General features: G+C 66.5%; 119 protein-coding genes and 3 tRNA genes (2 of these 122 cut by a window edge). 70 read left to right on the top strand and 52 right to left on the bottom strand.

From position 1 onward, the window contains the following. On the bottom strand, positions 1-560 hold the 5' portion of the coding sequence (locus NJQ44_RS08345; RefSeq protein WP_254274226.1) for an NAD-dependent protein deacylase. 199 nt of this gene lie to the left of the window's left edge; 560 of the gene's 759 nt are visible here — the first part of the coding sequence; the start codon lies at positions 558-560; its stop codon lies beyond the left edge, outside the window. 472 nt (positions 561-1,032) lie between these two features. Between NJQ44_RS08345 and NJQ44_RS08340 the strand changes: the two genes are divergently transcribed. From NJQ44_RS08340 to NJQ44_RS08320, 5 genes are all read left to right on the top strand, one after another. Further along, positions 1,033-1,323: a hypothetical protein gene (locus NJQ44_RS08340; protein WP_254274225.1), complete on the top strand. Its 291-nt coding sequence runs from the start codon at positions 1,033-1,035 to the stop codon at positions 1,321-1,323. Between the two features lie 142 nt (positions 1,324-1,465). Beyond that, complete coding sequence (sucC, locus tag NJQ44_RS08335) at positions 1,466-2,614, top strand: ADP-forming succinate--CoA ligase subunit beta (protein ID WP_254274224.1); 1,149 nt, start codon at positions 1,466-1,468, stop codon at positions 2,612-2,614. Next, a complete protein-coding gene (gene sucD / locus NJQ44_RS08330) occupies positions 2,611-3,483 on the top strand; it encodes a succinate--CoA ligase subunit alpha (RefSeq protein ID WP_254274223.1) in 873 nt (290 codons plus the stop codon). The genes sucC and sucD overlap by 4 nt, the downstream gene beginning before the upstream one ends. Before the next feature lie 39 nt (positions 3,484-3,522). Beyond that, the gene (locus tag NJQ44_RS08325) at positions 3,523-4,509 is read left to right on the top strand and encodes a sensor histidine kinase (protein WP_254274222.1); all 987 of its coding nucleotides are present in this window, start codon (positions 3,523-3,525) and stop codon (positions 4,507-4,509) included. 181 nt (positions 4,510-4,690) lie between these two features. Continuing rightward, positions 4,691-4,927, top strand: coding sequence for a transcriptional regulator (locus tag NJQ44_RS08320; protein ID WP_254274221.1), 237 nt, complete (start codon positions 4,691-4,693; stop codon positions 4,925-4,927). An 18-nt stretch (positions 4,928-4,945) separates the two neighbouring features. Here NJQ44_RS08320 and NJQ44_RS08315 read toward each other — a convergent pair whose 3' ends face one another. Further along, a complete protein-coding gene (locus NJQ44_RS08315; RefSeq protein WP_254274220.1) occupies positions 4,946-5,371 on the bottom strand; it encodes an SRPBCC family protein in 426 nt (141 codons plus the stop codon). A 60-nt stretch (positions 5,372-5,431) separates the two neighbouring features. Here NJQ44_RS08315 and NJQ44_RS08310 point away from each other — a divergent pair, with 60 nt between their 5' ends. The 5 genes from NJQ44_RS08310 to NJQ44_RS08290 all read left to right on the top strand — a co-directional run bounded on the left by NJQ44_RS08310 (position 5,432) and on the right by NJQ44_RS08290 (position 10,834). Next, positions 5,432-6,334, top strand: coding sequence for an ABC transporter ATP-binding protein (locus NJQ44_RS08310; RefSeq protein WP_254274219.1), 903 nt, complete (start codon positions 5,432-5,434; stop codon positions 6,332-6,334). After that, positions 6,335-8,218 carry an ABC transporter permease gene (locus tag NJQ44_RS08305; RefSeq protein ID WP_254274218.1) on the top strand — a complete coding sequence of 628 codons (1,884 nt, stop codon included), beginning with the start codon at positions 6,335-6,337 and terminating at the stop codon, positions 8,216-8,218. It begins immediately after the preceding gene. Beyond that, complete coding sequence (locus NJQ44_RS08300; RefSeq protein WP_254274217.1) at positions 8,211-9,305, top strand: ABC transporter permease; 1,095 nt, start codon at positions 8,211-8,213, stop codon at positions 9,303-9,305. The genes NJQ44_RS08305 and NJQ44_RS08300 overlap by 8 nt, the downstream gene beginning before the upstream one ends. Before the next feature lie 41 nt (positions 9,306-9,346). Then, entirely contained in the window at positions 9,347-10,324 is a 978-nt protein-coding gene (locus NJQ44_RS08295) for an aldo/keto reductase (RefSeq protein ID WP_254274216.1), read from the top strand. A gap of 81 nt (positions 10,325-10,405) precedes the next feature. Beyond that, positions 10,406-10,834 carry a DUF7522 family protein gene (locus tag NJQ44_RS08290; protein WP_254274215.1) on the top strand — a complete coding sequence of 143 codons (429 nt, stop codon included), beginning with the start codon at positions 10,406-10,408 and terminating at the stop codon, positions 10,832-10,834. A gap of 71 nt (positions 10,835-10,905) precedes the next feature. Here NJQ44_RS08290 and NJQ44_RS08285 read toward each other — a convergent pair whose 3' ends face one another. After that, positions 10,906-11,196, bottom strand: a complete 291-nt coding sequence (locus tag NJQ44_RS08285) for a DUF8145 family protein (protein WP_254274214.1) — start codon at positions 11,194-11,196, stop codon at positions 10,906-10,908. Further along, positions 11,193-11,693, bottom strand: coding sequence for a macro domain-containing protein (locus NJQ44_RS08280; protein WP_254274213.1), 501 nt, complete (start codon positions 11,691-11,693; stop codon positions 11,193-11,195). Before NJQ44_RS08280 ends, NJQ44_RS08285 begins: the two co-directional genes overlap by 4 nt. A 93-nt stretch (positions 11,694-11,786) precedes the next feature. Between NJQ44_RS08280 and NJQ44_RS08275 the strand changes: the two genes are divergently transcribed. From NJQ44_RS08275 to NJQ44_RS08240, 8 genes are all read left to right on the top strand, one after another. Continuing rightward, positions 11,787-12,473 carry a YqjF family protein gene (locus tag NJQ44_RS08275; RefSeq protein WP_254274212.1) on the top strand — a complete coding sequence of 229 codons (687 nt, stop codon included), beginning with the start codon at positions 11,787-11,789 and terminating at the stop codon, positions 12,471-12,473. A 43-nt stretch (positions 12,474-12,516) separates the two neighbouring features. Then, positions 12,517-13,212 carry a DUF2071 domain-containing protein gene (locus NJQ44_RS08270; protein WP_254274211.1) on the top strand — a complete coding sequence of 232 codons (696 nt, stop codon included), beginning with the start codon at positions 12,517-12,519 and terminating at the stop codon, positions 13,210-13,212. A 48-nt stretch (positions 13,213-13,260) separates the two neighbouring features. Beyond that, on the top strand, positions 13,261-13,875 hold the full coding sequence (locus NJQ44_RS08265) for a DUF998 domain-containing protein (protein WP_254274210.1): 615 nt from the start codon (positions 13,261-13,263) through the stop codon (positions 13,873-13,875). 52 nt (positions 13,876-13,927) lie between these two features. Further along, the gene (locus tag NJQ44_RS08260) at positions 13,928-14,653 is read left to right on the top strand and encodes an ABC transporter ATP-binding protein (protein ID WP_254274209.1); all 726 of its coding nucleotides are present in this window, start codon (positions 13,928-13,930) and stop codon (positions 14,651-14,653) included. Beyond that, positions 14,650-16,050, top strand: a complete 1,401-nt coding sequence (locus NJQ44_RS08255) for a hypothetical protein (RefSeq protein ID WP_254274208.1) — start codon at positions 14,650-14,652, stop codon at positions 16,048-16,050. Before NJQ44_RS08260 ends, NJQ44_RS08255 begins: the two co-directional genes overlap by 4 nt. A 77-nt stretch (positions 16,051-16,127) precedes the next feature. Then, positions 16,128-17,501, top strand: a complete 1,374-nt coding sequence (locus NJQ44_RS08250) for an ATP-binding response regulator (RefSeq protein ID WP_254274207.1) — start codon at positions 16,128-16,130, stop codon at positions 17,499-17,501. Between the two features lie 36 nt (positions 17,502-17,537). Next, positions 17,538-18,326, top strand: coding sequence for an HAD-IIA family hydrolase (locus NJQ44_RS08245; RefSeq protein ID WP_254274206.1), 789 nt, complete (start codon positions 17,538-17,540; stop codon positions 18,324-18,326). A 64-nt stretch (positions 18,327-18,390) separates the two neighbouring features. Next, entirely contained in the window at positions 18,391-18,984 is a 594-nt protein-coding gene (locus tag NJQ44_RS08240; RefSeq protein ID WP_254274205.1) for a DJ-1/PfpI family protein, read from the top strand. 27 nt (positions 18,985-19,011) lie between these two features. On the opposite strand, the gene NJQ44_RS08235 is transcribed toward NJQ44_RS08240, so the two are convergent. After that, a complete protein-coding gene (locus NJQ44_RS08235; protein ID WP_254274204.1) occupies positions 19,012-20,343 on the bottom strand; it encodes a PQQ-dependent sugar dehydrogenase in 1,332 nt (443 codons plus the stop codon). 120 nt (positions 20,344-20,463) lie between these two features. Here NJQ44_RS08235 and NJQ44_RS08230 point away from each other — a divergent pair, with 120 nt between their 5' ends. Further along, the gene (locus tag NJQ44_RS08230) at positions 20,464-20,712 is read left to right on the top strand and encodes an MTH865 family protein (RefSeq protein WP_254274203.1); all 249 of its coding nucleotides are present in this window, start codon (positions 20,464-20,466) and stop codon (positions 20,710-20,712) included. Here NJQ44_RS08230 and NJQ44_RS08225 read toward each other — a convergent pair. After that, on the bottom strand, positions 20,709-21,206 hold the full coding sequence (locus NJQ44_RS08225; protein ID WP_254274202.1) for a metal-dependent hydrolase: 498 nt from the start codon (positions 21,204-21,206) through the stop codon (positions 20,709-20,711). The two genes, NJQ44_RS08230 and NJQ44_RS08225, sit on opposite strands and share 4 nt — an antisense overlap. Positions 21,207-21,290: 84 nt before the next feature. On the opposite strand from NJQ44_RS08225, the gene NJQ44_RS08220 reads away from it, so the two are divergent. The 6 genes from NJQ44_RS08220 to NJQ44_RS08195 all read left to right on the top strand — a co-directional run bounded on the left by NJQ44_RS08220 (position 21,291) and on the right by NJQ44_RS08195 (position 28,089). After that, positions 21,291-21,443 (top strand): hypothetical protein, encoded by a 153-nt coding sequence (locus NJQ44_RS08220; RefSeq protein WP_254274201.1) that lies wholly within the window; start codon positions 21,291-21,293, stop codon positions 21,441-21,443. Positions 21,444-21,520: 77 nt separating this feature from the next. Further along, positions 21,521-22,213, top strand: coding sequence for a metal-dependent transcriptional regulator (locus tag NJQ44_RS08215; RefSeq protein WP_254274200.1), 693 nt, complete (start codon positions 21,521-21,523; stop codon positions 22,211-22,213). Continuing rightward, entirely contained in the window at positions 22,210-22,917 is a 708-nt protein-coding gene (locus NJQ44_RS08210; RefSeq protein ID WP_254274199.1) for a TMEM165/GDT1 family protein, read from the top strand. The genes NJQ44_RS08215 and NJQ44_RS08210 overlap by 4 nt, the downstream gene beginning before the upstream one ends. A 48-nt stretch (positions 22,918-22,965) precedes the next feature. Beyond that, entirely contained in the window at positions 22,966-23,556 is a 591-nt protein-coding gene (locus NJQ44_RS08205; protein WP_254274198.1) for a winged helix-turn-helix transcriptional regulator, read from the top strand. A 131-nt stretch (positions 23,557-23,687) separates the two neighbouring features. After that, a complete protein-coding gene (locus NJQ44_RS08200; RefSeq protein ID WP_254274197.1) occupies positions 23,688-26,300 on the top strand; it encodes a heavy metal translocating P-type ATPase in 2,613 nt (870 codons plus the stop codon). Between the two features lie 49 nt (positions 26,301-26,349). Beyond that, positions 26,350-28,089 (top strand): ABC1 kinase family protein, encoded by a 1,740-nt coding sequence (locus NJQ44_RS08195; protein WP_254274196.1) that lies wholly within the window; start codon positions 26,350-26,352, stop codon positions 28,087-28,089. Here NJQ44_RS08195 and NJQ44_RS08190 read toward each other — a convergent pair. Beyond that, complete coding sequence (locus NJQ44_RS08190) at positions 28,078-28,665, bottom strand: DsrE/DsrF/DrsH-like family protein (RefSeq protein ID WP_254274195.1); 588 nt, start codon at positions 28,663-28,665, stop codon at positions 28,078-28,080. The two genes, NJQ44_RS08195 and NJQ44_RS08190, sit on opposite strands and share 12 nt — an antisense overlap. Further along, positions 28,662-28,931 (bottom strand): sulfurtransferase TusA family protein, encoded by a 270-nt coding sequence (locus NJQ44_RS08185; protein ID WP_254274194.1) that lies wholly within the window; start codon positions 28,929-28,931, stop codon positions 28,662-28,664. Before NJQ44_RS08185 ends, NJQ44_RS08190 begins: the two co-directional genes overlap by 4 nt. A 212-nt stretch (positions 28,932-29,143) precedes the next feature. On the opposite strand from NJQ44_RS08185, the gene NJQ44_RS08180 reads away from it, so the two are divergent. From NJQ44_RS08180 to NJQ44_RS08160, 5 genes are read left to right on the top strand one after another with little or no spacing between them, the layout of a single operon-like run. Next, positions 29,144-30,334, top strand: a complete 1,191-nt coding sequence (locus tag NJQ44_RS08180; RefSeq protein ID WP_254274193.1) for an MBL fold metallo-hydrolase — start codon at positions 29,144-29,146, stop codon at positions 30,332-30,334. 1 nt (position 30,335) lies between these two features. Then, positions 30,336-30,809, top strand: a complete 474-nt coding sequence (locus NJQ44_RS08175; RefSeq protein ID WP_254274192.1) for a YeeE/YedE family protein — start codon at positions 30,336-30,338, stop codon at positions 30,807-30,809. Beyond that, on the top strand, positions 30,806-31,270 hold the full coding sequence (locus NJQ44_RS08170) for a DUF6691 family protein (RefSeq protein WP_254274191.1): 465 nt from the start codon (positions 30,806-30,808) through the stop codon (positions 31,268-31,270). Before NJQ44_RS08175 ends, NJQ44_RS08170 begins: the two co-directional genes overlap by 4 nt. Before the next feature lie 49 nt (positions 31,271-31,319). Beyond that, on the top strand, positions 31,320-31,703 hold the full coding sequence (locus NJQ44_RS08165; protein ID WP_254274190.1) for a helix-turn-helix domain-containing protein: 384 nt from the start codon (positions 31,320-31,322) through the stop codon (positions 31,701-31,703). Then, positions 31,700-32,440, top strand: coding sequence for a DUF2270 domain-containing protein (locus NJQ44_RS08160; RefSeq protein ID WP_254274189.1), 741 nt, complete (start codon positions 31,700-31,702; stop codon positions 32,438-32,440). Before NJQ44_RS08165 ends, NJQ44_RS08160 begins: the two co-directional genes overlap by 4 nt. Here NJQ44_RS08160 and NJQ44_RS08155 read toward each other — a convergent pair. Further along, positions 32,437-33,963 carry a cryptochrome/photolyase family protein gene (locus NJQ44_RS08155; protein WP_254274188.1) on the bottom strand — a complete coding sequence of 509 codons (1,527 nt, stop codon included), beginning with the start codon at positions 33,961-33,963 and terminating at the stop codon, positions 32,437-32,439. The two genes, NJQ44_RS08160 and NJQ44_RS08155, sit on opposite strands and share 4 nt — an antisense overlap. Positions 33,964-34,197: 234 nt before the next feature. Here NJQ44_RS08155 and NJQ44_RS08150 point away from each other — a divergent pair, with 234 nt between their 5' ends. Beyond that, the gene (locus NJQ44_RS08150; protein WP_254274187.1) at positions 34,198-34,755 is read left to right on the top strand and encodes a halocyanin domain-containing protein; all 558 of its coding nucleotides are present in this window, start codon (positions 34,198-34,200) and stop codon (positions 34,753-34,755) included. Here the strand turns inward: NJQ44_RS08150 and NJQ44_RS08145 are convergent, their stop codons facing one another. Both NJQ44_RS08145 and NJQ44_RS08140 read right to left on the bottom strand, forming a co-directional pair. Then, positions 34,756-35,058, bottom strand: coding sequence for a DUF7521 family protein (locus tag NJQ44_RS08145; protein WP_254274186.1), 303 nt, complete (start codon positions 35,056-35,058; stop codon positions 34,756-34,758). Then, a complete protein-coding gene (locus tag NJQ44_RS08140) occupies positions 35,055-35,417 on the bottom strand; it encodes a winged helix-turn-helix domain-containing protein (RefSeq protein ID WP_254274185.1) in 363 nt (120 codons plus the stop codon). The genes NJQ44_RS08145 and NJQ44_RS08140 overlap by 4 nt, the downstream gene beginning before the upstream one ends. A gap of 261 nt (positions 35,418-35,678) precedes the next feature. Between NJQ44_RS08140 and NJQ44_RS08135 the strand changes: the two genes are divergently transcribed. Then, positions 35,679-36,503 carry a halocyanin domain-containing protein gene (locus tag NJQ44_RS08135; protein WP_254274184.1) on the top strand — a complete coding sequence of 275 codons (825 nt, stop codon included), beginning with the start codon at positions 35,679-35,681 and terminating at the stop codon, positions 36,501-36,503. Positions 36,504-36,709: 206 nt separating this feature from the next. Here the strand turns inward: NJQ44_RS08135 and NJQ44_RS08130 are convergent. The 3 genes from NJQ44_RS08130 to NJQ44_RS08120 form a co-directional block, all read right to left on the bottom strand. After that, positions 36,710-36,783, bottom strand: a tRNA-Arg gene (locus tag NJQ44_RS08130). A 68-nt stretch (positions 36,784-36,851) separates the two neighbouring features. Next, on the bottom strand, positions 36,852-37,097 hold the full coding sequence (locus NJQ44_RS08125; protein WP_254274325.1) for a Sec-independent protein translocase subunit TatA/TatB: 246 nt from the start codon (positions 37,095-37,097) through the stop codon (positions 36,852-36,854). 180 nt (positions 37,098-37,277) lie between these two features. Continuing rightward, entirely contained in the window at positions 37,278-37,514 is a 237-nt protein-coding gene (locus NJQ44_RS08120; RefSeq protein WP_254274183.1) for a hypothetical protein, read from the bottom strand. A 111-nt stretch (positions 37,515-37,625) separates the two neighbouring features. Between NJQ44_RS08120 and NJQ44_RS08115 the strand changes: the two genes are divergently transcribed. Genes NJQ44_RS08115 through NJQ44_RS08105 form a run of 3 tightly spaced genes read left to right on the top strand, consistent with a single transcriptional unit; the run spans position 37,626 to position 39,413 of the window. Next, entirely contained in the window at positions 37,626-38,099 is a 474-nt protein-coding gene (locus tag NJQ44_RS08115) for a redoxin domain-containing protein (protein ID WP_254274182.1), read from the top strand. A gap of 42 nt (positions 38,100-38,141) precedes the next feature. Further along, positions 38,142-38,954 (top strand): HD domain-containing protein, encoded by an 813-nt coding sequence (locus tag NJQ44_RS08110; RefSeq protein WP_254274181.1) that lies wholly within the window; start codon positions 38,142-38,144, stop codon positions 38,952-38,954. Between the two features lie 57 nt (positions 38,955-39,011). Next, complete coding sequence (locus NJQ44_RS08105) at positions 39,012-39,413, top strand: hypothetical protein (protein WP_254274180.1); 402 nt, start codon at positions 39,012-39,014, stop codon at positions 39,411-39,413. Positions 39,414-39,453: 40 nt separating this feature from the next. Here NJQ44_RS08105 and NJQ44_RS08100 read toward each other — a convergent pair whose 3' ends face one another. The 3 genes from NJQ44_RS08100 to NJQ44_RS08090 all read right to left on the bottom strand — a co-directional run bounded on the left by NJQ44_RS08100 (position 39,454) and on the right by NJQ44_RS08090 (position 41,040). Beyond that, positions 39,454-39,915: a hypothetical protein gene (locus NJQ44_RS08100; RefSeq protein ID WP_254274179.1), complete on the bottom strand. Its 462-nt coding sequence runs from the start codon at positions 39,913-39,915 to the stop codon at positions 39,454-39,456. Between the two features lie 236 nt (positions 39,916-40,151). After that, positions 40,152-40,222: transfer RNA gene (locus NJQ44_RS08095), tRNA-Gly, on the bottom strand. A 161-nt stretch (positions 40,223-40,383) separates the two neighbouring features. Then, entirely contained in the window at positions 40,384-41,040 is a 657-nt protein-coding gene (locus NJQ44_RS08090; protein ID WP_254274178.1) for a class I SAM-dependent methyltransferase, read from the bottom strand. Positions 41,041-41,359: 319 nt separating this feature from the next. Between NJQ44_RS08090 and NJQ44_RS08085 the strand changes: the two genes are divergently transcribed. After that, positions 41,360-42,994 carry an ammonium transporter gene (locus NJQ44_RS08085; protein ID WP_256557213.1) on the top strand — a complete coding sequence of 545 codons (1,635 nt, stop codon included), beginning with the start codon at positions 41,360-41,362 and terminating at the stop codon, positions 42,992-42,994. A gap of 129 nt (positions 42,995-43,123) precedes the next feature. Continuing rightward, positions 43,124-44,299, top strand: coding sequence for a right-handed parallel beta-helix repeat-containing protein (locus NJQ44_RS08080; RefSeq protein WP_254274176.1), 1,176 nt, complete (start codon positions 43,124-43,126; stop codon positions 44,297-44,299). Between the two features lie 33 nt (positions 44,300-44,332). On the opposite strand, the gene NJQ44_RS08075 is transcribed toward NJQ44_RS08080, so the two are convergent. Both NJQ44_RS08075 and NJQ44_RS08070 read right to left on the bottom strand, forming a co-directional pair. After that, positions 44,333-45,373 (bottom strand): tyrosine--tRNA ligase, encoded by a 1,041-nt coding sequence (locus NJQ44_RS08075; RefSeq protein ID WP_254274175.1) that lies wholly within the window; start codon positions 45,371-45,373, stop codon positions 44,333-44,335. Between the two features lie 59 nt (positions 45,374-45,432). Further along, the gene (locus NJQ44_RS08070; RefSeq protein ID WP_254274174.1) at positions 45,433-46,086 is read right to left on the bottom strand and encodes a DUF4013 domain-containing protein; all 654 of its coding nucleotides are present in this window, start codon (positions 46,084-46,086) and stop codon (positions 45,433-45,435) included. A 97-nt stretch (positions 46,087-46,183) separates the two neighbouring features. Here NJQ44_RS08070 and NJQ44_RS08065 point away from each other — a divergent pair, with 97 nt between their 5' ends. The 3 genes from NJQ44_RS08065 (at position 46,184) to asd (ending at position 49,904) form a co-directional block, all read left to right on the top strand. Next, entirely contained in the window at positions 46,184-46,621 is a 438-nt protein-coding gene (locus NJQ44_RS08065; protein ID WP_254274173.1) for a DUF7960 family protein, read from the top strand. Between the two features lie 145 nt (positions 46,622-46,766). Continuing rightward, positions 46,767-48,743 (top strand): right-handed parallel beta-helix repeat-containing protein, encoded by a 1,977-nt coding sequence (locus NJQ44_RS08060; RefSeq protein WP_254274172.1) that lies wholly within the window; start codon positions 46,767-46,769, stop codon positions 48,741-48,743. A gap of 123 nt (positions 48,744-48,866) precedes the next feature. Next, positions 48,867-49,904, top strand: coding sequence for an aspartate-semialdehyde dehydrogenase (gene asd, locus NJQ44_RS08055; protein WP_254274171.1), 1,038 nt, complete (start codon positions 48,867-48,869; stop codon positions 49,902-49,904). Positions 49,905-49,955: 51 nt separating this feature from the next. Here asd and NJQ44_RS08050 read toward each other — a convergent pair whose 3' ends face one another. Beyond that, positions 49,956-50,909, bottom strand: a complete 954-nt coding sequence (locus NJQ44_RS08050) for a D-2-hydroxyacid dehydrogenase (protein ID WP_254274170.1) — start codon at positions 50,907-50,909, stop codon at positions 49,956-49,958. A 35-nt stretch (positions 50,910-50,944) separates the two neighbouring features. Here NJQ44_RS08050 and NJQ44_RS08045 point away from each other — a divergent pair, with 35 nt between their 5' ends. Together NJQ44_RS08045 and NJQ44_RS08040 are read left to right on the top strand one after the other, a co-directional pair. Further along, complete coding sequence (locus tag NJQ44_RS08045) at positions 50,945-51,106, top strand: hypothetical protein (RefSeq protein ID WP_254274169.1); 162 nt, start codon at positions 50,945-50,947, stop codon at positions 51,104-51,106. Between the two features lie 47 nt (positions 51,107-51,153). Then, positions 51,154-52,509, top strand: a complete 1,356-nt coding sequence (locus NJQ44_RS08040; protein ID WP_254274168.1) for an NAD(P)/FAD-dependent oxidoreductase — start codon at positions 51,154-51,156, stop codon at positions 52,507-52,509. Between the two features lie 577 nt (positions 52,510-53,086). Here NJQ44_RS08040 and NJQ44_RS08035 read toward each other — a convergent pair. The 5 genes from NJQ44_RS08035 to NJQ44_RS08015 all read right to left on the bottom strand — a co-directional run bounded on the left by NJQ44_RS08035 (position 53,087) and on the right by NJQ44_RS08015 (position 56,787). Continuing rightward, positions 53,087-54,121, bottom strand: coding sequence for a hypothetical protein (locus NJQ44_RS08035; RefSeq protein WP_254274167.1), 1,035 nt, complete (start codon positions 54,119-54,121; stop codon positions 53,087-53,089). A gap of 510 nt (positions 54,122-54,631) precedes the next feature. After that, positions 54,632-55,231, bottom strand: coding sequence for a hypothetical protein (locus NJQ44_RS08030; RefSeq protein ID WP_254274166.1), 600 nt, complete (start codon positions 55,229-55,231; stop codon positions 54,632-54,634). A 261-nt stretch (positions 55,232-55,492) separates the two neighbouring features. Beyond that, the gene (locus tag NJQ44_RS08025; RefSeq protein WP_254274165.1) at positions 55,493-56,254 is read right to left on the bottom strand and encodes a response regulator; all 762 of its coding nucleotides are present in this window, start codon (positions 56,252-56,254) and stop codon (positions 55,493-55,495) included. A 95-nt stretch (positions 56,255-56,349) separates the two neighbouring features. Then, complete coding sequence (locus NJQ44_RS08020; RefSeq protein ID WP_254274164.1) at positions 56,350-56,505, bottom strand: hypothetical protein; 156 nt, start codon at positions 56,503-56,505, stop codon at positions 56,350-56,352. 24 nt (positions 56,506-56,529) lie between these two features. Beyond that, positions 56,530-56,787 (bottom strand): HalOD1 output domain-containing protein, encoded by a 258-nt coding sequence (locus tag NJQ44_RS08015; RefSeq protein ID WP_254274163.1) that lies wholly within the window; start codon positions 56,785-56,787, stop codon positions 56,530-56,532. Positions 56,788-57,021: 234 nt separating this feature from the next. Between NJQ44_RS08015 and NJQ44_RS08010 the strand changes: the two genes are divergently transcribed. Together NJQ44_RS08010 and NJQ44_RS08005 are read left to right on the top strand one after the other, a co-directional pair. Beyond that, positions 57,022-60,963: a PAS domain S-box protein gene (locus NJQ44_RS08010; protein WP_254274162.1), complete on the top strand. Its 3,942-nt coding sequence runs from the start codon at positions 57,022-57,024 to the stop codon at positions 60,961-60,963. A gap of 72 nt (positions 60,964-61,035) precedes the next feature. Continuing rightward, entirely contained in the window at positions 61,036-61,338 is a 303-nt protein-coding gene (locus NJQ44_RS08005) for a hypothetical protein (protein ID WP_254274161.1), read from the top strand. Between the two features lie 4 nt (positions 61,339-61,342). Here NJQ44_RS08005 and NJQ44_RS08000 read toward each other — a convergent pair whose 3' ends face one another. The 6 genes from NJQ44_RS08000 to NJQ44_RS07975 all read right to left on the bottom strand — a co-directional run bounded on the left by NJQ44_RS08000 (position 61,343) and on the right by NJQ44_RS07975 (position 69,021). Beyond that, positions 61,343-62,257 carry an LLM class oxidoreductase gene (locus tag NJQ44_RS08000; RefSeq protein ID WP_254274160.1) on the bottom strand — a complete coding sequence of 305 codons (915 nt, stop codon included), beginning with the start codon at positions 62,255-62,257 and terminating at the stop codon, positions 61,343-61,345. Positions 62,258-62,263: 6 nt separating this feature from the next. Continuing rightward, the gene (locus NJQ44_RS07995; protein WP_254274159.1) at positions 62,264-63,088 is read right to left on the bottom strand and encodes a CPBP family intramembrane glutamic endopeptidase; all 825 of its coding nucleotides are present in this window, start codon (positions 63,086-63,088) and stop codon (positions 62,264-62,266) included. A gap of 51 nt (positions 63,089-63,139) precedes the next feature. Further along, positions 63,140-63,679 (bottom strand): DUF1684 domain-containing protein, encoded by a 540-nt coding sequence (locus tag NJQ44_RS07990; protein WP_254274158.1) that lies wholly within the window; start codon positions 63,677-63,679, stop codon positions 63,140-63,142. A 40-nt stretch (positions 63,680-63,719) separates the two neighbouring features. Further along, the gene (locus tag NJQ44_RS07985) at positions 63,720-66,374 is read right to left on the bottom strand and encodes a PAS domain S-box protein (protein ID WP_254274157.1); all 2,655 of its coding nucleotides are present in this window, start codon (positions 66,372-66,374) and stop codon (positions 63,720-63,722) included. A gap of 112 nt (positions 66,375-66,486) precedes the next feature. After that, positions 66,487-68,463, bottom strand: coding sequence for an AMP-dependent synthetase/ligase (locus NJQ44_RS07980; RefSeq protein ID WP_254274156.1), 1,977 nt, complete (start codon positions 68,461-68,463; stop codon positions 66,487-66,489). Positions 68,464-68,589: 126 nt separating this feature from the next. After that, positions 68,590-69,021 carry an Hsp20/alpha crystallin family protein gene (locus NJQ44_RS07975; protein WP_254274155.1) on the bottom strand — a complete coding sequence of 144 codons (432 nt, stop codon included), beginning with the start codon at positions 69,019-69,021 and terminating at the stop codon, positions 68,590-68,592. Between the two features lie 167 nt (positions 69,022-69,188). Here NJQ44_RS07975 and NJQ44_RS07970 point away from each other — a divergent pair, with 167 nt between their 5' ends. The 5 genes from NJQ44_RS07970 to NJQ44_RS07950 all read left to right on the top strand — a co-directional run bounded on the left by NJQ44_RS07970 (position 69,189) and on the right by NJQ44_RS07950 (position 73,395). Next, positions 69,189-70,025, top strand: a complete 837-nt coding sequence (locus NJQ44_RS07970) for an NOP5/NOP56 family protein (protein ID WP_254274154.1) — start codon at positions 69,189-69,191, stop codon at positions 70,023-70,025. Continuing rightward, a complete protein-coding gene (locus NJQ44_RS07965) occupies positions 70,022-70,654 on the top strand; it encodes a fibrillarin-like rRNA/tRNA 2'-O-methyltransferase (RefSeq protein WP_254274153.1) in 633 nt (210 codons plus the stop codon). Before NJQ44_RS07970 ends, NJQ44_RS07965 begins: the two co-directional genes overlap by 4 nt. A 55-nt stretch (positions 70,655-70,709) precedes the next feature. Continuing rightward, on the top strand, positions 70,710-71,792 hold the full coding sequence (locus NJQ44_RS07960; protein ID WP_254274152.1) for a glutamate--cysteine ligase: 1,083 nt from the start codon (positions 70,710-70,712) through the stop codon (positions 71,790-71,792). 496 nt (positions 71,793-72,288) lie between these two features. After that, positions 72,289-72,807 carry a helix-turn-helix domain-containing protein gene (locus NJQ44_RS07955; RefSeq protein WP_254274151.1) on the top strand — a complete coding sequence of 173 codons (519 nt, stop codon included), beginning with the start codon at positions 72,289-72,291 and terminating at the stop codon, positions 72,805-72,807. Positions 72,808-72,906: 99 nt separating this feature from the next. Then, complete coding sequence (locus tag NJQ44_RS07950; protein WP_254274150.1) at positions 72,907-73,395, top strand: phosphopantetheine adenylyltransferase; 489 nt, start codon at positions 72,907-72,909, stop codon at positions 73,393-73,395. A 90-nt stretch (positions 73,396-73,485) separates the two neighbouring features. Here NJQ44_RS07950 and NJQ44_RS07945 read toward each other — a convergent pair whose 3' ends face one another. Beyond that, positions 73,486-73,794 carry a cyclin family protein gene (locus tag NJQ44_RS07945; protein ID WP_254274149.1) on the bottom strand — a complete coding sequence of 103 codons (309 nt, stop codon included), beginning with the start codon at positions 73,792-73,794 and terminating at the stop codon, positions 73,486-73,488. 86 nt (positions 73,795-73,880) lie between these two features. On the opposite strand from NJQ44_RS07945, the gene NJQ44_RS07940 reads away from it, so the two are divergent. Continuing rightward, a tRNA-Leu gene (locus NJQ44_RS07940) sits at positions 73,881-73,964 on the top strand. Positions 73,965-74,217: 253 nt separating this feature from the next. Here NJQ44_RS07940 and NJQ44_RS07935 read toward each other — a convergent pair. Then, positions 74,218-74,442 (bottom strand): DUF7385 family protein, encoded by a 225-nt coding sequence (locus NJQ44_RS07935; protein WP_254274148.1) that lies wholly within the window; start codon positions 74,440-74,442, stop codon positions 74,218-74,220. A gap of 103 nt (positions 74,443-74,545) precedes the next feature. Between NJQ44_RS07935 and NJQ44_RS07930 the strand changes: the two genes are divergently transcribed. From NJQ44_RS07930 to NJQ44_RS07915, 4 genes are all read left to right on the top strand, one after another. Then, positions 74,546-75,601: a nicotinate-nucleotide--dimethylbenzimidazole phosphoribosyltransferase gene (locus NJQ44_RS07930; RefSeq protein WP_254274147.1), complete on the top strand. Its 1,056-nt coding sequence runs from the start codon at positions 74,546-74,548 to the stop codon at positions 75,599-75,601. After that, positions 75,598-76,890, top strand: coding sequence for a cobyrinic acid a,c-diamide synthase (locus NJQ44_RS07925; protein ID WP_254274146.1), 1,293 nt, complete (start codon positions 75,598-75,600; stop codon positions 76,888-76,890). Before NJQ44_RS07930 ends, NJQ44_RS07925 begins: the two co-directional genes overlap by 4 nt. An 82-nt stretch (positions 76,891-76,972) precedes the next feature. Continuing rightward, a complete protein-coding gene (dacZ, locus tag NJQ44_RS07920; protein ID WP_254274145.1) occupies positions 76,973-77,782 on the top strand; it encodes a diadenylate cyclase DacZ in 810 nt (269 codons plus the stop codon). Between the two features lie 2 nt (positions 77,783-77,784). Continuing rightward, positions 77,785-78,579, top strand: coding sequence for a mechanosensitive ion channel domain-containing protein (locus NJQ44_RS07915; RefSeq protein WP_254274144.1), 795 nt, complete (start codon positions 77,785-77,787; stop codon positions 78,577-78,579). Here the strand turns inward: NJQ44_RS07915 and NJQ44_RS07910 are convergent. The 3 genes from NJQ44_RS07910 to purD form a co-directional block, all read right to left on the bottom strand. Beyond that, positions 78,576-79,079, bottom strand: a complete 504-nt coding sequence (locus NJQ44_RS07910; protein ID WP_254274143.1) for an acyltransferase — start codon at positions 79,077-79,079, stop codon at positions 78,576-78,578. The two genes, NJQ44_RS07915 and NJQ44_RS07910, sit on opposite strands and share 4 nt — an antisense overlap. Before the next feature lie 46 nt (positions 79,080-79,125). Further along, the gene (locus tag NJQ44_RS07905; protein ID WP_254274142.1) at positions 79,126-80,625 is read right to left on the bottom strand and encodes a TrkH family potassium uptake protein; all 1,500 of its coding nucleotides are present in this window, start codon (positions 80,623-80,625) and stop codon (positions 79,126-79,128) included. Between the two features lie 103 nt (positions 80,626-80,728). Continuing rightward, complete coding sequence (purD, locus tag NJQ44_RS07900) at positions 80,729-82,024, bottom strand: phosphoribosylamine--glycine ligase (protein WP_254274141.1); 1,296 nt, start codon at positions 82,022-82,024, stop codon at positions 80,729-80,731. Between the two features lie 94 nt (positions 82,025-82,118). On the opposite strand from purD, the gene NJQ44_RS07895 reads away from it, so the two are divergent. Then, the gene (locus NJQ44_RS07895) at positions 82,119-84,257 is read left to right on the top strand and encodes a thioredoxin domain-containing protein (protein ID WP_254274140.1); all 2,139 of its coding nucleotides are present in this window, start codon (positions 82,119-82,121) and stop codon (positions 84,255-84,257) included. Here the strand turns inward: NJQ44_RS07895 and NJQ44_RS07890 are convergent. After that, a complete protein-coding gene (locus NJQ44_RS07890; protein WP_254274139.1) occupies positions 84,254-84,649 on the bottom strand; it encodes a thioredoxin family protein in 396 nt (131 codons plus the stop codon). The genes NJQ44_RS07895 and NJQ44_RS07890 overlap by 4 nt on opposite strands. Before the next feature lie 192 nt (positions 84,650-84,841). Between NJQ44_RS07890 and NJQ44_RS07885 the strand changes: the two genes are divergently transcribed. Further along, positions 84,842-85,765, top strand: a complete 924-nt coding sequence (locus NJQ44_RS07885) for a PLP-dependent cysteine synthase family protein (protein ID WP_254274138.1) — start codon at positions 84,842-84,844, stop codon at positions 85,763-85,765. Here NJQ44_RS07885 and NJQ44_RS07880 read toward each other — a convergent pair. From NJQ44_RS07880 to NJQ44_RS07850, 7 genes are all read right to left on the bottom strand, one after another. Beyond that, a complete protein-coding gene (locus NJQ44_RS07880) occupies positions 85,762-86,529 on the bottom strand; it encodes a helix-turn-helix transcriptional regulator (RefSeq protein ID WP_254274137.1) in 768 nt (255 codons plus the stop codon). The two genes, NJQ44_RS07885 and NJQ44_RS07880, sit on opposite strands and share 4 nt — an antisense overlap. A 235-nt stretch (positions 86,530-86,764) precedes the next feature. Beyond that, the gene (locus NJQ44_RS07875; RefSeq protein ID WP_254274136.1) at positions 86,765-87,307 is read right to left on the bottom strand and encodes a DUF5804 family protein; all 543 of its coding nucleotides are present in this window, start codon (positions 87,305-87,307) and stop codon (positions 86,765-86,767) included. A 27-nt stretch (positions 87,308-87,334) separates the two neighbouring features. Beyond that, a complete protein-coding gene (locus NJQ44_RS07870) occupies positions 87,335-88,522 on the bottom strand; it encodes a tRNA sulfurtransferase (RefSeq protein ID WP_254274135.1) in 1,188 nt (395 codons plus the stop codon). A 121-nt stretch (positions 88,523-88,643) separates the two neighbouring features. Continuing rightward, positions 88,644-89,048 (bottom strand): carboxymuconolactone decarboxylase family protein, encoded by a 405-nt coding sequence (locus tag NJQ44_RS07865; protein WP_254274134.1) that lies wholly within the window; start codon positions 89,046-89,048, stop codon positions 88,644-88,646. Between the two features lie 199 nt (positions 89,049-89,247). Beyond that, positions 89,248-90,450, bottom strand: coding sequence for a methionine adenosyltransferase (locus tag NJQ44_RS07860; protein ID WP_254274133.1), 1,203 nt, complete (start codon positions 90,448-90,450; stop codon positions 89,248-89,250). A 60-nt stretch (positions 90,451-90,510) separates the two neighbouring features. Beyond that, a complete protein-coding gene (gene cyaB / locus NJQ44_RS07855; RefSeq protein ID WP_254274132.1) occupies positions 90,511-91,056 on the bottom strand; it encodes a class IV adenylate cyclase in 546 nt (181 codons plus the stop codon). A 37-nt stretch (positions 91,057-91,093) separates the two neighbouring features. Beyond that, on the bottom strand, positions 91,094-92,815 hold the full coding sequence (locus NJQ44_RS07850; protein ID WP_254274131.1) for an MFS transporter: 1,722 nt from the start codon (positions 92,813-92,815) through the stop codon (positions 91,094-91,096). A 135-nt stretch (positions 92,816-92,950) separates the two neighbouring features. On the opposite strand from NJQ44_RS07850, the gene NJQ44_RS07845 reads away from it, so the two are divergent. Continuing rightward, complete coding sequence (locus NJQ44_RS07845) at positions 92,951-93,985, top strand: threonine ammonia-lyase (RefSeq protein WP_254274130.1); 1,035 nt, start codon at positions 92,951-92,953, stop codon at positions 93,983-93,985. 51 nt (positions 93,986-94,036) lie between these two features. Continuing rightward, positions 94,037-95,002, top strand: coding sequence for an FKBP-type peptidyl-prolyl cis-trans isomerase (locus NJQ44_RS07840; RefSeq protein ID WP_254274129.1), 966 nt, complete (start codon positions 94,037-94,039; stop codon positions 95,000-95,002). 412 nt (positions 95,003-95,414) lie between these two features. Here the strand turns inward: NJQ44_RS07840 and NJQ44_RS07835 are convergent, their stop codons facing one another. Continuing rightward, positions 95,415-96,044 (bottom strand): RAD55 family ATPase, encoded by a 630-nt coding sequence (locus NJQ44_RS07835; protein ID WP_254274128.1) that lies wholly within the window; start codon positions 96,042-96,044, stop codon positions 95,415-95,417. 28 nt (positions 96,045-96,072) lie between these two features. Beyond that, on the bottom strand, positions 96,073-96,702 hold the full coding sequence (locus NJQ44_RS07830) for a MinD/ParA family ATP-binding protein (RefSeq protein WP_284440254.1): 630 nt from the start codon (positions 96,700-96,702) through the stop codon (positions 96,073-96,075). A gap of 88 nt (positions 96,703-96,790) precedes the next feature. Here NJQ44_RS07830 and pyrB point away from each other — a divergent pair, with 88 nt between their 5' ends. Further along, a complete protein-coding gene (gene pyrB, locus NJQ44_RS07825; protein WP_254274127.1) occupies positions 96,791-97,711 on the top strand; it encodes an aspartate carbamoyltransferase in 921 nt (306 codons plus the stop codon). Beyond that, positions 97,708-98,172: an aspartate carbamoyltransferase regulatory subunit gene (gene pyrI / locus NJQ44_RS07820; RefSeq protein WP_254274126.1), complete on the top strand. Its 465-nt coding sequence runs from the start codon at positions 97,708-97,710 to the stop codon at positions 98,170-98,172. Before pyrB ends, pyrI begins: the two co-directional genes overlap by 4 nt. 1 nt (position 98,173) lies before the next feature. Here the strand turns inward: pyrI and mobA are convergent, their stop codons facing one another. Next, positions 98,174-98,785: a molybdenum cofactor guanylyltransferase gene (gene mobA / locus NJQ44_RS07815; protein ID WP_254274125.1), complete on the bottom strand. Its 612-nt coding sequence runs from the start codon at positions 98,783-98,785 to the stop codon at positions 98,174-98,176. Between the two features lie 85 nt (positions 98,786-98,870). Between mobA and NJQ44_RS07810 the strand changes: the two genes are divergently transcribed. Beyond that, on the top strand, positions 98,871-99,413 hold the full coding sequence (locus NJQ44_RS07810) for a MogA/MoaB family molybdenum cofactor biosynthesis protein (protein ID WP_254274124.1): 543 nt from the start codon (positions 98,871-98,873) through the stop codon (positions 99,411-99,413). 48 nt (positions 99,414-99,461) lie between these two features. Next, positions 99,462-99,938 (top strand): cyclic pyranopterin monophosphate synthase MoaC, encoded by a 477-nt coding sequence (gene moaC, locus NJQ44_RS07805; RefSeq protein WP_254274123.1) that lies wholly within the window; start codon positions 99,462-99,464, stop codon positions 99,936-99,938. 8 nt (positions 99,939-99,946) lie between these two features. Here moaC and NJQ44_RS07800 read toward each other — a convergent pair whose 3' ends face one another. Both NJQ44_RS07800 and NJQ44_RS07795 read right to left on the bottom strand, forming a co-directional pair. Continuing rightward, positions 99,947-100,900, bottom strand: coding sequence for a DUF4382 domain-containing protein (locus NJQ44_RS07800; RefSeq protein ID WP_254274122.1), 954 nt, complete (start codon positions 100,898-100,900; stop codon positions 99,947-99,949). A gap of 97 nt (positions 100,901-100,997) precedes the next feature. Next, positions 100,998-101,600, bottom strand: coding sequence for a DUF4382 domain-containing protein (locus NJQ44_RS07795; RefSeq protein ID WP_254274121.1), 603 nt, complete (start codon positions 101,598-101,600; stop codon positions 100,998-101,000). Positions 101,601-101,709: 109 nt separating this feature from the next. On the opposite strand from NJQ44_RS07795, the gene NJQ44_RS07790 reads away from it, so the two are divergent. After that, positions 101,710-102,540 (top strand): molybdopterin synthase, encoded by an 831-nt coding sequence (locus NJQ44_RS07790; RefSeq protein ID WP_254274120.1) that lies wholly within the window; start codon positions 101,710-101,712, stop codon positions 102,538-102,540. On the opposite strand, the gene NJQ44_RS07785 is transcribed toward NJQ44_RS07790, so the two are convergent. Next, on the bottom strand, positions 102,537-103,337 hold the full coding sequence (locus tag NJQ44_RS07785) for a molybdate ABC transporter permease subunit (protein WP_254274119.1): 801 nt from the start codon (positions 103,335-103,337) through the stop codon (positions 102,537-102,539). The genes NJQ44_RS07790 and NJQ44_RS07785 overlap by 4 nt on opposite strands. Continuing rightward, a complete protein-coding gene (locus tag NJQ44_RS07780) occupies positions 103,312-104,196 on the bottom strand; it encodes an extracellular solute-binding protein (protein ID WP_254274118.1) in 885 nt (294 codons plus the stop codon). Before NJQ44_RS07780 ends, NJQ44_RS07785 begins: the two co-directional genes overlap by 26 nt. A 258-nt stretch (positions 104,197-104,454) precedes the next feature. Here NJQ44_RS07780 and NJQ44_RS07775 point away from each other — a divergent pair, with 258 nt between their 5' ends. Both NJQ44_RS07775 and NJQ44_RS07770 read left to right on the top strand, forming a co-directional pair. Next, positions 104,455-105,279: a hypothetical protein gene (locus NJQ44_RS07775; RefSeq protein WP_254274117.1), complete on the top strand. Its 825-nt coding sequence runs from the start codon at positions 104,455-104,457 to the stop codon at positions 105,277-105,279. A 55-nt stretch (positions 105,280-105,334) separates the two neighbouring features. After that, positions 105,335-105,616, top strand: coding sequence for a hypothetical protein (locus NJQ44_RS07770; protein WP_254274116.1), 282 nt, complete (start codon positions 105,335-105,337; stop codon positions 105,614-105,616). 22 nt (positions 105,617-105,638) lie between these two features. On the opposite strand, the gene NJQ44_RS07765 is transcribed toward NJQ44_RS07770, so the two are convergent. Next, a complete protein-coding gene (locus NJQ44_RS07765) occupies positions 105,639-106,199 on the bottom strand; it encodes an NUDIX hydrolase (RefSeq protein ID WP_254274115.1) in 561 nt (186 codons plus the stop codon). 213 nt (positions 106,200-106,412) lie between these two features. On the opposite strand from NJQ44_RS07765, the gene NJQ44_RS07760 reads away from it, so the two are divergent. The 5 genes from NJQ44_RS07760 to NJQ44_RS07740 all read left to right on the top strand — a co-directional run. Beyond that, positions 106,413-106,601 carry a DUF1918 domain-containing protein gene (locus tag NJQ44_RS07760; RefSeq protein ID WP_254274114.1) on the top strand — a complete coding sequence of 63 codons (189 nt, stop codon included), beginning with the start codon at positions 106,413-106,415 and terminating at the stop codon, positions 106,599-106,601. Positions 106,602-106,610: 9 nt separating this feature from the next. Further along, complete coding sequence (locus NJQ44_RS07755; protein ID WP_254274113.1) at positions 106,611-107,036, top strand: RNA-binding protein; 426 nt, start codon at positions 106,611-106,613, stop codon at positions 107,034-107,036. Beyond that, positions 107,036-107,731, top strand: a complete 696-nt coding sequence (locus NJQ44_RS07750; protein ID WP_254274112.1) for an RNase P subunit p30 family protein — start codon at positions 107,036-107,038, stop codon at positions 107,729-107,731. Before NJQ44_RS07755 ends, NJQ44_RS07750 begins: the two co-directional genes overlap by 1 nt. A gap of 60 nt (positions 107,732-107,791) precedes the next feature. Continuing rightward, positions 107,792-108,046: a hypothetical protein gene (locus NJQ44_RS07745; protein ID WP_254274111.1), complete on the top strand. Its 255-nt coding sequence runs from the start codon at positions 107,792-107,794 to the stop codon at positions 108,044-108,046. 108 nt (positions 108,047-108,154) lie between these two features. Then, on the top strand, positions 108,155-108,383 hold the beginning of the coding sequence (locus tag NJQ44_RS07740; RefSeq protein WP_254274110.1) for an Rpp14/Pop5 family protein. The gene runs 251 nt beyond the window's last position; 229 of the gene's 480 nt are visible here — the first part of the coding sequence; its start codon is at positions 108,155-108,157; its stop codon lies beyond the right edge, outside the window.

Genomic DNA, 108,383 nt, shown 5'->3' with positions numbered 1-108,383 from the left:
GCCAGTCCCTGCGCGTCCGTCAGCGCGTCGTCCGGCAGTGATTCCCCGAACAGCACCACGTCGGGCCGGTACACGCCGCCGCAGTCACACCGTGGCGGGAGGTCACCGTCGGCCGCCGCGGCGAACACCGGGTCGGCCGGACGGCGGTCACCGCAGTCGTCACACCGCACGCGGCGGTGCGTGCCGTGGAGTTCGACCACGCGTTGGCTTCCGGCGTCGGCGTGGAGGCCGTCGACGTTCTGCGTCACGACGGCGTCGACGTGCCCCTCGGCTTCCAGCGCCGCCAACGCGTCGTGTGCGGCGTTCGGGCCGGGTTTCACGTCGCCGTACATCTCCTCCCGGAGCGTACGCCGGTCGGCCCAGAAGCCAGCGGGGTCGGCGTCGAACCGTCGACGGTGGAAATCCGTCGGGTCGAAGCGGTCCCAGATACCGTCTTCGCCGCGGAACGAGGGAATGCCCGACGCCGTCGAGACGCCCGCACCGGTCAGCGCGACGGCGGTGTCGGCCCGCCGGAGGGCGTCGGCGACGGTGTCGAGGGTGTCCGTGTCGATATCGTGCATGCGTTGTTGTCCCCTTACTCGGCGAACCGTGGAATCGCTACCGGTCAGCCGTCACCGGTCCGCGCAGACGCATTGCCGAGGCACTTCGACACCGCCAGATGCCAGCGGTTAACCAGTTGGTGACTAGCGTGCGGCCACCCAGCCATTAATTGGGGAATACGGCAGTTCCACGAGCAATAATCGTGATAAAATAGTTTTATGCCCGCCTGAATGAAAATATCAGCTACTAAATGCTGTCATCGCTGAACAAACAGTCTCGCAGAACCAGTGGACTGTACGGGTCGAGTGAGCGGTCTGACTCCACGTACGGGAGTCCGGGCGTGTGCGAACTGTGCGGGGAAGACAGACAGTGCTTCGACCGGTTCGGGATGGAGACGTGCCAGCCCTGTGAGTTGGACTTGCTCCCCGCGAGTAGCCTCCTCTGAGACGGCCCGGCGGCCGATTTAACTGTGCCGAGTCCTCACAGGGTGCTATGTGCTACGACCGACTCGTGAACGACGACGACATCGCGGCGACGAGCGTTGGCGCGCTCCTCCGCTCGGAACTGTACTGTGCCCTCCGCAACGGCGCGATGGCAGGCGTCATCGTTCTCTCCGTCCTGCTGTATCAGGGCGCTCCGGCGTGGCTCGTCGTCGCGAGCGTCGCGGGGGCAGTCGCCCTCGGCACGACGCTCCATCAACTCCTCTTGCTCGGCGGGGCCGGGATTCTCCGATTGCATGCTCGGTGGGACGGCCACGACGGGCCACATACCGACTCGGTATAGCACCTATCCGCATATTTCGCGAAATTCGGTCACTTTCTCCGGGTGGAATTTCCGAAGCCACAACAATGCCGAGAAGTGACAGGCAGCTAGTGCGTCCGCGAAAGACGGATTTAAACCGCCACCGCTCGCCTGTCCGTATGACATGCGATTGCATGAATACCAGGCGAAACAAGTCTTCGCCGAGGCGGGAGTCCCCACACCCGCGTCGCAACTGGCCGAAACAGTCGACGAGGCCGTCGACGCGGCCGAAGAAATCGGGTACCCGGTCGCTATCAAGGCACAGGTCCACGTCGGTGGTCGCGGAAAAGCCGGCGGTATCAAACTCGTCGAGAGCAAGGACGAGGCTCGCGAGGCCGCGGACGCCATCCTCGGGATGGACCTCAAGGGCTACCACGTCTCGAAGGTGCTCGTCGAGGAGGCCGTCGACTTCGTAAACGAACTGTACGTCGGCGTGACGATGGACCGCGGCGAGGGCAAACCCGTCGCGATGGTCTCGACGAAAGGCGGCGTCAACATCGAGGAAGTCGCCGAGGAAGACCCCGACGCCATCGCGCGCGAACACATCGACCCCGCCTTCGGGATGCACCCCTTCCAGGCCCGGAAGGTCGTCTACGAGGCGGGCGTCGACCGCGACGTCGCCAACGACGTGGCCTCGGTGCTGACGACGCTCTACCAGCTCTGGGACGACCGGGACGGCAGCGACGTCGAGGTCAACCCGCTGATGATCACGAGCGACGACGAGGTCGTCGCCGCCGACGCCGTGATGAACATCGACGACGACGCCCTGTTCCGCCAGCCAGAACTCGCCGAGATGGGCGAGGAGGCCGCGGAGGGCGACGAACTCGAACAGAAGGCCGACGAGTACGGCTTCGACTACGTCCGCCTCTCGGGTAACGTCGGCATCATCGGCAACGGCGCGGGCCTCGTGATGACGACGCTGGACCTCGTGGACTACTACGGCGGCACGCCCGCTAACTTCCTCGACGTGGGCGGCGGCGCGAAAGCCGACCGCATCGCGAACGCGCTGGACATGGTGTTCTCCGACGACAACGTCGACTCCGTCGTGTTCAACATCTTCGGCGGCATCACGCGCGGCGACGAGGTGGCACAGGGTATCAATCAGGCCCTCGAACAGTTCGACGAGATTCCCAAGCCAGTCGTCGTCCGACTGGCCGGGACCAACGCCGAGGAGGGCATGGAGATTCTGAACGAAGAACTCGTCACGGTCGAGTACACGCTGGAGGACGCTGTCCAACGTGCCGTCGAGTTCGCACAGGAGGTGGAAGCATGAGTGTTCTAGTCGACGAAGACACGCGCGTCGTCGTGCAGGGTATCACCGGCGGAGAAGGGAAGTTCCACACCGAGCAGATGCTCGAGTACGGGACCAACGTGGTCGCTGGCGCGGTGCCCGGCCGCGGCGGTCAGGAAGTCGCCGGTGTTCCCGTCTACGACACCGTCCAGCAGGCCGCCCGCGAGGAGGACGCCAACGCCTCCGTCGTGTTCGTCCCGCCCGCGTTCGCCGCCGACGCCTGTTTCGAGTCGCTGGACGCGAAGGGCCTGGACCTCGTCGTCGCCATCACCGAAGGCGTCCCGACGCAGGACATGGCCCGCGTCTACCGCAAACTGCAGGAGACCGATACGTACCTCGTCGGGCCGAACTGCCCCGGCCTCATCACTCCCGGCGTCGCCAAACTCGGCATCCTGCCGGGCAACATCTTCTCGTCGGGCAACGTCGGCCTGGTCTCCCGCTCGGGGACCCTGACCTATCAGGTCGTCGACAATCTCACCGAGCGCGGACTCGGTCAGTCCACCGCCATCGGCATCGGCGGCGACCCCATCATCGGTACGGACTTCATCGACGCGCTGGAACTGTTCGAGAACGACCCCGACACCCACGCCGTCGCCATGTGCGGCGAAATCGGCGGCGAGGACGAAGAAGAAGCGGCGCGCTACATCGGCGAGCACATGGACACGCCCGTCGCTGGCTTCATCGCCGGTCGTACGGCCCCGCCGGGCAAGCGCATGGGCCACGCGGGCGCTATCGTCTCCGGTAGCGGGACCGGCACCGCCGAATCGAAGATTTCGGCCCTCGAAGACAACGGCGTCCCAGTGGGCGACACGCCCGAGGAAGTCGCCGACCACATCGAAGACCTGCTGTAACCCTCGCTTTCTTATTCCCGCTTTTCGTACGTGAAGCGAATGAGTCCCGGTGAGCAGACAGTGCGGGTCGCCTCGTACGGCCTCGACAGCGCGTCCGTCAGTGACATACATCCCGCGCTCGCCGAGCACGACGGCGTCGACGTGACGGCCGTCGCGGACCCCGCGTCGGTCACGGGAGACGCGTTCGACGCGTTCCTCGTCGCGGACGACCCGCCGGACACCGACGCCCTCGACGCGTTCCAGCGCGTCCGCGCGGCCGACGCGGCCCTCCCCGTGCTGGCGGTCGGCGAGGGGAACGACGGCGACCGTATCGAAGCGATGCTCGCGGCGGGGCTCAGCGAGTACGTCGCGTGGCGAGACCAAGACAGCGCGCCCGAACTCGCGGCCAAACTCCGCACCTCGGTTCGGCTCCCGTGGGTGGACGGGGCAGCGATGACCGGTCGGTGGGAGGCCGTGATTCGCTCGCTGGCTCACGACGCGAAGAACCCGCTGAACGTCGTCTCCGGTCGACTCGAACTCGTCGATATCGACGAGACGCACGCAGACGCGATGACGCGCTCCGTCAGGCGCGTCGACTCCCTGCTCGGCGAACTCTCGACGGTCGTCCAGGTGATGGGGCCGGTCGACGAGAGCGAACCAGTAGCGCTCGACGACGTGGTGCGGGAGGTCTGGGCGAAAGTCGCGACGACCGATTCGACGCTCGCCGTGGAAGCCGAACAGACGATAGCGACGGACCCCGAGGCCCTCCGAACCATTCTGACTCGCCTGTTGGAGAACGCGGTGGCCCACGGCGGGGAGACGGTGACCGTCACCGACACGGACGGCGGATTCGCCGTCGCCGACGACGGACCGGGCATCCCGGAAGAAGATTGGGAAGCCGTCTTCGAGCAGGGCTACGGCACTACTCGCGAGGGGGAGGGCTACGGCCTGTTCGTCGCCGAATGGACGGCGACGGCGCTCGGATGGGACATCGAACTCGGCGACAGCGAGTCGGGCGGGACTCGCGTCGACGTTACCGTTCGCTGAACGTTCCGGACAGTAAGGTCGTCTGAAACGCCTGCCCGAACGTCCATCTTTCAGCCGAGTGGAGTGGAGAGTAGTGAACAGATGCGCAGAAACCGCAAGAAAGAGCAGGTATTCCGGGAGACCGACCCGGCGACGTGAACGTTCCGGTGTAGCTATAAGGAATCAATAGTAACATTCTGGTATGCCCCACACTTGCCGCAACTGCAAGCGGACCTTTGGCACAGAACTCGAACTCGAACTCCATCTCGATACGTGCTCGGCCGGGCAACTCTACTGCGACGAGTGCGGCGGGCGATTCACCGAGCGAGCGGCCACGGAGGACGGGTGGCACTATCGCTGCCCGAACGAAGACTGCGACGGGAGTGGCATCAACGAGGACATTCACCAGGTATCCGACGCGCGAGTGACCAAGCAGTAATTCTCAGGTCGACGCAGATTACGCTCGGTCCGCGAGCGCCGCGATGCGGCCACACGCCCTCGCACAGACGGGCGCGTAGCCGCTCGCGAGGAGGGGTATCTCGAACCCGACGACGGACCCGGTGGGGCGGGACTCGACGACGTGCCCAGTCGCGGGGATTCCCGCGACGGACCACGTCCAGCGGTGATTCTCACAGGTCGTAATCTCGTAAGGGACCCAGAGTCCGGCGACAGTTTTTACCCGACCCGTCGTCCCGGCCGCGATGTAGCGCGTCGGGGTGTCGACAGCGGTAATCGACGGACCCCAGTCGGGCCATCGCTCCGTGTCGGTCAACACGTCCCAGACAGCGTCGGCAGATGCGTCGACGCGCCGCCGAATGAGGAGGCGGCGCCCGTCTGGCGTCTCGCCTATCGACACGTCCGTTTCGCCGAGCGAGAGGCTCATTATCAGACGAGATAGGGCGGAGACAAGGTATAGGTTGGTTCGGTAACTACCGGTTCGCAGATGATTGACGCCCGCGACCTGCGTAAGGAGTACGGCGATTTCGTCGCCGTAGAGGGCAGTACGTTCTCGGTGGACCGGGGGGAAGTGTTCGGCATCATCGGCCCGAACGGCGCGGGGAAGACGACCACGCTGAAAATGCTCGCCGGACTCCTCGAACCGACCGCGGGGGACGCCGAAATCGCGGGGCTGGACACGGAGACGACGGAGATGCGCCAGCGACTCGGCTTCCTGCCCGAGGAGTCGCCGCTGTACGAGGAGATGACGCCCGTCTCGTACTTGGAGTTCTTCGCTGACCTCTACGACGTGCCCGGCGACGTGGCCGAGAGACGGATGCACGAGACGCTGGACGAACTGGAGTTGGAACACCGCGACCGGAAACTCGGCGACATGTCCAAGGGGATGAAGCGGAAGGTGGCCATCGCGCGCTCGCTCATCAACGACCCCGACGTGCTCATCTACGACGAACCGGCGTCGGGACTGGACCCGCTGACGACGAACTACGTCATCGAGTTCACCGAGCAACTCGCGGCGGAAGGCAAGACCATCGTCTTCTCGGCGCACAACCTCTTTCACGTCGAGTCCATCTGCGACCGCGTCGCCATCATGAACGAGGGGCAAATCGTCGCCCGTGGCGACCTCGCGGCGCTTCAAGAGGAGTACGGCCAGACGCGCTACCACGTCTACACCACCGTCGACGTGCCGGAGGCCGCCCACGAGAACGGCCACTACCGCCGCGTCGTCGAGAGCATGGACGCCGTCGAGGAGACGCGGACGGCCGCCGAGTCCGCGGGCGGCGAAGTCGTCGACATCCGCACGGAGGAGTCCAGCCTCGAAGAGGTGTTCCTCAATGTCGCGGAAGCGGGCACCCGCGGCACCCGATACGTCGGGGAGGACGCAGAGTAGATGCGTCAGGACAAACTGCTCCGGGTCGCGAAGTGGGAGGTGACGAAGAACGCGGGCGGCGTCGACCGGCGGACCATCGCCATCATGGCCGTCGCCATCGTCGCGATGGGCGGCGTCGCGGGCGTCGCCGTCGCCGGGGCGAGTCCCGGCCTCGACGCGGGCATCTACCGCATCGGCGTCGAGCAGTCGAGTCCCTACTACGACGTGGCCGCGGAGGACGGGTCGTTCCGCGTGCAATCGCCGGATAGAACCGCGGCCGCTCGCGGGGACCAGGAACTCGTGTTCGTCGGCACGACGCTCCAGACGGTCCCTCGAACGTCGAAGCAAGCGGCGGCGCTGACCGAGTTTCGCGACACCACCGAGCGCTACAACGACCGGACACTCGCCCGCGACGACAATCAGACGGCCGCGTTCCCGGTCACGGTGACGCTCGTCTATCGGGCACAGGACGGGCCGAGTCCGCTCGATACGCGGACCGACACCGCCGTGAGCGATGGCACCGACGGGACCGAAACCACGGACGGCGGCGCGGCGGGCGGTGACGGGACCGCTGGCGGGGGCAGTGACGGGACCGCGGGTGGCACCGCTGGCGGCGGGACCGGAGACGGTGCGGCCGGAGGGGGTGGCGCGAACCTCGGGAACATCGGCGCGCAGTTGACCGGCGACGTGCGCGGCGGCACGCCCTCGGACATCTCGCCGCCGTTCCCCTTCGAGTCGCTCGTCCTCGCCTTCCTCTACATCGTCCCGATGAACTTCGTGATTCAGGCGTACGGGTCCTCGATGCTCTCCGAACGGTTGAATCGCCGCGGGGAGTTACTGCTCGTGACGCCCGCCTCACGGGGCGACATCATCGCGGGCAAGACGCTGCCGTACTTCGCCGGGGCGCTCGGCGTCGCGGCGGCCATCACCGCGGCGCTCCGCTTTTCGGGCATCGCGCCCAGCGGCAGTGCCATCGCGGTGCTGGCGATTCTTCCCATCGCGCTGCTGTTCCTGTCGGCGACGTTCTGCGGCGCGATGTTCGCCCGCTCGTTCAAGGAACTCACCTTCGTCACCGTCACCATCACCGTCTCGCTGACCTCCTACGCGTTCGTCCCGGCAATCTTCACCGACGTGACGCCCATCGCGCTCATCTCGCCGCTGACGCTGGTCGTCATGGACCTCACCGGGCAGGCGGTCACGCTCTCGGAGTTCGCGTTCTCGACGGTGCCGCCGCTGGTGACGGCGCTCGTGTTGTTCGGCCTCGGCGCGGGCCTCTACCGCGAGGAGGACATGTTCACCCAGCGGTCGATTCCGCTGAAGGTGCTGGACGCGCTGGCGGGCCGCATCAAGTCCAGGAAGAGCGCGGCGAAGATGAGCGCCGTCCTGCTCCCGTTCGTCGTCGTCGCGGAACTGGCGGCCATCGCGTTCCTGTTCGTCTTAGACTCCGTCTCGCTGAACGTCTTCGGGACGAACCAGTCGCTGGGCATCGTCCTCATCCTCGTCGTCGTCGCGCTGGTCGAAGAACTCGCGAAGAGCCTGCACATCTACGCCGGGTACGCCCACGCCCGCTACGAGCGAACCGTGCGGTCGGCACTCGGCCTCGGCGCGCTCTCGGGCCTCGGCTTCTTCGTCGCCGAGAAGGGCCTGCTCATCGCGCGACTCTCCGACCTGGAGAGCCTGCCCATCGGGAACGCCGCCTTGCAGGGGGCGACGCCGCCCGCCGGGGTTCCGCTGTGGGTCGTGGCGCTGCTGTTCCTGTTCGCGCCCCTCGCCTTGCACTCGGTGACGGCCGCCATCTCGTCGGTGGGTGCACAACGCGGTCGGAGCGCCTACGCGGCGGCCGTGGGGGTCGCCGTCGTCGTTCACTTCGCCTACAATCTGACGGTGGTGAGTTCCCTTGCCTGAAGGCGATTCTCGGCCGTGGTACCGGGACCCGCGACTGGTCATCGCCCGACGGGACGTGGCCTCGCTCTCCCGCGAGAAGACCATCGTCCTCGCCCTGCTCATCCAGTTGTTCGTGGCGGGGTTCTCGTCGTTCCTCGTCGTCGGCCTCACGTCGCTGTACGACCCGAGTTCCGTCTCGACCGGGGAGGTTGAAATGGCCGTTACCGGCGACGCCCGAGACGAACTGCTCCGCGCCGCGAGCGAACACGAAGGGGCCAACGCCGTCGTCTATCGGAATCCGGACGCCGCCATCCTCGCCTTCCAAGAGGGACGGGTCGACGCGGTGTTGAACGGCAGGTACACCGACTCGAACGCGGGTGACGGCAATCGGATAGCGGTGACCGCGCGCATCCCCGAGGGGAGCGTGCGGTCGACGCTCATCGTCGTCGAGGTGCGGCGGGTGCTGAACACGCTGGAACGACAGGAGCGGACCCGGCGAATCGGGTCGCTCGACCGGTTACCGGTTCCCCTCCCGCCGGAGGCCGCGGCGAGTCCGTACTTCGGGTTCACCTACACCGTGTTGATTCCCCTCCTCCTGTTTCTCCCGGCGTTCATCAGCGGGTCCGTCGCCGTCGACACCATCACCGAGGAGATAGAGCGGGGGACGCTGGAACTGCTTCGGGTCGCGCCGGTGTCGCTGCTGGACATCGTCGACGGGAAGGCGCTCGGGATGGTGGTGTTGGCACCCGCCCAGTCGCTCCTGTGGGTCGCCCTGCTGTCGCTGAACGGCATCCGGGTTGCGAACGTCGTCCCACTTCTGGTGTTCATCACCGCCGCCTCGGCGCTGGTCGTGACTATCGGCGTCGTCCTCGGCGTCGGGATGCGGAAGCGACGGCCCGCGCAACTGCTGTACTCCGTGCTCACGCTCGTCGTCTTCGGCGCGGCCGTCGCCCTGCCGGAACACCCGGCGACGACGGTGGCGAAACTCGCCGTCGATAGCCCGACGCTCGTGACCTATGCGCACGTCGCCGGGGCCGTCGGCCTCGCCGTCTTCGGCTACGCGGTGGCGCGTCGGTACGTCGCCCGCGTCGACGCCGCCGCGCTCTGATGGCGGTATAGCTTTTTCACCGCGGCGGCCGCCACTCCGATATGGAGTACACGACACTCGGAGATACCGGCGTCGAGGTCAGCCGCCTCTGTCTGGGTTGTATGAGCTTTGGAACCTCCGACTGGCGGGACTGGGTGTTAGACGAAAAGAAGAGCCACGAGATAATCGAGCGCGCAATCGACCTCGGTATCAACTTCTTCGACACGGCCAACATGTACTCGCTCGGCGAGTCCGAACGGGTGCTCGGAAACGTCCTCTCGGGCTACGACCGCGATTCGCAGGTCGTCGCCACGAAGGGGTTCTTCCAGATGGACGAGACGAATCCCAACTCCGGCGGCCTCTCGCGGAAGGCGCTCGAACAGGAGCTATCGAACTCGCTGGACCGACTGGGGATGGACACCGTCGACCTCTACCAGATTCACCGCTGGGACTACGACACCCCCATCGAACAGACGATGCGGGCGCTCGACGACGCCGTCCGCCGCGGACAGGCGCGCTACGTCGGCGCGTCCTCGATGTGGGCCCACCAGTTCGCCCACGCTCAGCAAGTGAGCGACGAGGAGGACCTCGAACGGTTCGCCACGATGCAGAACCACTACAACCTCCTCTACCGGGAGGAAGAGCGGGAGATGCTCCCCTTCTGTGAGCGCGAGAACGTCGGCGTCATCCCGTGGAGTCCGCTGGCGCGTGGGTACCTCACGCGACCGCACGAAGAGTTCGAGGCCACCACGCGCGGCCAGTCCGACGACTACGCCCGCGAACACCCGTACTTCGAGGGCGGCGGTCGAACGGTGAACGAGCGCGTCCAGGAGTTGGCCGACGAGTACGACGCCACGATGGCCCAAATCGCGTTGGCGTGGCTCCTACACAAGGACCGCGTCGACGCCCCAATCGTCGGGACGACCAGCGTCGAACACCTAGAGCAGGCCGTCGCGGCGCTGGACATCGACCTCGCCGAGAGCGACGTCGAGTGGGTGGAAGAGCCGTACGAACCGGTTCGCGTCTCGGGCCACGAATAACGGACCGTTTTCTGCCCTGAATTTTTATTTTTCCTCTGAAAATTGCACAACTGCTAATATATCTGCCCCCGTCTCTCTGTCATGTACGACGTACCGTTCAGAACGGACATAGAGGCCCCTTTCGCCGACGAGTTGGTGGACACCGCCCGCACCAACATCGGAGACATGCTGCGGAGCGTCATCTACTTCACACCGTCCGAGATGGACCTCCTGTACGTCAGGACGGACCTCTACGAGTCCCAGCAGCGGGCACTGGAGGCGAAAGCACGCCTCGTGGAGTTCGAACGCGTCGGGTTCACAGAGGCGCCCGTCCGCACGGCGCTCTCCGTGCCTCGCGAACCGGAGAGTATCGGCCCCTACGAGTTCACCATCAGGGTCCACGGCGACGGCTTCGTCGTTCGGATACTCGCCGACCAGGCGGGTGTCATCCTGACCACCGACACGATGGACGCAGCGGCGTTCGAAGACACCTCACTCGCTATCACGGAACTGCTCGAATCGGCGGCGTGAGTGGTGACGGTCGATACGCCGCTGGGGCAGACGGAGTTCGAAGGCGAATCGGCCCGAGAGACGGTTCGTCGCTACGGAATCCGACCGCCCGCGCTCCCCGGCGGGGCCGTACCCGCTTGGTCGTGCGTGTGGTGGAAGAATCGGAGGAGCGGCGTTCCCTCGTCGTCGCGAACTGGCTCGAAGCAGACGCGCTGGAACCGCTCGTTGTCGAGCAGGTTGACCATCACGCCCTCGTCGTGGAGGGATACGGATTCGAAGTCCGTCCCACACACGGGGCAGATGACCGGCGCGTCGGCCGTCGCTCCGTCCTCGGCCGTTTGCGCACGCTCGTCGACCGCACTGTCAGTCGAGTCCTCGCTCACGCCCGTACCTCCGCGGCCACCCGTTGCATCGTCTCGAACTCGCCGTCGTCGTAGGCGATTAGGCGAACGTCGGCGAGTGATTCCGGGTCGAACGCCGCTATCTCCTCGCAGATGAGGCGGACGCCGTCCTCGAAGTCGAACCCCGCGATACCGCATCCGATGGCCGGGAGGACGACCGACTCACAGCCGAGTTGGTCGGCCTCTGCCAGCGCGTTCCGGGTCGCGTCGCGGATGCTGTCGGCCGTCGACCGGCCGCCGGGCGGCATCGCGGCGGCGTGGACGACGTACTCGGCGTCGAGGGCGTAGGCGTCGGTGGTGGCGACCCCGCCGAGGTCCACCGGGCCCTTCGCGACCGCCTCGTCGTTCAGTCCGGCCCCGGCCGCGCGTTTGAGCGCGCCAGCGACGCCCGACCCCATCCTGAGACTCGTGTTCGCGGCGTTGACGAGCGCGTCCGCGGACTGTTCGGCGATGTTTCCGTGGATGACCTCGAACTCCATGTCCGACGGTGGGGCCGCCCGCCGCAAAGAACTACGGGCGTGCGCCACACCCTGTCACGCCAGTCCGAAACCGCTCCGGCCCCAACTGTCGGTATGGACCTGCTCAGGATGGACTGGCGAGACGTGGGGTTCGTCCACTGGCCGGTCGACCCGAAGGTCGTCGCTCGGACGCTCCCCGAGGGCCTCACCGTCCACACGTACGACGGCCAGGCCTGGCTGGGCGTCGTCCCGTTCGAGATGGGCGACATCCGTCCGCGCGCGAGTCCCATCGGCCGGTCGTTCGGTGAGTTGAACCTCCGGACGTACGTCACCGACGGCGAGACGCCGGGCGTGTACTTCTACAACCTCGACGCCGACGACCGGCTGAGCGTCGCCATTGCCCGGCGGTTCTTCGGGTTGCCGTACTACCGCGCGTCGATGGCCCTCAGTCGGGACGGCGACGGCGTGCGTTTCCAGAGCCATCGGACCGACGGGCGCGCACCGAACGCGGACTTCGACGCCTCGTACGGCCCCGTCGACGGGGCCGAGACACACCCCCCGCGAGCGGGGTCACTCGAAGCCTTCCTCGTCTCGCGCTACCGCTTCTACGTCGCCGACGCCGACGGGAGCATCTATTACGCCGACATCGACCACGACCCGTGGCCGTTGCAGGACGGAACCGTCGAGATTCGGCGGAACGACCTGTTCGCGGCCAACGGCTTCGACCGTCCGGACGGAGAACCAGTCGTCTACTACAGTCCGGGCATCTCCGTCACGGCCGGGCGGTTGCGGCGGTTGTGACGGCGGCGCTACACTGATTTCGCCAGGGCCCGCATATGGTGGCGTGTACTCCGTCCGTCCGCTCTCGGTGACGGTCGCCGACGTGTGCTTCTGTCACTGGCCGGTCGACGCCGCGGCGCTGAGGGAACGGGTCCCCGACTGGCTGACCGTCGAGACGGCCGACGGCGACGCGTGGCTGACCGCCGTCGCCCACACCGTCAGGGGCGTCCAGACGTTCGGGGCCGACCTGAGACGACCCGCCGAGGCCGTCAACTTCAGAACCTACGTCCGCGGCCCCGACGGCCAGCGGGGCGTCTACTTCCTCGCGCTGTTCTCGGAGGACCCGCTGACGAGTGCCGTCGGCGGGCCGACGCTCCGACTACCCTATCGGGAAGGCGTGCTGTCGCGTCGCCGTGACGAGGGCGAGTTTCGCACCCGTCGCACCCTCGACGTGGACGGACGCCGAGTGCTGGACCTGCGGTACACGCCCGCGGACGGCGAGACGACCACCGCGCCGCCGGACTCGCTCGCGGCCTTTCTCGTCGAGCGCCAGCGGTACTACGCGACCGGGCCACTGGGGGACCGCCTCGTCGGGAGCGTCGGCCACGACCCGTGGCCGCTGGCGGGCGTCGACGCCGACGTGACCGAAGCGCTCGCCGCGGTGCTGTCCTTTCCCGAACCGCTCGGTGAGCCGTTGGTTCACTACAGTCCCGAGGCGGAACTGGGACTCGCGCCGCCTCGACCGGTGTGGCTCGACTGAGGTGGGTCCGAAACTTTACAACTCACCAGGCGTGGCTAGTTGTATATCGTGAACGAGTACGAGCGGGTGAGCGGGTGGAGCGGCGTCGTCTCGGTAGCGCTGACCAACGCGGCGATACTCCTGGCGACGCTCGCCTCACCGTCCTTTTCGTGGACGACCCACGCGCTGTCGAACCTCGGCTATTCCGGCGACCCCGTGGCGACGCCGGTGACCACCCTGCTGTTCGACGGCGGCCTCGTCGTCGGCGGCGTCGTGGGCCTCGGGTTCGGCTACGTTTTGTGGGTTCGGAGTCGCAACGTCGTCGAGAAACTGGCGGTCCCGCTGTTCGGCGTCGCACTCCTCGGGATGGCGGGGGTCGGCGTGTTCCCGTACCCGAAGGCGCTACACGCCCCGTCGGCGATGACGCTGTATCTGGGGACGATGGCGGCGATGACGACGTACGGTGTCGGGAACGCGCTCGCCGGTGCGCGACGCCGAGCGGCCGGAACCGTCGCGCTCGTCGGCCTCCACGTCGGCGTCTGGTGGTGGTGGCTCTCTGGCGGCGGACTGTCCCGTGGCGGCCTCGCCGTCCCCGAGATGCTGGGGGCGTTGCTGTTCAGCGCCTGGGTGCTCTGGACAGCGCGGTGGCATCTGGTCGGCGAGCGGGCGACCCCGGCCGCGTGAGCCAGCGACGGTCCAAACAGCCAAGGGAGCGCACACACAGTATTCGGTCGACATGGTTGCCATCGAGACGACGGACCTCACCCGGCGGTTCGGCGACGTGACGGCGCTGGACGGCCTCTCACTGTCCGTCGACGAAGGGTCGCTGTTCGGGTTGCTCGGACCGAACGGCTCCGGGAAGACCACCACTATCGAACTTCTGACCGGCCAGCGCGAACCCACGAGCGGCGAGGCCCGCGTCGTCGGCCACGACCCGGTGGCGGACCCGATGGGTGTCAGACGGGCCATCGGCATTCTCCCCGAGCGCGAGGACCCGCCGAGTTTTCTCACCCCCCGGGAGTACCTGACGTTCGTCGGCGAGGTCCGCGAAGTGGACGACATCGACGGCCGCATCGAGGCGTGGGCCGACCGCCTCGACTGTGCTTCCGTCCTCGACGCCCTCTCGACGGGCCTCTCGGAGGGCGAGCGACAGCGCGTGATGCTCGCGGCGGCGTTCCTCCACGACCCGGATCTCGTGTTCATCGACGAACCGCTGGTCAATCTGGACCCCATCATGCAGGAACAGGTCAAACGACAGTTGGCGGACTACTGCGACCGGGGCAACACGCTGTTTCTCTCCACGCACTACGTCGACGTGGCCGCCGAACTGTGCACGCACGTCGGTATCGTCGACGACGGGCGACTCGTCGCCGAGTGCGACCCGCGGGAGATGACCGAAGACGAACTGCTCGACTACTTCATCGCGGAGGTGGGCGGCGACGCCGCGGAGGTGCGGGCGTGACCGGCACCGCGACGCTGTTCCGCTGGCTGATGCGCGAGGAGTGGCGACTGCACAGCCACCTGTTCGGCGGGCGACGGTTCGCGGCGTTCCCGCTCGCCGTCGCCGCGGTCAGCGGCGCTGGCGCGTGGTTGCTCGCGTTCACGGACATGGGACTGGCGACGGTCGCGGGCGGCCTCGTCGCGCTCGTCGGCTTCTTCGGCCTCCAAGTGGGCACTATCGGACTGGTCGGTCGTGACGCGCTTCGTGACGTGCTCGGGAACGTGACGCTGTTGGTGTTCTCGGCGCGGACGCTCCCGCTGTCGTGGCGGCGGTTGCTCGCCACGTTCCTCGTGAAAGACGTGTGCTACTACACCGGGTTCGTCCTCACGCCCGTCGTCGTCGGCTACGGCGCGGTGGCGGTGAGCGCGGGGGTCGGTCTCGCGACCGTCGCGCGCCTGTGGGTCGCCGTCGTCCTCGCGTTCGCGTTCGGCGCGTCGCTCAGCCTCTCGCTTGTCGCGCTGTCCACCCGGAACCGCCTCGCGCTCCTCGCCGCGCTGGCGGTCGGAACCGTCACCGTGGTCGGCGGCTTCCTCGACCCGGTCGCGTACACCCCGTACGCGCTCTACGCGGACCCGAGCATCGGAAGCCTCGCTCGCGGCGTCGTTCCGACGGCGATACTGGCCGCCGTCGGCGTCGCGCTGTTCGAACCCGTCGACGACGGCTCCTCGGGTCGCCGTCGAGCGACCGACGGCCTGTTCACGGGTGTCTCGGACCCGCTGACACGGCGCTCGCTCCTCGCCGTCGCTCGCTCGTCGGGGTCGGTCGGAAAGGTCGTCTTCTCGATGGGCGTCCTGTTCGCGGTGACGGCGCTCTTGCTGGGGCGAGTGACGGCCGGAACGGGAAGTCGGCCCCATCAGGGAATCGCCTTCGGGACGTTACTCGGTCTCGGCGCGTTCACGACGTACAGTTGGGTGACGCAGTTCGACGCGCCGCGGGAGTTCCTCCGGTTTCCGGTGTCCTATCGCGCGGTGTTCCGGGGGACGCTCCGGGCGTATCTCGTCCTCTCGCTCGCGACGGCCGCGGGGTACCTCGCCGTCGCGGCGCTGTGGTATCCCGTCGACCGGTTGCTCGTCGGCCTGCTGGTCGTTCCGGGCGTCGTCGTCTACGTGTTCGGGGTCGCGGCGTATCTCACCGGCCTCTCGCCGAACGAACTGCTCTTCGACACCGCGCTGTTCGCCGTCTTCGGCGCGGCGCTCGCCGCGGTGGCGCTCCCGTTGCTCGTCGCGGCCCTCGTCGTCTCCGTCTCGCCGACCGCTGTCGTCGTCGCGTCCGTCGTCCTCGCGTCGGCGGCCGGGGTAGTCGGATGGAGACTGGCGAGGCGCGCCGGGCCGCGCTGGGAACGTCGGTTCCGAGCGTAATTCGAGGGGTCACGGCCGTTGCCTTTAGTTATAAGTGCGGCAGTATCTAACTGTCACTCAGTACGGATAGAGCCACGATGGTCAAAGGAAAAATCAGGGCACTCGTCGTCGACGACAGCGAGTTCTTCGCGCAGATGACCGCCGAGACGTTGACGGAGGAACACGACATCGATTCGGTCGCGGTCCACAGCGGCCAGGGTGCGCTCGACAAACTGGCCGAGGAAGACTTCGACTGCGTGGTCAGCGACTACGAGATGCCCGAGATGAACGGACTGGAGCTACTGCGGACGATACGCGAGGACGACCCGACGCTTCCGTTCATCCTCTTGACCGGTCGCGGCGACGAGGAGACGGCGAGCAAAGCCATCGCCGTCGGCGTCGCGGACTATCTGCTGAAACTCGAAGTCGTCGAGGACAAGCAGTACGGTCGCCTCGCGAACCGCATCCAGAGCGTCGTCGAACAGGACCGGACCCGAAAGAAGTTCGAGTCGCTGGTCGCGAACTCACCCGACGGTATCGCGCAGGTGACAGACGGCGGCGTGTTGCTGTCTGCCAACTCCGCGATTGCCGACCGACTCGGGACCGAGGCCGCCGAACTCGAAGGTGAGCGGCTCACCGACGTGATGGACACCGAAGCGGCCCGCCGTCGGGTCGCCGCCGTCCGCCGCGCTATCGACACGGGCGAGGCGGAGGTCATCGAGGAAGCGGTCGACGGGCGTCACTACCACACCCAGTGTATCCCCGTCGAAAGTCACCGACAGCGCAACACGGTCCAACTCGTCTCACGGGACGTGACCGACCAGATCCAGCGCCAGCGGGAACTCGAACGGCAGAACGAGCGCTTAGAGCAGTTCGCGGGCGTCGTCAGTCACGACCTGCGGAACCCACTCAACGTGGCCGAGAGCGCCATCGAACTGCTCGAATGGCCCGACGACGACGAGGATGCAGAACTGCTCTCGAAGGTGGACCGCTCGCTCGACCGGATGGGCGAGATAATCGAAGACGTGCTGAAGTTGGCCCGCGACGGCCAGACGGTCGACGACCCCGAGGAAGTCGGCCTCGACGCGATTGCGACCGAAGCCTGGGCGTGGGTCGAGACGGACGACGCAGCGCTTTCGGTGGCGACGGACGCGGCGATTCGCGCCGACCCCAACCGCGCACAGGACGTCTTCGCGAACCTCTTTCGCAACGCCGTCGAACACAACGACGAGCGAGTGACGGTGACCGTCGGGCGGTTGGCCGACGGGTTCTACGTCGCCGACGACGGGAGCGGCATCGACGAGGACGCGGGCGTCTTCCAGATGGGTCACTCCACGAGTCGCGACGGCACCGGCATCGGCCTCGCCATCGTGATGCAGGTGGCCCAAGCCCACGGCTGGACGGTGACGCACACCGAGAGCGAGTCCGGCGGCGCGCGCTTCGAGATAACCGGCGTCGAAATCCTCGACTGAGACGAGTTTTTCAGGGCGGCCCCCCTAGCGGCGACGATGACACTCCGGGGCGTGATTCTGGACCTCGACGGGACCGTCTACCACGGCGACCGGCCGCTACCCGGCGCGGCCGACGCCGTCGACCGACTCCGCGACCGCGGCCTCTCGCTGTGCTTCTTCTCGAACAACCCGCTGCACGACGGCGCGGAGTACGTCGACCGCCTCCAATCGCTGGGCGTGGACGCGCGGCCCGGTGAGGCGTGTTCCTCGGCCGTCGTCACGCGGGAGTACGTCGACGACCACCACGCGGGCGACGGCGTCTTCGTCGTCGGGTCCGACTCGATTCGGACTCGCGTGGGAGCGACGCGGGCCGAACTGGTCACCGACCCCCGGGACGCCGACGCCCTCCTCGCCTCGTGGACCGACGAGTTCCACTACCGAGACATGGTGGATTCGCTCCGGGCGCTGGACGACGACACCGCCTTTCTGGGGACGGACCCGGACCGGACGTTCCCGGACGCGGACGGCAACCCGACGCCGGGGTCCGGGGCCATCATCCGCGCCATCGCTGGCGTGGTCGAACGCGAACCAGACCTCGTTCTCGGAAAACCGTCCGAGGTCGCCGTCGCCGCCGCGCTGGACCGTCTCGACTGTCGCCCCGAGGAGTGCCTCGTCGTCGGGGACCGACTGGACACGGACATCGCGATGGGCGAGCGGACGGGCATGGAGACGGCGCTCGTCCGAACCGGCGTCAGCGACGACCGGGCCATCGAGCGAAGCGACGTGACGCCCGACCACGTCCTGGACTCGCTGGCCGACGTGGACAGCGTCTTCGAAGGTCGCTGATGGTCGTGTTGTCTCGACTAGAGTTTTATCGTGACTCCGGACGTACGTTCGCGCGGTGATACCGATGAGCAAAACCATCCTGATGATAGTCGGCGACTTCGGCGAAGACTACGAGATAATGGTCCCGTTCCAGACGCTCCAGAGCGTCGGCCACGACGTCCACGCCGTCTGCCCCGAGAAGGAAGCGGGCGACACAATCAAGACGGCGATTCACGACTTCCGCGGCGACCAGACGTACATGGAGACTCGCGGGCACAACTTCGAACTGAACGCCACGATGGCGGACGTGGACCCGAGCGACTACGACGCCCTCGTCGTCCCCGGCGGCCGCGCGCCGGAGTATCTGCGGACCCACGATGAGGTATTGGACGCGGTACGGCATTTCTTCGACGCCGACAAACCCGTCGCGGCGGTGTGTCACGGCCCGCAGATTCTCGCCGCCGCGGGTGTGCTGGACGGCTACGAGATGACCGCCTACCCGGCCTGCCGCCCCGAGTGCGAGGCCGCCGGGTGTTCGTGGGTCGACGGCGTCGTCCGCGACCGAAACCTCGTCACCGGGCAGGCGTGGCCCGACCACCCCGAGTGGCTGGCAGAGTTCATGACCGTACTGGGCGACGAAGTGAGCCACGGCGAGGCCGCCGTGGCCGCAGACGACTGAACTTCTCGGAACGCGATTTCGCGGCACTCAGGCGGTCCGCAGACGGTGGACCGCGCCGCTCGACCCGCCGATTCCCTGCCTGTTCGTCGTACAGACGAGGAGTTCGCCCGACGACGTGCGGCCGAAGGAGAGGACGTTCGAACCGAACCCGTCGCTGACCACGGGCACCGTCGTCACCGACCACCGTTCGCCGCCGGTGTCCGTCGCCACGAACAGGTCGCCGCCCGCCTGCCAGTCCGCGAAGACGTAGCGGTCCCGGAGCGTCGGAATCGCCTCGCCAGCGTACAGATACCCGCCGATAACCGAGATGCCCGACACCGCACCGCCGTCGTGCGGGTACTGGACGATAGGGTCGGTCAGCGTCGTTCCGTCGGAGGTCTCGGTCGGGCAGTCGTCGACCCGGAAGCAGTTCGCGCCCTCGCGGACGTTCCACCCGTAGTTCCCGCCCGATTCGACGATGCTGACCTCCTCCCACCGGAACTGGCCCACGTCGGCGACGAAGAAACGGCCGTCGGGACCGAAGGAGAACCGCCACGGGTTGCGAAATCCCCACGCGAACTGTTCGTCCAGACCGGATTTCCCGACCAGCGGATTGTCTGCGGGTATCCCGTACGGCCTATCCTCGCCGGTCCGGTCCACGTCGAGACGGAGGATGCTCCCCAGGAGGTTCTCTGTCACGTCCTGTCCGTTGCCGCCGTCGACGGCGTCGTACCAGTCGGCCACGTGGCCCCGGCCTTGGTCGTTCGCGCCGCCGCCGTCGCCGACCGCGACGTAGAGGTAGCCGTCCGGCCCGAACCCGACGGCCCCGGCGTTGTGGTTCGGCTGCGGTTCGGGTATCTCCAAGAGGGTGCGCTCGCTGTCGGGGTCGATGGTACCACCGGAGAGCGAGAACTCCGAGAGGACGAACGTGTGCGAGTAGTTGTCGGGGGTGCCGTCGCGCCGCGGTGCGCTGTACCGGAGGAACGCCCGTCCGTCGTCAGATGACGGATGAACGGCCATTCCCAGAAGGCCGCGCTCGTCGTAGCCGCCCACGTCGACGACGCGGTCGGTGAGGTCCGCCGCCGTGGTCGTCTCGCCGCTCTCGGCGTCGACGGCGTACACGCGCCCGGGTTGGTCGACGACGAAGTACCGGCCCGAGGACGGGACCACGTCGACGGGGGCGGTGAATCCGTCGGCGACGAGTTGGCTCCCGAGTTCGAGCGTTTCGAGGGTGGGGTCGCCGGTGGGCGAGGCCGTCTGCTGGCCCGGGGTCCCGTCCGTCTGTTGCCCGGGGGAAGAGTCCGTGCCCGAACAACCGGCGAGCGCGGCGAGCGCGACGCCGCCAGCGCGGAGGAACTGTCGGCGCGTCGAATAGTCCATGGCGAGGGGAGGGGTTCGACGCTCAAGAACGTTGGTTCCGACGAATAAACTCCAAACAACGGAGAAGTGTATCGAGTTCGAATAGTTTATCAAACGGCTCCCGCAATGGTGAGACGACTTATGGTCGACAAAGCGGACCTTCGCGAACAGTTCGTCGCAGCGTTCGAAGACGCAGACTATCCCATCTCCAGCCCGATGGACCTCGTTCCGGCGCTGCCGAGCGGTCCGTCCACGAAGTTCGAGTCGGGCGACTTCTCGATGACCGCGATGGAACTCAACACCAAACTCAACGGCGAGTTCCCGTACGAGAGCGTCGACGCCTTCGTCGACGACGTGATGGAGTCGCTGGAGAGCCAGGACCTCATCTAAGCGGCGACCAGCGACGGTCGAGCGAGGGCGACGACGACGGCGGCGGCGAACACGCCGAGCGCCAGCATGGCGTAGTTCGCCACGACGTTGTCGGCACGGGTGAGCGAGAGCGTGTACTTCTTTCCGGAAAGCGGCCACAGCGGCGCGATTCCCGCGGGCGTAATCACGTCGGCGAGCAGATGTGAGACGATGGCCGTCGTCCCGACGAGGAACCCGAAGGCGGCCGGGCGCCACGGAGCGACGCCGCCCGTCGAACCGAGTAGCCACCCCGCAGTCCCGAGTACGAGACCCACCGCGAGAGCGAACAACAGCGTGTGAGTCACGCCGCGGTGAGTGACCAGCGGTACTCGCTGGTCGTAGTCGGGAACGGGCGCGAGGACGAGCGACAGCGCCCCGCCCGCGACGGCGAGGCCGAACGAATCGAGCGTCACGAACGCGGCCCCCAACGGCGCGTAGACGAGGAGCGCCGCCCCGTAATGTCCCGGCCGATACATGCCCGTCCGTTGGTGGACCCGACCCTTGTGCCTGACGGCTACCGTTTCCTTGCGGTTTATGTGTCGGGCTTCCAAACGAAAGGTATGTTCGTTGTGCCGGGACTGGACCTGCTCATCGAGACGTTCGGCCCGTTCCTCATCCCGGCGACGCTCTTCGTCCTCGGCGCTATCGGCTACTTCTTCCTCTGGTTACTCACCCGGTCGCGGCGCGAGACGTACACCGCCGACGAAGACTGACAGAACGTCCCACGGACCTGACGAACGATTTGCTTTCTTCCGCCACACTTTTAGTTTAGACTCGTCTAATTTACCGCATGCTGAGCGCGACGATGGAGGACTACCTGAAGGCCATCTACCGACTCGAACGGGAGGGTGAGCCACCGGTCGCGACGTCGACAATCGCCGAGACGCTGGAGGTGACCCCGCCGACGGCGACGAGCATGATAGAGAAACTCGAAGACCGGGACCTCGTCGAGCGCGAGAAGTACAAGGGCGTCACGCTCACGCCGGAGGGCGAAACCGTCGCGCTGGAGGTCATTCGCCACCACCGCCTGCTGGAAACGTTTCTCACCGAGCAACTGGGCTACGACTGGTCCGAGGTCCACGAGGAGGCCGAAATCTTAGAGCACCACATCAGCGAGGAGTTCGAACGCCGCGTGGCCGCGGCGCTCGACGAACCCGCCGTCGACCCCCACGGCGACCCGATTCCCAACGACGAACTCGAACCGATAGAGGAAATCCCCGCGTCGTCGCTCTCGGACCACGGCGAAGGGGCGCGTCTCGAAGTCGCCCGAGTTCGCGACCGGAACGCGGAGGAACTCACGTACCTCGACGAGGCGGGCGTCACGCCCGGGACGACACTCGTCGTGAAAGAAGTCGCACCCATCGGGATGGTCACCGTTCGCCTCGGCGACGGCGAAACCGTCTCGCTCCCGGACCATATCGCCAGCGCGATTCAGGTCACGAGGGCGGACGACACCATCGCCGACGGGGTGAGCGAGGTGTGAGCGAGGCGACGTGGCTGACCGTCGTTTTCATCGCCGCCGGTGCGCAACTGGCGGTGCTCCCCGGGGAGAAGGTCCAGTTCATCATCGCCGGTCTGTCGACGCGCTTCAACCCGTACATGGTCGTCGCGGCCGCTGGCACGGCCTTCGCCGGGTGGACCGCCGTCGAGGTCTGGTTGGGCCAACGAGTCACCTCGCTGTTGCCGGGTATCTACCTGGACGCCCTGACCGCCGGGCTATTCCTCCTCTTTGCGTACCTCCTCGTCCACACCGCTCCCGCGGCCGACGCCCCCGACCGCGAACCCGCACGCGACCTCCTGACCGACGGCGGCGAACTGGACGTGCAGGTCCCACTGGTAGGGTGGCGCGTTCCGAACAAACTCGGCGGCTTTCTCCCCATCTTCGCGCTGATGGCCTTCGGCGAGTTTGGCGATAAGACCCAACTCATCACCATCTCACTGGCCGCCCAGTACACCGCGTTCCCGACGGCCATCTGGACCGGCGAGATGCTCGCCATTATCCCGGTGAGCCTCGCGAACGCGCTCGTCTTCTACCGCTTCTCGCACGCCTTCGACCTTCGAAAGGCCCACTTCGCCGGGGCCGCCCTGTTCCTGTTCTTCGCGGCCGACGGCGCGGTGAGCGTGCTGTTCGGCGTCTCCGTCTGGGAGACGATAGTCGGGGCCGTCGTCGCCGCCGTGGGCCTCTGAGTCCAGTCACCACGGACACTCATTACGGAGCGGCGAGCATCGTCGGGTATGCGCGGCCTCGACGACACCGACCGAGAGATAGTGAGACTGTTGCTCGACGACGCCCGTCGCCCGTTCAGCGACATCGCCGACCGCGTGGGACTGTCGGCCCCCGCCGTCTCCGACCGGGTCGACCGCTTACAGGAGATGGGCGTCGTGCGGGGGTTCACGCTCGACCTGGACCGGTCGCTGCTCCGGTCCGGCGTACCGGTACTGCTGGAAATCGTCGCCGAACCGGGGCGGACAGACGCCGTCGCGAGCGGTCTCAACGACGCCGACGCCGTGGAACACGTCTTCAGGACCGCCGACCACAGAGTGACCGTGACGGCGACCGTCCCGCAGTCGGCGGTCACGGACCTCCTCGACGCCCACGTCGACGTTGCCGACATCGACAGTTACGAGGTGCGACTCGTCGCCGACACCGAGTGGACACCCGGCCTCGGAACCGCCGAGTTCGCCCCGGACTGCGCCGAGTGCGGCAACACCGTGGACGAGGAGGGCGAGCGGACGGTGCTGGACGGCGACACCTACTACTTCTGCTGTGGGTCGTGCGAGTCTCGCTTCGTCGAACAGTACGAATCGCTGAAAGAGGGGGCGTGAGTCTGGGCGTTCGGGCGACGGTGACGAAGATTCTACGCTACTTCACTTTCGAATCGTAGACTGTCCCGGGAATATACTTTTGCTCCCTAAGCACAAACCGCATCAAAGAGTACCACGTAGTATACGACAAGATGACTGATAGAACCGTTCGCCTCGAACTCACGGGGATGAGCTGTGCCAACTGCTCGGCGACCATCGAGGACGCGGTCGGGCGGTTGGACGGCGTCGAGTCTGTCGACGCCAACTATGCCACCGACGAGGGGAGCGTGACGTACGACCCCGAGACCGTCTCGCTCGGCGATATCGTGGCCGCCGTCGAAGACGCGGGCTACGGCGTCGTCACCGAGTCGGTGACCGTCGCCATCACCGATATGTCGTGTGCCAACTGCGCCGAGACGAACGCCGAGGCCTTGGAACGGACGCCCGGCGTCGTCTCGGCCGACGTGAACTACGCCACCGACGAGGCACAGGTCACCTACCTCCCGTCGGCGGCGTCGCTGTCGACCCTCTACGACGCCATCGAATCGGCGGGTTACACCCCGGTTCGGGAGGACGGAAGCGCCGACGACAGAGACGGTGAGGGCGCCGAGCAATCGTCCGAGGACCGTCGGGACGCCGCCCGGAACGCCGAGGTTCGGAAGCAACTCCGGTTGACCCTCTTCGGCGCGGCGCTGTCGGCCCCCCTGCTCGTTTTCATGGCCGACCACCTGCTGGGACTCGGCCTGTTCGAGTCGACGCTGTTCGGCGTTCCGCTCGGGTGGGTCCAGTTCGCGCTGGCGACGCCGGTGCAAATCGCGCTCGGTCGGCCGTTCTACGAGAACGCGTACAAGGCGCTCGTGAAGAACCGCCGCGCGAACATGGACGTGCTCATCGCGCTGGGGTCCTCGACGGCGTACGGCTACTCCGTCGTCGCACTGCTGGACCTCATCGCCAGCACGGGCCTGTACTTCGACACGGCGGCGTTCATCCTCGTGTTCATCACGCTCGGGAACTACCTCGAAGCCCGCTCGAAGAGCCAAGCGGGCGCGGCCATCCGGCAACTGCTGGAGATGGAAGCCGACACCGCGACGGTCCTCCGCGAGGACGGTTCCGAGGAGGAGATTCCCCTCTCGGACGTCGAGGTCGGCGACCGCCTGAAGGTCCGCCCCGGCGAGAAGATTCCGACCGACGGCGTCGTCGTCGACGGCGACTCGGCCGTCGACGAGTCGATGGTCACCGGCGAGTCCGTCCCCGTCGAGAAAGGGGCGGGCGACGAGGTCATCGGCGCGACGGTGAACCAGAACGGCGTCCTCGAAGTCGAGGCCACGAAAGTCGGGTCCGAAACGGCGCTCCAACAAATCGTCGAGCGCGTGAAGCAAGCCCAGTCCCGCCAGCCCGAGATTCAGAATCTCGCCGACCGCATCTCGGCGTACTTCGTCCCGGCGGTCATCGCCAACGCCCTGCTGTGGGCGGGCGTCTGGGCCGTCGCGCCCGAAGTGCTGGCCGGGTTCGTGAGCGCGCTCCCCGTGTGGGGACTGGCGGCGGGCGGTCCCGCCGCCGTCGGCGTCTCCGAGTTCGCCGTCGTCGTGTTCGCGTCGGCGGTGCTCATCGCCTGTCCCTGCGCGCTGGGACTGGCGACGCCCGCGGCGACGATGGTCGGGACGGCCATCGGCGCGCGCAACGGCGTCCTGTTCAAGGGCGGCGACGTGCTCGAACAGGTCCGCGACGTGGACACCGTCGTCTTCGACAAGACGGGGACGCTCACCGAGGGCGAGATGGAACTGACCGACGTGGAAGTCGTGGGAGCGGCGGCGGACGGTGGGACGCTGGAAGAGCCTCCCGAACTCACCGAGGCGTACGTCCTCGAACTGGCCGCCAGCGCCGAGAGCGGGAGCGAACACCCCCTCGCGCGGGCCATCGTCGACGGGGCGCGAGAGCGCGGTATCGACGTGGCCGACGCCGATGACTTCGAGAACGTCCCCGGACAGGGCGTGCGCGCGACGACGCCCCACGGCGAGGTGCTGGTCGGCAACCGGAAACTGCTCGAAGACGCGGGGGTCGACACGGCCCCCGCAGAGGAGCAGATGGACGCCCTCGAACGCGAGGGGAAGACGGCGATGCTCGTCGCCGCGGCCGACGGCGGGGCGACGAACGACCAGTTCCGTCTGGTCGGCGTCGTCGCCGACGCGGACACCGTCAAGCCCAGCGCCGCCGACGCCGTCTCGGGCCTCCGCGACCGCGGCCTCGACGTGTGGATGATTACCGGCGACAACGAGCGCACCGCCCGGGCCGTCGCCGAAGAAGTCGGTATCGACCCCGACAACGTCCGCGCGGGCGTCCTCCCCGAGGACAAGGCGGAGGCCGTCGAGGGGATTCAGTCCGAGGGCAAGCGAGCGATGATGGTCGGCGACGGCGTCAACGACGCTCCCGCACTGGCGACGGCCGCCGTCGGGTGCGCCATCGGGTCGGGGACCGACGTGGCCATCGAGGCGGGCGACGTGACCCTGCTCCGGGACGACCCGGCCGACGTGCTGAAGGCCATCCGCATCTCCGACGCCAGCCTCCGGAAGATAAAACAGAACCTCTTCTGGGCGCTTGGCTACAACACGGTGATGATTCCGCTGGCCTCGCTGGGCCTGCTCCAACCGGCGCTGGCCGCGGCCGCGATGGCCGCCTCGTCGGTGTCCGTCCTCGCCAACAGCCTCGCGTTCCGGCGCTACACGCCCGACGAGGACTACGAACTGCTCGGGTTCCTCCGGCCCTGAACCGGCGGTTCCAGTACACTCTTTTGCCGTCGGCCCCGACTGTGGGGTAGTGAGTGAGAGTCAGTCGGGCGGCGGAACACCGGGTACGCAACCGACGGGCGTTCGGGTCCGTCTGCGGGCGCTGTGGCGCGCCCTCGTCGTCGCGTGGCAGTTCGTGCCGTTCGTCCTCGCGTGGGCCCGCGACCGAAAACGGTACGTCTTCTTCGGGGCCTCGCGGTCGGTGTCCAGCGAGGACCGGACCCGGCGGGCGCGCCGACTGAAGCGGACGTTTCTGGAACTCGGCCCGGCGTTCATCAAACTCGGGCAGATGCTGTCGACGCGGCCCGACGCGCTCCCGGCGGAGTACATCGAGGTGCTCTCGGAACTCCAAGACAAGGTCCCGCCGGACCCGTGGGCCGACATCGAACCCCTCCTCGAACGGGAGTTCGGCGGGCCGGTCGACGAGCAGTTCGATAGCTTCGACACGTCGCCCATCAGCGGCGCGTCGCTCGGACAGGTGTACGAGGCGGAACTCGACGGTCAGCGCGTCGCGGTGAAAGTGCTCCGACCGGGCATCCGCGAGCGCGTCGAATCTGACCTCCGGGTCTTGGAGACGCTAACGCCGGTCCTCGTCCGCGGCGCGGACCCGGCACAGGCGTTCACGCTGGAGAACCTAACCGAGGAGTTCGCGGCCACCATCCGCCGGGAGATGGACTACGCCCACGAGGCGCGGATGCTCCGGGAAATCGGCGCGAACTTCGCGGCCGAGGACGGCGTCGCCATCCCGACGCCCGTCGAGAGCCACTCGACTGACCGTGTGGTGACGATGACGTACCTCGACGGCGTGAAGATAGACGACGTGGCCCGTCTGGATGAGATGGGCGTCGACCGCGAAGCGCTCGTCCAGCGGTTAGAGGAGGTGTACATCCAGATGATAGTCGAGGACGGCCGGTTCCACGCCGACCCGCACCCCGGGAACCTCGCCGTGCAGGAAGACGGGACGCTCGTCTTCTACGACTTCGGGATGACGGGCCGACTCGGGTCGGGAACCCGCGAGCAGTTGATGGAGTTCTACGTGGGTCTGGCGACCGACGACGTGGACCGCGTGATGGACGCGTTCGTCGCCATGGGGGCGCTGGACCCGGCGGCAGACCGCGACGTGATGCGCGAGGCCTTCGAAATCGTCATCGAGCAGTTCCGCGGCGAGGACATCAGCCAGTACCGTATCGAGCAGTTGGTCGGCCAGTTCGAGAGTCAGTTGTACGAGTTCCCGATGCGACTGCCCCAAGACCTCGCGCTCGTGGTCCGGGTCACGACCGTCTTAGAAGGGGTCTGCCGGACCCTGGACCCGGAGTTCGACTTCATCGAAATCATCACGGACTACGTGATGGAAGAGGGCATGGCCGACGCCGGGTCGGCCATCGGCGAGGAGATACGGCGGACCGTGACCGACGCCGGACGCTCGCTCGTCACGACGGCCCCGCGCGTCGAGGCCGCGCTCGACAGGGCGACCCGCGAGAACCTCGTCCTGGACACGATACTGGAAGACAGCGGCGGACTTGCACAGCGGATGGCCCTCCGCCTCTTGCTCGGCATGGTGGCCGCCGCGGGCATCCCCATCGCCGCGTTCCTCTACGTCACCGCGAGCGTCGACGCGACGGCGCTGTCGCTGGGCGGAACAGCGCTCTCTCTCGTGATTCTCGCGTGGTCGTTCCGGAGCGAACGCGGGTCCGCGCTGACCACGCCCGCGCCCCAGTTCACGCGCCACGAGATGCGCCAGCGCGAGGGTGACGGCCCCTCAGACCAGTAGTTGCACGTCGGCGTCGGCCATGTGTTGCAGGGCCGTCGCCGCGCCCACGTCCGTCGTGACGCCGTCGTAGAACTCGTCGTGGTCGTAGCCGAACAGTTCGGTCGTCATCTCGCAGGCCTGCAGGTCTGCACCCATCTCCAGCGTCGTCTCGATGAGTTCCTCGACAGTAGCGGTCCCGTTCGCTTCGATTTCGCGGTTCATGTACCACGTCGCCAATGAGTCACCGCCGGGGAGCGCGCCGATGACGTTCGGCATCGGCATACTCGGGTTCCCGACGGCGCTCACTCGCAGGTCCTTCGAGCGCTCCTCGTGGAGGATGTCGAGGCCCCAGAACGTGTGGAAGACGGTCACATCCCACCCGAACGCGGCGGCCGTGCTGGCGAGGATGAGCGGCGGATACGCCATGTCCAGCGACCCCTTGGTCGCGATGATGGTCATCTTCTTGGGGCCGTCGTCGCGGAGTGATTCGACGGTCGACTCCAGTTCCTCGATACGGTCGTACAGCGCGGCCACGTCCGCCTCGTCGTCGACGGTTTCTGGGGCCTCTGTCGCGTTCGAAGTCGTCTCGCTGCTCATGCCTCCACACGCTCCACGAAGTGGTGGTAGACGGTCTGGTCGTCCGTCTCGGACTCTGTCTGTGCGAGCAGTTCCACGTCGTCGAGCGAGGCCGCCCACCCGTCGATGTCGCTGACACTGCCGGAATCCGTCGCCAGCACTTCCAGCACGTCGCCGACCGCGAGGTCGTCGACCGCCTGCTTCGTTCTGACGACCGGCATCGGGCAGGACTCGCCGGTCACATCTATCGTCGTCGTCACGTCGTCAGTTGGTGCATTTTCGGGCATTGTATTTCGCTTGTCCTGCAATATATGGTTCAAAGTCATAAATCTGTTGCCCGGGCTCGAAGAGATATATTCGACAATTTCACGCCCTGAAGTTCAACAAAGGCACCTACAAAGGCACAGTTTGTAATATATGTTGACGCACCCAAGTTGCCCAAATTGTGCAATACGCTCGCAACACTTTTCAACCACAGTCCGTTACGATGGAGTACAGAATGAGCGAGAAACCCTTCACCATCCCGGACGACGTGGCGACAATCGAACCGACCGACCTCTACGACCGACTCGACGCTGGCGAGTCCGTCGGGGTCCTCGACACGCGCGCTCCGAACAGCGTCGACGACTGGCGCATCGACGGGGACTCCGTGGACTTCGCGAACGTCCCGTACTACGACTTCCTCGACGGCGCGTCCGAGAGCTCGCTCGACGAACTGCCTGACGCGCGTCCCATCTACACCGTCTGTGCGAAGGGCGAGTCGAGCAAGTTCGTCGCCGACGTGCTGACGCAGGCGGGCGTCGACGACGTGGTCGCCGTCGAGGACGGCATGCAAGGCTGGGAGACGGTGCTCGACAGCACGGAACTGTCGGCCGACACCGACGCGACTGTCGTCCAGTTCCACCGGCCCTCGTCGGGGTGCCTCTCCTACCTCGTCGTCGACGGCGAGGAGGCCCTCGTCGTGGACCCCCTCTACGCCTTCGCCGAGGAGTACGTCTCGGCCGCACGTGACTACGGCGCGGAACTCGTCGCCGCCGTCGACACGCACGTCCACGCGGACCACATCAGCGGCGTCCGCCGACTCGCCGAGGAGTACGGCGTCCGAGCGGTCGTCCCCGCCGCCGCAGAGGAGCGCGGCATCGAGTACGAGACGGCGTACGACACGGTCACCGACGGGGAGGCAATCCACGTGGGGACGGTCAGTGTCGAAGCCATCCACACCCCCGGCCACACGTCCGGGATGACCTCCTACCTCGTCGACGAGGCCGTCCTGCTGACCGGCGACGGCCTGTTCGTCGAGAGCGTCGCCCGCCCGGACCTCGAAGGGGGCGACGAGGGCGCGCCCGATGCCGCCGGGCAGTTGTACGACACGCTCCACGACCGAATCCTGTCGCTCCCCGACGAGACGCTGGTCGCGCCTGGCCACGCGAGCGACGCCGCCGAGACGGCCGGGGACGGGAGTTACAGCGACGCGCTCGGTGACATCGCCGCGTCGATGCCCGCGCTCGACCGCGACAGAGATTCGTTCGTGGAGTTCGTCCTCGCCGATATGCCACCCCGACCGGACAACTACGAGGACATCATCGCCGCGAACCTCGGCCATCAGCGGGTCGACGGAGACGAGGCCGCCGAACTCGAACGCGGCCCGAACAACTGCGCCGCCACGACGAACGCGATGACGGGGCAGTAAGATGGTGGTCGAGACACTGTTTCCGAACGGTTGGCTCCACTATCTCATCGGGGGCCTGCTCATCGGGACCGGAACCGTCGTCATCTACCTCTCGACGGGGATTACGGCGGGCGCGAGCACGTTCCTCGAGTCGACGCTGTCGTACGTCTCCGACCAGTCGCGCTTCCAGCAGTACCGCTTCCGGGCGACCCGCGACTGGCGCGTCGTGTTCACGCTGGGCATCGTCCTCGGCGGGGCTATCTACGGCCTCACCCTCGGCGAGTTCGGGTGGACGACCGACGTGCAGTGGTGGCGACTCCTCGCCGGCGGCGTCCTCGTCGGCATCGGAACGCGCGTCGGCAAGGGGTGTACCTCCGGCCACGGCGTCTGTGGCGTCGGGTCGCTGTCGGAGACGTCGCTGCTCAACGTCGCCACGTTCGTCGGTATCGCCATCGGGACGGCCCAAATCGTCGCGGCGCTGGGGGTGTCTCCATGAGCGAACGCGACGGTCGCCACCCGCTGTTCATGCCCGCCATCCTCGTCGGCGGCGTGGTCTTCGGGTTCGGCCTCGGCCTGAGCGAGATGTACCAACCGGAAGTGGTCCTTCGCTTCCTCCAACTGACGGACTTCGGCCTCTTGCTCGTGATGGGCGGGGCCAGCGTCGTCGCCGGGACAGCCTTCGCCGTGATGTCCGCGACGGGCGGGAGCGCCCCGCTCACCGGCAAGCAGTTCGGCAAGCGGGTGAAGTCGATGGACAAGAACGTCGTCCTCGGCGGCGGCATCTTCGGCGTCGGATGGGGAGTCTCGGGCATCTGTCCCGGTGCCGCGTACGCCAGCCTCGGCGTCGGCAACGTCACCATCCTCTACGCCATCGCCGGGATGTTCGTCGGCGCGTACGTGCAGGGATACGTCCGCTCGTCGTCGAGTGCGACCCAAGCCACGGAGGAACCAGCATGACCACCGACACGAACGATACCACTATTCCGACGGCGAGGGAGGCCTAACCATGCCCGAAGCCATCCGCGCGACGCTGGAGGACGACCTCGAATGCGAGTTTCTGCTCGACTGCTTCCACGGCCTGACGGAGTTGGACAGGAACTGCTTCGAGCGGTTGGTAGCCAGCGACGACCCGCTGACCGTCGACGAACTCGCCGACCGCGTCGACCGCGACCGGACGACGGCCTACCGGTCGGTCCAGCGTCTGCTGGAGGCGGACCTCGTCGTGAAGACGCAGGTCAGCGGCGAGGGGAGCAGCTACTACCACGTCTACGAACCCGAGGACCCCGACGCCATCGCCGACCAGATGCAACGCGAACTGAACGACTACTACGCGAAGATGGGACAGCTAATCCACGAATTCCGCGACAAGTTCGGTGAGCGATCGGGATGAGCGACGAGCAGTTCGACCCCAGCGGCGAACGCGAGCGGGCTCTCGGCGCGGGGCTATTCGAGCGAGACATGGGACCGAGTTCGTCGATGGCCCACCTCTACCGCGGGGAAGTCCACCGGATGACCCGCTGGCGCGAGCGACTCGACCGCACGACCAACTGGGCGGTCACCGTCATCGCGGCCATCCTCACGTGGGCGTTCTCGGACCCGACGAACCCCCACTATCTCGTCCTCGTCGGCCTGGTGACGCTCGCCATCTTCCTCGGTATCGAGGCCCACCGCTACCGGGGCTTCGACGTGTGGCGCTCCCGGGTCCGTCTCATCCAGCAGAACGTCTGGTCGCACGGACTGGACCCGAGCCAACCCGTCGACGACGACGCGTGGCGACGGAAACTCGGTGCGGACTACCAGCATCCGACGCTGAAGGTGTCCTTCGAGGAGGCGCTGGCCCACCGCTTGCGGCGGGTGTACCTCGCCCTCTTTAGCGTCGTCACCGCCGCGTGGGTCATCCGCGTGACGGCGTTCGCCGAATCGGGCGCGTGGCCCGCGAGCGCGAGCATCGGAATGGTTCCCGGGAGCGTCGTCACCGCCGCCGTCGCCGTCGCGTACCTCGCGGGCGTCGTCGTCGCCATGCGGCCCCGGACGTGGCACTCCCGGTCGGAACTCCGGGACTGCGCCGTCGACGAGTGGCGCGAGAATCAGGGCGAGGCCGACACCGAGGGCGCGAGCGAGGCCTAGAGGGCCCCAGTGGCGGCCATCGACCGAATCTCCGCGGCCCGTTCGCGAATCTCGGCCCACTCCTCGTCGTCCTTGCCGTCGACGTGGCTGTACATCAGCCCCATCCGGTGGTTCGACCGCAGTTCGTCCTCGTTTCTGTCCAGAAAGTCCCAGTACAACGCGTTGAACGGACACGCACCCTCGCCGGTGGTCTTCGTCTTGTAGTAGGGACACCCCGAGCAGTAATCGCTCATCTTGTCGACGTAGTTCGCGGAGGACGCGTACGGTTTCGTCGCGAAGACGCCCGCGCCGTACAGCCCCATCTCCACGACGTTCGGCGTCGTCACCCAGTGGAAGGCGTCGACGTAGCCCGCGTGGAACCAGCGGTTCAGTTGCGCCGGTTCCACGCCGTAGATGAGCCCGAAGTTCGAGAGAATCATCAGGCGCTCGATGTGGTGCGAGTAGCCCCGCTTGCGAACGCCGTCGACCACGTCCGAGAGGCACGCCATGTCCGTCTCGCCGGTCCAGTAGAACTCGGGGAGGGCCTCGTCGGCCCCGAGTTGGTTCGCTTCCGTCAGTTCCGGCGTCTCGCACCGGTAGACGTGCCGGAGGAACTCCCGCCACCCCACGACCTGTCGGACGAACCCTTCGACGCTGTTCAGGGGGGCGTCGCCCTCCTCGTAGGCCGCGATAGCGCGTTCGACGACTTCGCCGGGGAGGAGGAGGCCGAGATTCAGCGACGTGGAGAGCAGACTGTGGCTCATCGCCCACTCCTCGCGAAGCATGGCGTCCTGATACGGGCCGAACTCCGCGAGACGATGCGTGACGAAGTGGTCGAGCGCCTGTACAGCCTGTCGGCGCGTCACCGGCCAGTTGAACGACTCTGGAGCCGCCCAGCCGCCGCCGTACGGCGGGTCGGCGTAGTCGCCGTCGAACGCCTCCGCGACCCACTCGGCGACTGCCTCGGTGGTCTCGTCGGGGTCGAACGTCGGCGGGTCGGCGGGGTCCCAGTCGTCGGGCGGCGTCTCGCGGTTCTGGTCGTCGTAGTTCCACTCGCCCTCGACGGGTTCGCCGTCGTCCATCAGGTAGCCCGTCTCGCGGCGCACGAACCGGTAAAAGTCTTCGTGGCGGTAGCGCTCGTCGCTGGCCCACTCGTCGAACTGTGCGGGCGAACAGAGGAATCGCTCGTCCGGGACGAACTCGACGGTTCCCCCGGCGTCCTCGACGAGTGTCTCGATGCGTTCCCACGCGCCCTCGGCCTGCGGGCGCGTCGTCACCAGCGTTTCGTCCGGATACTCTTCGAAGTGGGCGTCGAGGCCCTCGGCGAAGGTGTCGGCCCGCCGGTACTCGACCTCGCGGCCCCGGTCTCGGAGTTCGTCGCGGAAGTGCCGCATTGCGCTGAACACGAGCGTCAGTTTGTGCGGATGATACGGGAGTTTCCGCGCGAACGATGCGGCCTCCACCAGTAGTACTCGGTCGTCGGGCCGGTCTGCCACCGGTCCGCGCTCGGCCACGAGGTGGTCACCGCGCACCCAAACCGTCACAGCAGTGTCCTCGGTTGCATGGTACGCGATACACCCGCGACGGGGATGAACCCCCTTCCAAACTGTGTCGGTACCCACCGGTCGCGGTCGTTGAGGCAGGTATCCACTCCCTTACACGAACACGTTAGGGCAAAGACTTAAACCATATCCTCGGGGCTTGTATCGGCCATAATCGTTCGTTTCACTGTCTCCGAAGCGACCCTCTTTTACGTCTCAGAACCCAAGAATGACTGTATGGCAGACAACCTCGATAGACGGACGTTCATCCGGAGTACAGCTGTTGTCTCGGGCGTCGGACTGCTCGCCGGTTGCGGCGGGTCGAGCGACGGCGGGAGCGGTGGTTCGGATGGCGACAGCGGGAGTGGTGACGGCAACGACGGGAGTACCGAGACGGACGCCGAGGCCAGCACGACCGAAGGCGGGAGCGGGTCCAGCGGGGTCCCGTCGGAAGTCTCGGAGTACCTCTCGGACGTCGACAACTTCGACGGGACCGTCGCCGACCAGACCGGCACCGGCAACGTCGAGGTCACGGTCGGTGCGGAGGGCAACGGCGGCAACTACGCGTTCGGCCCGGCCGCCGTCCGTATCGACGCCGGAACGGACGTCAACTGGGCGTGGAACGGCGAAGGCGGCTCACACAACGTCGTCCACGAGGAGGGCGACTTCGAGAGCAGTCTGGTGAGCGACTCCGGCAACGACTTCCAGCACACCTTCGAGGAGTCCGGCGTCTATCTCTACTACTGTCAGCCCCACAAGAGCCTCGGCATGAAGGGCGCGGTCATCGTGGAGTGACTACCGGTCGCCGAACGCCGACCGACTCGCGACGGACAGCGAGTACGCGATGACCGCGAATCCCGCCGCGGTGATGGCGTTCTCGAAGACGAGCGCCGTGTGCGTATCGATACCGAACAGTTGGTCGGCGACGCCCGCCAGTAGCGACCCCGACGTGACCGTTCCGAACCCGACAGCGAGATAGGTCAAGGCCCTCGACCGGGTCTTCCTCGCCGCTTTGGCGGCCAGATAGGTGATGAGGCCGCCGAGCAGGAGCGTTACTGTCTTGAAGCCGATGACGATGGGTGAGATGGGTCCGTTCATAGTTCCTCGCTAACGCGTGCCCACAGGCGGGCCAGTCGTTCGTCGGGCGACTGCTGAGCGGAGACGACTTCCACGTCGAAGGCATCGTCGCCGTCGAGCGCGACGAAGACGCCGTTACAGTCACGAACGTACGTCGTCCTGTGGTGCCCGTCTGGGCGCACGTCCGTCTGCTCGGCCACCAGTCCGGCCTCGCTCAACTGTTCGAGTTTTCGGTACGTACTGGTCTGCGGGAGGTCACACTGCTGTGCGACCGCCTTCGCTGGCAATGGCTCCGCAACCGTCGCGAGGATTTCGCGGCAGTCGGGGTCCGCCAGCGCCTCGAACACGGCTTGCTCGTCTGTGGAATCGTCTCCTCTCACGGGGGGCCTCCGGGGGTTCAGAGGGATTCAGGGTGGAGTATGGCCGTCGCGAAGACTGTCTGCCGTCTCGAACCTTAACGTGTCGGTTTTCGGATAGCTGCCGCGCCGACCATGTACGTCTTCGTTGCAGTCCAGTGTACAAAGGCCCGACCGCAGATTTCCAGAATGTGGAAATCAGTCTGATACTTTTCCTCTCGTTCGGCCGTAGCCGGACACGCGATGTCAAAGCCCTCCCGCCGCGACGTCCTCCGAAGCACAGCCATGACTGGTCTCCTCGCCACCGCTGGCTGTCTGTCCAGCGATTCCACCAACCAATCACTCGGGATGCAGCGCGAGAAGACGACGGCCACCGAAACCTCGCCGACGTCTCCAAACAGTCTCGACGAGTGGCTCAGCGACGCGAACGGCTACGACGGCGAACCCCGTCGATTCGGCCCCGACTCCCGCCCCACAATCAGCGTCGGCGCGGGCACCGACGGACTGGCGTTCGACCCGCCCGTCATCGAAATTGCCCCGGGAACGAACGTCGTGTGGGAGTGGACCGGCCACGGTGGCCAACAGAACGTCGTCGCCCTCGATGGGACGTTCGACAGCGGTCGAACCAACGCACAGCCCGGTACCTGCTACCAGTACGTTTTCAGCGAACCCGGGGAACACGCCTTCGTCAGCGAACCCCACCGCGACGACGGGATGAAGGGGGCCGTCATCGTCGCCGAACCGCCGTCGACTGGCTACGCGGCCGTCGACGAGTGGTTGGCCGGTGCCGGTAACTTCGACGGCACCGTCGTTGACCGAACTGACCGTGAGACGGCCACCGTCACCGTCGGGAGCGAGGGCAACGGCGGTGCCTTCGCCTTCTCACCGCCGGCGCTCAAAATCAGTGCTGGCAGTACCGTCCGCTGGGAGTGGACCGGCGAGGGCGGCGGTCACAACGTCGTGTTCGACGGCCACGACATCAACTCCGGCGGGGTGACCCCAGACGCCGGGACGACGTTCGAACACACCTTCGAGACGACCGGCCAGTACCTGTACTCCTGTCTGCCACACCGAGCGCTGGGCATGAAGGGAGCAGTAATCGTCGAGTGAGCCGCCAACGGCGCTCGTAGAGCGGGCGGTGCGGGAGTGAACAAGCGTACGACGTTTGCGAACTACGCCGCGGCCGCGAGCGCCTGAAGGGAGCGGGCGCGGCGGGATTCGAACCGAAGCAAGACGGTCGGTCGCTCCGCTCGGCGCTGCGACTTGCAGGGTTCGAACTCCGGGCCGACGCACGCCTCACTATCGTTCGGCGGCGACGGGCGTGGCGGGATTCGAACCCGCGGTCTAGGGGTTAGGAACCCCTCGCCCTCGTCCACTAGGCCACACGCCCTCGTTCGCGGGTCGTGGGACTGCTGAAAAACCCTTTCGTTCGGTGAGACAGCGAAAAGACGAGAAGAGTCAGTTGCTCGTTTCGGTGGACTTCTCTTCGGACGCCGTCTCCGTCGACGACTCGCCAGCGGCCGACGTTTCGGGCTTGCTGCCGCCCTCTTTCATCTCTTCGAGTTCTTGCTCGACTTCGGTTCGCCCCTTCTGGAACTCGCCCATCGCCTCGCCGGTCGAGCGTGCGAGCTTCGGAATCTTGTTCGCCCCGAACAGCAGGACGGCGATGAGGAGGATGACCATCATCTCCGTCGTCCCGGGCATTCCGGGGAACAGTGGTACGAATGTCCCTGACATTGTGTCCGAAGTTTACGTGGTTGCTATTATAGTCTTTTTGCTAGTCGCCGGGCGCTGGGACGCCGTTATAGGCCTTCTGACGGCCCCAGCAGCGAATCGGCGTGGTTCTGGTACGTACTAGAGGGTCCCTACCGAATACGTGGCAGCCTACTGGTGGCGTAACCGCGCAATTACGTCGTCGAACCACTCCGGAACGTCCACGTCGGCGAGGGTGCCGTCGCGCCACGTCGTCACCACGTCCATCCCGCCGTCGCGGGTGACATCGACGCGCCACTTGCGACCGTCTTCGGCGGTGATGTCGAAGCGAGCGCCGCCGCTCGCCAGCCTGTCGACGTGTTCGACGTGAACCTCGGTACCGGTGTAGACTTCCATCGTATCGCCCATAGGCGGTGAGTGGGGTGCGACGGCCTTAAATGAGGGCCTCGGCGTGGTTTTCCCGAGCGCCGAGAAGGACATCACGTAAGGGCTATGCCGCGGCAGTCGATAGCGGCGGGTATGGTATCTGTCGGAGACGACGCGCCCGATTTCACCGCGCCGCTGGCGAACGGTGACGTGGACGAACTCACCCTCTCGGACGAACTCGGCGACGGGCCAGTCGTGCTGGCCTTCTTCCCCGGTGCGTTCACCAGCGTGTGCAGTCACGAGATGGAAGCGTTCGACGAGAGACTCGACGCACTGCGCGACCTCGACGCGACGGTTTACGGCGTCAGCATCGACACGCCGTTCGCGCAGAACGCGTTCCGCGACGAACTCGGACTGGACTTCTCGCTCGTCAGCGACAACGACCGGGACATCGTCGAGGCGTACGACGCGTCGATGGACTTCGAGGCGTTGGGCGTCCACGACCTCGCGAAGCGCGCCGTCTTCGTCGTCGACGAGGACGGCGTCGTCACGTACGCGTGGGTGTCAGACGACCCGGGCGTCGAACCCGACTACGAGGAAGTGGTCGCCGCCGTCGAATCGGCCTGAGACGGGGGTGAGTTTTTTTCGCTCCGCCCAGATGTATCACGTATGAGTGAGACAGACGAGGAGACGGTCGGCCGAATCTACGACCCCGACGCCCCCCACGCGTTCCCCGACGGCCGAGTCAACGCCGTCCTCGAATCCATCGCCGCCGACGAGACGGTGCAGGCGTACCTCGAAGCCCAGAACGTCAATCCGGTCACCCGAAAGCGGTACAACGACCACGGCAAGAAGCACATCAGCATCGTCCGGAACCGGGCGCTGTGCCTGTACGACCTACTGAAACAGAGCGGCGTCGAGTTCAACGGCGCGCTGGACCACGGACTGGACGAGGCCGACGAGGCGGTCATCGTGGCCCTCGCGGCGACGCTGCACGACATCGGCCACGTCGTCCACCGCGACGACCATCCCTACTACTCGATTCCGCTGGCCGCGGACCTCCTCGACGACCTGTTGGAACCGTTCTACGACGTGACCGAACGAGTCCAGATGAAGGGGGAAATCCTCCACGCCATCATCTGCCACCATACCGAGGAGATGCCGCTGACACTCGAAGCGGGCGTCGTCAGGGTCGCCGACGCGCTCGACATGGAACGCGGCCGTTCGCGCATCCCCTACGAACACGGCGGGCGCGGTATCAACACCGTCTCCAGTCAGGCCATCGAGACGGTTACGCTCAGCCGCGGCGAGGAGTACCCCGTCTTGGTCGAGATAGAGATGAACAACGCCGCGGGCGTCTATCAGGTCGACAACCTGCTGAAGGCGAAACTGAACGATTCGGGCCTCGAAGAGTACGTCCGCATCGTCGCGCTCAACACCCGGGAGGACGGCAACCAAATCGTCGAACGTATCGAACTCTAAGCTGGGTAACCTGTGAGCTACACAACCGTTTTGTAGCCCCACACCATACCCCTGTGTATGAGTCTCACACCCATCGACGAGCATCGGGATAGGGGACCCGACGCTCCGGACGAAGCGCGTGGGGAGACCACTGCCCTCCAGCGATTCGTGTCCTCCGTGCGGTCGGCCTTCGGGAGACTGGTCGGGGCGGAATCGGTCTTCGGGTCGGCGAACGCTCGCGGCGACGGCCCGGTCCGACAGGAGCGGGCGGCACGGACCACAGAGGCGTCGTCGGACTGCCCGCCAGTCGCGGGCCTCCCCGAGCGCGCCCGTCCGTTCACCTATCCCGCGCGCGACAGCGACGACGAGAACCCGGTGGAACTCGTCGGCGTCGAAACCGCCGAGGGCCTGACCGTCTCGCTGCCCGACAATCCCGACGCGACTATCACCTCCGACACCTGGGAGCCGGTCGAACCGTAGCGTCCGGTCTTCTCGTTGGCCGCCGATTTCGCTCGTCCAGTTACTCGACGAAGAGACGCGTCCCCGGAACGAGTGCCGCGTCGTCCGGGAGTTCGCTGACCCACGCTGCCGCGTGGGCGTCACCGTCCGCACCCGGAACGGCCGGTGACGGGTCGGCCGTGGACGCGCTGAAGACGACGAACTCGCGTTCGGCAGTCCCGTCGCCACCCTCCAGTCGGGCCTCGTACCGCCACACCCCTTCGACGCCCTCGATTTCGACTTCGATACCCGCGTTCGTCTCCACCCACGCTCGCACTTCAGCGGCGTAGTCTTCGTCCGCTCCGACGGCCGCCATCGGAATCTTCCAGTCACAGGTGTCCGTGACCTGCATCAGGAGTACGTCGCCGTCGGCGTTCTTCACCCCGACGGGAGCCGCGTCGTCCATCTCGGCGACCTGCTCGAACCTCTTGGCGTCGACGGTGTCGGTGTCCTCGTGGACGGGAACGTCGGCAGGAATCTCCATGAACACCGATGTTCAGACGAACGCGACATAAAACCTATCGGCGTTTCGGGGGACCGGCCGTCGGCTCAGTCCCTGCCTTACTCCCCCCTTCGTTTCGTCCGAGCGATGCGGCGACCGGGATTCATACCGGACCGAGACGGTAGTGCTCGCTCACTCCGTTCGCTGTGCACACTGCGACTCGTAGGATTCAAACCCTCTGTACAGCATTTGCTGCTCGCGAACTGCTCGAAGCAAAATGCGGCGACCGGGATTTGAACCCGGGCCATGAGCTTGGAAGGCTCAGGTCCTGCCACTAGACCACCGCCGCTCACTGCGTTCGCGGCGTCATTCGCAATTCCGATGGAATTGCTCATCACCGCCACGATACGCTCAGTCCGTCGCCCACGCGGCGATGTTCTCGGTTCCGTCGGAACCGGTCACCGCCGCCGCAGGTGGAAACGAACGTATTTCACCGTAATCGGGAGGTGATTAAGGGCCTTTCCCTTCGACGCCGACGACGGCGTAGCAGTTGCCGCTGGAGATGCGCAGCGACCGCAGGGCGAGGCCGCTGTCCGCGACGGCGCGTTCGAACTCCGCGGGTGCGTAGATGTGGTAGAAACGAGGGACCGTCTCGCCGCCGGGGAGCGTCCAGTCGACGGTCGTGTCGAACCCCGTCTCCGCGTCTTCCGGTGCGTCGAATCGGTCGTGGGCGGTGCTCCACGCGCTGACGAGGGCCGTGCCGTCGGGCGCGAGGACGCGGGCGAGTTCGTCCAGGCTGGCCCGACGGTCGGTGGCCGTCGGGAGGTGATGGAGCGTGGCGACGTACACCGCGAGGTCAACGCAGTCGTCGCGGAGCGGGAGCGAGGCAGCGTCGCCCTGGAGGAGCGAGACGCGGTCACCGACGCGCGCGACTGCCTCGCGGAGGAGCGCTCTGCTGGCGTCGAGGCCGACGACACGGTCGGCGGCGTCGGCCAAGAGCGCGGCGTGCCTGCCGTTACCACACCCTACGTCGAGCGCCGTCCCGCCGCTCTCGGCGTCGGCGACGAACGACTCCACCTCCGGCCACGCGTACTCGCGGGTCTTCGAGAAGTGGTCGCCGATGCGCTCGTACGTCCGGCGAACGCTGGCCCGGGAGCGGTCGTCCATACCCACTCCTGTCCCAAGAGCGGCTTACTCGTTTCGACCGCGCACGGCCGCGCAGCCACCGTCTGTTGGCGAACGTGAATAAATGTCCGTCCAACTCGGCTTCCGTTTCGCACGAAAATCTGGACAGACCGTTACCTTATACACATAATACTCTACCCAATTCTGTCCATCTGTGATATTCGAGGGCGAATTATCAATCATTGTTTAGCAAAAGTTCATATAGGAGTCTTCCAACCCACCTGGTGATGCTGATGACGTGGACAAACGATTGCGTGACGTACATCAATCCGGACAAGCGTACAGAAGTGAGTGGTTCGACATGGTGAGTGTCGAAGCGTTAGCGACTGGCGTTAACCTATTGTGGGTGCTTATCGCCTCGTTCCTTATTTTCTTCATGAAAGCCGGGTTCGCGATGCTGGAGGCCGGGCAGGTCCGGGCGAAGAACGTCTCGAACCAGTTGACGCAGAGCCTCCTGACTCTCTGTGTCGGCCTGCTGGTGTTCTTCGTCGTCGGCGAGGGCGTCGCCCGAGGCGTCGGACTGGCGACGGGGGCCGACATCCCGACGCTGTTCGGCTACATCGGCGGCGACCTGACCACCTCGGTCAACTGGCTCATGGGCGGGATGTTCGCCATCGCCGCGGCGAACATCGTCTCCGGCGGCGTCGCCGGGCGCTGTCGCCCCCGGATGTACGTCATCTACACGGCGTTCATCACCGCAATCATCTACCCCATCGCGGTGGGGCTGACCTGGAAGGGCGGTTTGCTCGCGCAACTCGGCTTCGCCGAGTTCGCGGGCGGGATGGTCATCCACGGGATGGGCGGCCTCTCCGGCCTCACCGCCGCATACGTGCTGGGACCGCGACTGGGCCGCTACAACGAGGACGGGAGCGCGAACGTCATCCCCGGGCACTCCGTCACGCTCGCGGTGCTGGGGACGCTCATCCTCGCCTTCGGTTGGTACGGCTTCAACGTCGGAACCGCGGCCACGGTGTTCTCGCCGAACGGCGGCGACATCGCGCTGGGGTCGTTCGCCGCCGCCGGACGCGTCGCCGTCGCCACCTCGCTCGGCATGGTCGCTGGCGGCCTCGCGGCGGGCGTCGTCGCGTGGCAGAAGACCGGCAAAGTCGACACGCTGTATCTCGCGAACGGGATGCTCGCGGGCCTCGTCGGCGTCACCGGCGCGGCGAACGTGCTGACGTGGGTGGGCGCGCTGTTCCTCGGCGCACTCGCTGGCGCGCAACTGCCCCTCGTCTTCGACTTCGTCGAGAATCGACTCGGTATCGACGACGTGTGCGCGGTGTTCCCCGTCCACGGGTCGGCGGGCATCCTCGGTATCGTCCTCTACCCGCTCCCGTACGTCTCCACCGTGGGCTTCGACCCCGGACAGATAGCGGTCCAACTGCTCGGCGTCGTCGTCATCGGCACCATCAGCGTCGTCGGCACGTACGCGCTGTTCACCGCCACGACGGCGCTCGGATGGGCGCGCGTCGACGCCGACAGCGAACGTGAGGGTCTGGATATCGCCGAACACGGCGTCGAGACGTACCCCGAATTCGCCAGCCCCGATGCGCTGACCGATTCGGCCGTCCGCGCCGACGGCGGCCGCGCGGCGGACATCGAACTCGTGATGGCGATGATTCGCCCGGAGAAACTCGCCGCCGTGAAGGAGGCCCTGACCGACGTGGGCGCGCCCTCCGTGACCGTGACGAACGTCTCCGGCCGCGGCTCTCAGCCAGCGAAGAAGGGACAGTGGCGCGGCGAGGAGTACGTCGTCGACCTCCATCAGAAGGTGAAAGTCGAGTGCGTCGTCGCGGACGTTCCGGCACAGGAAGTCGCCGAAGCCGTCCGCGAGGCCGCTCATACCGGCGAGAAAGGTGACGGTAAAGTGTTCGTCGTGCCCGTTTCCGAAGCCCTCCAAGTCCGGACCGGAACCCGCGGCACCGAAGCCGTCTGAACGCCGCACTCCGACCGTTCTTCGACCGCGTTTCCGTCACCGTTCGACCGTCAGTAGTAACTGGTTTCCCGCCGTCTGCCGGTGAAATCGACCTATACCTTTCCGCCGTGGCTTCGAGCTATCGGTGTCATGACCGAAAGGAACCTCACCCGCCGTCGCGTCCTCCAGTACGGCGCGGTGGCGTCAGGCCTCGCCGTCGGTGGGTCCGCGCTCGCGGCACAGCAGACGCCGGGAGACGGGGACTGTTCGCTGACGGCGGCGGCCGACGGGAGCGGCGACTACGCCGACCTCCAAGCGGCCGTCGACGCTGCGAGCGACGGCGAGACGGTGTGCGTCGCGCCCGGCGAGTACGACGGGACCGTCGTCGTGGACACGCCGAACGTCACCCTCGCAGCGACGGAACCGGAGGCGGCTACAGTCACCGGGAGCGAGACGCCCGCAGACCCAGCGATTCGCGTCGCGGCCGACAGCGTCGCGCTCACGGGGCTAACTGTCCGTAATTCCGACGGGGCGCTCGGCGTCAGCGTCGACGCGGACGCCACTGACGTGACGCTCAGAAACAACCGAATCGTCGGGGTAGGGCCGGTCGCCGGGTCGGCGACCGCTATCCGCGCCGCGGGCGGCAACGCGGGCCTCACCGTCAGCGGCAACACCGTCGAGAGCGTCGCGAGCGAATTCGGCGAGGAGGCGGCCGACGGCCCGACGGCTACGGGTATCGCACTCGGTGAGGCGGGCGCGGGCGGCCACGCCGACGTGACCGTCGAGAACAACGCCGTTCGAGCGGTCCAGAGCGAGGCGGGCGCTGTCGGACTCGCCTTCGGCGGAACACTCGACGGCGCGTCGGTCCAGGGCAATCGCGTGACCGGCCTCGCTGGCCGGAACGACCGGAGCGAATCCGAACAGGCGGCCCCTTTCGAGACGTACGCACGCGGCCTCGTCGTCGACGCCGACCGGACGGCCGAGGTGACCGTCGAGTGGAACGTCTTCGAGGACATCACCGCCGAGTACTACAATGGCGAGAGCGCGCGGTTCGAGAGCGGTGCGGGCGGCGTCACGCTTCGACTGAACAACTTCCTGACGGTCGTCGGCGTTCACAACCGGACGGAGACGGCGGTAGCGGGAAGCTGTAACTACTGGGGGAGTCGGGACGGCCCGCGGCAGGTCGACTCGAACCGGGCCGCGGACGACGAACTGCCGGAGACGGACCGGGCGGCAATCGTCGGACCGATGACTTTCCGCCCGTGGTTGCTCCACTCCGTCGAGACGGGCGAGATGGCCGCCGAGTCCTGCCACGGCGGGCGGTAAGGGAGGGGCGAGCGGTCCGCGGGAAGACGGGATTTACTCCGCGCCGTACGATTCGGGGTACGCCTCGGCCAGCAGTTCCGGTCGGTCGGTCAACCGCTCGCGGACCGGGTCGATGACGTCGGAGATGGCCGATGCGGCCGCGGGTTTGAGGTCGGCGGGGTGGAGTTCACCGCTGACGAAGTCTTCTTCGACGGCCTCGTAGGACTCGTAGGTCAGGTCCCCGCCGTACTCGTCGGGTCGCTCGACGACGAAGGGTTCGTCGTCCAGTTCCAGAATCGGGAACACGAGGTAGTCGAGGTACTCCAGCACGCCGTTGTCCTCGACGTCGCCCGCGGGACAGTACGCCTGTCCGATTTTCTCCTCGACTTCCGCAGGCGAGTCGGTGAGGTTCACCTTCGACGCCTCGTCGGAGGCGCTCATCTTCCCGCCGGAGAGGCCCGAGAGGAGCGGCGCGAAGATACAGACCGGCGAGTGGCCGCCGTGGTCGGGCAGAATCTCTCGCGAGAGCATGTAGATGCCGCGCTGGTCGACGCCGCCGTAGGCGATGTCGGCGTCTAAGGCCTTCACGTCGAGGCTCTGCATCAGCGGGTAGATGAGGCCGCCGAGGTTCGGGCTCTCGGACTCGCGGACGACTTCGCTGGCCGCGCGCTGGGTGCGGGCGATGGTCGTCTCCGCGGCCATCCGGTACATCTCCAGGGTGTACTCCTCGTCCAGTTGGAAGTCGGTCCCGCGGACGAACTCCACGTCCTCGGGGTCCGCCCCGGCGGCTTCAATCATCCCCTCGATGGCGACCCGGTAGTACTCCGAGCGGGCGTCCAGCAGGTCGAAGGGGCTCTTGTTGTCGTCCAGGTGGGCGTGCAGGTCCGCGATGAGGACGGTCACGTCCACGTCGGCGCGCAGGAAGTCGGCCAGTTTCCGCATCGTCGTGAAGTGGCCGATGTGCATCTCGCCGGTCGGCGCGTAGCCGATGTACGCCGACGGCGTCCCGTCGTCGAACAGGGCTTCCAACTCCTCGTCCGTGACGACCTCCTGTGTGTGTCTGCTCACGAGGTCGAGTCGCGCGGCGGTATCCATACGCTCCGGTCCCCGCTCCGGCGAGTAAAACGTTCCTGTGTCGGGTCGTCACCAGCGGGTCACTCGGCCGCCGTCCCCACCGACCCGTAGGGGTCCTGTCCGTCGCCCGTCGCCCCCGCATATCCACGTGCGAACAGGTGGTATCCGACGACCTGTCCGTAGAAGGCGAACACGGACCCGATGAGGATGAGGACCAAGACGCCGCCGAGTCCCGCGACGACGAACAGCGCGACGTACGCCTCCACGACGGCGACGACGTAGATTGGTCGGCGCGCGGCGGCGGCGACGGCCCGGATGTCGAACGCCGCGGCGAGCGAATCGGTCGTCGCCAGCCGAGTCAGCGCCCCCGGCAAGAAATACAGGACGGCGACCAGCGCGAACCCGCCGAGCACCAACAGCGCGGTCCCGACGGCGGGCGGTGCGACGGCCGGAGCGACGACGCCGAACAGCACGAGGAGAACCGGGACGAACAGGTACGCCACTTGGACGGCGATAGAGCGCGCGCCGTCGACGAACAGGTCCCCCCAGTCGGTGAACTTCGGCGGGTTCGGCCGTTCCTCGGCGGTCGACCGAAGCACCCGGAGGAGATACCCCTGCACCGGAATCAGCGGGACGAACGTCACCGTCCCAACCAGTACGAGGAGACTCCCGGTCACGAGCGTCCAGAGCCACCCCGGCCCGCGCTGTGGGTAGTAGATGGCGTCTCGCAGCATTGCCCCCAACTGCCCCGGCGGCGCACTTATACCCCGCCGCTCCGGTCACGTGGTCTGCAATCCGAGTACACAAGCCCGTCGCGCCCAACTGTGTCGTATGTACACGGGGAAGACGGAGAAGGCGTGTTGCCTGTGCGGGAACCCGGACACGAAGACCCGACTCGACTTGCCTCCGCGAGCGGTTCCGCTTCTGAAACACGCCGAGGCAATCGCGTGGCGGGACATCGTCGGCGAGGTGTCCATCTACTTCTGTGAATCGGACTGGGAGACGGTCCGCGAGTTGGTGCTGGAGACGGGGATGAGTCCGCTCTCGCGGTGTAACGTCGCCCGCGCGTCGTTCGACCTGCGCGAGGACTTCGAGGCGCTGCTCAACGACATCCGGGACGAACCGGACCACTCGGAGTTGGAGGCCCGGATGCGCTCTGCGGCGCGCGAGACGCTCGCCGACCCCGACGACCCGTACGTCGAGGAACGCGACCTCGTGGAAGCGCGGGTCGTCACGTGGGCGTTCGAGGACACCGAAGCCGAGGCGTAAGTGTGAGAGGACCTATGGTTTTATTCTCCGTTTACAGACGCTAAAACGCTCGTATTTATCCCGTAGAATCAGACCTGTTCGTCCGACAATATTACGTGGCCACCGGTTAATTTATCGTGACTGCTGGTAGAGAGGCGGTCGGGATATGCCATCGAGCGACGAAGGCGAGCGAGAGCGGCCGACGCGCCGCAAACTCCTCGCGACAATCGGGGTGGGGACGGTTTCGACCGGCCTCGCGGGATGTACCGGCCTGTTGAGCGAACCGGAATCGGACGGCGACGGCGGCGAGGCGACCGACGCGCCGACCGCGACCGATTCGGCCGCGGAGACGGCGACCGAGGCACAGACCGAGGCACAAGACACGCAGGCGCAGGTGTCGGGACCGACCGCCGGTCTCGAACCGTGTCTCCGGCCCGCCAGCGCCGCTACCTGCGGCAGTCCGGTGAGCGTCGGTGGCGACATCGCTGCGGACACCGTCTGGGGTGCAGAGTGCGACGAGTACGTCGTCGCCGACAGCGTCAGCGTCACCGGCGGCGCGACGCTGACCGTCGAACCCGGGACCCGCGTCGTCTTCGCGCAGAACACCGCGCTCCACGTCGAGGAAGACAGCGCGCTCTCGGCCGTCGGGACCTGTGGGGACCCTATCGTGTTCACGGGCGAACAGCAGACGCGAGGCTACTGGGACGGCATCCAACTCATCGAGGCGGACCAGACGCCCAGCGAACTGGCCTACTGCGTGGTCGAGTACGGCGGCGGCGACCGCTTCACGTGGGCACCGGCCGCCGGGAACGTCGCCGTCGTCGACGGCGCGCGGACCTCGATTACGAACAGCGTCGTCCGCGAGTCGGCGGGGTACGGCGTCGTCCTCGACAGCAACGTCATCGTCGACGGGTTCTCGGAGAACGTCCTCACGGCCAACGAGAGCGGCGCGGCCTTCGCCTCGGCCCGGGCCGCGGGCGGCCTCTCGGACACCAGCAGTTACACCGGCAACGACGAAGACGTGGTCGTGCTGTACGGCGGGACAATCACCGAAGGCCAGGAACCCACGTGGGACGGTATCGACGTTCCCTACCGCGTCCTCGCGGGCGACGACGTGACCGTCAGGGGCCACCTCACCGTCGCGCCGGGCGCGACAATCGAGTTCGGGCAGGACTGCGCGATGACGATGGACGACAGCGGCCCCGGCCGACTCACCGCCGTCGGCATCGACCCCGACACCGAGGAGTCGCGCCCCATCACGTTCACGGGCGAACAGAAGACCCGCGGCTACTGGCAGGGCATCCAGTTCTACGAGAGCGACCGCACCGAGAACCAACTGCGCAACTGCGTCGTCGAGTACGCCGGGAGCGAGCGGTTCACGTGGGCGAACGCGGCGGCGAACGTCGTCGCCATCGACGGGTCTCGCGTCCGTATCGACGACACGGTCATCCGCGAGTCCGCCGCCTACGGCGTCCAGATAGACGGCGAGTCCGAGGCCGATAGCTTCACCCGGAACACGCTGACGCGGAACGGAAGCGGTGCGGCGTACGTCCACCCGCGGAGCGCGGCCGCACTCAGCGACACTGGCACCTACGCCGGAAACGACGTGGACACGGTTGCCGTCTATGGCGGCACCATCACCGAGAACCAGCGACTGACGTGGGGCGCCATCGACGTGCCCTACACCGTTCGGAGCGGCGACGCCGTGACCGTCAGGGGCCACCTCACCGTCGCGCCCGGCACCACCGTCGAGTTCGGACAGGACTCGTCCCTGACGATGGACGACAGCGGCCCCGGCCGACTCACCGCCGTCGGCATCGACCCCGACACCGAGGAGTCGCGCCCCATCACGTTCACGGGCGAGCAGAAGACGCCCGGTTACTGGAAGGGCATCCAGTTCTACGAGTCCAACCGCACCGAGAACCGACTGCGAAACTGCGTCGTCGAGTACGGCGGCGGCGACCGCTTCACGTGGGCGCAGGAACCCGCCAACGTCGTCGTCATCGATGGGTCCCGACTCGCGCTGGTGGGCAGTACGATTCGGCACAGCGCCGGATACGCCGTCGACGTGGACGGCGAGTCGACGCTGACGGCGTCGAACAACACGTACACGAACAACGCCTCCGGCGGCGTCTCGAACTGAGCGGGCGGGTCCACAGCGGCGTCCGCCGCTCGCGTTCAGACGCCTTCCGTCGATACCGACCCCCGTGAGAACGCGGCCCAATACCCAAACCGTTTTGAGTGCCGCAAGCAGACCGGTATCACAATGTCTCTACGCGTAGGCGTTCTCGGGGCCACCGGGGCCGTCGGACAGCGACTCATCCAGTTGCTCGCCCCGCATCCCGACTTCGAAATCGCCGCACTGACCGCAAGCGAATCCAGCGCCGGAAAGTCGTACCGAGAAGCCGCGAAGTGGCGCATCGACGCGCCGATTCCGGACGACGTGGCCGAGATAACCGTCGGCGCGACCACTCCCGACGACGTGCCGGACGACGTCGACCTCATCTTCTCCTCGCTCCCCTCTAGCGTCGGCGCGGAGGTCGAACCGGAGTTCTGTGAGGACGGCTACGTCGTCTCCTCGAACTCCTCGAACGGCCGGATGGACGAGGACGTGCCGCTCATCATCCCCGAGGTCAACGCCGACCACGTCGACCTCATCGAGGTCCAGCGGGACGAGCGCGGGTGGGACGGCGCGCTGCTGAAGAACCCCAACTGCTCGACCATCACGATGGTCCCGCCGCTCGGGGCGCTCGACGAGGCGTTCGACCTGACGAACGTCCACGTCTCCACCCTGCAGGCCGTCTCCGGCGCGGGCTACGACGGCGTCACGTCGATGGAGATTATCGACAACGCCATCCCGCACATCGGCGGCGAGGAGCAGAAGATGGAGAGCGAGTCCCGCAAACTGCTCGGCACGTTCGACGGCGCGGAAGTCTCGCTGCACGGGATGGACGTGGCCGCCTCCTGTAACCGCATCGCCACGCTCGACGGCCACCTCGAAAACGTCTGGGCCGACGCCGAGGAAGACATCACCGTCGAGGGCGCGGAGGACGCGATGGAAGCGGCCACCGGCGTCGACCTGCCGTCCTCGCCCGAGCGTCTCATCACGGTGTTCGAGGAACCGGACCGGCCACAGCCACGACTCGACCGGAACATCGAGGACGGCATGGGCGTCGCCGTCGGCGGGTTCCGCGAGACGACCGCGGGCGTCCAGTTCAACTGCCTCGCCCACAACACGATGCGCGGCGCGGCCGGTGCGAGCGTCCTGAACGGTGAACTGCTCGCTCAGCGCGGCTACATCTGAGGCGGCCGCTCGTCGGTCTGTTTTCGAATCGGTCCGCAGTCGTTACGCCGGTTACACGTCGACCTGGTTCGTGAGACCGTCCCACGACCCCGTCTCCTCGGCCCGTCGGACGTTCTCGGCGACGATGTCCGCCAGTCGTTCGAAGTAACTCGGCGTGTGCCCGGCGTTGTGCGGCGTCAGGAGGACGTTCTCGAAGTCCCACAGCGGGTGGTCGTTCGGGAGCGGTTCCGGGTCGGTCACGTCCAGCGCGGCCGCCCCGACGTGACTCCGCTGGAGTGCGTGGACGAGGGCGTCGGTGTCTATCACGGGGCCGCGAGCGACGTTCACGAGGACGCTCTCGGGATGCATCGTCTCCAACAGTTCCGCGTCGACGAGTCCCCGCGTCGTCTCCGTGAGCGGGCACGCGAGCGCCACGTAGCGCGCGTCCACGACGGCCTCGTGTATCTCGTCGTAGCCGTACACCGCGTCGGCGGCCCCACCCTTCTCCGGCGAGTGGCGGACTGCGACCGTCTCCACGTCGAACCCGTCGAGTCGGTCTACGAGCGCCGACCCGATGGCACCCATCCCGACGACGCAGACGCGACTGCCCGCGAAATCGGTGGCCTGGAAGGACTGCCACACGCGGTCGGCCTGTCGGCGGCGCGCGGTGAAGAACCCGCGCGCGAACGAGAGCCACGCGCCGAGGACGTGTTCGGCGACGTTCGGGGCGTGGACGCCCGACGCCGTCGTCACCGCGACGCCGCGGGCCGCCAGTTCCTCCAGCGGGAGGTGGTCGTACCCGGCGTACGTGCTGGCGAACAGGCGGAGGGCGTCCGCCCCGTCGAGCAGGTCAGTCGAGACGGAACTGCCGGTCAACACCTCGGCGTCACCGACCGCCGCACGCACGTCGGCGGGCGTCCTCGCGAGCGTCACCTCGTAGGCGGGTAGTCGGTCGCGCAACGCGGCCGCGTACTCGTCTGTGCGCATCCCGTGGATGTTCTGTCGTCTGACGACGATAGTGCCCATACGGACCGTGCGACCGCGAGCGACAAAACGGTGCGGTGGCGTCCGAGGACTCCGCCTACGCCGACGCAATCCGGCGGTTGAAACGAGAGCGGTCGGCCGTTCGGTCCGCGCTCGACGCTGTCGAATCGACAGTCGAGTTCGAAAGCCCGAGCGCTTCGCCGCCACCCGCGGTCACGGCGATTCGAGAGACGCTGTGACGCGACGAGACAATAGGTTTTAGCCGACGGGGGGCACGGTAGCGGATATGGAGTACGTAGACGTCGCAGTCGTCGGGGGCGGTCCCGCCGGGTCGTCCGCCGCGGAAGCGGCCGCCGCCCGCGGTGCCGACGCCGTCGTTCTGGAGAAGGGGGTTCCCCGCGCGGACCGGGCCGAGCGGGGGCCGGATTCGACGGACGCCGCGGGCCTGCTCGACTACTGGCTCGAAATCATGGACATCCCGTTCGAGGAGTTCCCCGAGGACGTGGTCCTCAGCGAACTGGAGGGCGCGAAGTTCTACGGGCCGAACGCCGAGTTGGCGCTGACGGAGACGGGCATCGACGCCGAGTACGACGGGTTCGGCTTCACGATGCACCGCGCGCGGTTCGACGATTGGCTCCGCGAACGGGCCGTCGACGCCGGCGCTGACTACCGCGTCGGGGTCAGCGTCACCGGCGTCGACACCGACCTCTCGGCGAGTCCCCGCCACACCGTGCATCTGGCCAACGGCGAGGACATCGAGACAGACTACGTGATTCTCGCCGACGGCCCGCAGCGAACGGTCACCGGCGGCACCCTCGACCAGTTCCTCGACGGGCGGACGATGAGCGACATCATGCCGTCCAACACGGTCAACCACATCGCCTATCAGGAGCACCGCCGGATGCCCGAGGAACTGTTCGACCCCGACTTCATCGAGTTCTGGTGGGGCATCATGCCCGGTCACACGGCGTATCCGTGGATTTTCCCGAACGACGCGCCCGTGGCCCGCATCGGCCTGACGATGCCCATCGGACTGGACATCGCCGACTACGACGTGAGCGAGTGGGACCTGCTCTCGTCCGAGGACGACGGCATCCCCCGCGGTCGAGAGTACATCGAGCGACTCCTCCGCCGACAGTTCTCGGACTACGACCTCGACGACTTCCCCATCGTCGAGGACCGCGGGAAGTCGAAGGGAACCGAGACGTACCCCATCTCCTCGACGCGCCCCATCGAGTCCCCCGCGAGGGCGGGTATCGCCGTCACCGGCGGGGCGATGGGCGCGACGTCGGCGTTCCACGAGGGCGGTGACCACGTCGCCGTTCGGACCGGGAAAATCGCCGGGCGACTCGCCGCCGTGGAACGACTGGAACGCTACAACGACGAGTGGCACGCGGCCATCGGCGACGAAATCCTCCGGAACGTTACCTTCGCAGACCTCGTTCGGGACTGGGGGCCGCGTGACTGGGACCGCGCTTTCACCACCGCCAGTGACCTGATGGACGCCCGCGGCATCAAGGCCGACGCCGCGCTCAGGGGCGGCCTCCACGGCATCGAACTCGTCATGAAGTACAAGTGGGGCAAGTTCGGCTACCGCAACGGGAAGTACGTCCAGTTGCGCGAAGACGAGTTCGCCGTCTGAACGCCACCCTTACGTACGGCTCTCGCCTAGGGGAGGTGCGTGCCTTTAATCCCCGGCCGAGGCCCGTCATCGGGACGATGACCGTCCGGAGAACCCGGGCACGGTACATCCCGGCGACAACCGTCGCCCGTCTGGCGGTCGCACCCCGCCCGTCTCGCGGAACGTATCCGCCGCCGGACCGGTCAACGCCGTTCCGGCACCAGTCGCCTGTAGGGCGACCGCCCGGCACGAGGGTTTGCTGGCTGACGTGGCGCGCCGCCGAGGATGACGCCAGTCGTTAGTGTTCCGGGCGTACACGTTCTCGATACTCGCTGCAACGGTGAGGCGCCGGTCTGTCTTACACCCGTCGTCGTCTGCCTTCACACGCGGTCGGTCGAGTCGCTACTCGGGCCGAGTCAGGTCGGAACGGACGGCGTCGGAGCGACTAGTCGGCGACACGTTCCAGTAGTGCAAGAAATGGAGGCGGCGATGCGCCGCCGGCAGGCAGGCGTGAACTCGCGGACTGCGGAGCGGGTCACCGCCGGTTCTATCCCGTCACCGAGACGACGGGGTCACCGCCGGAGCGGCACCCGGTAGTTCAGTACTGTCCCCACTGGGCCTGGGACTGTTCCAACTGCGGCTGACCCGGACCCTGCCCCTGTCCCACTCCGGGTTGGCTCTGGAACTGGCCGAGTTGGGACTGACTGACTCCCTGGGAGACAACGGTCCGAATGGCGTCGAGGGTCGACTGTGCCTCCGAAATCGCCTGCTGGACCGCTGGGTCGTCGGCGGCGGCCTGCCGAAGTCGCTCGACGCCCTGCTGGATGGTGTGCGTGACCGCCTCGCCGATGGGCTGAGCGAACGGCGACTGCCGGAGGATCAGTTTCTCCTGCAGATTCGTCACGATGGCGAGGTCACCGCAGACCTGTGCCACCTGCGTCCGACCGGTCTCTAACGCTCGGTTTCGGGCCGCTTCGAGTACCGACTCGAAGCGGTCCAGCACCAGTACCGTCTGGCGGACGTCCTGTCCGACCTGCTGGCGGTGCTGGCCCTGACCGACGCCGATGCCGACCTGCCCGGACGAGTACATCGGCTGGAACCCGGCGGCTGTCGCGGCCTCGCGCGCCTGCACGAGCGCCGCCGCGCGTTCGATAGCGTTCGTGCTCTGTTGTGCCTCGGCGATGGCCTCTTGGACCTCCGGGATGTCGGCGGCCTGTCGGAGTTGCTCGACGCCCTGCTGAATCGTCTGTCTGGCCGCGTCCCCGATAGGCTGAGCGAACGGCGAGCGTCGGAGGACGAGTTTCTTCTCCGCCTCCGCGATAGTCGCGAGGTCGTTGGCGAACCGCGCGACGTTCGACCGCCCGCTCTCCATCGCGCGGACGTGGACGATTTCGAGGACAGTCTCGAAGCGGTGTAGCGTCATCGCGGCCTGCAGAATCTCCTGTCCGCTCAGTTGACCCTGCCCGGCGGTACCGAACTGTCCCACGGACTGCGGCTGAGACTGTTGCTGTGTCTGTGGCTGGAACTGCTGTTGCTGTTGTGGCTGGTACTGCTGTTGCTGTTGCGGCTGGTACTGCTGCTGTTGTGGCTGATACTGCTGCTGCTGTTGCGGCTGGAACTGTTGTTGACTCATGGTTTCTCTGTCACCGGGGCCTATCTCGTACCGACAGGTCTCGCAGACGACCCAACGCGCCCGGGTGACCGAGGCAACGACGACGGGTGGCTTTGTTATACGACGAAATCGATATCCAATCCCGCGCTACTCTCAGACCGCTAACTGTAGCCCGTTCTTTGGTGTGGCAAGGGCGGGCTATCGTCGTCGAAACGCGCGCTTGCGTCGGGGGTGCCGACGCCGACTGCTCGACGACTGACTCGGGGGCCGCGGCGGCGTCGGCGCGAACCAGAATACGTGTCGCTTTCGCAGTGTCGCGAGTCGGACGGGCCAGTCGTCGCGGTACGAGTGCCGCGGTACCACCGCCGTACCGCTCGGGTAATCGCCGACGACCGAGGCGATGGCTGAGCTACTGGAAACTACCGCGAAACCACCGGGCGGCGTCGGCCCGGGACGGTCTCATGTATCAGGGGATCGCTCTCAGAGGACTACCGCGACGGCGACAACGGCCTCGCAATCGAGTCGCCCGTCTCACGACACGCTGTCCGCTAGGCGGTCGCGTGCCCTGTAGCGATAGGCCGCCAGGAAAACGAGCGCGAGCGCGAGGCCGCCGATGGACTGGAGCCACGTGTGCGCCCCCGCCAGCGGGCGAGCGAGCACCATTCCCAGCGCGATGACGAACAGCGGGACGAACCGGGTGTCGACGAAGAGGAGATAGCCCGCGGGAACGACGGCGTAGAGGACGTGACTGGAGATGTCCCAGAACGGCGTGACGGCGAGGTGCGGCACCGTGACGGCGACGAGAATGGCGGCGAATCCCGGGACGAGGTCACCCCAATCTCGCCATCGCCACCCGGCCCAGATGACCAGGATGCCGACCCCAAGTCCGGCACTGCCGGTCGCGTCGAGTCCCCACTCGGGAACGGCCGCAACCATACGGGGGACCCCCTGATAGATGAGGAACGCGACGGCCCACCCACTCCCGAGAACGCCGAGTCGCGCCCCCAATCCGGCGACGGAGCGCGTCGCCGCGTCGCGCCACTCGTAGCCGACGAGCAACAGGCCACAGAGAAGCACGAACAGTTCGGGGGCGAACACCGCCGAGTACGTCTGGGAAATCCCGCGGAGCATACGCTCACCTCTCGAACCCCTGTTGTGTCGATTTCGGTTCGGAACCGGCCGGTCGTCGCGCGACGGGCGGCGGTGAGCGGTCCGCAGGGTCGACGGTGCGCTTTTCACGGTCCCCGTCGACGGGGCCTGACGACAGCGAAGTGCCGTCCGTAACGGTTGAAGCGAGAACGAGACCGAAAAGTCATCAGAGCCACCAGTGTCGGACTCGAGGGACGTCTCCTACGGGAAGAACGCGTTTATGTGTCGTCACGAGGTCGTCCCTCAACAGCACGTCTCGTCGTCCCGAGAGAGGGCGTGAAAGACGAACACGAGGCTCCGGTCAGCGAGTCTGACGAGGCTGGTTCGCGCTTCGATATCTCCAGTGTGGGAGCGGAGTACTGTGGTCCCAGTCCAGTTCCACCCGTCCTCGATGACCGGGAAGGCTTCGACCCTGAGGTGGCGAACGGATTCGTCGGTGAAGATGTCGGTCCAGTGACGACCCGAGATGGGGTTTCGGTCTGCAGTGACGGCTGACGAGAGCGGCTGATTGGCGTACGCGATTCGCCCGTCTCCGCTCACGACGAGCGTCAGTTCCTGACTGAGGTCGAGCGCCGTTCGGAACTGTAACGTCCGGTGTTCGAGGCGGGACCGTGCGACAAGGTTCCGGAGCCGTCGCTCGAACAGGCGGAAGGCCGGTCCGTCGCGGTTCCTCGGGTGAAAGTCGACGGCTTCGACTTCGAATAGTGTGTCCTCGACCCCGGACAGGTCCTGCGACGTGGTGAACAGCAACGGCATGGTCGGGTCCTGCTCCCGGACGGTTTCGAGCAACGGCCCACCGTCGGTCGTGGACGCCTCGATGGCACTGACGACGCAATCGACGTCGTCTAGTCGGTCGAGGGCGGTCGCTGGGTCCGCGTCGACGACGAGTTCGATATCGGCTACGTCTTCGAAGGCCGCTTGGAGGGCATCGAGGTACTCGGTGTCGTCGTCGATACAGAGGACCGTAATGTGGCCGTCGACGGACTGTCGATGGGCCTCTCGCATCGTTCAGTGAGAGAGAGGTCCCGAATTTGCTTCGGGAGACCACTGCACCGACAGTGTCCGGTCTGAGCGAGCGGAGGTAACGTACGGCGACCACATCACGTGACCACCGCCCGCGTGACAGTGGACTGTATCCACGCGTCGTCGTTTTCTGGGTCGGCGATGGTCGCGATGGTCGTCTGTCCGACCGTCTGTTCCTCGTACGTCTCGCGGTAGTTGTGCTCCGGGGGGCCGGGATTATCTGTGTTCGTCATGGTCTGGTGAGTACTGGATGCTGTTCACTGGTTGGTCTCGCCCAACGTCTGGACGACGAGGTCTCCCTGTTTGAGCGAGACTCGACAATCGGCATACGTGAACGTCACTTCGACGCCGGTCTCGCCACCGGACTCGACTAACGAATCGAGTGCATCGGGGTCAACAACTGTCCCCAACGGGGGATTCAGCGTGCACGGGTCGCTGCCGAGGGTATCTGCGACGGCCTCGACGATTCGCAGCGAGGTCGACTCGACATTGCCCGGCCGATGGTATTCGTTCATCTCTATCTCTCGGTATGCGAAGCGGAACCTTCTGGATGGCCTAGATGTATATCCACTCCCCCCGAAGGGGTACCGTATGTGTATAGTGTCACACCGGTCCCAGGGCCAGACGCCGAGGTACCCAAAACCGAACGCAACGTCTGAGACCCCCCTGCGAGGGACTGCGACGGCACAGGGCGGACACCGGGCGACCGGCTACGCCCTCGCGCTCAGGGCGGCCACGAGGACGGGCAGATGACGCCGATAGCCGCCGTTCTCGACCCCATGACGACGATGTGGGCGGCGCTGGCCTGTCTCGCGTTCGGCGTCGTCGCGCTGGTCGCACGGGACGACGCCATCACGCAGTTGGCTGAGAAAGTCCGTCGCGCCGCCGACGGCGAGGACGTCGAGTTCGAGGCCGACCGAGACGACGAATTTGGTGACTTGTGCGCCGCTGTCGAGAAACTGAATGAGACCGTCAGCGCACACGAGCGAACGGAGGCGTCGGCGGAACGCTACCGCCAGCGGTTCGACGAGATAGTGGCCGATTCGGGGACGAGCGACGACGAGAAGATAGCGGCGGTCGTGGAACTCGGCGCCGAGGTATTCGGCGTCGAAAACGCATTCGTGACGAGTCTCAACGAAGTGACCGATAACTACGAAGTGACGACGGCGTTGGGTGACGGATTCCCCGAGAACGAACCCGTGACGGGGGTTATCGACGCGCTCTGTCGCGAGACGACGAAGAATCACGACGCCGTCCTCGGCGTTCCCAACCTGGAAGCCATCGGCTACGAGGACGATGACGACGGTGAGGTGGCTGTGGGTTGTTTCCTCGGTGCCGAGATATTCGTCGACCGAGACCTGTACGGGACCGTCTGTTTCGTCGGCGACGAACCGCGCGCGGAGGGGTTTTCGGCCGTCGAAACGGAGTTCGCCGACCTCGTCAGCAGATGGATCGGACAGGTGTTCGAGCGCCGTGCGAACACGTCGTCGTTGCGTCTGGCGAGCAAGACGATGGAGGCAGCGCCAGTCGGGGTCACGATTCTCGACCCATCACGGGACGGGTACCCGATTATCGCCGTGAACGAAGCGTTCGAATCGATATCCGGCTACTCGGAGGAAGAGAGCATCGGCGAAAGCTGGCAGTTCCTGCACGGGACGGGCACCGACGAGGAAGCCGCCGCGGCCATCCAGTGGGCGCTCGACGAACGAGAGTCCGTGTCCATCGAACTCCGGAACTACCGGAAGGACGGCACGCCGTTCTGGAACCGAGTGAGCGTCGCGCCCGTCCTCGACGACGAGGGAGCAGTGGCCTACTTCGTGCTGTTTCAGGAGGACGTGACCGAACGGTCCGAACAGGAGCGCCAGACCGCGGCCCTTATCGAGAACACCATCCACCCGATATTCATCAAAGACCTCGACGGAGTCTACCAGTTCATGAACGAGGCGGCGGCAGCCTACTTCGACCTCGATCCGGCAGATGCCATCGGAAAACGCGACGAGGAACTGTTCGAGGCCGACAATCTGGAAGACGTTCGGCGAGGCGACGGGGAGGTCCTACGCACCGGCAGGGCCATCACGATGGAGACGGCGACGACGATAGACGGGCGCGAACACATCTTCAGCGACAACAAGTATCCGTACCTCGACAGAGACGGGTCGGTCATCGGCGTCATGGGAATCAGCCAAGATATCACCGACCGAAAGTCGAGCGAGAGCGAACTGGAGCGGACCCAGCACCTGCTCCAGCAGACGGAGCGTCTCGCGAACCTCGGCGGCTGGGAACTCGACGTGCGAAACGGCGACGGTCCCACGCTTCACTGGACCGACGAGGTGTACCGCATCCACGACCTGCCGACCGACGCAGACGTCACTCTCGACGACGCCATCGACTTCTACCACCCCGACGACCGGGAGCGAGTCCGGGAGGGCGTCGAACGGGCGCTCGAATCCGCTGAACAGTACGACGTAGAGGCACGGTTGATAACCGCAACGGGACGAAATCGGTGGGTGTGGGCCATCGGGGACCCTGTCGTAGTGGACGGAGATGTCGTCGCCGTACGTGGCTCGGTCCAGGACATCACCGAACAGAAAGAGCGGGCGCTGGAACTCGAACGAACTCGGAATCTTCTCGGTCAAGCCGGGCGGATGGCGAACTTCGGTGGCTGGGAACTAGACGTGACCACGGAGCCGCCGACGCTGACGTGGACGGACTCGCTCACCGAACTTCACGGGCTTCCACCGGAGACGGAGATAGACTTGGAGACGGCGCTTTCCCTGTACCGACCCGAAGACAGGCGGGTTATCAGGGAGAAGATTCAGACAGCCATCGAGACAGGAACGGGGTACGAAATCGTAGCGCGGGCGAAGACAGACGACAGCACGTTCGGGTGGGTACGCGGCATCGCTGAAGCGGTCGTGGAGAACGACGAGGTCGTTCGCATTCGCGGTGCGATTCAAGACATCACCGACCAGAAAGAGCGAGAGCTCGCGCTCGAATCGCTCCACGAATCGACGCGCGGGCTCCTCAACACGGAAGACCAAGCCGCGGCGGCAAAGCTCGTCGTCGATGCGGCTGAAAGCGTCCTCGACGTCTCCGTCTTCTGTATCTTCCTGTTCGACGAGGGGACGAACGTCCTTCGGCCGGTGGCACACTCCGAGGGGTTCAGAGAGTACTGCAAGCGTGACCCCGTACCCATCGGACCGGAAGACGGGTCGCTGCTGTGGCGGTCGTTCGTGACTGGCAGCCTCACCGTTATCGACGACGCTGCGGCGGCTGATGAGCCGTTCGTGGCCCCAATCAAGAACGGGCTCGTAGTGCCGATAGGACCCCACGGCGTCTTCGTCGCCATCGACCAAGCGAAGGTCATCGACGACGACGTTCGACAACTGGTCGAGACGCTCGTGGCGACGGCCGAAGAGGCGTTCTCGCGCATTCAAACCGAGACGGAACTTCGCGAGCGGGACGCGGAACTCAACAAGCAAAACAAACAGTTGCGCCGACAGATACGGATAAACGAGACGATTCGGTCGGTCCACCAGTCGCTCGTGGGTGCGACGAGCAGAGAGGCGTTGGAGTCGACTGTCTGCGAACGACTCGTCAGCGGCGAGGACATCGAGTTCGCGTGGGTTGGCGGTATCGTCGCCAGCACCGGAGCGGTGGTCCCCCGAGCGTGGGCGGGTGAAGATAGGGGCTACCTCGATAACGTCTCGTTCAACGGGACGGCCGGGGACCGCGAACCGGCCGCCGAGACGGCCGACACCGGGACACCCACAGTCGTCTCGAACGTCGCCCGAGACATTCAGACAGCACCGTGGCGACAGCACGCACTGGCCGCGAACTTCCAGTCGGTGCTGGCCGTTCCGCTCGCATTCGACGAGTACAGCTACGGGTTCGTCGCCGTCTACGCGAACGAGCCACGAACGTTCGGTGACCTCGAACAGAAGGTGTTCACCGAACTCGGCGAGAGTATCGCGAACGCCATCGCCAGCGCCTCGACCAAGCAGGCGCTGCAGGCAGACAGGGCAATCTCACTGACGTTACGACTCGAGGGGACGACCGACCTGCTCACTGCAATCGCTCGCGAGGCCGGGTGTGAGGTGACGTACCTGGGATTGTCCACGTACCTCGACGACACGGCGCGACTATTCGTCCGGACGACCGGCGTCGACGGGTCGGTAGTCGCAGACGCACTCGACTCGTTGCACGCGGTACAGGCCTACCGTCACGTCAGCGAGAGCGACGACGGCGACGTGTTCGAAGTGGACCATCGCGGGACCTCTATCGTGACAAAGTTGGTCCGACACGGCGGACGCCCGAGTTCGATTCGGGCCGACGAGAGCGGGCTCACGGTCGAGGTCGATATCCACGTATCTGCGGACGTTCGAACCTTCGTCGAGATGCTCGGCGAGGAGTACGACGTCGAACTCCGCAGCCGCCGGGAGCGAGACCGGTCGCTCCAGACCAGACAGAGCGTCCTCGAATCGATTCTTGGCGACCTCACGGACCGACAGCGAGAGGTCCTCCAAACGGCATACTATGCGGGCTTCTTCAATTGGCCGCGCGATACCACGGGCGAGGGCCTCGCGGCGATGCTCGACGTCTCACAGCCCACCGTGAATAGACACCTCCGTGTCGCTGAGCAGCGGATTATGCGTCAACTCTTCGACCCGGAGACAGAGAGAGACACGTAGCGGGTGGAGTCCGCGGAGCGGATTCACGGAGTCGCTGCCGGGATTTTTGGTCCCATCCCCGCTAATACGCACATGACCGACGACACGGACCCCGAGGCGAACCTGAAGCAGTGGAAGACGGCGATGCAAGACGAACACGACGAGGCAATCGCCAACCCCGACCCGAGCGAAGACCACCGGATAGAGACGGTCGAACAGGTCACGTACCGCGTCTACTTCGAGTACGACGCCGCGGGCGACACGCTCGAAGAGACACGGCGAGAACAGGTCGAGGACGACGACGACCCGGAACTGCTCTCGTGTGCCTGCGGCGTCCGAGGGATGACGCCCGAAGAGGCTCGCCAGCACGTCCGGGCGGCCCGAGACGCGGCGTGAGTGGTCAGAGCCGGTCGAACACGTCCGTCCAGAGTCGGGTGAGTTCGGTCTCCGGGTCGTCGCCCGACGCCGAGACGACCACGTGGTCGACGCCCGCCTCGTCGAGACCCCGGAAATACTGGACGAACCACTCGGCTCCGGCCCGGTAGCCCTGATGGACGGGCTCTGGGTCGGCCCCCGGGTCGTCGGCCAACTCGGTGCGGACGACCATCGCGTACGGTTTCTCGCCAGCGAGTTCGCGCCACTCCTCGACGTACGACGACAGCGTCGACTCGGGCAGGTGGTAGAACAGCCACCCGTCGCCGTGGTCGGCTATCCACTCGACGGACTGGCGGGCGTTCCCCGTCGGGAGGAGCGGTATCGTCTCCGAGGTCGGCTTCGGGACGAGGTCCAACTCGCCGTCGAGTTCACCCCACGCGCCCGTCGCGTCGGGAAATTCCTCGGCCCACGCCGTTCGGAGGAGGGCGACGCTCTCGCGGAACCGCTCGCCGCGTTCGTCCGGGTCGACGTCGAACGCCGGGTACTCCGGGTCCCGGTCGCCCGTTGCGACGCCCATCACGAGGCGCCCGCCCGAGAGGCGGTCGACAGACGCCGCACTCTTCGCGACGTGGAGCGGGTGGCGAAGCGGAAGGACGACGCTCGCCGTCCCGAGCGCGATGTCCTCGGTGTGTGCGGCGGCGTAGGAGAGCCACGACCACGGCTCGAAGGTCTGTCCGGCGTCGCCGAAGCGGGGCCAGTACATCGGCACGTCCCGCGCCCAGAGCGCGTCGAAACCGAGCGATTCGGCGCGGGCCGCGAGGCGCATCTCGGCGTCGGGGTCGGGCCGGGTTTCGGCGCTGTCGGTCAGCGGAAACCCCACGCCGATAGAGAGAGCATCGCTCCCGAACAGGCGGTCGTAGCCCGCGTTGAATCGGTCCATAGTGCGTCAGCCGAGCATCGCCTGCTGGGGGATCTGGTCGCCGAAGCGCACCACCAGATACAGGGTGGTGAACAGCGTCGCGTTGTAGACGCCGTGAATCAGCGACGGCACGACGATGTTGTCGGTGTACTCGTAGCTGACGCCGAAGACGAGCGCCGGGACGACGAGGACGCCGAGGGCGGCGAGGTTTCCGAGCGGCGACCCGCCGCTGAGCGCGAACCAGTGCAGACCCGCGAACACCACGCTCGGGATGAGGACACCCGGGACGGGGCTGAAGACTTCTCGGATGCGGCCCTGCACGACGCCGCGGAACAGCAGTTCCTCGCCGGGACCGATGAGCAGTATCGACGCCGGAATCAACAGGAGGAGTACCTCGGGGTTTTCGAGGCCGAGTTCGGCCGCCTGATTCGACCCGGTGTCGACCTGCAACAGCGAGAGGAGAATCGCCCCGACCATCGCGCCGCCCAGCGCGGTGACGTAGCCGACGCCGACGACGACGATGTCGCGGAGGTCGGGGACCGACGCCGGGATGTCGAACCCTCTCGCACTCGGGCCGACGCCGAGGGCCGACCTGATTTGGGGGCCGACGACTGGTCGGAGTTTGAGGTAGGTCAGCGCGACGCCCATACAGCCGATTCCTTGCACGAACACCAGGCCGAGGACGATAGACAGGGTGGCGGAGAGTTGGAGGCCCGCGCCGACGACGAGGATTGCCCCGACGACTATCGTCAGGACGAATCCGAGCGCCAGTCCGCCCGCGCCGAGGCCGAGGGCGGCGATAATCGCGACGACCGATTGGAGGAGGGGGCGGTCGCCCGTCACTGTAGACATGGCCGTAGCTAGCGGCGTCACCCTGAAAACGGTTTGCTCGCCGAGGGTGCGTCAGTCGGACCGCTCGCCAGCCTCGATTGTCGTCTCCAGCCAGTTCGTCTCCGGCGGGAGCGGACAGGAGAACGTCTCGCTGTACGCGCAGAACGGCGCGTACGCGAGATTGAAGTCAAGTGTGACGGTGTCGCCGTCGGCCAACTCGCCGTCGACTTCCAGTTCCATGTAGCGGCCGTGTTCGTACGTCTGGTGGCCCGTCGTCTTATCGCGGAAGGGGACGAACAGCGCCGCGTCCTCGTCGCGGGCCTGTCGGTAGCCCGCGAGTTCGTGTGTCTCGCCCTTGATGTCGAACGTGAACGTGACCACGTGCCGGTACTGCACCGACTGTCCCGCCGTCGTCTCCATCGCAACTGTCTCGGGGTCGTCGTGTCGCGTCACCGTCGCGGCGACGCGGTACGCCTCGTCGGGGTCGTAGTAGCGCAGGCCGTCGAACTCGTCCCGTTCCTCGGGCGGTATCGGCGACTGCGGATGCTCGGCGAAGAACTCGTCTTTCTCGGCCCGGTGCCCGCGGAGGCGGTCGGCGTAGTCGCTGGTCATACCGACGGTAGCGGGTCGAGTCGTTTCAGTCCGGCGAAGGTCAGTTCAGCCCGGTTATCTCGAAGCGAGCGCCGCCCGACCCGCTCTCGGTCGCGCAAATCTGCCAGCCGTGCGCGTGGACGATTTGCTCGACGATAGCCAGACCGAAGCCGTTGCCGTCCTCCGAGAGGGTCAGCCCCGAATCGAAGACGCTCCCGCGGGCGTCTTCGGGTATCCCCGGGCCGTCGTCGGCGACGAACACGCCGCCGTCCTCGGTATCACCGACCTCCACTGTCGGGCGCTCGCCTGCGTACGCCACCGCGTTCGCAAAGAGGTTCTCGAAGACGCGCCGCAGTCGGTCGGGGTCGCCTTCCACGGTCCGCTCCGTCGAGACGACGAGGTCCGCGTCCTCGGTCTGGAGGTCCCGCCAGCACCCCGTGGCGAGGTCCGCGACCGACACCGGGCGGGGGGAGTCGACGGCCGCCCCTTCGCGCGCCCACGTGAGCACGTCGCTGATGAGCGTCGACATCCGGTCGTGGGCCGCCTCGACCCGGTCGAAGTGTTCGAGGACGTCCTCGTCGTCGGTCGCTAGCTCTTCGAGGGCGAGTTCGAGGTGGACGCCCGCGAGGTCGAGCGGCGTCCGGAGGTCGTGGGAGACGATAGAGGCGAACTCGTCTAAGCGCTCGTTCTGCCGCGCGAGCGACTGTTCGCGCTCGCGGAGCGTCTCCTCGCGTTCGACCTGCTGGAGCGCCGACTGGACGGTGGCGGTCAGCACCCGCCCCAGCGAGAGGTCCGTCTCGTCGAACTCGTCGACGGCCGTCGACCAGGCGACGAACACGCCCTGGTCGCCCAGCGGCAGGACCATCGCAGAGCGAATGGGAGTCTCCGGATGTCGCACGTCCGCGTCCTCGCGAACGTCGCCGGTACGGGTCGGCGCCCCCGACTCGTACGCCCGCCAGACGATGCTGTTCCCCGGTTCGACCGTCGGCAGGTCCGCCAGTACCTCGCGGGCCTCGTCGGTCGCCGCCGCCGGGGCGAGGCCGCCGACCACCTCGTCGTAGCGGTAGATGGCGCTTATCTCGTGACCGAGGCCGTCTGCCGCCGATTCCAACCCGATTTCGAGCAACTCGTCGACCGACGCGGCCGCCATGAGACGGCGAGCGGTCTCGTGGAGCGCCGTCAGGCTCTCCTCGTAAGCGATGCGCTCTGTGATGTCCGTATAGACGCCGTACGCCAGCACGTCGCCGTTGTCGTGCGTAATCGGGACGTTCCGGAACAGGAAGTCCCGCGTCTCGCCGTCGACCGTCTCCCGTCGGACCTCTCGGTTCACGTACTCGCCCTGGCGCATCGCCTCGTCGATGTTCGCGGCCCCCTCGGCACGACCCGGCGGCACGAGCAAGTCGTTGACGGACTCGCCGACGATGGCCTCCGGGTCGTAGCCGAACACCGTCTCAAAGGCGTCGTTCGCTCGTCGAATACGCGGCACGCCGTCGTCGAACGCGAGGACGACGGTCGGGTCGGGGAGGTTGTCGAACAGCGCGCGGTAGCGATCGGTGGCGCGCCGTCGGTCGCTGCTGTCGCTGACGATACCGACGTATCGGGGCGGCGACTCGGACAGCACTCTGAGCGTCCCCTCGACCGGCGTTCGCTCGCCGTCGACTATCATCTCCTTCTCGAAGGAAACTTCCTCGACGCCGTCCGCGGCGAGTCGGTCGAGGGCCGCGCGCGTCGTCTCGTGGTCTTCCGGCGCGGTGATGTCGAACGCGCTAGTCCCGACGATGTCGGCGGGGTCCGCGCCGACGAACGCGCACAGGCGGTCGTTGACGAAGACGAATTCGCCGTCGTCGTCGACGACGTACACCGGGTCAGACACCGTATGAAGCAACGCTTCGGCCGCCAGGGGTTCGCTGGCGTGGGGCGAGTGTAGCGTCTCGCCGCCGCCGTCGGCCTCGACCGGTGACCCGTCGTCCAGCACGCGGAGGATGCCTACCGACCCCCGAAACGACTCCCCCTCGTAGGGGAGGACGCCCATGTGGTCGCAGCAGGCGACGTGGTCGCCGTCGGCCGTCTCGATGGTCGCCTCGAATCGACTCGTCGTCGGTCCCGTCGACGAGAGCAGTTGCCCGAGTTCGGCCTCGGCCCGCCGGACCGTCTCGTCGGGTTTGACGAACGATGTCGGTCGGCCGACGATGTCGGCGATGTCGTAGCCGGTCACCCGCGCGAACGGTTCGTTGACGTACCGGAACGTGCCCCGTTCGTCGACGACGTACACCGGGTAATCCAGCGCTTCCAGCACCGTCTCGTACCGCTCGGCCTTCACCTGTGCGCGATAGTTCGCCGTGGCGTTTCGAATCCGGTTGGCGAGCAAGTCGTACTGTTCGGCCCCGCCCTTCTGGAGGTAACCGGTCACACCGGCGTTCAGCGCCTCGGCGGCCACCGACTCGCTTCCGCGGCCGGTGAACAGGATGAACGGGAAGTCGACGTGGTCGAACGACGGAGCGAGGCGGTCGTACAGTTCCAACCCGTCGATACCGGGCATGTCGTAGTCGCTGACGACGCAGTCGAACGTGGCGGCGTCGAATCGCGTCAGCCCGTCCTCCGGGTCCGTCGCCGTGGTGACCCGAAAATCAGCCTCCCGCTCCAACATCGCGGCGGAGAGGTCGGTGATGTCAGGGTCATCATCGACGTGAAGAACGTGGATAGCACCCGCAGGCATTACACCTGATTCACCCAGCGGACACTTCAACGCAGTGGCTCACACGTTAGGAACCCGAGGAAAAACGCCGAATATGGCGGGGCTGAGAGTCCGGCCGTTCCTGGGCGATGGCTCAGTTTTTGGGGTTGTAGTCGTCGCCGTAGATGTCACGCAGTTTCTGGTCGAACTCCGTCCGGATGTTGCGCCGCTTTTTCTTCATCGACGGGGTCAACAGGTCGTTCTCTGCGGTCCACTCCTTCGGGACGAGTTCGAACCGCTTGATGCGCTCTATCTTCTCCAGTTCGGCGTTCGCCTCGTCGACGGCCTCCTGTATCCACGCGCGAACGCGTTCGTCCGCACACCGCGCGTAGTCGTCGTCGGGTAAGTCGACGCCCTCGGCGGCCGCCAACCGCGCCACCTCCTCGAAGTTGGGGACGATGAGCGCCCCGACGAACTTCTGGTCGTCGCCGACGACCATTATCTGCTCGACCCGGTCGCTCGTCGAAAAGTGGTCTTCGATGGGTTGGGGCGCGACGTTCTTGCCCGTCGAGAGGACGAGCAGTTCCTTCAGTCGGTCGTGGTAGACGAGGAAGTCGTCGTCTGTTTGCTCGACGATGTCGCCGGTGTGGAACCACCGCGTCCCGTCCCTCTCGGAGAACGCCCGCTCGGTCGCCCCCGGTTCCTCCCAGTAGCCGGACGTGACGTTCGGCCCGTCCACCAGTAGTTCGCCGACCGGCCCCTCTACGTCCTCGAACTCGCTGGCGTCCACGACGGAGGTATCGATTCGCACGTCTACGTCCGCGACGGGGACCCCGAGCGTGCCGGGCCGAACGTCCTCCGGTGGATTGGTGGTGATGACCGGCGACGTTTCGGTGAGGCCGTACCCCTCGACGATGGTCAGCCCCATCCCGAGGAACGTCTCACAGAGCGTCTTCGAGAGGCTCCCGCCCCCGCTGACCATGAACTCGATGTTCCCGCCGAGTTTCTCTTTCACCGTGGAGTACACCAGACGGTCGGCGAGGCCGTGTTTTAGTTCCAGCACCGGTCCCGGGTCGTCGGCGCGGGCGTACTCGCGGGCGACATCGACGGCCCACCCGAAGATGCGTTTTTTCACGCCGGAGTCGCTGGCCTGTTCGCGCATCGTGCCGAAGATGCGCTCGTAGACTCGCGGAACGCTCGCGCCGGTGTTCGGCCGAATCTTCTGGATGTCGTCTGCCAGCGTGTCGGGGTTCTCGACGTAACCGACGGCCGCGCCGGAACCGTACATGAAGAAGTGGCCCGCGAGTCGTTCGAAGACGTGCGCCAGCGGAAGGAAGGCGATAGAGGTGGTCTCGGCGTCGACGGTCGGTAAGTCGGGATGTTTGTCGGGACGCGGTGCGAGGCGCTTTCGCGTCTGATTGACGTTCGACCGGAAGTTCCGATGGGTCAACTGAACGCCCTTCGGTTGGCCGGTCGTCCCCGACGTGTAGATGAGGCTGGCGAGGTCCTCGGCGTCGCGCTCGGCGAGCCACGAGCGATAGGCGTCCTCGTCGAACGTCTCGACGCCGCGCTCGTACACCTCGTTGAGCGAGTAGACGTTCGGTCGGTCCACGTCGCAGTCGTCCACGACGACGATGAACGAAAGCGAGAGGTCGTCTTCGACCTCCAGAACCCGCCGAAGCAGTTCCTCGTTCTCGACGACGACGGCCTCGGCTCCCGGGTCGGAGAGCAGATACTGGACCTGTTTGGGCGACGATTCGGTGTACACCGTCGTGACGACGCCGCCCGCCGAGAGGAGCGCGAAGTCAGAGAGCGCCCACTCCATCCGCGTGCTCGAAAAGAGGCCGACGCGGGTATCGGATTCGACGCCCAGCGACCGGAATCCGGCGGCGAGGCGCTTCACGAGGTGGTGCATCCGCTCGTAGGTGATGGACGCGTACTCGCCCGGCGGCGCCGACGGGAGCACGTCGTCGCTCAGTGAGCGGTCGTACACCCCACCCTTGTACAGTTGTGCCACTGACTCGGCGTTTCGCTCCGCGCTCGCGGCGAACAGTTCCCCCAGTGTATCGTCGCTAATCACCTCGTCGGAGTACGAGGCCTCCGCAGTCCGCCAACTCGGTGTCCCTGCCATGTCATCCCGTTAAGCAGGCGTCGCCAAATATATAAGGGAAGTTCACGATAGAACCGTTTTCAAAAGTTTCCGCGCCGACAACAACCTACTGTCCGATTCGCATCCGGTTGGAAGAAGCGCCCGTGCTCACTGGATGTCGATGTCCGAGCCAGCGTCTTCTTCGTCCTCAACGGTGAACCGGATTTCGAGGACGCCGTTGCGGTACGTCGCGTCCGCGTGCTCGGGGTCCACGTGCGCCGGAAGGTCTATCGTCTCGCTGACGGTGCGGCGGCGGTAACTCGCGCCGTCGCCGACCTCGTGTTCACCACGGAGGTGGAGTCGGTCGTCGTGGAGTCGGAGCGAGAGTTCGTCGCGCTCGAACCCCGGGAGGTCCGCGAGGACGACGAAGCCGTCGTCCGTCTCCTCGATGGATATTCCGGCGTCCCAGCCGCTTTCTCCACCGAACTCGGCGTCACGCCAGCCGTGCCCGCTGCTGTCGCTCCGGTTGCTGAACATGTCGCGTCGCATCTGGTCGAAGAATCGTTCCATGCTGTCGAAGGGGTATCGTCGGTCGTTCATATTCACTACCTAATACATCTCGTGAATATATAAAGACGTATGCACACGTGATAGCACATCGTCCAGTAGGAGGCCCGAAACCCTTGTTTTCGGCACAATTCCAGAGAGGTGGAATCCCGGACGCACCAACCGCGGGGCTTTTTCGCGTCGGGGACGCACCCTCGGCCATGACAGACGGGTGGTTCGCGGGGCTAGACCCCGACGACGAGGCGGCCGCCGCCGACCGAATCAGGACGGGGCGGGCCGACGCACCGGGCGATTGGCCGACCGAGGCCGTCGCGTCCGGGTTCGCCGCGGACGAAGCCGATTACTACGACCGACTGCACGCGGCCGCGACGGCGGCGACGGCGGCCGCCGTCCACGAGCGAGAGACGGCCGACGACCAGCAACTCGTCCACGCCGTCCGGGCGATGGCCGACTGCGAGCGGACGGCCAACGAACTGGCCGAACGCGTCGCCGAGTGGGCCGGAAGCCGATACGGCGAGAGCGGGACCGGCGTCGCGTACGCCCGCGAACTGAGCGCGCGCGAGACGACGGACGAGGGCGACGAAGCGCTCCGCTCGCTCGCCGACCGGACCGCCGCGCTGGCCGACGAAGCCGAGGACCTGCGGGCCTACATCGAGCGGACGGCCCCCGCGGCCGCCCCGAACCTCTCGATGCTGGCCGGGCCGGTGCTGGCGGCGCGTCTCATCTCGCTGGCCGGGAGCCTCGAATCGCTCGCAAAACAGCCCAGCGGCACCGTACAGGTCCTCGGTGCAGAAGACGCGCTGTTCGCGCACCTCAGCGGCGGCGCGCCGTCACCGAAGCACGGCATCATCTTCACTCACGAATACGTCAACGGGACCCGCCGGGAAGAGCGCGGATCCGCCGCGCGAGCGCTCGCCGGGAAACTCTCTATCGCGGCCCGCGTCGACCACTACAGCGGCGACCGACGGCCAGAACTCCAGCGGGAACTCGACGAGCGCATCGAGCGCATCCGCTCGCGCGGAGGTGACGAGGAATGACCCTCCCCGACGGCGTCGAACGCCACGACTTCGGCGGGACCACCAGTATCGCCACGAGGGGCCATCCCGAGTACGGCGAGCGAACAGACGGCGAGTGGCGGCGCTGGGACCCCCATCGCTCGAAACTCGGCGCGATGCTCGAACTCGGGATGGAAACCGGCCTCAGCGCCGGGCAGACGACGCTGTACCTCGGCGCGGCCGCCGGGACGACGGTGAGCCACGTCGCCGACTTCGGCGGCCCGACGTACGCCGTGGAGTTCGCGCCGCGGCCGACGCGGGACCTGCTCGGGGTCGCCGAACGACGGGCGAACCTCTTTCCGTTGCTCAAGGACGCCCGCAAACCGGAGACGTACGCCCACGTCGTCGAACCGGTCGACGTGCTCGTACAAGACGTGGCGACCAGAGGACAGGGGCGCGTGGCGACGCTCAATCGGCGGTTCCTCGGCGACGACGGGCGCTTGCTGGCGGCAATCAAGGCACGCAGCGAGGACGTGACCGCGGACCCGGTCGACGTGTTCGACGACGTTCTCGCGGACATCGAAGAGGGCTACGAGATTCTGGCGACCGAACGCCTCACGCCGTACCACGACGACCACCTCGCGGTGGTGGCCCGCCCGCTGTCCGAGTGACCGCCGTCGTCGGGTGACGGAAGGCTTTAGCGGGTCCCTTGCGATGTTTCGGTCGATGGACGAGACGGGGTCTCCCGAGAACTTCACCCGGATGGGAACGTTGGGCATCGAAGAGGAGTTCTACGTCGTAGACGAGTACGGTCGGCCCACTTCGGGAACGGACGAACTCGTCTACGAGTCCGACCCGCCCGAACTGCTGGCGGGACGACTCGACCACGAACTGTTCAAGTGCGTCATCGAGACGCAGACGCCGCTCATCGAGGACCCGACCGACGCCCGCGAGCAGTTGCTCGCGGTGCGGGAAGCGCTCGCCGACCACGCCGACCGAAACGGGTTCGGCATCGCCGCCGCGGGCCTGCACCCGCTGGCGAAGTGGCGCGAACTCGAACACGCCGAGAAGCCGCGCTATCGGGCGCAACTCGACCGCATCCAGTACCCACAGCACCGCAACACGACGGCGGGCCTGCACGTCCACGTGGGCGTCGACGACCCGGACGCGGCGGTCTGGATCGCCAACGAACTCCGCTGGCACGTGCCGCTGATGCTCGCGCTGTCGGCGAACTCCCCGTACTGGAACGGCTTCGACACGGGCCTCCAGTCCGCTCGCGCGAAGATTTTCGAGGCGCTGCCGAACACCGGGATTCCCACGGCGTTCGAGGACTACGCCGCCTTCGAGGCCTACGAGACGCGGATGGTCGAGAGCGGGAGCATCGACGACCGGGGCGAACTCTGGTTCGACGTGCGGCCCCACTCGGGCCACGGCACCGTCGAGGTGCGCGCCCCCGACGGACAGGCCGACCCGGACCGCGTCCTCGCCTTCGTCGAGTACGTCCGCGCCCTCGTCGAGGACTACGCGGCCCGCTACGAGGACGGCGAATCGGGGGCGGCGATGCGCCGCGAACTCTTAGACGAGAACAAGTGGCGCGCGATACGCCACGGACAGTCTGCCGAACTGCTGACCCGCGACGGGAGCGGGACTGCCGCAGTGACCGACATCGCCGAACGGGAGTGCGACCGCTTGGGTATCGACGGCCTCAGAACGCTCGTCGACGCGGAGAGCGGGGCCGCGAAACAGCGACGTATTCGGGCCGACGAGGGCGTCCGCTCACTGTGTGAGTCGCTATTGTTGCAGTACTGAAGGCCCGAAGAAAGCGAAGAAACCGTCGGCGGCCGACCCGTCGCCGGTTTCGGGCGAAATGCTTCGGTTGCCACCACTATTTGACGATGCCCCCACACCGTCTCCACACCTTTTGCCAGTCAGGCAGTCTGCAGTCCCACAGCACCGCGTTTCGCGGGTTCGTTCCCGACGAAAACGCACCTTCCATCAACCGATTATAACGGTTAATTAGCCATGCCGTGCGACGACTGTTTCTTGTGACGACGACGATAAAATACCCCTCGGTCGCTCTCAGAACCGATATTGGAACCCCGATTTTCACCCACTTTATATTCAGGCGACCTGAAACGACAGGAACGAAAAGCGAAACTGACCGATATCGTCGGTGTTTGCGAGATAGTGAGAGCCTCGGCGGGGTACACCGACGGGTCGGCGACCCGAGTCGAGTCCGCGCAAAACGAGACATCGAGCCAAGGTTTTTATCCGGCAATCGCTTTCGTCCTCACAGAGACAACGCATGTCTTCCGACGACGACCACTACGACGACGACCTCGACGAGAACGGAGACGTTCGGGAGCGCCTCGAACAGGAAGCCGACCGCGCGGTCGAACAGTTCGACGAGGGCATCGTCGACTTGCTCGCGTGGGTCCTCGACACGGAGACGCGTGCGCGCATCTACGTCAGCCTCCGCCAACACCCCGACAGCACCAGCGACGAGATTTCGGAGGCGACCGGCCTCTACCCGAGTACCGTACGCGAAGCCCTCGCGGCGCTCCACGACGAAGGGAAAGTCACGCGCAAGAAACGCGAGAGCGACGGCGCGGGCAACAACCCATACGAGTACAGCGCGATTCCGCCCAGCGAACTCGTCAACAACATCGTCGGCGACGTGCAGGCCGAACTGAACACCGTCTTCAACCTCGACGACCACCTCGGCGGCAACGACTACACCCCGTCGGGCGACGACGGCGGCGAACCGGTCACGATATCCGTCGAAGACGCCGACGACGACGAGAGCGACGACGAAGAGGAGTGAATCGGCCGCCGTCTCTCGGTTCCGGACGGACCGTGTGAGGCGTCCTCGAAGGTTGTGAAAGACGACACCACTAAATCAGACCACACCGTTGCCCGGGATATGAAGGTCGCGCTGGGGGGTACGTTCGACCCCATCCACGACGGGCACCGCGCGCTGTTCGAGCGCGCGTTCGAACTCGGCGATGTAACTGTCGGACTCACCAGTGACGACCTCGCGCCGAAGACCCGCCAGGACAACCGGTACGTCCAACCCTACGCCGACCGCCGGGCGGCCCTCGCCGACGAACTGGAACGCCTCGGCGCGCAGTACGACCAGTCCTGGGAGATACGCGAACTCTCCGAACCGACCGGCATCGCCACGGAGGCGCAGTTCGACGCCCTCGTCGTCTCGCCCGAGACGGAAACCGGCGGCAAACGCATCAACGAAATCCGGCGCGACCGCGGCCACGACGAACTGGAGATTGTCGTCGTCCCGCACGTCTACGCCGACGACGGCGACATCATCTCCTCGACGCGTATCGTCAACGGCGAAATCGACGAACACGGGAACCTCACGCCCGAGCGAGAAGGGCGCGGCCAGCCCTCGTAGTCACCAGTTCGGCGCTTCCAGACCTCGTAGTCACCAGTTCGGCGCTTCCAGACCTCGTAGTCACCAGTTCGGCGCTTCCAGACCTCGTAGTCACCAGTTCGGCGCTTCCAGACCGACGCTCTCTAAGAGGTCTTTCCACCGCTGCTGAATCGTCAGCCGAGACACGTCTGTCGCGTCGGCGACGGCGGTCTGCGAGCGCTCTTCGCCCGCGACGAGTGCGCCGACGTAAACGCTCGCCGCCATCGACGCGCGCTTCGACCGGTCCTCGTCGGGGAGTGTCGAGAGAAAGAGGTCGACGGCGTGCGACCGGGCCTGTGTCCCGAGGTCCAGCGTCTCGGCGGCCGCCTCGATTTCCGCAAGCCACGTCTCCTGTTCGACCCGGTCGCTGGCCCGATACATGCACGGCGGTTGTTCCCCGACCTACCTAAAGCTTCGTCGCCCGCAAGCGAAGGGTTCATGACGATTTCGTGGAAACGGAGGAGTGCGCGCGGGTTGCCGAGCCAGGAAAAGGCGTAGCGCTTAGGACGCTATCCCGTAGGGGTCCGCCGGTTCAAATCCGGTCCCGCGCATGAGCGAACGAAGTGAGCGAAGAGCAGGACCGACTTGAACCCTGCAAGTAAGGCGCAGCGAACGAATGTGAGCGAGCATTTCTTGCTCCGGTTCAAATCCGGTCCCGCGCATTGCTGCTGCGAGCAAACCCGCGAGCAGCAGCAATCGAAACGAGCGGATTCTGAACCCGAGGAGTCGCAGCGGCCGACCGACGCGAGGCCGACCGTCTCCGCTCGGTTCAAATCCGGTCCCGTGCCTCGGAAAAACGCGGCTCTACTTGTGCGTAAACAGCACGACGCTGTCGTCGTGGATGGTCGTACAGAGGTCCATCTCGAAGTCGAGATTGAGCGAGGTGAACGTCTCCTTGCAGACGACCATGTCGTCGAACGGCTTTTCGCAGGCCGGACAGGCGACGGCGGTGGTGTTCTGGTACGACTTGATGGCCTCGTTGTCCTCGCGTGGCGTCAGCGACGAGACGAGTTCGTCGAAGTCCTCCATACACCGAGTCGCAGGTCGTATCGCTTAAATCATGCGCCCAGCGTCCCGGTGTCGCCGCAACGCACCGATGGGATAAAGTGGGCTTGCAGTAGTGCAACTCTGTATGGAACAGTCGCCCGACGGAACGCGAGTCGTCCTCGTCGGGGGGACGACGGAGACGGCGCGGAGAGACGGTATCAGCGCGGCGGGCGCGGACCCAGAGTTGATGAATCAGACGCCCGGGGCCGACGCGGAGGTGATTACGTACGGGCGGCCGGTTCGGGCCGACGCGGTGCCGGTGAGTCCGACAGGGTGTCCGACCCCTGCGCTGGTGACCCGCGCGGTCAGGGAACTGCTCGGGTTCGAGACGGTGGTCGTCGACGGCGGCCTCGCGGACCCGACGGGTGCGCCGACGGTGTCGGTGGGCGCGGGCGTCGGCCGCGACATCGCCGAACAGGACCCCGTCCCGACGGCCCACGGCGCGTTCGAGGCGGCCCGGCAGTTCGGGCGCGCGCTCCCGGCCGACGAGGTGTGGCTGGCGGAGACGATTCCCGGTGGAACGACGACGGCGCTGGGCGTCTTGCGCGCCCTCGGCGAGGACGCGATGGTCTCCTCGTCGCTGCCGTCGAACCCGACGGGGCAGAAAGAGCGCGTCGTCGACGAGGGGTTGGCGGCCAGTTCGCTCGAACCGGGCGACGCGGCCGGAGACCCGAAGCGGGCGGTCCGGCGGATGGGCGACCCGGTGTTGGCGACGCTGGCGGGCATGACGGTGGGGGCCGTCGAATCAGATACGCCCGTGACGCTGGCGGGCGGGACCCAGCAGATTGCCGCCGCCGCGCTGGTCCGCCACGCTGGCTACGAGGGGCGACTGGGCGTGGCGACGACGGCCTACGTCGCCGACGACGAGACGGCCACGTTCCGGGAGAGCGCGGCCGCCTTGGACCTCGACGTGACCGTGACCGACCCCGGGTTCGAACAGAGCGACCACGTCGGGATGGAGCGCTTCGTGGCCGGTGAAGCCAAGGAAGGCGCGGGGATGGGTGGTGCCCTCGCGCTGGCCGACAGGGCGGGGATACCGATGGCCGACGTTCGCGCTCGCTTCGCGGCAGTGTACGACCGTCTGCTGGGCGAGCAGGTGGCAACAGACAGCACCGACGCATCGGCGCGTGACCGGCCGTGAAGGGCGTCGTCCTCGGTGGGACGGCCTCGGGCGTCGGGAAGACGGTGGCGACGCTGGCGACGCTCACGGCGCTGGAGTCGGCGGGCTACGACCCGCAACCGGCGAAGGCCGGACCGGACTTCATCGACCCGAGCCATCACGAGGCGGTCGCGGGCAAGCCGTCTCGGTCGCTGGACCCGTGGCTGACTGGCGAGAACGGACTGCGGCGGACGTACTGGCGCGGCGACGGCGACGTGTGCGTCGTTGAGGGGATGATGGGGCTGTACGACGGGTCTGCCGCCTCGACGGCCAGCGTGGCCGAAGCACTGGCCCTCCCGGTCGTCCTCGTGGTCGACGCGAGCGCGGGGATGGAGAGCGTCGGCGCGACGGCGCTGGGGTTCCAACAGTACGCCGCGGAAGTCGGGCGAGACATCGACGTGGTGGGTGTCCTGGCCCAACAGGCCCACGGCGGCCGTCACGAGGACGGCATCCGCGACTCGCTGCCGGACGGCCTCCGGTATCTGGGCAGGGTCCCACCGACGGAGGAGTTGGAGATTCCGGAGCGTCACCTCGGTCTGCTGATGGGCGCGGAAGCGCCAGTCGACGAGAGCGCACTCGCATCGGCCGCCGAACCAATCGACGCCGAGGGCGTCGTGGAGGTGGCCCGCACGCCACCGGAAGCGGGGCCGAGCGAACCACCCGCGACGGCAACGACGGTGGCAGTCGCCGACGACGCGGCCTTCTGTTTCACCTATCCCAGTACGGTCGAGCGACTCCGTGAGGGCGGCACAGTGCGCCCGTTCTCGCCGCTGGCGGGAGATTCGGTTCCGGAGGCCGACGCCGTGTATCTGCCCGGCGGGTACCCGGAACTCCACGCTGAGCGTCTCGCGGATTCCGGAACCCTCGACGAACTCGCCTCACTGGCCGCCGACGGCCGCCCAACGTACGGCGAGTGCGGCGGCCTGATGGCGCTCGCGGAGTCCCTGACGACGGCCGAGGGCGCGACGTTCTCGATGGCAGGCGTCCTTCCGGCGACAGTCGAGATGCGCGACCGGTATCAGGCGCTCGACCACGTCGAACTGACGGCGACGCGGACGACGCCGATAGCGGACGCGGGGACGCGGCGGCGGGGCCACGAGTTTCACTACTCCTCGGCGACGGTCGGTAGCGACGCGCGGTTCGCCTTCGAGACGGTTCGGGGGGAGGGCATCGACGGCGAGCACGACGGTCTGACGGAGTACCGGACCGTCGGCACGTACTGCCACGCCCACGGGGCGAGCGGCGCGTTCGACGGCCTACTCTCGGAGTGACAGTCGAGTCGTCCAACCAACCGGCAGACGGGCGTCTGACCGCTCATAAACTTTTTTCCTACGTCCCGTCATGGTACAGGCAATGAACGAGTTGCGCGACCTCTTCGAGGCCGTGGTCGCAGACGCCGACGCCGTATTCCTGTTCTCGCCGAGCGCGAGTGAGTTCGAACAGTTCGAAGAGGCCGACGACCCGGTAGTGGTGGTCGGCCCCGAGAACAACGTCGAGGCCGAGTCGTTCGTCGAACTCCCCCTCGACTTCACCGACTTGGAAGGACGGGTGCGGTTCGGCATCGAGGGCGCACTTGAACAGGGCTACACCGAGGAGGGCGACGAAGTCGTCTGCGTGAGCGGGTTCATGGGCGGGACGACGAACTCCGTCTCGCGCATCGAGACGAGCGACTTCTCGCCGTCGGGCGTCTACGACCTGTTCGTAAACTCCCGGGCGGAACCCGGCGTCGTCCGGGACGTCTTCGAGGTGGCTATCGAACTCGGGAAAAAGGGACAGAAGGGGAAACCGGTCGGCGCGCTCTTCGTCGTCGGCGACGCCGGGAAAGTGATGAACAAGTCCCGACCGCTCTCGTACAACCCCTTCGAGAAGTCTCACGTCCACGTCGGCGACCCAATCGTGAACGTGATGCTGAAGGAGTTCTCGCGACTCGACGGCGCGTTCGTCATCTCCGACGCCGGGAAAATCGTCTCGGCGTACCGGTACCTCGAACCGTCGGCGGAGGGGGTCGACATCCCGAAGGGACTCGGTGCCCGACACATGGCCGGTGGGGCCATCACCCGTGACACGAACGCGACGGCTATCGTCCTCTCGGAGAGCGACGGACTGGTTCGGGCGTTCAAAGGCGGGGAACTCGTCCTCGAAATCGACCCCGAGGAGTACTGACGATGCAGGGCGGATTCGACTGGCCCAACGCCATCAGGACGTTGTTCTCACCGGAAGGGACGTTCGTCATCTCGCTGCTGGTGCTCGGACTGGGCGTCCTCGTCGGCTTTCTGGTCTGGCGGGCGTCGCGGGAGTTCATGCGCGAACTCGGCGTCCCCGAGACGGTAGAGGGGACGCCGTTCGAACGGACGGCGCGGAGCCTCGGCACGTCGACGGTCGGTATCGTCTCGAACCTCGCGGCGCTGTTCGTCTACATCGTCGCCATCACCGTCGCGCTGAACATCGCGCAACTGGTGAATCCGGAGGCCTACTGGACCCGCTTTACCGCGTTCCTCCCCGACCTCTTTATCGCCGTCTTCGCCATCATCATCGGCCTCATCGCTGGCGATAAGGCGAAACTGGTCATCTCAGAGCGTCTCCGGAGCGTCAAGCTTCCGGAGGCGACACTCCTCCCCGAAATCGTCAAGTACAGCATCTTCTACCTCGCCGTCCTCATCGCGCTGGGACAGTTGAGCGTCGACACCCTCGCCCTGCTCATCCTGCTCGCGGCGTACGCCTTCGGCGTCGTCTTCCTCGCCGGACTCGCCCTGAAAGACCTGCTGGCCGCGAGCGCGGCGGGCCTGTACCTCCTGTTGACCGAACCGTACAGCATCGGCGACGAGGTCATCATCGGCGACCAGCAGGGTATCGTCCAAGAGGTCGATATGTTCGTCACGCACGTCGAGAGCGGCGAGAAAGAGCACATCATCCCGAACCAGCAGGTCGTCCGAAACGGTATCGTCCGCGTCCGGAGTTAGCGGCCCCCGGATTCGACCGGTGTGGCCGGAACGCCCGCGACGGTCGTTTCGGGGGGCACGTCCTCGGTGACGAGCGAGTTGGCGGCCACCTGCGCGTCCGCGCCGATTTCAACGCCCGGCAAGACGATAGCGCCCGCCCCTATCATCGCCCGTTCGCCGACGACAACCTCGCCGGTCCGGTACTCGTCCTGTAAGAACTCGTGACAGAGCAGGGTGGCGTCGTAGCCGACGATGGCGTCGTCCCGAACCGTGATCAGTTCGGGCCAGAACACGTCCGGCGTCGACTCCAATCCCCACGCGACGCCGGTGCCGACGGTCACGCCGAGTCGGCGCAACAGCCAGTTCTTGAGGCGGAGACTCGGCGAGATACGACAGACGAGGATGACGGCGTAGTTCACCATCACGCGCAGCGGGTGTTTCGCCGCGGGCCACGAGAACAGCGAGTTGCGGGGGCCGGGCGTCGGATGGCGGTCTAAGTCGTCGTGGCGTGGGCCGGTCACGCACGCCGATTGCGGCCCGGTGGTAATGAATCCACGCGGACCAGACTCACGTCCGCCGCCAGAACGTCGGCGTCAGCAGGACGAGCACCGGGATAATTTCGATGCGCCCGACCCACATCAGCAGGACCATCAGGAGTTTGCTGGAGCGTGCGAACCCGTCGTAGGTCCCGTACGGTCCCGCCTGCCCGAACGCCGGACCGATGTTGAAGAACATCGACGCCGCCGCGCTGAGCGCCTCGAACTCCGTGATGGTCGCGCCCGTCCGCTCACCGTCGGCGACCAGCAGGACGGTCCCGACGATGAAAAAGAGGAGCGCGACCAGCGTGTAGGCGTACACGTCTCGAATCGTCTCCTCGCCGATGACCTCGTCACCGAGGCGCACCGCACGGACGCTCTTCGGGTGAGCGGCGACGTTCAAGTCCCGCCAGAAAGACTTGGTGACGATGAGCCACCGGAGCGTCTTTATCGAACACGTCGTGCTTCCGGCCATCCCGCCGATGAACATCCCGACGAACAGGACGTTCTTGGCGGCGGCCGACCAGAGGTTGAAATCGGTCGACGCGAATCCGGTCGTCGTGACGATGGAGGCGACCTGGAAGGCGGCGTGACGTGCCGTCTGTTCGGTGCCGCCGGTGAATCCGGGGTCGACGACCAACAGGCCGGTTATCAACAGCGTGCCGGTGGCGAGGATTCCCAGATAGAACTGGAGTTCCTCGCTGCTCCGGAGCCTGTCCGTCTCGCCGCGAACGAGCGCGTACAGCAGGATGAAGTTCGTCGCGCCGACTATCATGAACCCCGTGACGGCCCACTGGACCGCTGGCGAAAACGCCCCGATGCTCTCCGCTCGCGGCGAGAATCCCGCAGTGGCGATAGCGGTAAAGGCGTGCGCGATGGCGTCGAAGGCCGTCATCGCCGGCGCGAGTCCGAGCAGGTGCAATGCGAAGAGAATTACGGCCGCCCCGGTGGTCAGCGCGAGGTAGAGCGCGACCAGAATCTTCGCCGTCTGTGCGATGCCCGGCGTGAGTTTCGTCACGTCTTTCGTCCGCGTCTCGGTCTCCATCAACTGCGCCCCGGCGACCGAGAGGCGCGAGAGGACGGCCGTCGCCAGCAAGAGCACCCCGAGGCCGCCCAACCACTGGAGCACTTGTCGCCACATCAGGAGGGCTTGGGAGTGAGCGTCGAAATCTCGGATGACCGTCGCACCGGTCGTCGTGATGCCGCTCATCCCCTCGAACAGCGCGTTGACCGGGCTGGCGAACACACCGCTTCCCTCGACGTACAGCGGTATCGCGCCGACGACGGCGATGGAGAGCCACGCCAGCGAGACGGTCAGGAACGCCTCGCGGTCGTGGATGCGGCGGCGCTCGAACTGCGCCAGGCCCGTCCCGACGGCGACACTGACGGCGATAGCGAGGAGGTAGGGCGTCGGGGACTCGCCGTAGACGAGAGCGACGGCCACGGGGACCGACAGCGGCACCGCTAACCACTGGAGAATCGACCCCAGGACGTTCAGCGCCGACCGCACGTCGACCGTCGTCAGCGCCACGTCACGACACCTCTGCTTCGATAGACCGACGCCACGTGTACGGGAGAAACAGGCGGTGGCGTATTGAAACCACTGTCCGATCGGGCCCTAGTGCGAACCTGATTCAGTCGTCGCCGCGAATCTCGTTCATGTGGTCGATTCGCTGCTGGACGAGGTCGGCCTTGCCGATATCGTGGCGGACGCGGAGGCCCTCGGTTCCGGCGCGTTCGAGCGCGCCCTCGGCGATTTCCTCGGCTTCGGCGATGGTATCGGCGACGCCGACGACGGCGTACGACCGGGAAGTGGTCGTGTAGATGCCGTCCTCGCGCTGGTCGACGCTGGCGTAGTAGAGAATCGCCTCGCCGGCGTTGTCCTCGTCGATGGTGACCTTCGCGCCGGATTCGGGGTCCGTCGGGTAGCCGTCGGGGACGGCGTACTTACAGACGGTCGCCTTCGGTTGGAAGGACAGTTGCGGGATGTCCTCGTCGTCCCGGGCGGCGGTCAGCACGTCGAGGAAGTCCGTGTTGAGCACGGGAAGCGTGTTCATCGCCTCGGGGTCGCCGAAGCGGGCGTTGAACTCGACGACGCGCGGCCCCGTCTCGGTCAGCATGAACTGGCCGTAGAGGACGCCCTTGTACCCGTCGAGAGCGTCGACGGTGGCCCGGAGGACGTCGACTGCGTCCTCGTAGTCCCCCTCGTCCATGAAGGGGAGTTCGAGACCGGCGTCGGTGTAACTGCCCATACCGCCGGTGTTCGGGCCCTCGTCGCCCTCGTAGGCGCGCTTGTGGTCCTGCACGGCGGGCGTGACGCGCAGTTGGCCGTTGGCGACGAACGCCTGCACGGTGAACTCCTCGCCGACGAGGCGCTCTTCTAAGACGACGCGGTCGTAGTCGGAGTCCCGGAGGTACTCCTTGGCTTCCTCGGGGGTACACTGGTCGCCGATGACGCGGACGCCCTTCCCGCCGGTGAGGCCCGCGGGCTTGACCGCGAGGTCGCCGTCGTACTCGTCGATGTACTCGCAGGCGGCCTCCATGTCCTCGAACGTCTCGAAGTCCGGACACCCGGGGATGTCGTGTTCGCGCATGAAGCGGCGCTGAAACGCCTTGTCCGTCTCGATGCGGGCCTCCGCCTCCTGCGGACCGAAGGCGTAGACGCCTGCGTCGTCGAGCGCGTCCGCGACGCCCGCCGCCAGCGGGGCTTCGGGACCGACGACGGCCAGCGTCGCGTCGATATCGCGGGCGTAGGTCGTCACGGCCTGCGGATTGGTCGTGTCCAGCGTCTCGAACCCTTCGGCCAGTTCGACGATGCCCGGGTTCTTGTTGCCCGCGCAGGCGTACAACTCGGCGTCCGAGTCGGCGAGCGACCGAGCTACGGCGTGTTCTCGCCCGCCCCCGCCCACCAGCAGCACTGTCTCTGTCATATCGGAACGCCGGATGGGCGTGACTGTAAGTATTGCTCTTCGAGCGTTCCACCGGGTCACACCCCTTTTCCCCGCGGCCCACCGAGAGTCGGGCATGAGCGACAGCGCGGACCCGACGCGACGGAACCGCCTCGACGAGGAGGAGAGCCCGTACCTCCGCCAGCACGCCGACAACCCGGTGAACTGGCAACCGTGGGACGAACAGGCGCTGGAAGCCGCGAAGGAGCGGGACGTACCCATCTTCCTCTCTATCGGCTACGCCGCCTGCCACTGGTGTCACGTCATGGAGGAGGAGAGCTTCGCCGACGAGGAGATAGCGGCGACGCTGAACGAGCACTTCGTCCCCGTCAAGGTGGACCGGGAGGAGCGCCCGGACCTCGACTCGGTGTACATGAGCATCTGCCAGCAGGTGACAGGCGGCGGCGGGTGGCCGCTATCGGCGTGGCTGACGCCGGACGGCAAGCCGTTCTACGTCGGGACGTACTTCCCGCCCGAGGAGAAGCGGGGCCAACCCGGCTTTCACGACCTGCTCCAGCGGCTCGCGAACTCGTGGGCCGACCCCGAACAGCGCGCGGAGATGGAGACCCGCGCCCAGCAGTGGACCGACGCCATCGAAAGCGACTTGGAGGCGACGCCGGGCCAACCGAACGACCCCGACGAGAACCTGATTCAGACGGCGGCGACCATCGCCCACCGCGGGGCCGACCGGAACAACGGCGGGTGGGGGTCGGGCGGCCCGAAGTTCCCCCAGACCGGGCGGATTCACGCGCTCCTACGGGCACACTCTGACGGCGGGCAGGAGGACTACCTGACCGTCGTCGAGGAGACGCTGAACGCGATGGCCGACCGGGGCCTGTACGACCACGTCGGCGGCGGGTTCCACCGCTACTCGGTGAACTCCCAGTGGAGCGTCCCCCACTTCGAGAAGATGCTGTACGACAACGCCGAGATTCCGAGGGCGTTCCTCGCCGGGTATCAGGTCCTCGGCAACGAGCGCTACGCCGCCGTCGTCCGCGAGACGTTCGCGTTCGTCCAGCGGGAACTCCAGCACGAAGACGGCGGGTTCTTCAGCACGCTGGACGCGGTGAGCAGGCCGCCCGAGGACCCCGACGGCGACACCGAAGAAGGCGCGTTCTACGTCTGGACGCCCGAACAGGTCCGCGACGCCGTCTCGGACGAGACGGCCGCAGACATCTTCTGTGACTACTACGGCGTCACGGAGAAGGGGAACTTCGAGGGCGCGAACGTCCTCGCGGTTCGCAAACCGGTCCCCGTGCTCGCCGACGAGTACGACCTGAGCGAGGGCGAAATCACCGAAAAGCTCCGACAGGCCCTGAACGAGACGTTCGAGTCCCGCGAGGAACGGCCCCGTCCGGCCCGCGACGAGAAGGTCCTGGCGGGGTGGAACGGCCTGATGATTTCGACACTCGCAGAGGGCGCAGTCGTCCTCGACGACTCGTACGCCGACGTGGCCGCCGACGCGCTCGGATTCGTCCGCGACCACCTCTGGGACGCGGAGACGGGACGGCTGAAACGGCGATACAAGGGCGGCGACGTGGCCATAGACGGCTATCTGGAGGACTACGCCTTCCTCGCACGCGGGGCGCTGGACCTCTTCGGGGCGACGGGCGACGTGGCCCATCTCGACTTCGCGATGGACCTCGCCGAGGCCATCACCGAGGCGTTCTGGGACGAGGCGGCGGAGACGCTCTACTTCACGCCCACCGGCGGCGAGTCGCTGGTCGCCCGCCCGCAGGAACTCACCGACCAGTCGACGCCGTCGAGTACGGGCGTCGCCGCACAGTTGCTACTGGGCCTCTCGCACTTCCGCGAGGACGACCGGTTTGGCGACGTGGCCGAGAAGGCCATTCGTACTCACGCCGACCGCGTCTCCTCGAATCCGCTGCAACACGCCTCGCTGACGCTCGCGGCCGATTCGTACGAACAGGGGGCGCTGGAACTGACGCTCGTCTGTGACCCCGAGACGCCGCCCGCCGAGTGGACCGAGACGCTGGCCGAGCGGTACGTTCCGCGGCGACTGCTCGCGTGGCGCCCCGACGACGACGCGACGTTCGACTCGTGGCTCGACGCCCTCGGACTGGCCGACGCGCCGCCAATCTGGGCCGGTCGCGACGCCGTCGACGGGGAACCCACCGTCTACGCGTGTCGGAACTTCGCGTGTTCGCCACCGAAACACGACCTCGGGGCGGCGGTAGACTGGGGAGAGAACTAGTTCAGCGCCGTCTCGATTTCGTCGGCGAGATATACGGCGATGGGGACCGGTTCCTCCTCGACGAACCGGGCGATTTCCTCGCCCTCGTGTTCGACGACGACGGTCGGGATGTACTCGATGCCGTACTCGTCGACCTTCGGACCGGTCTTCGACCCGTCGTCTTCCTTCTCAACGGGGTAGTGATGAATCTTCGCGGCGGGGACTTCCGCCGCGTCGAGGGCCGCGCCGAAGTCCGGGAGTTGCGCCCGGCAGTCCTTACACCAGTCGCCCCCCCAGATGTGGTACTCCAGTTCGGCGGCGTGGCGCGCGAGAACGTCCACGGTGTCGGCGTAGGCGTCTTTCACCCAGACGGGGTTCGGTTCCATCGTGTCCAGCGTGTCGCTTTCGCTCATAGCACCCCGTAACCGGGCGAACGGCTTGAATCTCCCGGCCGACGGCCGAAATACCCGGCTTCACCGCCGAATGCCGCTCTCTGACCGCGTGCTACCGTCGAACCAGCAGTAAATTCTGCCGGGAACGGCGACTCCCCACAGCATTCGGCGGGTCCACTAGGGGTTTAACGCGGGGTGGCGTAGCGGCCTTCAATGCACGAGACCCTACACGATTCCATCGTCGAGGCCATCGGGTCGCCGCTGGTGTCGGTCCGCGCTCCGGCGGGCGCGACCGTCGCCGCGAAAGTCGAGTCGTTCAACCCCGGCGGGTCCGCGAAGGACCGCCCGGCGAGGTTCATGATCGAACGCGCCGAGGCAGACGGCGTCATCGAACCCGGCGATACGCTCGTGGAACCGACGAGCGGGAACACCGGCATCGGGATGGCGATGGTCGGGGCCGCGAAGGGGTACGACGTGGTGCTGGTGATGCCGTCCTCGAAATCGCCCGAGCGAAGGCAGATAATGCGGGCCTACGGCGCCGACATCGAACTCGTAGAGGGCGACATCTCGGCGGCGAAAGACCGCGCTGACGAACTCACCGACCGCGACGGCTACGTCCAGTTGCGCCAGTTCGAGAACCCGGCGAACCCGCAGGCCCACTACGAGACGACGGGCGCCGAGATTCTCGACCAGGTCGGCGACCGGACCGTCGACGCCCTCGTTGCCGGTGTCGGCACGGGCGGGACCATCACCGGGACGGGCCGCCGCCTGCGCGAGGCGTTCCCCGAGGTGGACATCGTCGCCGTCGAACCGGCGGCCAACGCCGTCCTCTCGGGCACGGAACCGGGCGAAGGCGAGGACAGTTTCCAGGGGATGGGACCGGGGTTCGTCAGCGACAACCTCGACGTGGACCTCTTGGACGACGTGAAGACGGTCACCCTCGACGACGCCGAGGACGAGTGTCGCCGCCTCGCGCGCGAGGAGGGCATCTTCGTCGGCCAATCGTCGGGCGCGTCGAACCTCGCCGCGCGTGAGGTGGCCGAAGAACTACTGGCGGCGGGCGTGGAGGACCCCCTCGTCGTCACCGTCTACTGGGACAGCGGCGAGCGCTACATGTCGACCGGGATGTTCGACTAAGCGCCGTCGAGCGGTCGTGCATCGGCTTTGAACTGTCGGTACTGCTCACGAGTCCACTCGTTCATCGCGTCCGTATCGTTGTGGATTGCGCCGCGGACTCCATTCTCGGTGTGGACGATGATTCCGCTGACCGTCTCCTCGGGCTTGACCGCTATCCAGATGAGGCACGGGAGGGCCTGCTCGGTGACGTGTATCTCGATGTTGTCCGACCCGGCGAACTGCTCGAAGGCGTCGGGATAGCTCTCGCGGAAGGCCTCGACGACGGCTTTACTCAAGACGAGTTCCGTCTCGTCACCGTCTTCGAGGAGTTCGGATATCTCGGCGATGTACTTGGGGAGGACAGCCGGACCGGTCCCGTACAGTCGCGTCGCGCCGTCGCCGAGCGTCGTCGCCCTCTCGATGGGAGCGTGCGGTGCCGCCATCGTGGCTTCGACGACTTCCGCGCCCTCCAGCGCCTCGGGCGGAATTTCGGCCTCCAGTGAGAGGTCCTGCAACACCGGTTGGGCCGCCTGAAGCGCGTCGAGACGGTCGAGAAACCGCTCGTAGGCCCGAAGCGATTCCCGACCAGCGTACGTCGTTCGGTATCTGCTCCCCGTCCGCTCGACGAGGGCCGCGTCGGTCAGCGTCTCGATGGCCCGGTCGACCGTCGAGCGCGAGGCGTCCACGTCCTCGACGAGTTCCGGTTTCGTCTTCGGCGAGGAGAGCGCCGTGAGGATGGCACGCCGTCTGGCGACGATATCCGCAGTGTCCGGCACAGTGGTCATGTAGTGGGACGCGACCAGCAACCACAAAGCATCTTCTGATTACTCGACTCTCGAAGCCACGCCGTCCGGGGCTTGTTCACCGCGTGGGAATTTTCCCATCCCTTTGGCATATATATGTAGCGGCCAAGAATATCTGTGTGGGCGTGCCGTTCCCCGACGGCGACAGTCCCACCAGGGTGTCCACCAGGTCGTACTGACCAAGCCTCTGACAGAGGACACCCGCCATGCCTTTCGTCTACGCGCCGAACTCCGACTCGGTCACCCGTACCACCAGCGTGTCCTCGATATCTCGGAGGTCGTACTCCGGTATCGTCTCGCCCGTTCGCGTCACCAGCATCGGTTCGACGAGGCGTGGTGGGCGGTCCTGCGCGGGGTCGGCGGGCGCGTCGTCGTCGTCTGCTTCCGCGTCGCTGTCGTCGCGGTCCGCACCCGTGTCGCCCGCCCCGTCGACGATGCCGTACACTTTGAGGAACCGCTCCGTCTCGTCGGGCGCGATTTCGTCGTCGCGGACGGCCGAGGCCAACTCACGTGAGAGCCACTCTGTCACGTGAATTGACGGCTCTTGGACGAGCGCCGCGTCGACGAAGCGAACGAGGTACCAGTTCAAGTCGTTGAGCAACGCCACCGCCGCGCCGAGACTGACCGTCTCCAGTTGCAGCGCGTTCTCGAACGGTTCGCGCAGGTCGTACGTCGCGAGCGCGTTCCGGGCCGTCTCGCGCGAGAGCAGTTCGTACTGGAGGTTCACGTCCTCGCTCCCGACGAGACACACCTGCGTCATAGCTGGTTCCTGTCTCGCGCCGGAGATTTACCTTTCGGTAGGGACGACCGACCGCTCGGCGGCGCAGGCCCGGGCACGCTCGAAGAGGTCACCGGGTTCCGCGGCGCGGAGCGTCTCCAGTGATGCGTTCGTCTCGGGGAGTTCCGGCGCGACGCGGTTACACCCGGTGTCGACCGTCGAGTCCTGGAACGTGCCGATGGCCCGCGCCGCTTCGGTAATCTCGGCTTTATCGAGCGTCAGGTTCGGCCGGTGAACGGGTAGGGTCGCCGCCGCGTCGGTCACCGCGACGTTGGCGGCGGTCTGACTGGACTTCTGCCCGATGGCTTCGCCGGTGACGATGCCCACGGCGTTCTCGTCCTCGGCGACTGCCTCGGCCGCGGCGAGCATGAACCGGCGGAGCGAGAGCATCCGCAACTCGCTCATCGCGTCGGCGAGGTCGGCGACCACGTCGCCCGCGTCGACGACGTGGAACGCCATCTCCTCGCCGGGCGCGTAGTCGGACAGTCTCTCGACGGTCGCTCGCGCCCGCGCCCGGTGGTCCGGGCCGCCGTAGTCGCCCAAGTCGACGTACACCGGAATCACGGGACAGCCCCGGCGCATCAGTTTCCACGCGGCCACCGGCGAGTCGATGCCGCCGCTGACGAGGGCGACGACGGGCCGTTGCGTGCCGAGTGGGAGGCCGCCCGGCCCGTCGCGTCGCTCCAGGAAGACGTACGCTTCGTCCGCGCGGCACTCGACGTACAGCGTGAAGTCCGGGTCCTCTAAGTCCACGACCGGGTCGTACCCGAGCGATTCGACGGCGTTCCACACCGCCGCCCCGCCGTCCGATTCGATGTCTGTACTCGCGAACGGATGGGCGTCGGCCGGACCGGCCCGGCGTGCGTCCACGGCGAAACTCCCACCGTCGAAGTTGGCCTCCGTTGCGGCCGCGAGTGCGTCTTCGATAGCGTCGAGCGTCGGGTCGACGGTGACCGCCGGGGACGCGGCGACGACGCCGAACGTGTCCGCCGCGGCCGCCGTCGCCGCCTCGGGGGCGTCGGTGTGAACGAACAGGCGGTTGCGCCGGACTTCCACATCACCCCCGACCTCGCGAGCGGAAAGCATCGCGCGCAGGTTCTCGGCGAGGCGGGCCTCCATCCGGCGGCGGACTTGCTCGCTCTTGACGCCCAAATCGCCGTGACGGACGAGGACCACGTCGGCATCCGGCGGGTGCATACAGGGAAATTGCCGAATCGCGAATAAAGGGGTGTCGCCTCCGCGCGCTGGCTGGAGCGCCCCGTCGCGCGCGACAGTCTGCCGTTCCGTCCGTCGGTCCGGTTGCCCGTCCGTCGGTCAGTCAGTCGTCCGCCGCCTGTGATTCGAGGTGGTCGGCTATCTGTGCCATCTTGACTTTGAACTCCTCCAAGTCGTACTCCAACGCGTGGAGCATCGCGCTGTACCGCGAGGTGTGGCTCGCGAGCGAGGCCGCCTCGTCGAGTTCGGCCTCCGTCGCGCCGTGCATCTGCGCCGCATTGCGGTGGAAGTGGGTGCAGTAGGGGCACTTGATGTTCGCCGCGACGGCGAGGCCCATCAGTTCGCGGTACTTCGGCGGAATCTCGGATTCGCCGACGGTGTACTTCTGGAAGAAATGCCATTCGCCCACCATGTCGTCCTTCGGAATATCGCTCAGCGGCGGCGGGACCATCCCGAAGGTATCCTTGATCTCCTGTTCGACGTCTGCCGTTGGTTCTTGTGTCGCCATGGTCTACGGTGTGGTGTCGTCGGCCGTCCCGACGGCCCGTGTACATCTATTAGAGGTTCGACATGTTAGTTATGCGTGGGCACGGGACACGGCTCACAGAGCGGCAGCGGCCTTACTTGACAGGAACGCACAGACGCGAAACTCGAACGCGGGACGGAGAAAGTGCGGCCAACTGCGTCGGTACGGTCACCGAACGGACTCAGAACGTCGACACGTCGCCGTCAATGACCTGTCTAGTCACGTCGGTGACGTTCGCGAGTTCCGCGTCGACGGCCTCGTGAACGTCGTCCTCGATATCGCCGAGGGCGACGCCGTCGTCGGTGACCAGCATCGCGTCGGCGACGTGCGGTTGGTCGATGGGTGACCCGATTTGCGAGAGCAGACGAATCTGGAGTTGGCGGATGCCGTCCACCTCGTCGACGACGGACTCCGCGATTTCGGTCGAGAGGAGGTTGTAAATCTTCCCGATGTGGTTGACGGGGTTCTTCCCGGAAGTCGCTTCCATGCTCATCGGCCGGTTCGGCGTGATGAGGCCGTTGGCGCGGTTGCCACGACCCACGGACCCGTCGTCCCCCTGTTCGGCGCTCGTGCCGGTCGTCGTGAGATAGATGGACTCCTCGTCGTAGTCGTCGGCGGTGTTGACGTGGACTGTCACGTCGCGGTCGGTGTATTCGGTTGCGAGCGTCGCAACGTACTCGCGAACGTCCTCGACGGCGGCCTTGTAGTCGGCGAGGTCGGCGACGAACTCGTCGACCATCGCGACGGCCACCGTCACGTCGATGTGGTCGCCCTCGCGCTTGCCCATGACCTTCACGTCCTGTCCGACCACGGGGTTGTCCGCGGCGTACTCGCCCGTGAGTTTCCGCTCGGTGTTGTAGACGATTTGCTCGGTTTCCGAGAGCGGCGCGTGGCCGACCCCGTAGCTCGTGTCGTTCGCCATCGGAACCGTGCCCTCCTCGCCGAAGACGGTCTGGAGGTCGCCCGACCCCTCGCCGAGTTCCACGTCGACGACGATGTCGGTCCCCAGGTCGAGATGCGGGAAGTGGTCGCCGAGGTAATCGCGGGCCGCTTCGAGGGCGATGCTCTCGGCCGGTATCTTCGTCCCCTCGTACTCCTTGGTCGCGCGGCCGACGATGAGGAGGTAGATGGGTTCGAGGACTTCGCCGCCGCCGTAGGCGGGCGCGGCCGTCCCGGCGACGAGTTGCGACTCGTCGGTGTTGTAGTGCAGGACGTGGCCGACTCGCTCGATGTAGGTCTGTGCCAGTGCCCGCGAGACGCTCTCGGCGACGCCGTCGCAGATGGAGTCCGGGTGGCCGATGCCCTTTCGCTCGACGATTTCGACGTTCTGGTCCTCGACTGCCAATCCACTCTCCGGTTGGACGTGGATGTTCCGCTCGGTCATTGCTCCGTTCTTTGCTGGCCCGGGTTCTATAACTTACGGGAACCGTTCGGTGGGGAAAGATTACTCGCCTGCATTTTCGAGCAGGAGACCGAGGTACGAGGTCCGAATCTGGTCGTCGGGGTCCAGACCGAGGTCCCGAAGCACGTCGAACGCACCCTCCCGTGCCGCGTCGACGCCCTCCGCGTCCGTTTCCGTCTCGACTTCGACGAACTCACCCACGTCTTCTACGTCGTCGACCGTGACCGTGTAGCCGTCGTAGCGGTAGAACCGTCGGTCTTTTCTGACCGTCGCGGCCGGTTCGAACCCCAACTGTCCGAAGATCGCGTCGGCCGTCTCCCCGTCGTCGACGCCCGTCTCGAACTCTTCCCGGGTCTTCGAGGCGGCCTCGACCAGCGGCCCCTTGTACGTGATTCGGGCCTCGGTGTCACCGTCGCGCGTCTCCCGGCGGAGTCTGAAGGCTTCGTCCGTCTCGGCGAAATCACGGTGTGGCGCATCGTAGTAGGTGTCGACCTGCACCACGTCGCCGGTCTGCTCGGCACCCAGTTCGTCGAGGCGAGCGACGACGGCGGCGGCGGGCGCGGCGACTTTCACTTCGACTTCGTACATGGCTCGTACTTCGGTGGGACGCTCAAAAGCGATTGCATCACTCGCCAGTGGCCGGTTGTGCCTCGTCGGACTGCGTGGTCTTCGCGTCCCGGCTTTTCGCCTGTCCCGGCTTCGAGGGGGGAAGGAAACTCGACGCGAGGAGGGTCACGAGGACGAACAACACGAGCACGACCAGGACTGCCCGTTGGGCGGCCACCATCGAGGACTGGAGTATCCCCACTAGCTCCCGCTGGAGGTCGGGCGACAGACCGCTTACGAACGCGTCCTGTTGGGCCTGGGTCGTCGCCTCGAGGGCGTCTTCGAGTTTGACCGCCAGTTCCCGCCGGTCCTCGCCCGTGACCGCAGTCCCGGTCGCGAGCAGCGTCGTCTCGGCGACGAGGCTCCCGTAATACCGAGACAGGAGGGCCGAACCGGCGACGGCCGTTCCGAAGGCGTACCCCAGTTGGCTCAGCGAGTTAATCACGCCGGAGGAGACGTTCGAGAATCGCTCCGGGACGGCAGACATCGTCAAGTCCACGACCTGTCCGGTGAACAGTCCGAGCCCGATGCCGATAACCGTCATCGGCACCACCAAGTCGCGGATGGTCTGGTCGATTCCGGTCGCCCTCGTCAGGAGCACCAGACCGAGTCCGATGAGAACGAGACCGAGTTGGATGAGCCGTTTCTGGGCGACGTACGCACGCCAGCCAGTGGATATCACCGCCAACACGAGCGTCGACACCGAGAACGGCAGGAGCGCGACGCCGCTCTCGAACGCCGAGTACCCGAGTGCGGACTGGAGGAACACCGGCACGGTGAACATGAATCCGGCGAGGAACAGCGATTCGCTCCCGAACGTGAGAACGCCCGTCGCAAACGTCCGGTTCTGCAGTACTGCTACCGGAATCAGCGTCGGTCGTCCGATGCGATGCTGCCGGAATTCCCACTGAACGAACGCGACGAGCAGGGCGATGCCCAACCCGATGCACCAGATTGCGGGCGAGAGACCGAGCGGTTGGACGAGCGTCCCCCCGACGACGAGCGGGCGCAGGGGACGAATCCACCCGTAGTACCCTGCGAGGAGCGACCCACCGATAATCCCGACGACGGCGAGTATCGAGAGAATCGTGCCGCCAACGTCCACCGTTATCTGCTCGTTGGTCGGCTGTGAGCGAAGGTAGCGGAGTGTCAACCCGACGATGAGGAGGACGAGGAGGAACTCGCCGAGGAATCCCCAGCGCCAGCTAGCGTACGTCGTGAGCATCCCGCCGAGCATCGGACCCACAGCGACGCCGACGGCCGTCACCCCGCCGATAGCGCCGAACGCCTTCGCGCGGTCGCTCCCGACGTAGTTCTCGACGATGATGGAGTAGGTTATCGGCAACAGGAGGGCGGCGGCGATGCCTTCCACGATGGACCAGCTAAAGAAGAGCACCGGCATGCTCCAACTGAGGCCCGCCAAGAGCGTGCCGACGCTGTAGACGCCCAGCGTGACGATGAGGAGTCGCTTGGTGTCGATGGCTCCCCTGAGGGTTCCGCCGGGGATGATTAACGCGGCCATCACCATCGAGTAGACGGCGATGGCCGCCTGCATCGAGCTAACCGTCGTGTCGAGGTCTTGGACGATTGCCGGGAGCGCGACGTTCATCATCGAAGTATCGAGAACGCCGAGGAACAGGCTCAAAGCGGCGATAATCGCCGGCGCCCAGTAGGTGAATCCCCTCGTCTCGTCTCTCGGTGGCGATGGACCGTCGCTGGCGTGGTCATCGGGACGTTCCATTGGGCGACCTACGATTCCCAGCCAATAAATGTTCGTCAGTAAACACGACTCTGTGGGCTCGCATCACGACCGCACCAGTCCTGACCACATCGGTGGGACCGCGAGTTTTAGTGTCTCTGCCCACAGGGGAGGTGTATGGACGGTCGCTACGACCCTGTGGAGTCCCCCGACGAAACGACCGTCTTCCCGTATCACGACCTGACGCCGCCCACGACGGACGACGTGCGGCGCGCCCGCGACGTCGTCGACCAGTACCTCCCCCAGACGCCGCTGGTCCGGTCCGAGACGCTGTCGGCCGAACTCGACGCCGACGTGTACTTAAAGCGGGAAGACACCCTCCCCACCGGGGCCTTCAAAGTACGAGGCGGGGTGAATCTCGTCTCCTCGCTCGACGACGCGTTCCGAGACCGGGGCCTCATCACCGCGAGTTCCGGCAACCACGGACAGTCTATCGCGTGGGCTGGCCGGGAGTTCGACGTGCCAGTGACCATCGGCGTCCCCGAGGACGCGAACCCGGGGAAAGTGGCGTCCATGGAGCGTCTCGGCGCGACGGTCATTCAACACGGCCCCGACTACGACGCCGCACGCGAACACATCGAGGGCATCGCCGTCGCGGAGGGCGCGCGCTACGTCCACTCGGGGAACGAACCGAAACTGGTCGCGGGCGTCGGCACCGCCGGTCTGGAAGTCGTCGACCAACTCCCCGAGGTCGACCGCCTGTTCTGTCCCGTCGGCGGCGGCACGTCGGCGGCGGGGTACTGCCTCACCGTCGCCGAACTGACCGACGCCGATGTCGTCGGCGTGCAGTCGGCGGCCGCACCCGCCATGTATCACGCGTGGACCGACGGCACGCTGGCCCCGCACGACCGAATGGAGACGATGGCCGAAGGCGTCGCCACTCGCGTCCCGTTCGCACTCACGATGGGGGTGCTCGGCGACGGCCTCTCGGACTTCCGTCTCGTCTCCGAGGACGCCCTCCGCGAGAGCGTGGCCCGACTGTTCCGTGACGAGCGAATCGTCGCCGAAGGGGCCTGCGCGACGGCCGTCGCCGCCGCCCTCGACGCCGGGGCGGAGATTGCCGGTGAGACGGTCGTCATCCCCATCTCCGGTCGGAACATCGACGCGTCGAAGCTTCGGCGCATCCTCGACGAGAGCGACGCCGACGCGTGACGGCGGGCGGGAAACGTTGTTCTTAAGAGTGGCACGCCTGACCAACAGGATATGAGCAACGACTCCGAGGCCGACGCGACAGAGGAAGTCGAAACAGAGGCGGCCGACGAAGAGCCCGAAGAAGCGACCGAGAGCGGACTCCAGCAGGGCGACGTCATCAAACTCGCCTACACCGCCCGCACCGTCGAGGACGGCCGACTCGTCGACACCACGGACGTCGAAGTCGCCGAGGAAGACGGCATCGACACCGAACAGCAGGACTTCGGTCCCCGCACCATCGTCCTGGGCGAGAACCACATTTTCCCGGATGTCGAAGAGGACATCTACGGGAAAGAAGTCGGCGACGAGGGCACCGTGACCATCGCCGCCGTCGACGCCTTCGGCGAGTACGACGAGTCCGAAGTCCGCACCGTCTCGAAGGACAAGATTCCGGAAGACGACCGCTACCCCGGCGGCCACGTCGACATCGACGGCCAGCACGGCCACGTCGAGACCATCATCGGGGGCCGCGCCCGCGTGGACTTCAACCACCCGCTGGCCGGTGAGGACGTCGAGTACGAGTACGAAGTCGTCGAGGAAGTCACCGACCGGGAGGAGAAGGCCCAGGGCATCATCAAGATGATGCTCGACATGGAACTCGACCTCTGGTTCGAGACGGACACGGTCGAGGAAGAGCAACTGGTCGAGTCCGACGACGAAGACGAGGACGAGGAGAGCGAACCCGAGTACGAGACCGTTGAGGTCGAGAAGGACACGCTCTACATCGAGGCCACGCCCCAGCTAACGATGAACCAACAGTGGATGATGGGCAAGCAGCAGATCGCACAACAGCTCACCCAACTGCTCGACGTCGACCGAATCATCGTGCAGGAAGAACTCGGCGGCATGGGCATGGGTATGGGCGGCATGATGGGCGGCATGGGCGGCGCTGGTGGCGCTGACCTCGAAGCCGCACTGGAAGACGCCGACGTCGACGCCGAGGAAATCGTCGACGAAATCGAAGGCGCGGAAGAGTAAGCCGACAGCCGCGTTTTTCTGCTTCCGAGCCGCGTAGCCGCCGCGCTCAGTCTCGCCGTCTCACGAGGCCCGCGGGCGCGACATCCGGCCCCCGCATTGCGAACACCGATGGGGTTTGGTCGGGGCCGTTGTCAGGAACGAACAGCCGGGACACTCGAACTGTCGCTGCTCTTTCGAAAGCGGGTCGTGGGCATTCATGTTTGTAGTACGACACCTACAGAATTGTTGTATCCGATATGTGTTAAATGTTACCACTACTCGAACTCGACAATTTCTAAATCGGAAGCGTGTTCTGAGTAACGGCCACAGACAGACACCGGTTCGCGATAATTCGTCCGTTTCGGCCGAAAGACACCTCCCAGTCGGGACGATGGAGTGAGGAGCCGAATGGCGTGCCGACGACACGAGCGGACTACGCGATGTCTCGACTGGTGTCGATGCTGACCTCTTCGACGAGATTGAGTTTGATGATGTCGTTTGGCGCGCGCCCGCCTCGGAACTTCGGAATGGCGAGGCGGTTCTCGACTTCGTCGCCGTTCGTCGTCGTCTTCAGTTGGAACACCACGTCCGCGAAGTGCTCGGTCGTATCGCGAAGCGGCGGGACCTCTCGGCCGTCGAGACAGTGGAGGATGGCCAGACTCCCGGTGTTGACGATGTGGTTCTGGAGGTCGTTCATGAACGCCCGGAACCGGGAGTGGGGTTCCTGTGCCTCCAGTACGTCCAACGGGTCGACGATGAGGTTCGACGTTTCGGGCAGCGCCGAGACGAGTTTCCCGGCGTTGTCCAGCGGCGCTTCGCCGGAGATGTGGCGCACCGTCGGGTCGCCGGTGTTGGCCGGTGTGTGTTCGATGCTGGCGACGACGGACTGGGCCGTACGGTCGAGCGAGAGCCAGAGCGTCCCGCGCGTGGCCGTGAGTTCGTACAGAAACAGCTCTGCTTGGCTTGCCGGTTGCGCAGTGAGGGCGACGATGCTCCCCGCGGGAATCCCGCCGTCGAGTTTCCTGTCGAGAACATCGATTCCCGTTCTGAGCCGGTTCACCATCCAGTTTGAAACGTATGTACCCATCCGATTAAATATTCCGCTTGCGCAAGATTTTCGCACAGCTCAGGTACCCTGCTACCGATTCCTCGGTTTCGAGTGGAGGTTCTGAGAGTTCGGGGATGTGCACGACCGCCGGGGACTCGAACAGCGGCGACGGGTCACTCTCGCCGTCGCTCCGGACGAGAACGACGAGAGCGGGCGCTGCGTCGAGTTCGCGCGCCATCGCGGCCGTCTTCGCGGCGTCCCGGAGGCTCTGGGGCGAGGGCGTCGAGACGACGACGGTTCGGTCGGCGGCGCGCAACGGCGCGACGGCGGCGGGCCCCGCGCCCGCCGGGCAGTCGAGGAGGACCGGACGCGCGGCGTCGGCGAGACGGTGGGCCACGGCGGCAACCGCTTCCGCGTCACCGTCGCGGCACGGAAGCACGTCGACCCCGGGAAATCGCGGCGACCGTCGGGCGGCAGTTCGCGGGCGTCCGCCCTCGGCGACTACCGCCACGCCGCCGTCCCCGTCGACCCCCGCGCGATGATGCACGTCCGGCATGTCCGCGTCGGTGTCGACGACGAGCGGCCGCGCCCCGATGTCCGCCAGTGCGCGGGCTATTCCGAGCGCCGTCGTGGTCTTCCCACAGCCACCTTTGCCACCGGCAATCGCGAGCATAGCGGGGGTGGGTCCGGTCTCCGATTTGAACCTTCGGTCCGGCCGTGTCGGGAGATTCAAGAGCGTCGGGGGCGGGGTTCCCAGTAAGATGCGGCACGACCACATCATCAGCGCGAAACAACTGACGCGGGCCGACATCGAGGAGGTGCTCGACCACGCGGCCGACATCGCCGAGGACCCGGGGGCGTACGCGGACCGGCACGCGGACACCCTGCTCGGGATGCTCTTCTTCGAGCCGAGTACGCGCACGAAGATGAGTTTCACCACGGCGATGAAACGCCTGGGCGGCGACATCGTCGACATGGGGTCGGTCGAATCGTCGAGCGTCAAGAAGGGCGAGTCGCTGGCCGACACCGTCCGCGTCGTCGAGGGGTACGCCGACGCGTTGGTCCTTCGCCACCCGATGGAGGGGTCCTCGAAGATGGCCAGCGAGTTCGTGGACGTGCCACTGGTCAACGCTGGCGACGGCGCGGGTCAACATCCCACGCAGACCTTACTCGACCTCTACACGATTCGGGAGAACGCTGGCTTCGACGACCTCACCATCGGCATCATGGGCGACCTGAAGTACGGTCGCACCGTCCACTCGCTGGCACACGCTCTGACGAACGTCGACGCCCACCAGCACTTCATCAGCCCCGAGTCGCTGAAGCTTCCCCGGTCCGTCCGCTACGACCTCCATCAGGAGGGGGCCGACGTTCGAGAACACACCGAACTCGACGACATCCTCCCCGAACTGGACGTGCTCTACGTCACCCGCATCCAGCGCGAGCGGTTCCCGGACGAGAGCGAGTACCGGGAAGTCGCCGGACAGTACCAGATAGACGGCGAAACGCTCGACGTGGCGAAAGACGACCTGACGGTTATGCACCCGCTCCCGCGCGTCGACGAGATTGCCCACGAGGTGGACGACACCGACCACGCGAAGTACTTCCAGCAGGCCCACAACGGCGTGCCGGTGCGGATGGCGCTGCTCGACCTGCTGCTCGGAGGTGAATCCGAACGATGACCGACGACCGCAAACTCCGCGTCTCGAAGATTCGCAACGGCACCGTCATCGACCACATCGCGGGTGGACAGGCGCTGAACGTCCTCGCAATCCTCGGCATCGACGGGACCAGCGGCGAGTCCGTCTCCGTCGCGATGAACATGCCCTCCGATAGGCTGGGCAAGAAGGACATCGTGAAAGTCGAGGGCCGAGAGCTCTCACAGAACGAAGTCGACGTGCTCTCGCTCATCGCGCCCGCGGCGTCTATCAACATCGTCCGGGACTACGAAGTCGTCGAGAAGCACCGCGTCGAGCGCCCCGAAGTCGTCGTCGGCGTCCTCGAATGCCCCAACCACAACTGCATCACGACGGAGGACGAACCCGTCGAGTCCCGCTTCGCCGTCGTCGACGACGGCGTCCGCTGTGAGTACTGCGACACCATCATCCGCAACGACCTCCCGGCGCACATCCTCGCGGACTGAGCTACCGGTCTTCGAACGCCGCGGCCAGTTCTCGAAGTCGCTCGGCGCTGTCGACGCTCGTGAGCGAGCGACGCCACTGCCGCGTGTCCGGGGCGTCGACGTACCGAACGTCGAGGCGGTCGAGTGCACCTCGAAAACTCCGCTCTCCGGCAGAGAGCGCCGCGTCCGCCGCCGCGCGCGTCGGTTCGACGCGATAGACGGCGTGGAGCGGTTCCGGACCGCCCGGTTGGCGCGGGACGGCGGCGTCGACGCCCGCCGCGTCGTCGATGAGCCGTCGCAGTAAGTCCGGGTCGGCGAGTGGCATATCACAGGCGAGGACGACCGCGAGGTCGGTTTCGACGACTGACAGCGCCGTCCGGAGTCCGGCGAGCGGACCCTCGTCCGGCCGCTCGTCGAGTGCGAACCGGACCGACGTGTCGACGCCCGCGAGCGACGCGGCGAATCGCTCCTGCTGGTCGGGGCGGCAGTTCACGACGACGCGGTCCGCGACGGCGGCGAGCACCTCGGTGACGCGACGGAGCATCGACTGGCCGCCGAGTTCGGCCAGCGCCTTCTCGCCCTCGCCGAAGCGGGTCGACCGACCGCCAGCGACGACGACGCCAGTTACGGTCACGCCGGTACGTCTCGCCCCCGGCAGTTAGAGGTACGCCCCGGGTCCGCTCCGGGGACGGTTTAGGACTCCGGCGCGAGGGTCGACCATGGGCGACCACGGGCACGACCATTCCGACCATCACCACGGACACGAAGACGACGACCATCACGCACACGACCACGACGCCGTCACTATCGCCGTCGTGACCGTCTCCTCGTCCCGAACGCTCGACGAGGACCCCGCTGGCGACGCCATCGAACGGCTATGCGCCGACGCCGGGCACGACGTTACCGTCCGGTCGCTGGTCGGCGACGACGCGGCGGCCATCGCCGACGCGGTGGCAGGTGCGATGGACGACGGCGCGGACGTCGTCGTCACCACGGGCGGAACGGGCCTGACAAACGACGACGTGACAGTCGACGCCGTCGGTGCGCTGTTCGACCGCGAGATTCCGGGCTTCGGCGAACTGTTCCGGTGGCGGTCCTTCGAGGACGTCGGGCCGATGGCGATGGCCTCGCGCGCTACCGCTGGCGTCGTCGACGACCGACTCGTCTTTTGTCTCCCCGGGAGCGAAGCGGCCGCCCGACTCGGCGCGTCGGAGTTCGTCGCCCCCGCCGCGGGGCACTTGCTCGGCCTGGTCCGTCGTTGACCGCCGCCATCCCGTACGGTTTTCACTCCCCTCGCGCTACCGACGGGTATGAGCGACGAGTTCACGCACGTCGACGACGAGGGCGACGCGCAGATGGTGAACGTCGGGGAGAAAGCCGAGAGCCAACGCCGAGCGGTCGCCCGCGGCGAGATACGTCTCTCCGACGACACGCTGGACGCCATCAACGACGACGAGGTAGCGAAGGGCGACGTGTTGACGACGGCACGCATCGGCGCGATTCAAGCGGTCAAGCACACGTGGGAGACGATTCCGATGTGCCACCAGATACCGATCACGAACGTCGATACCGACTTCGAGGTCGGAGACGGGTCGGTCGAACTCACCGTCGCCGTCGAGACGGTCGGAAAGACCGGGTGTGAGATGGAGGCCTTAGAGGGCGTGACGACCGGACTCAACGTCGTCTGGGACATGGTGAAGGCCAACGAGAAAGACGACGACGGCCAGTATCCGACGGCCGCCATCGACGACGTGCGGGTCGTCGAGAAGTCCGTCGACCGACCGTAGCCCTCGACTCAGTTACCGTTCTGCCGATTGCCGTTCCCGCCGCTGTTCCCCGGGCCGTCGTCGGTGGCTGTTTCGGTCGCGGTGGTGGTCTCCGTTTCCGTCTCCGCAGAGTCGGTTCCCGTCGCCGTCTCGTCGGCCGTCGTCGATGCCGAAGCCTCGGCCGTGTACTCCTCGTCGCCGTACAGGACCGTCGTGCCCGTGGCGACCGGGCGAATGAGGTAGCTCCCGTTGCCGCGTTTGACCGGAGTGAAGTCGGCGACGAAATGCGTCCGCTCGTCGGCGCGAATCTCGAAGGCGTGGTTGAACTTCAGCGGCGCGTTCCCCGGCGTGTCGACGGATGCCTCGGTCCCGTCCGTGAGGACGCCCTCGACGCCGGTGACGGCCAACTGGAGGAACCGATACTCGCCCGTCCGCACGTCGATTTCGTCCAGCAGTTGCGTGTTGTTCCCCTGGAGGTCGACGAGGTCCGCCCGCTGTGGCTCCTCGAACGCGACGTACCTGCGCCCGCCGTCGCTATCGTCGGTTTCGGCGTCCGTCGTCGTCTCGGTTGCCGTCTCGGTTGCCGTATCTGTCCCCGTGTCCGTCGTCGACCCCGTTGCGGTCGTGGTCGCGGTTTCGGTTTCGGTCTCCGTGCTCGCCGTCTCCGATTCGGTGTCGGTCATCTCCGTCTCCGACTCGGTCCCCTCACCGTCGGTCTCCGTCGCGTCGTCGCTGGCGGGCACGAGCCACATGCCCTCCAACGTGACGACGCAGGATTCGAAGTCACCGATGTCGCTCGGTTGGTCGGTGACACTCGTTGCGAGCGTCCCGTACGTCGTGCCATCGCCGGACTGGTCACCGGTGTCGTCGGAGCTTTCGGTTGCGCCGCTCTCGGAGTCGCCCCCGCTGTCGCCGGTACATCCGGCGACCGCGGCGACCGATACTGCCGTGCCCGCTCGCTGGAGATATGTACGCCGGTCCATAGGGAGAGATATCGGTTCCCTCGCAAAGGCTTGCTGGCCACCGATTATTCCATTGACAAGTCGTGGAACGGAAACCCCGTCCCGCGCGTCGGTCGGCTCAGTTCGTGGTCGTCTCGCTCGTTGGCGTCTCCGTCGTGTAGCGGACCTCCGTCTCCGAAGCGACCGGGCGGATGATGTAGCCGCCGTTGCCCTGCTGGACCGGCGTGAAGTCGGCCACGAAGTGGGTTCGCTCGTCGGCGCGCACCTCGAACGACTGGTTGAACTTCAGCGGGGCGTCGCCAGGCGTCGTAACGGTCGCCGACTCGCCGCCGTCGAGCGTTCCGTCGACGTTCGTCACGTCGAGTTGCAGGTACTCGTAGGAGCCGGTGTCGACGGACTCCTCCCCGACGAGGCGCGACTTCTCACCCTGTAGGTTCACGAGGTCCGCCTCCGTAGGTTCGTCGAACTCGACGTAGGTTCGGTCCTCGCTCTCGCCGGTAGCCGTCTCTGTCGACGTGTCCGTGGCGTCGTCACGTACCGGTTTCACCCAGACGCCCGCGACAGTGACGACGCAGGACTCGAAGTCGCCGATGTCGCCGGGTTGGTCGCTCACGCTCGTCGCGAGCGTACCTGTGGCGTCGCCGTCCCCGCCGGAACACCCGGCGAGCGCACCAGTCGTGAGTGCCGCCGCGGTACTCTGCAAGTAGGTTCGTCGGTCCATGCGAGCACTGGATGGGTGTTCCTTGCATCCGATTGTTGGCCAACTAGTTAGGTGTGAGATGGGGTCACGATGCGAACACATACGTAGCCGCGGTCGGAATCGGGGACGTATGCAGGTGCTCGGTATCGCTGGCCACTCGGACGCGGGGAAGACGACTCTCGTAGAGCGACTGGTCGACCGCTGTTCGGCGTCCGCGCGGGTCGCGACGGTCAAACACTGCACGCACGCGCCGGCGGTGGACACAGATGGAAAAGACACCGCCCGCCATCGGGCCGCCGGGGCCGCAGAGACGGTGGCGCTCACCGACGACGGCGAGTGGTTCGCGACCGGCGAGTCCCGGACGCTCACGGAGACGCTCGACGCCCTCGCGCCGCGCTACGACTACGCGTTCGTCGAAGGGTACAGCGACGCCGCGATTCCGAAGGTCGTCTTGGGCGACCGCGACGCGGCGGACCCCGTCCTCGCCCGTTTCGAGGACGGCGGGAGCGCCGACCTCGACGCGATTCTCGACGCCCTCCACGACCGAGACCCGTACGTCACGCTCGAGACGTTAGTCGAAGCGGTCAAACAGTCGGCCGACGAGGACCGCGCCGGGGCCATCGCGACGTTCACGGGCCGCGTCCGCGCGAAGGACGACCCCGACGACCGGCCCACGGAGTATCTGGAGTTCGAGCGCTACGACGAGGTGGCCGCCGAGCGGATGGCCGCTCTCAAGACAGACCTCGAATCGCGCGAGGGTGTCTACACCGTCCGTCTCCACCACAAGACCGGCGTCGTCGAGGCTGGTGAGGACATCGTGTTCGTCGTCGTGTTAGCGGGCCACCGCGGCGAGGCGTTCCGCACCGTCGAGGACGGCATCAACCGCCTGAAAGAGGAGGTCCCGCTGTTCAAGAAGGAAGTGACCGTCGACGGCGAGTTCTGGGCCCACGACCGGCCCTAGCGCCACGGCGTCGCGCGCATCGCGTGGACGACGAGGAGCGTGCCTATCGCGACGCTCAGCAGGACGACGGCCACGGGCAGGGCCGCGTCCAGTCCGTTAGCGATGAACGACGCCCAAATCTGGACCGGGAGCGTCCGCGGGTAGTACGCCAGCATCATCGTCGCGCCGAACTCGCCCATCGCGCGGGCGAACGTGAGGACGAGACCGGCGACGATACCGGGTTTCGCGAGCGGCACCGTCACCGAGCGCATCGTCTCCGGCCAACTCCGGCCGAGCGACCGAGCGGCCTCCTCGAAGTGGCTGTCCACGCCGTCGAACGCCGCCTTCACCGTGACGACGAAGAAGGGCGCGGCGACGAACGTCTGGGCCGCGACGACGCCGACCAGCGACCGGGTCAGGCGGAGGTCCGTCAACCCGCCCAGTCCGCCCGGCCCGATTACCGTGAGGAGGAGCATCCCGCTGACCACCGGCGGGAGGACGAGGGGGAGGACGACGACGCCGAGCGCCACCGTCGCGAGGACGTGGTCGCTCCGCGAGAGCCAGTACGCGAGGGGGAGACCGAAGGCGAACGCGAGCGCCGTGCTGACCAGCGCGGCGACCAGCGACGTGACCGCCGCGTCGACGACGTACCCCGCGGTCAGGTCCGCCAGTGCCATCGGCGAGTACGTCACCACGAGGACGGCGACCGGAACGACGAAGTACAGGAGTAACACCGCGCCGAGAACCGGGACGAGGTGGCGAATCTCGACCGGCCCGTGGCGGGCCGTCGCCTCAGCCTCCGACGCCGTTCGGGACATCGCCCTCCATGCGCGGATATTCGTCGCGGGCGGTAAAGCCGTGCTGTCGCACCCACTCGCCCGCGAGCACTGTCTCGAACACCGCCACAGTCGCTCCGTCGTCCGCGCGCCGCGTCGCCGCGTACTCGATGGGCGCGCCGCGGGCGACGGTTCCGTCGGGGAGTTCGTACTGTACTGTTGCGTACGTCTCGGCGTGTTTAGGGTCGCCGAGGTTGACCGCAGGAGGAAGACTGCGGTACGGATACCCCCGTTCGACGGCCATGCTCCGGTAGACGAACGCGGCGTCGATGCTCCCGGTCTCGAACTGCGCGAGCAGTTGCGTCTCCGGGTAGCGCTGGTCCGGGCGGAGGACCGCCGCGGCGAGTTCGGGGCGGTCCTGTCGCTTGCCCGCCAGTTCCAGCGCGAAGCGAGTCCGGTAGCCGAGCGGGTCCAAGTCGGGGTCGGTGCGACCGAGCGACACGTCCGCGCGAGTCAGCGGCGCGGTCCACGTCTCGGCGTCGCGGACGATTCGCCCGCCGGACGTCTCGGGGTTGTACGCCAGTGCGAGTTCGTTGCTCGCGACGACGGCATACCACGGGGTCGACAGGAGGCGGTCGAACAGCGCCGGGTCCGCGAGCGCCAACACGTCCGGGTCGCGCTTGCCCTCGGCGACGAGTCGCGCGGCGTGGACCGACCCGTGGGCCTCGACGGCCAGTTCCGGGCCCGTCCGTCGCTGGAGCGTCTCGCTCGCGGCGGCTTGCAGACTCCCCGCGACGAGCGTTCGGACGCGTCGCTGCCCCGTGCCGACGCATCCGGCGACGGCGGCCGCACCGGCGCTACCGAGCGCCGCGAGGACCGCACGACGGGACTGGCCGTCCATACTCCGTGGTTGGCAAGTAGCACATTTCCGTGTTTGGGTGTGCGCGAACCGTGCCACATCTTCGACTCTGCCGACAGTTCTTTAACCACGCTGGACGACAAATGAAACGATGTCGAAAAAGCTCATCGCCCTGACCGCTATCGCCGCCCTCGCCCTCGTCTACTTCGTCAAGAAGTGAGGCCGAGTTTCCTCAGTCGAACCGCCCTTCCGACCACCCTTTTCAGAACCCTTACCCGCAGTAGCGACTAAGCCGTCCCCATGTACGGCGTCGTCACGCGCAACGAGGAGGAGACCCGGTGGTCGGAGTTCGACCGGGCGTTCTACGAGGTGAAAGACGTCACCGGCCGGGCCGCCGAACCCGTCGCCGACGCGGTGAATATGGTGTCCTGTTTCGGCGACAACGCCGTCGAGGGCGAGGAGGAACTCCTCGCGTTCGACGACGAGGGGACCGCCGCCACCCGGAACGAACCCTATTTCGACTGGACGTACGTCTGCCCGACGCACGACCGCTACCGGGAGGGACTGCTCGACATCATCGAGGAAGCCGCCGCGGTCAACGAGGACGTGCGTCTCGACGACGTGGGCTTTCCCCGCGAAGAGTACTGCCACTGTGACCGCTGTGAACAGCGGTTCGCCGAGAGCGAGTTCGACGACTGGGGCGCGTGGCGGACGAACGTCATCACCGAATTCGTCGCGAACGCCCGCGAACGCGTGCCCGGCGACCTCTACCTGACGGTGTACCCCGACCCCTATCCCGGCCACCTCGAAGCGCGAACCGGCGTGGACGTAGACGCCGTCGCCGAGTACGTCGACGAGTTCGTCGTCCCCATCTACGACATGGCCTACTCGACGACCTACTGGCTGGAGATACTGGCGAAGGGATTCCGTGACCGCCTCTCGACGCGGTTCAGTATCGAACTGTACGCCGTGGACGTGGACATCGACGACCTGGCGAAGGCGACCGAAGTCGCCGCCGAGTATGGCCACTCTGTCCTGTTCGGCTACGACGCGAGCAACGCCCGGGCGACGGTGCGGCGTCTCGACGCCGACGCGCGGCAAGGGAAGTCCTTCGGCCCGGAGTGACGGGTCGGGTCAGTCGGCAGTTACGTTTATCTATCTGAACGGCGATAATTACGGTATGCGAGAACGAATCAGCAGAGTGGTCAACAGGGCGAAGTACGCGGCCGTCGGCGGGGCTATCGGCGGGGCAATCGGCGGGTTGTTCAGTCGCGGCGCGGCCAGTACCGGGGCCAGCGTGGGCGCGTTCGTCGGCGCTATCGTCGGCGAGAAGTGGGCGACGGCCGCGCCGGTCGTCAAGCGCGCGAAGTCGAAGGCAGACGACGAGTGGACCGTCGCCGCGCCGTTCGTCGAGAAAGCGAAGTCGACGGCCAGAGAGAAGGTCCCCGCGCGCCGTTCGTAGACTCAGCGAAACGTTCGTAGACTCAGCGAAACCGTCTGTCGCGCCAGCGCAGAATCTCGTCGCGGTCCCGCGTGTCCTCGGGTAACGCCGTGAACCAGCGAGCGTCGCTTATCTCGTGGTCCGGGTCTCGAATGGCGACCTCCGTCGTCTCGGCCCGCGCCTCGAAGACGGGGAGGACGCCCCACGTATCGTTGCCGTCGCAGTAGAACTCGACGCGGCCGAGCATCCCGAGGCCTTCGATGGTCGCCTCGATGCCCCCTTCCTCGCCGAGTTCGCGGAGCGCGGCCTCGTGGAGCGTCTCGCCAGCGTCGAGTTCGCCGCCGGGGAGCACCCACTTGTCGACCCCCTCGTGACGGACGAGGAGGAGTTCGCCCGAGGGCTTGTAGGCGAGCGTGTGCGCCCCGTACGGCGCGCCGTGGTCGCGGGCGGCCTCGGCGACGTGCCGGAAGCGCGGCCGCGGCACGCGCCGATGTCGCGTGAACTCGACGAATCCGTCGTGACGCTCGGTCAGGTCGTGGTACGTCTGCTCGGCCTGCTGACTCGCCACGTCGGCGAGATACCACAGGTCGTCGACAGTGGTCATCGGTGTCCGGCGCGCGAATCACACCTGCGACGCCGCGACGGAGACCGCGACCGGAGGGGCGGAGACGAACCGTTCATGCACTCGGGTTCGTGTGAGATTCACTATAACCCTTCGACACCGTACTCGCGAGGAGACACCGCCCGACGTCGGCGCGTGGCCACGCCCGCGAACGGAATCAGACCATTTTTGAGCGGTCGTACAGTAGCGCCGGGTATGGCATTCGAAGAAGACGATACGGTCATTCTGCACGACGAGCACAGCGACTACGACGGCGAAGAAGGGACGGTCACGCAGGTCGTCGAGACGATGTTCGGCGACGCAAACTACACCGTCTCCTTCGAGGACGGACAGGAACAGGGCGTCTCCGAGGACAGTCTCGAAGCCGTCGAGGACGAAGAGTAACGCCCCGAAATGTCGTCGGTCCCGTTCCACTACGTCGACGTCCGGACGTTCTGCTACGCGACGGAGGACGAGAAGCGCGTCGAGCAAGCGCTCCGCACGTTCCTGCCCGAGGAGTACGAAGTGGAGCGGGCGACCAGCGAGGGCCACTACGGCGACCGCATCGTGGTCCTCTCGGCGCGCGTCGAGAACGCCGACGACGTTCGCCACGTGCTCTCGCAGGTGGCGGCGATGGACGACATCGACACGGTGAAGGCGGAACTCGACGACCGGGTCGACGACAACTGCTCGTTCTTTCTCACCTTCGACAAGCAGGCCGCCTTCGGCGGCGACGTCCGTCGCGGCGACGGCATCACGATGCGAGCGAAAGTCGAGGCGTACCCGGCCAAGCGGGAGAAAGCCGTCGAGAACGCCCGCGCACTCCTCGACGAGTTGTGATGTACGAGGCCGTCCACGCGCATCCGGACGGCGACAGCACCGTCGCGCGGCAGGCGCTCACCGCCGCGGAATACGGTTTCGACGGCCTCGTCGTCCGGAACCACGGCGACGAGATGCCCGACTACGACGCCGACGCGATAACCGACGAGTACGACATCGACGTGGCGACGGGCGTCGAAGTCAGGGCCGACGACGTTTCGCAGGCCCGCGGCCTCGTCGGCAACCACCGCTCGGAGCGGACCGTCGTCGCCGTCCACGGCGGCGACCGCGCGCTCAACCGCTTCGCCGTCGAGACGCCCGCCGTCGACGTACTCGCCCATCCGATGCGCGGGGACGGCGACTTCAACCACGTCTTGGCGGCCGCCGCCGCCGAGAACGGCGTCCACGTCGAGTTCTCGTTTCGGTCGGTCATGCAATCGAACGGCGGGAGCAGAGTCAGGGCGCTCCAAGGCCTCCGCAAACTCCGGGAACTCGTCTTCGACGCCGACGCGCCCTACGTGGTGAGCGCCGACCCGCGAAGCCACCTCGAACTGCGCGCGCCCCGCGAACTGGTCGCGCTCGGCGAGACGGTCGGGTTCTCCGCCGAACAAGTTCGGACGGGACTGCGCGCGTGGGGGGAATTGGCCGAACGAAACCGCGAGATAGCGGACGAATCGTTCGTCGAACCGGGCGTCTGCATCGAGGACGACGGCTGATTCCGTCGCTCGGACGACTGATCGAGGGAGGTTTTCGAAGATGGTGGCAGATGTACAGAGATGTGGGTGCGGCAATCTCCGTTCGGTGGCCTCGTCGTCGGGTCGCTCCCGGCCGTCGTCGCGGGCGGGTTCGTCCTCGTCGTCGGCCTCACCGGTCCGGCGCTGCTGTGCGGCGACCCGTTCGTCGCCGCCGTGACGGCCGGGATGGTGTTGGCGTCGGGGTACTTGCTCGTTCGGCCCCCGAGGGTCACCGAGGCGGGCCGAACCACCGACCAGGACGACAGCGCCACCCGTATCGGGTCGCCGCTCTGCTGACCGAGCGCGCCGCGTCAGCGTCCGCGAATCGCCGTCCGCGCACCAATCGCTTCTTCACACGCCCGTCCGAACGGTGAGTATGGGACAGTCACCGACCGGAGGCACTCGATGAAACACCTCCCGAAGCACCTCCAACCGCGCTGGCGGTACCTCGCCGTCGCCGTCGAGACGTGGCCCGACGCCGAACTCGACCGACGGGCGTTCCAGCGCGAACTCTGGTACGCCGCACAGAATCTGTTGGGCGATACGGGCAGTGCCGACGCCGACGTGCGACTCCTTCGCTTTTCCCACGCCGATGGAAGCGGTCACGCCATCGTCCGCGTCCGGCGCGGCCACA

The organism is Haloarcula marina (assembly GCF_024218775.1).
GTDB classification, from domain to species: Archaea; Halobacteriota; Halobacteria; order Halobacteriales; family Haloarculaceae; genus Haloarcula; species Haloarcula marina.
The sequence above is the reverse complement of the archived record's forward strand: the minus strand, read 5'-3'. Positions and strand labels throughout refer to the sequence as shown.

Bases quoted from the DNA above. Each gene is read 5' to 3' on its own strand.
- NJQ44_RS08250 (WP_254274207.1), top strand. From the start codon at position 16,128: ATGGTCAAAGGAAAAATCAGGGCACTCGTCGTCGACGACAGCGAGTTC.
- NJQ44_RS08105 (WP_254274180.1), top strand. From the start codon at position 39,012: ATGAGTCTCACACCCATCGACGAGCATCGGGATAGGGGACCCGACGCT.
- sucD (WP_254274223.1), top strand. From the start codon at position 2,611: ATGAGTGTTCTAGTCGACGAAGACACGCGCGTCGTCGTGCAGGGTATC.
- NJQ44_RS08295 (WP_254274216.1), top strand. From the start codon at position 9,347: ATGGAGTACACGACACTCGGAGATACCGGCGTCGAGGTCAGCCGCCTC.
- NJQ44_RS07875 (WP_254274136.1), bottom strand. From the start codon at position 87,307: ATGACGCAGGTGTGTCTCGTCGGGAGCGAGGACGTGAACCTCCAGTAC.
- NJQ44_RS07915 (WP_254274144.1), top strand. From the start codon at position 77,785: ATGCAGGGCGGATTCGACTGGCCCAACGCCATCAGGACGTTGTTCTCA.
- NJQ44_RS08110 (WP_254274181.1), top strand. From the start codon at position 38,142: ATGAGTGAGACAGACGAGGAGACGGTCGGCCGAATCTACGACCCCGAC.
- NJQ44_RS08000 (WP_254274160.1), bottom strand. From the start codon at position 62,257: ATGGACCGATTCAACGCGGGCTACGACCGCCTGTTCGGGAGCGATGCT.
- NJQ44_RS08065 (WP_254274173.1), top strand. From the start codon at position 46,184: ATGTACACGGGGAAGACGGAGAAGGCGTGTTGCCTGTGCGGGAACCCG.
- NJQ44_RS07895 (WP_254274140.1), top strand. From the start codon at position 82,119: ATGAGCGACAGCGCGGACCCGACGCGACGGAACCGCCTCGACGAGGAG.
- NJQ44_RS08320 (WP_254274221.1), top strand. From the start codon at position 4,691: ATGCCCCACACTTGCCGCAACTGCAAGCGGACCTTTGGCACAGAACTC.
- NJQ44_RS08340 (WP_254274225.1), top strand. From the start codon at position 1,033: ATGTGCTACGACCGACTCGTGAACGACGACGACATCGCGGCGACGAGC.
- NJQ44_RS08005 (WP_254274161.1), top strand. From the start codon at position 61,036: ATGACCGACGACACGGACCCCGAGGCGAACCTGAAGCAGTGGAAGACG.
- NJQ44_RS08315 (WP_254274220.1), bottom strand. From the start codon at position 5,371: ATGAGCCTCTCGCTCGGCGAAACGGACGTGTCGATAGGCGAGACGCCA.
- NJQ44_RS08175 (WP_254274192.1), top strand. From the start codon at position 30,336: ATGGTGGTCGAGACACTGTTTCCGAACGGTTGGCTCCACTATCTCATC.
- NJQ44_RS08235 (WP_254274204.1), bottom strand. From the start codon at position 20,343: ATGGACTATTCGACGCGCCGACAGTTCCTCCGCGCTGGCGGCGTCGCG.
- NJQ44_RS08200 (WP_254274197.1), top strand. From the start codon at position 23,688: ATGACTGATAGAACCGTTCGCCTCGAACTCACGGGGATGAGCTGTGCC.
- NJQ44_RS08230 (WP_254274203.1), top strand. From the start codon at position 20,464: ATGGTCGACAAAGCGGACCTTCGCGAACAGTTCGTCGCAGCGTTCGAA.
- NJQ44_RS07770 (WP_254274116.1), top strand. From the start codon at position 105,335: ATGCGAGAACGAATCAGCAGAGTGGTCAACAGGGCGAAGTACGCGGCC.
- NJQ44_RS07865 (WP_254274134.1), bottom strand. From the start codon at position 89,048: ATGGCGACACAAGAACCAACGGCAGACGTCGAACAGGAGATCAAGGAT.
- NJQ44_RS08010 (WP_254274162.1), top strand. From the start codon at position 57,022: ATGACGCCGATAGCCGCCGTTCTCGACCCCATGACGACGATGTGGGCG.
- NJQ44_RS07765 (WP_254274115.1), bottom strand. From the start codon at position 106,199: ATGACCACTGTCGACGACCTGTGGTATCTCGCCGACGTGGCGAGTCAG.
- NJQ44_RS08090 (WP_254274178.1), bottom strand. From the start codon at position 41,040: ATGGACGACCGCTCCCGGGCCAGCGTTCGCCGGACGTACGAGCGCATC.
- NJQ44_RS08145 (WP_254274186.1), bottom strand. From the start codon at position 35,058: ATGAACGGACCCATCTCACCCATCGTCATCGGCTTCAAGACAGTAACG.
- NJQ44_RS07935 (WP_254274148.1), bottom strand. From the start codon at position 74,442: ATGGAGGACTTCGACGAACTCGTCTCGTCGCTGACGCCACGCGAGGAC.
- asd (WP_254274171.1), top strand. From the start codon at position 48,867: ATGTCTCTACGCGTAGGCGTTCTCGGGGCCACCGGGGCCGTCGGACAG.
- NJQ44_RS08170 (WP_254274191.1), top strand. From the start codon at position 30,806: ATGAGCGAACGCGACGGTCGCCACCCGCTGTTCATGCCCGCCATCCTC.
- NJQ44_RS07790 (WP_254274120.1), top strand. From the start codon at position 101,710: ATGCAGGTGCTCGGTATCGCTGGCCACTCGGACGCGGGGAAGACGACT.
- NJQ44_RS08220 (WP_254274201.1), top strand. From the start codon at position 21,291: ATGTTCGTTGTGCCGGGACTGGACCTGCTCATCGAGACGTTCGGCCCG.
- NJQ44_RS07750 (WP_254274112.1), top strand. From the start codon at position 107,036: ATGTACGAGGCCGTCCACGCGCATCCGGACGGCGACAGCACCGTCGCG.
- NJQ44_RS07795 (WP_254274121.1), bottom strand. From the start codon at position 101,600: ATGGACCGACGAACCTACTTGCAGAGTACCGCGGCGGCACTCACGACT.
- NJQ44_RS08180 (WP_254274193.1), top strand. From the start codon at position 29,144: ATGAGCGAGAAACCCTTCACCATCCCGGACGACGTGGCGACAATCGAA.
- NJQ44_RS07955 (WP_254274151.1), top strand. From the start codon at position 72,289: ATGTCTTCCGACGACGACCACTACGACGACGACCTCGACGAGAACGGA.
- NJQ44_RS08060 (WP_254274172.1), top strand. From the start codon at position 46,767: ATGCCATCGAGCGACGAAGGCGAGCGAGAGCGGCCGACGCGCCGCAAA.
- NJQ44_RS07980 (WP_254274156.1), bottom strand. From the start codon at position 68,463: ATGGCAGGGACACCGAGTTGGCGGACTGCGGAGGCCTCGTACTCCGAC.
- moaC (WP_254274123.1), top strand. From the start codon at position 99,462: ATGAGCGACGAGTTCACGCACGTCGACGACGAGGGCGACGCGCAGATG.
- NJQ44_RS07830 (WP_284440254.1), bottom strand. From the start codon at position 96,702: ATGCTCGCGATTGCCGGTGGCAAAGGTGGCTGTGGGAAGACCACGACG.
- NJQ44_RS08030 (WP_254274166.1), bottom strand. From the start codon at position 55,231: ATGCTCCGCGGGATTTCCCAGACGTACTCGGCGGTGTTCGCCCCCGAA.
- NJQ44_RS08115 (WP_254274182.1), top strand. From the start codon at position 37,626: ATGGTATCTGTCGGAGACGACGCGCCCGATTTCACCGCGCCGCTGGCG.
- NJQ44_RS08080 (WP_254274176.1), top strand. From the start codon at position 43,124: ATGACCGAAAGGAACCTCACCCGCCGTCGCGTCCTCCAGTACGGCGCG.
- NJQ44_RS07945 (WP_254274149.1), bottom strand. From the start codon at position 73,794: ATGTATCGGGCCAGCGACCGGGTCGAACAGGAGACGTGGCTTGCGGAA.
- NJQ44_RS08150 (WP_254274187.1), top strand. From the start codon at position 34,198: ATGGCAGACAACCTCGATAGACGGACGTTCATCCGGAGTACAGCTGTT.
- NJQ44_RS08290 (WP_254274215.1), top strand. From the start codon at position 10,406: ATGTACGACGTACCGTTCAGAACGGACATAGAGGCCCCTTTCGCCGAC.
- NJQ44_RS08205 (WP_254274198.1), top strand. From the start codon at position 22,966: ATGCGCGGCCTCGACGACACCGACCGAGAGATAGTGAGACTGTTGCTC.
- NJQ44_RS08025 (WP_254274165.1), bottom strand. From the start codon at position 56,254: ATGCGAGAGGCCCATCGACAGTCCGTCGACGGCCACATTACGGTCCTC.
- NJQ44_RS08160 (WP_254274189.1), top strand. From the start codon at position 31,700: ATGAGCGACGAGCAGTTCGACCCCAGCGGCGAACGCGAGCGGGCTCTC.
- NJQ44_RS08305 (WP_254274218.1), top strand. From the start codon at position 6,335: ATGCGTCAGGACAAACTGCTCCGGGTCGCGAAGTGGGAGGTGACGAAG.
- NJQ44_RS07835 (WP_254274128.1), bottom strand. From the start codon at position 96,044: ATGGTGAACCGGCTCAGAACGGGAATCGATGTTCTCGACAGGAAACTC.
- NJQ44_RS07800 (WP_254274122.1), bottom strand. From the start codon at position 100,900: ATGGACCGGCGTACATATCTCCAGCGAGCGGGCACGGCAGTATCGGTC.
- NJQ44_RS08125 (WP_254274325.1), bottom strand. From the start codon at position 37,097: ATGCCCGGGACGACGGAGATGATGGTCATCCTCCTCATCGCCGTCCTG.
- NJQ44_RS08135 (WP_254274184.1), top strand. From the start codon at position 35,679: ATGACTGGTCTCCTCGCCACCGCTGGCTGTCTGTCCAGCGATTCCACC.
- purD (WP_254274141.1), bottom strand. From the start codon at position 82,024: ATGACAGAGACAGTGCTGCTGGTGGGCGGGGGCGGGCGAGAACACGCC.
- NJQ44_RS08325 (WP_254274222.1), top strand. From the start codon at position 3,523: ATGAGTCCCGGTGAGCAGACAGTGCGGGTCGCCTCGTACGGCCTCGAC.
- pyrB (WP_254274127.1), top strand. From the start codon at position 96,791: ATGCGGCACGACCACATCATCAGCGCGAAACAACTGACGCGGGCCGAC.
- NJQ44_RS07950 (WP_254274150.1), top strand. From the start codon at position 72,907: ATGAAGGTCGCGCTGGGGGGTACGTTCGACCCCATCCACGACGGGCAC.
- NJQ44_RS07785 (WP_254274119.1), bottom strand. From the start codon at position 103,337: ATGTCCCGAACGGCGTCGGAGGCTGAGGCGACGGCCCGCCACGGGCCG.
- NJQ44_RS07845 (WP_254274130.1), top strand. From the start codon at position 92,951: ATGGACGGTCGCTACGACCCTGTGGAGTCCCCCGACGAAACGACCGTC.
- NJQ44_RS08275 (WP_254274212.1), top strand. From the start codon at position 11,787: ATGGACCTGCTCAGGATGGACTGGCGAGACGTGGGGTTCGTCCACTGG.
- NJQ44_RS07885 (WP_254274138.1), top strand. From the start codon at position 84,842: ATGCACGAGACCCTACACGATTCCATCGTCGAGGCCATCGGGTCGCCG.
- NJQ44_RS08015 (WP_254274163.1), bottom strand. From the start codon at position 56,787: ATGAACGAATACCATCGGCCGGGCAATGTCGAGTCGACCTCGCTGCGA.
- NJQ44_RS07930 (WP_254274147.1), top strand. From the start codon at position 74,546: ATGGAACAGTCGCCCGACGGAACGCGAGTCGTCCTCGTCGGGGGGACG.
- NJQ44_RS07990 (WP_254274158.1), bottom strand. From the start codon at position 63,679: ATGACCAGCGACTACGCCGACCGCCTCCGCGGGCACCGGGCCGAGAAA.
- NJQ44_RS08190 (WP_254274195.1), bottom strand. From the start codon at position 28,665: ATGAGCAGCGAGACGACTTCGAACGCGACAGAGGCCCCAGAAACCGTC.
- NJQ44_RS07965 (WP_254274153.1), top strand. From the start codon at position 70,022: ATGACCCTCCCCGACGGCGTCGAACGCCACGACTTCGGCGGGACCACC.
- NJQ44_RS07985 (WP_254274157.1), bottom strand. From the start codon at position 66,374: ATGCCTGCGGGTGCTATCCACGTTCTTCACGTCGATGATGACCCTGAC.
- NJQ44_RS07970 (WP_254274154.1), top strand. From the start codon at position 69,189: ATGACAGACGGGTGGTTCGCGGGGCTAGACCCCGACGACGAGGCGGCC.
- NJQ44_RS07745 (WP_254274111.1), top strand. From the start codon at position 107,792: ATGTGGGTGCGGCAATCTCCGTTCGGTGGCCTCGTCGTCGGGTCGCTC.
- NJQ44_RS08310 (WP_254274219.1), top strand. From the start codon at position 5,432: ATGATTGACGCCCGCGACCTGCGTAAGGAGTACGGCGATTTCGTCGCC.
- NJQ44_RS07880 (WP_254274137.1), bottom strand. From the start codon at position 86,529: ATGACCACTGTGCCGGACACTGCGGATATCGTCGCCAGACGGCGTGCC.
- NJQ44_RS07960 (WP_254274152.1), top strand. From the start codon at position 70,710: ATGGACGAGACGGGGTCTCCCGAGAACTTCACCCGGATGGGAACGTTG.
- NJQ44_RS07840 (WP_254274129.1), top strand. From the start codon at position 94,037: ATGAGCAACGACTCCGAGGCCGACGCGACAGAGGAAGTCGAAACAGAG.
- pyrI (WP_254274126.1), top strand. From the start codon at position 97,708: ATGACCGACGACCGCAAACTCCGCGTCTCGAAGATTCGCAACGGCACC.
- NJQ44_RS07975 (WP_254274155.1), bottom strand. From the start codon at position 69,021: ATGAACGACCGACGATACCCCTTCGACAGCATGGAACGATTCTTCGAC.
- NJQ44_RS07870 (WP_254274135.1), bottom strand. From the start codon at position 88,522: ATGCACCCGCCGGATGCCGACGTGGTCCTCGTCCGTCACGGCGATTTG.
- NJQ44_RS08165 (WP_254274190.1), top strand. From the start codon at position 31,320: ATGCCCGAAGCCATCCGCGCGACGCTGGAGGACGACCTCGAATGCGAG.
- sucC (WP_254274224.1), top strand. From the start codon at position 1,466: ATGCGATTGCATGAATACCAGGCGAAACAAGTCTTCGCCGAGGCGGGA.
- NJQ44_RS07995 (WP_254274159.1), bottom strand. From the start codon at position 63,088: ATGTCTACAGTGACGGGCGACCGCCCCCTCCTCCAATCGGTCGTCGCG.
- NJQ44_RS07780 (WP_254274118.1), bottom strand. From the start codon at position 104,196: ATGGACGGCCAGTCCCGTCGTGCGGTCCTCGCGGCGCTCGGTAGCGCC.
- NJQ44_RS07810 (WP_254274124.1), top strand. From the start codon at position 98,871: ATGGGCGACCACGGGCACGACCATTCCGACCATCACCACGGACACGAA.
- NJQ44_RS07850 (WP_254274131.1), bottom strand. From the start codon at position 92,815: ATGGAACGTCCCGATGACCACGCCAGCGACGGTCCATCGCCACCGAGA.
- NJQ44_RS08245 (WP_254274206.1), top strand. From the start codon at position 17,538: ATGACACTCCGGGGCGTGATTCTGGACCTCGACGGGACCGTCTACCAC.
- NJQ44_RS07755 (WP_254274113.1), top strand. From the start codon at position 106,611: ATGTCGTCGGTCCCGTTCCACTACGTCGACGTCCGGACGTTCTGCTAC.
- NJQ44_RS08035 (WP_254274167.1), bottom strand. From the start codon at position 54,121: ATGAGTCAACAACAGTTCCAGCCGCAACAGCAGCAGCAGTATCAGCCA.
- NJQ44_RS08100 (WP_254274179.1), bottom strand. From the start codon at position 39,915: ATGGAGATTCCTGCCGACGTTCCCGTCCACGAGGACACCGACACCGTC.
- NJQ44_RS08225 (WP_254274202.1), bottom strand. From the start codon at position 21,206: ATGTATCGGCCGGGACATTACGGGGCGGCGCTCCTCGTCTACGCGCCG.
- NJQ44_RS08215 (WP_254274200.1), top strand. From the start codon at position 21,521: ATGCTGAGCGCGACGATGGAGGACTACCTGAAGGCCATCTACCGACTC.
- NJQ44_RS07860 (WP_254274133.1), bottom strand. From the start codon at position 90,450: ATGACCGAGCGGAACATCCACGTCCAACCGGAGAGTGGATTGGCAGTC.
- NJQ44_RS08040 (WP_254274168.1), top strand. From the start codon at position 51,154: ATGGAGTACGTAGACGTCGCAGTCGTCGGGGGCGGTCCCGCCGGGTCG.
- NJQ44_RS08020 (WP_254274164.1), bottom strand. From the start codon at position 56,505: ATGACGAACACAGATAATCCCGGCCCCCCGGAGCACAACTACCGCGAG.
- NJQ44_RS08120 (WP_254274183.1), bottom strand. From the start codon at position 37,514: ATGGGCGATACGATGGAAGTCTACACCGGTACCGAGGTTCACGTCGAA.
- NJQ44_RS07760 (WP_254274114.1), top strand. From the start codon at position 106,413: ATGGCATTCGAAGAAGACGATACGGTCATTCTGCACGACGAGCACAGC.
- NJQ44_RS08085 (WP_256557213.1), top strand. From the start codon at position 41,360: ATGGTGAGTGTCGAAGCGTTAGCGACTGGCGTTAACCTATTGTGGGTG.
- cyaB (WP_254274132.1), bottom strand. From the start codon at position 91,056: ATGTACGAAGTCGAAGTGAAAGTCGCCGCGCCCGCCGCCGCCGTCGTC.
- NJQ44_RS08185 (WP_254274194.1), bottom strand. From the start codon at position 28,931: ATGCCCGAAAATGCACCAACTGACGACGTGACGACGACGATAGATGTG.
- NJQ44_RS08075 (WP_254274175.1), bottom strand. From the start codon at position 45,373: ATGGATACCGCCGCGCGACTCGACCTCGTGAGCAGACACACACAGGAG.
- NJQ44_RS08280 (WP_254274213.1), bottom strand. From the start codon at position 11,693: ATGGAGTTCGAGGTCATCCACGGAAACATCGCCGAACAGTCCGCGGAC.
- NJQ44_RS08070 (WP_254274174.1), bottom strand. From the start codon at position 46,086: ATGCTGCGAGACGCCATCTACTACCCACAGCGCGGGCCGGGGTGGCTC.
- dacZ (WP_254274145.1), top strand. From the start codon at position 76,973: ATGAACGAGTTGCGCGACCTCTTCGAGGCCGTGGTCGCAGACGCCGAC.
- NJQ44_RS08050 (WP_254274170.1), bottom strand. From the start codon at position 50,909: ATGGGCACTATCGTCGTCAGACGACAGAACATCCACGGGATGCGCACA.
- NJQ44_RS08260 (WP_254274209.1), top strand. From the start codon at position 13,928: ATGGTTGCCATCGAGACGACGGACCTCACCCGGCGGTTCGGCGACGTG.
- NJQ44_RS07775 (WP_254274117.1), top strand. From the start codon at position 104,455: ATGTACGGCGTCGTCACGCGCAACGAGGAGGAGACCCGGTGGTCGGAG.
- NJQ44_RS07890 (WP_254274139.1), bottom strand. From the start codon at position 84,649: ATGAGCGAAAGCGACACGCTGGACACGATGGAACCGAACCCCGTCTGG.
- NJQ44_RS08240 (WP_254274205.1), top strand. From the start codon at position 18,391: ATGAGCAAAACCATCCTGATGATAGTCGGCGACTTCGGCGAAGACTAC.